The 114949-nt window shown below is 42.9% G+C and carries 100 protein-coding genes, 7 tRNA genes, 3 pseudogenes and 1 riboswitch; of the genes and pseudogenes, 42 read left to right on the top strand and 68 right to left on the bottom strand.

The window, feature by feature from the left end; all coding sequences use genetic code 11:
* A pseudogene (locus L4C34_RS05975) lies at positions 1 to 239 on the top strand (IS5/IS1182 family transposase); the annotation flags it as partial.
* A gap of 324 nt (positions 240 to 563) precedes the next feature.
* Here the strand turns inward: L4C34_RS05975 and hflX are convergent.
* The 5 genes from hflX to L4C34_RS05950 form a co-directional block, all read right to left on the bottom strand.
* Complete coding sequence (hflX, locus tag L4C34_RS05970; RefSeq protein WP_428788431.1) at positions 564 to 1901, bottom strand: GTPase HflX; 1338 nt, start codon at positions 1899 to 1901, stop codon at positions 564 to 566.
* Between the two features lie 260 nt (positions 1902 to 2161).
* Positions 2162 to 2725, bottom strand: coding sequence for an SOS response-associated peptidase (locus tag L4C34_RS05965; protein WP_428788430.1), 564 nt, complete (start codon positions 2723 to 2725; stop codon positions 2162 to 2164).
* A gap of 42 nt (positions 2726 to 2767) precedes the next feature.
* On the bottom strand, positions 2768 to 3481 hold the full coding sequence (locus tag L4C34_RS05960; RefSeq protein WP_428788429.1) for a substrate-binding periplasmic protein: 714 nt from the start codon (positions 3479 to 3481) through the stop codon (positions 2768 to 2770).
* 457 nt (positions 3482 to 3938) lie between these two features.
* A complete protein-coding gene (locus L4C34_RS05955; RefSeq protein ID WP_428788428.1) occupies positions 3939 to 4157 on the bottom strand; it encodes a hypothetical protein in 219 nt (72 codons plus the stop codon).
* 52 nt (positions 4158 to 4209) lie between these two features.
* Entirely contained in the window at positions 4210 to 4614 is a 405-nt protein-coding gene (locus tag L4C34_RS05950; RefSeq protein ID WP_428788427.1) for an ATP-binding protein, read from the bottom strand.
* A 124-nt stretch (positions 4615 to 4738) separates the two neighbouring features.
* Here L4C34_RS05950 and metA point away from each other — a divergent pair, with 124 nt between their 5' ends.
* Both metA and pilW read left to right on the top strand, forming a co-directional pair.
* Positions 4739 to 5680, top strand: coding sequence for a homoserine O-succinyltransferase MetA (gene metA / locus L4C34_RS05945; RefSeq protein ID WP_428788426.1), 942 nt, complete (start codon positions 4739 to 4741; stop codon positions 5678 to 5680).
* 135 nt (positions 5681 to 5815) lie between these two features.
* Entirely contained in the window at positions 5816 to 6544 is a 729-nt protein-coding gene (gene pilW, locus L4C34_RS05940; protein ID WP_428788425.1) for a type IV pilus biogenesis/stability protein PilW, read from the top strand.
* A 2-nt stretch (positions 6545 to 6546) separates the two neighbouring features.
* On the opposite strand, the gene L4C34_RS05935 is transcribed toward pilW, so the two are convergent.
* The 4 genes from L4C34_RS05935 to pheS form a co-directional block, all read right to left on the bottom strand.
* Positions 6547 to 6717 carry a hypothetical protein gene (locus L4C34_RS05935; RefSeq protein ID WP_428788424.1) on the bottom strand — a complete coding sequence of 57 codons (171 nt, stop codon included), beginning with the start codon at positions 6715 to 6717 and terminating at the stop codon, positions 6547 to 6549.
* A gap of 59 nt (positions 6718 to 6776) precedes the next feature.
* A complete protein-coding gene (gene rlmF, locus L4C34_RS05930) occupies positions 6777 to 7835 on the bottom strand; it encodes a 23S rRNA (adenine(1618)-N(6))-methyltransferase RlmF (RefSeq protein ID WP_428788423.1) in 1059 nt (352 codons plus the stop codon).
* A 125-nt stretch (positions 7836 to 7960) separates the two neighbouring features.
* The gene (pheT, locus tag L4C34_RS05925) at positions 7961 to 10366 is read right to left on the bottom strand and encodes a phenylalanine--tRNA ligase subunit beta (protein WP_428788422.1); all 2406 of its coding nucleotides are present in this window, start codon (positions 10364 to 10366) and stop codon (positions 7961 to 7963) included.
* A gap of 18 nt (positions 10367 to 10384) precedes the next feature.
* Positions 10385 to 11368, bottom strand: a complete 984-nt coding sequence (gene pheS, locus L4C34_RS05920; protein WP_428788421.1) for a phenylalanine--tRNA ligase subunit alpha — start codon at positions 11366 to 11368, stop codon at positions 10385 to 10387.
* 388 nt (positions 11369 to 11756) lie between these two features.
* On the opposite strand from pheS, the gene L4C34_RS05915 reads away from it, so the two are divergent.
* From L4C34_RS05915 to L4C34_RS05895, 5 genes are all read left to right on the top strand, one after another.
* Positions 11757 to 12260: a GNAT family N-acetyltransferase gene (locus L4C34_RS05915; protein WP_428788420.1), complete on the top strand. Its 504-nt coding sequence runs from the start codon at positions 11757 to 11759 to the stop codon at positions 12258 to 12260.
* 1157 nt (positions 12261 to 13417) lie between these two features.
* Positions 13418 to 14242: an FkbM family methyltransferase gene (locus tag L4C34_RS05910; RefSeq protein WP_428788419.1), complete on the top strand. Its 825-nt coding sequence runs from the start codon at positions 13418 to 13420 to the stop codon at positions 14240 to 14242.
* Positions 14227 to 15498 (top strand): MFS transporter, encoded by a 1272-nt coding sequence (locus tag L4C34_RS05905; protein ID WP_428788418.1) that lies wholly within the window; start codon positions 14227 to 14229, stop codon positions 15496 to 15498. Before L4C34_RS05910 ends, L4C34_RS05905 begins: the two co-directional genes overlap by 16 nt.
* Entirely contained in the window at positions 15495 to 16550 is a 1056-nt protein-coding gene (locus L4C34_RS05900; protein ID WP_428788417.1) for an aKG-HExxH-type peptide beta-hydroxylase, read from the top strand. Before L4C34_RS05905 ends, L4C34_RS05900 begins: the two co-directional genes overlap by 4 nt.
* Before the next feature lie 12 nt (positions 16551 to 16562).
* Complete coding sequence (locus L4C34_RS05895) at positions 16563 to 17150, top strand: ATP-dependent Clp protease proteolytic subunit (RefSeq protein WP_428788416.1); 588 nt, start codon at positions 16563 to 16565, stop codon at positions 17148 to 17150.
* Positions 17151 to 17456: 306 nt separating this feature from the next.
* Here the strand turns inward: L4C34_RS05895 and L4C34_RS05890 are convergent, their stop codons facing one another.
* A complete protein-coding gene (locus L4C34_RS05890) occupies positions 17457 to 17918 on the bottom strand; it encodes a hypothetical protein (protein WP_428788415.1) in 462 nt (153 codons plus the stop codon).
* Positions 17919 to 18076: 158 nt separating this feature from the next.
* Here L4C34_RS05890 and L4C34_RS05885 point away from each other — a divergent pair.
* Together L4C34_RS05885 and L4C34_RS05880 are read left to right on the top strand one after the other, a co-directional pair.
* Positions 18077 to 18985, top strand: a pseudogene (locus L4C34_RS05885) (IS5 family transposase).
* A gap of 213 nt (positions 18986 to 19198) precedes the next feature.
* Positions 19199 to 19451 (top strand): annotated as a pseudogene (locus L4C34_RS05880) (transposase domain-containing protein); the annotation flags it as partial.
* A gap of 238 nt (positions 19452 to 19689) precedes the next feature.
* Here L4C34_RS05880 and L4C34_RS05875 read toward each other — a convergent pair.
* The 3 genes from L4C34_RS05875 to L4C34_RS05865 all read right to left on the bottom strand — a co-directional run bounded on the left by L4C34_RS05875 (position 19690) and on the right by L4C34_RS05865 (position 22418).
* Entirely contained in the window at positions 19690 to 20436 is a 747-nt protein-coding gene (locus tag L4C34_RS05875; RefSeq protein ID WP_428788414.1) for an outer membrane protein OmpK, read from the bottom strand.
* 462 nt (positions 20437 to 20898) lie between these two features.
* On the bottom strand, positions 20899 to 21645 hold the full coding sequence (locus tag L4C34_RS05870) for a substrate-binding periplasmic protein (RefSeq protein WP_428788413.1): 747 nt from the start codon (positions 21643 to 21645) through the stop codon (positions 20899 to 20901).
* A gap of 353 nt (positions 21646 to 21998) precedes the next feature.
* On the bottom strand, positions 21999 to 22418 hold the full coding sequence (locus tag L4C34_RS05865; RefSeq protein ID WP_428788412.1) for a hypothetical protein: 420 nt from the start codon (positions 22416 to 22418) through the stop codon (positions 21999 to 22001).
* A 703-nt stretch (positions 22419 to 23121) separates the two neighbouring features.
* Between L4C34_RS05865 and L4C34_RS05860 the strand changes: the two genes are divergently transcribed.
* Entirely contained in the window at positions 23122 to 23673 is a 552-nt protein-coding gene (locus L4C34_RS05860) for a class I SAM-dependent methyltransferase (RefSeq protein WP_428788411.1), read from the top strand.
* A gap of 265 nt (positions 23674 to 23938) precedes the next feature.
* On the opposite strand, the gene L4C34_RS05855 is transcribed toward L4C34_RS05860, so the two are convergent.
* The 7 genes from L4C34_RS05855 to L4C34_RS05825 all read right to left on the bottom strand — a co-directional run bounded on the left by L4C34_RS05855 (position 23939) and on the right by L4C34_RS05825 (position 28534).
* Positions 23939 to 24349 (bottom strand): hypothetical protein, encoded by a 411-nt coding sequence (locus tag L4C34_RS05855; protein WP_428788410.1) that lies wholly within the window; start codon positions 24347 to 24349, stop codon positions 23939 to 23941.
* Between the two features lie 175 nt (positions 24350 to 24524).
* Positions 24525 to 25103: a leucine-rich repeat domain-containing protein gene (locus L4C34_RS05850; protein ID WP_428788409.1), complete on the bottom strand. Its 579-nt coding sequence runs from the start codon at positions 25101 to 25103 to the stop codon at positions 24525 to 24527.
* A gap of 322 nt (positions 25104 to 25425) precedes the next feature.
* Positions 25426 to 26238, bottom strand: a complete 813-nt coding sequence (locus L4C34_RS05845) for a substrate-binding periplasmic protein (RefSeq protein WP_428788408.1) — start codon at positions 26236 to 26238, stop codon at positions 25426 to 25428.
* 444 nt (positions 26239 to 26682) lie between these two features.
* Positions 26683 to 27105, bottom strand: coding sequence for a hypothetical protein (locus tag L4C34_RS05840; protein ID WP_428788407.1), 423 nt, complete (start codon positions 27103 to 27105; stop codon positions 26683 to 26685).
* Between the two features lie 101 nt (positions 27106 to 27206).
* Positions 27207 to 27626 (bottom strand): hypothetical protein, encoded by a 420-nt coding sequence (locus tag L4C34_RS05835; protein WP_428788406.1) that lies wholly within the window; start codon positions 27624 to 27626, stop codon positions 27207 to 27209.
* Positions 27627 to 27761: 135 nt separating this feature from the next.
* Positions 27762 to 27899 carry a hypothetical protein gene (locus L4C34_RS05830; protein ID WP_428788405.1) on the bottom strand — a complete coding sequence of 46 codons (138 nt, stop codon included), beginning with the start codon at positions 27897 to 27899 and terminating at the stop codon, positions 27762 to 27764.
* Between the two features lie 173 nt (positions 27900 to 28072).
* Positions 28073 to 28534 (bottom strand): helix-turn-helix domain-containing protein, encoded by a 462-nt coding sequence (locus L4C34_RS05825; protein ID WP_428788404.1) that lies wholly within the window; start codon positions 28532 to 28534, stop codon positions 28073 to 28075.
* Positions 28535 to 28776: 242 nt separating this feature from the next.
* Between L4C34_RS05825 and L4C34_RS05820 the strand changes: the two genes are divergently transcribed.
* Positions 28777 to 29265, top strand: a complete 489-nt coding sequence (locus L4C34_RS05820) for a hypothetical protein (RefSeq protein WP_428788403.1) — start codon at positions 28777 to 28779, stop codon at positions 29263 to 29265.
* Positions 29266 to 29493: 228 nt separating this feature from the next.
* Here L4C34_RS05820 and L4C34_RS05815 read toward each other — a convergent pair.
* From L4C34_RS05815 to uvrY, 7 genes are all read right to left on the bottom strand, one after another.
* Positions 29494 to 29569 (bottom strand) — tRNA-Gly (locus L4C34_RS05815).
* A gap of 48 nt (positions 29570 to 29617) precedes the next feature.
* Positions 29618 to 29704 (bottom strand) — tRNA-Leu (locus tag L4C34_RS05810).
* A gap of 77 nt (positions 29705 to 29781) precedes the next feature.
* A tRNA-Gly gene (locus L4C34_RS05805) sits at positions 29782 to 29857 on the bottom strand.
* An 18-nt stretch (positions 29858 to 29875) separates the two neighbouring features.
* Positions 29876 to 29949: transfer RNA gene (locus tag L4C34_RS05800), tRNA-Cys, on the bottom strand.
* Positions 29950 to 30217: 268 nt separating this feature from the next.
* Positions 30218 to 30775, bottom strand: coding sequence for a CDP-diacylglycerol--glycerol-3-phosphate 3-phosphatidyltransferase (gene pgsA / locus L4C34_RS05795; RefSeq protein WP_428788402.1), 558 nt, complete (start codon positions 30773 to 30775; stop codon positions 30218 to 30220).
* Positions 30776 to 30823: 48 nt separating this feature from the next.
* Entirely contained in the window at positions 30824 to 32656 is a 1833-nt protein-coding gene (gene uvrC / locus L4C34_RS05790; protein ID WP_428788401.1) for an excinuclease ABC subunit UvrC, read from the bottom strand.
* Positions 32656 to 33300 (bottom strand): UvrY/SirA/GacA family response regulator transcription factor, encoded by a 645-nt coding sequence (gene uvrY / locus L4C34_RS05785; protein ID WP_428788400.1) that lies wholly within the window; start codon positions 33298 to 33300, stop codon positions 32656 to 32658. Before uvrY ends, uvrC begins: the two co-directional genes overlap by 1 nt.
* Positions 33301 to 33763: 463 nt before the next feature.
* Here uvrY and L4C34_RS05780 point away from each other — a divergent pair, with 463 nt between their 5' ends.
* From L4C34_RS05780 to L4C34_RS05770, 3 genes are all read left to right on the top strand, one after another.
* Positions 33764 to 34249: a DUF3015 domain-containing protein gene (locus L4C34_RS05780; protein ID WP_428788399.1), complete on the top strand. Its 486-nt coding sequence runs from the start codon at positions 33764 to 33766 to the stop codon at positions 34247 to 34249.
* Between the two features lie 86 nt (positions 34250 to 34335).
* Positions 34336 to 36204 carry an Lnb N-terminal periplasmic domain-containing protein gene (locus tag L4C34_RS05775; protein ID WP_428788398.1) on the top strand — a complete coding sequence of 623 codons (1869 nt, stop codon included), beginning with the start codon at positions 34336 to 34338 and terminating at the stop codon, positions 36202 to 36204.
* 53 nt (positions 36205 to 36257) lie between these two features.
* Positions 36258 to 38621: a DNA polymerase II gene (locus L4C34_RS05770; protein WP_428788397.1), complete on the top strand. Its 2364-nt coding sequence runs from the start codon at positions 36258 to 36260 to the stop codon at positions 38619 to 38621.
* A gap of 59 nt (positions 38622 to 38680) precedes the next feature.
* Here the strand turns inward: L4C34_RS05770 and L4C34_RS05765 are convergent, their stop codons facing one another.
* A complete protein-coding gene (locus tag L4C34_RS05765) occupies positions 38681 to 39100 on the bottom strand; it encodes a hypothetical protein (protein WP_428788396.1) in 420 nt (139 codons plus the stop codon).
* A gap of 195 nt (positions 39101 to 39295) precedes the next feature.
* Entirely contained in the window at positions 39296 to 40063 is a 768-nt protein-coding gene (locus L4C34_RS05760; RefSeq protein ID WP_428788395.1) for a nucleotidyltransferase domain-containing protein, read from the bottom strand.
* 329 nt (positions 40064 to 40392) lie between these two features.
* On the opposite strand from L4C34_RS05760, the gene L4C34_RS05755 reads away from it, so the two are divergent.
* From L4C34_RS05755 to L4C34_RS05740, 4 genes are all read left to right on the top strand, one after another.
* A complete protein-coding gene (locus L4C34_RS05755) occupies positions 40393 to 41769 on the top strand; it encodes a D-alanyl-D-alanine carboxypeptidase family protein (protein WP_428788394.1) in 1377 nt (458 codons plus the stop codon).
* Between the two features lie 46 nt (positions 41770 to 41815).
* The gene (gene efpL / locus L4C34_RS05750) at positions 41816 to 42382 is read left to right on the top strand and encodes an elongation factor P-like protein EfpL (protein ID WP_428788393.1); all 567 of its coding nucleotides are present in this window, start codon (positions 41816 to 41818) and stop codon (positions 42380 to 42382) included.
* 4 nt (positions 42383 to 42386) lie between these two features.
* Complete coding sequence (locus L4C34_RS05745) at positions 42387 to 42707, top strand: HI1450 family dsDNA-mimic protein (RefSeq protein ID WP_428788392.1); 321 nt, start codon at positions 42387 to 42389, stop codon at positions 42705 to 42707.
* A gap of 509 nt (positions 42708 to 43216) precedes the next feature.
* On the top strand, positions 43217 to 44446 hold the full coding sequence (locus L4C34_RS05740; protein ID WP_428788391.1) for an aromatic amino acid transport family protein: 1230 nt from the start codon (positions 43217 to 43219) through the stop codon (positions 44444 to 44446).
* A 265-nt stretch (positions 44447 to 44711) separates the two neighbouring features.
* Here the strand turns inward: L4C34_RS05740 and L4C34_RS05735 are convergent, their stop codons facing one another.
* Both L4C34_RS05735 and L4C34_RS05730 read right to left on the bottom strand, forming a co-directional pair.
* The gene (locus tag L4C34_RS05735; RefSeq protein ID WP_428788390.1) at positions 44712 to 45470 is read right to left on the bottom strand and encodes a substrate-binding periplasmic protein; all 759 of its coding nucleotides are present in this window, start codon (positions 45468 to 45470) and stop codon (positions 44712 to 44714) included.
* Between the two features lie 123 nt (positions 45471 to 45593).
* Complete coding sequence (locus tag L4C34_RS05730) at positions 45594 to 46034, bottom strand: Lrp/AsnC family transcriptional regulator (RefSeq protein ID WP_428788389.1); 441 nt, start codon at positions 46032 to 46034, stop codon at positions 45594 to 45596.
* A gap of 109 nt (positions 46035 to 46143) precedes the next feature.
* Between L4C34_RS05730 and L4C34_RS05725 the strand changes: the two genes are divergently transcribed.
* Positions 46144 to 46740, top strand: a complete 597-nt coding sequence (locus tag L4C34_RS05725; RefSeq protein ID WP_428788388.1) for a LysE family translocator — start codon at positions 46144 to 46146, stop codon at positions 46738 to 46740.
* Positions 46741 to 46909: 169 nt separating this feature from the next.
* Positions 46910 to 48364, top strand: a complete 1455-nt coding sequence (locus L4C34_RS05720) for a transporter substrate-binding domain-containing protein (RefSeq protein ID WP_428788387.1) — start codon at positions 46910 to 46912, stop codon at positions 48362 to 48364.
* A 37-nt stretch (positions 48365 to 48401) separates the two neighbouring features.
* On the opposite strand, the gene L4C34_RS05715 is transcribed toward L4C34_RS05720, so the two are convergent.
* Entirely contained in the window at positions 48402 to 48647 is a 246-nt protein-coding gene (locus L4C34_RS05715) for an HP1242/YdcH family protein (RefSeq protein WP_428788386.1), read from the bottom strand.
* Positions 48648 to 49301: 654 nt separating this feature from the next.
* Here L4C34_RS05715 and L4C34_RS05710 point away from each other — a divergent pair.
* The 5 genes from L4C34_RS05710 (at position 49302) to L4C34_RS05690 (ending at position 54284) form a co-directional block, all read left to right on the top strand.
* Positions 49302 to 49568, top strand: a complete 267-nt coding sequence (locus tag L4C34_RS05710) for a hypothetical protein (RefSeq protein ID WP_428788385.1) — start codon at positions 49302 to 49304, stop codon at positions 49566 to 49568.
* Between the two features lie 73 nt (positions 49569 to 49641).
* Positions 49642 to 50367 carry a YjbF family lipoprotein gene (locus L4C34_RS05705; RefSeq protein WP_428788384.1) on the top strand — a complete coding sequence of 242 codons (726 nt, stop codon included), beginning with the start codon at positions 49642 to 49644 and terminating at the stop codon, positions 50365 to 50367.
* Complete coding sequence (locus L4C34_RS05700; RefSeq protein ID WP_428788383.1) at positions 50364 to 51185, top strand: capsule biosynthesis GfcC family protein; 822 nt, start codon at positions 50364 to 50366, stop codon at positions 51183 to 51185. The genes L4C34_RS05705 and L4C34_RS05700 overlap by 4 nt, the downstream gene beginning before the upstream one ends.
* The gene (locus L4C34_RS05695; protein ID WP_428788382.1) at positions 51182 to 53374 is read left to right on the top strand and encodes a YjbH domain-containing protein; all 2193 of its coding nucleotides are present in this window, start codon (positions 51182 to 51184) and stop codon (positions 53372 to 53374) included. The genes L4C34_RS05700 and L4C34_RS05695 overlap by 4 nt, the downstream gene beginning before the upstream one ends.
* Before the next feature lie 220 nt (positions 53375 to 53594).
* Positions 53595 to 54284: a S1 family serine peptidase gene (locus L4C34_RS05690; protein ID WP_428788381.1), complete on the top strand. Its 690-nt coding sequence runs from the start codon at positions 53595 to 53597 to the stop codon at positions 54282 to 54284.
* Positions 54285 to 54547: 263 nt separating this feature from the next.
* Here L4C34_RS05690 and L4C34_RS05685 read toward each other — a convergent pair whose 3' ends face one another.
* From L4C34_RS05685 to L4C34_RS05580, 22 genes are all read right to left on the bottom strand, one after another.
* Positions 54548 to 55768 carry an oligosaccharide flippase family protein gene (locus L4C34_RS05685; protein ID WP_428788380.1) on the bottom strand — a complete coding sequence of 407 codons (1221 nt, stop codon included), beginning with the start codon at positions 55766 to 55768 and terminating at the stop codon, positions 54548 to 54550.
* A 39-nt stretch (positions 55769 to 55807) separates the two neighbouring features.
* On the bottom strand, positions 55808 to 56275 hold the full coding sequence (locus L4C34_RS05680; RefSeq protein ID WP_428788379.1) for an adenylyltransferase/cytidyltransferase family protein: 468 nt from the start codon (positions 56273 to 56275) through the stop codon (positions 55808 to 55810).
* Between the two features lie 28 nt (positions 56276 to 56303).
* A complete protein-coding gene (gene wbaP / locus L4C34_RS05675; protein ID WP_428788378.1) occupies positions 56304 to 57749 on the bottom strand; it encodes an undecaprenyl-phosphate galactose phosphotransferase WbaP in 1446 nt (481 codons plus the stop codon).
* A 48-nt stretch (positions 57750 to 57797) separates the two neighbouring features.
* Entirely contained in the window at positions 57798 to 58991 is a 1194-nt protein-coding gene (locus L4C34_RS05670) for a CDP-glycerol glycerophosphotransferase family protein (RefSeq protein ID WP_428788377.1), read from the bottom strand.
* 173 nt (positions 58992 to 59164) lie between these two features.
* Positions 59165 to 60094, bottom strand: coding sequence for a KpsF/GutQ family sugar-phosphate isomerase (locus L4C34_RS05665; protein ID WP_428788376.1), 930 nt, complete (start codon positions 60092 to 60094; stop codon positions 59165 to 59167).
* A 3-nt stretch (positions 60095 to 60097) separates the two neighbouring features.
* The gene (gene kdsB, locus L4C34_RS05660) at positions 60098 to 60847 is read right to left on the bottom strand and encodes a 3-deoxy-manno-octulosonate cytidylyltransferase (RefSeq protein ID WP_428788375.1); all 750 of its coding nucleotides are present in this window, start codon (positions 60845 to 60847) and stop codon (positions 60098 to 60100) included.
* A 2-nt stretch (positions 60848 to 60849) separates the two neighbouring features.
* Complete coding sequence (locus tag L4C34_RS05655) at positions 60850 to 61392, bottom strand: KdsC family phosphatase (RefSeq protein WP_428788374.1); 543 nt, start codon at positions 61390 to 61392, stop codon at positions 60850 to 60852.
* 2 nt (positions 61393 to 61394) lie between these two features.
* Positions 61395 to 62192 (bottom strand): 3-deoxy-8-phosphooctulonate synthase, encoded by a 798-nt coding sequence (kdsA, locus tag L4C34_RS05650; protein WP_428788373.1) that lies wholly within the window; start codon positions 62190 to 62192, stop codon positions 61395 to 61397.
* A gap of 9 nt (positions 62193 to 62201) precedes the next feature.
* Positions 62202 to 63269, bottom strand: coding sequence for a glycosyltransferase (locus L4C34_RS05645; protein WP_428788372.1), 1068 nt, complete (start codon positions 63267 to 63269; stop codon positions 62202 to 62204).
* Between the two features lie 9 nt (positions 63270 to 63278).
* Positions 63279 to 64379: an EpsG family protein gene (locus L4C34_RS05640; protein ID WP_428788371.1), complete on the bottom strand. Its 1101-nt coding sequence runs from the start codon at positions 64377 to 64379 to the stop codon at positions 63279 to 63281.
* Positions 64366 to 65559, bottom strand: a complete 1194-nt coding sequence (locus tag L4C34_RS05635) for a capsular polysaccharide export protein, LipB/KpsS family (protein ID WP_428788370.1) — start codon at positions 65557 to 65559, stop codon at positions 64366 to 64368. Before L4C34_RS05635 ends, L4C34_RS05640 begins: the two co-directional genes overlap by 14 nt.
* 354 nt (positions 65560 to 65913) lie before the next feature.
* On the bottom strand, positions 65914 to 68055 hold the full coding sequence (locus L4C34_RS05630) for a polysaccharide biosynthesis tyrosine autokinase (RefSeq protein ID WP_428788369.1): 2142 nt from the start codon (positions 68053 to 68055) through the stop codon (positions 65914 to 65916).
* A gap of 77 nt (positions 68056 to 68132) precedes the next feature.
* On the bottom strand, positions 68133 to 68561 hold the full coding sequence (locus tag L4C34_RS05625) for an arsenate reductase/protein-tyrosine-phosphatase family protein (RefSeq protein ID WP_428788368.1): 429 nt from the start codon (positions 68559 to 68561) through the stop codon (positions 68133 to 68135).
* Positions 68562 to 68774: 213 nt separating this feature from the next.
* The gene (locus tag L4C34_RS05620) at positions 68775 to 69914 is read right to left on the bottom strand and encodes a polysaccharide export protein (RefSeq protein ID WP_428788367.1); all 1140 of its coding nucleotides are present in this window, start codon (positions 69912 to 69914) and stop codon (positions 68775 to 68777) included.
* Positions 69915 to 70795: 881 nt separating this feature from the next.
* Positions 70796 to 70872: transfer RNA gene (locus L4C34_RS05615), tRNA-Val, on the bottom strand.
* A 109-nt stretch (positions 70873 to 70981) separates the two neighbouring features.
* Positions 70982 to 71058: transfer RNA gene (locus L4C34_RS05610), tRNA-Val, on the bottom strand.
* A gap of 151 nt (positions 71059 to 71209) precedes the next feature.
* Positions 71210 to 71286: transfer RNA gene (locus L4C34_RS05605), tRNA-Val, on the bottom strand.
* Positions 71287 to 71414: 128 nt separating this feature from the next.
* Complete coding sequence (locus tag L4C34_RS05600; RefSeq protein ID WP_428788366.1) at positions 71415 to 73385, bottom strand: ATP-binding protein; 1971 nt, start codon at positions 73383 to 73385, stop codon at positions 71415 to 71417.
* Positions 73386 to 73552: 167 nt separating this feature from the next.
* A complete protein-coding gene (locus tag L4C34_RS05595; protein WP_428788365.1) occupies positions 73553 to 75517 on the bottom strand; it encodes a PAS domain-containing sensor histidine kinase in 1965 nt (654 codons plus the stop codon).
* Positions 75518 to 75802: 285 nt separating this feature from the next.
* Complete coding sequence (locus L4C34_RS05590) at positions 75803 to 76474, bottom strand: DUF2726 domain-containing protein (RefSeq protein WP_428788364.1); 672 nt, start codon at positions 76472 to 76474, stop codon at positions 75803 to 75805.
* Positions 76475 to 76708: 234 nt separating this feature from the next.
* The gene (locus tag L4C34_RS05585) at positions 76709 to 77692 is read right to left on the bottom strand and encodes a chemotaxis protein CheV (protein WP_428788363.1); all 984 of its coding nucleotides are present in this window, start codon (positions 77690 to 77692) and stop codon (positions 76709 to 76711) included.
* A gap of 15 nt (positions 77693 to 77707) precedes the next feature.
* Entirely contained in the window at positions 77708 to 78484 is a 777-nt protein-coding gene (locus tag L4C34_RS05580; protein WP_428788362.1) for a substrate-binding periplasmic protein, read from the bottom strand.
* 267 nt (positions 78485 to 78751) lie between these two features.
* Here L4C34_RS05580 and L4C34_RS05575 point away from each other — a divergent pair, with 267 nt between their 5' ends.
* From L4C34_RS05575 to L4C34_RS05565, 3 genes are all read left to right on the top strand, one after another.
* On the top strand, positions 78752 to 78985 hold the full coding sequence (locus tag L4C34_RS05575) for a hypothetical protein (protein WP_428788361.1): 234 nt from the start codon (positions 78752 to 78754) through the stop codon (positions 78983 to 78985).
* A 270-nt stretch (positions 78986 to 79255) separates the two neighbouring features.
* Positions 79256 to 80293, top strand: coding sequence for an HD domain-containing phosphohydrolase (locus L4C34_RS05570; RefSeq protein WP_428788360.1), 1038 nt, complete (start codon positions 79256 to 79258; stop codon positions 80291 to 80293).
* Positions 80294 to 80309: 16 nt separating this feature from the next.
* Complete coding sequence (locus L4C34_RS05565; RefSeq protein ID WP_428788359.1) at positions 80310 to 83915, top strand: response regulator; 3606 nt, start codon at positions 80310 to 80312, stop codon at positions 83913 to 83915.
* Positions 83916 to 84008: 93 nt separating this feature from the next.
* Here the strand turns inward: L4C34_RS05565 and L4C34_RS05560 are convergent, their stop codons facing one another.
* From L4C34_RS05560 to L4C34_RS05545, 4 genes are all read right to left on the bottom strand, one after another.
* A complete protein-coding gene (locus tag L4C34_RS05560; protein WP_428788358.1) occupies positions 84009 to 84965 on the bottom strand; it encodes a Gfo/Idh/MocA family protein in 957 nt (318 codons plus the stop codon).
* 101 nt (positions 84966 to 85066) lie between these two features.
* Positions 85067 to 85789 carry a substrate-binding periplasmic protein gene (locus L4C34_RS05555; RefSeq protein WP_428788357.1) on the bottom strand — a complete coding sequence of 241 codons (723 nt, stop codon included), beginning with the start codon at positions 85787 to 85789 and terminating at the stop codon, positions 85067 to 85069.
* A gap of 187 nt (positions 85790 to 85976) precedes the next feature.
* On the bottom strand, positions 85977 to 86720 hold the full coding sequence (locus L4C34_RS05550) for a methyltransferase domain-containing protein (RefSeq protein WP_428788356.1): 744 nt from the start codon (positions 86718 to 86720) through the stop codon (positions 85977 to 85979).
* A 187-nt stretch (positions 86721 to 86907) separates the two neighbouring features.
* On the bottom strand, positions 86908 to 87291 hold the full coding sequence (locus L4C34_RS05545; RefSeq protein WP_428788355.1) for a tautomerase family protein: 384 nt from the start codon (positions 87289 to 87291) through the stop codon (positions 86908 to 86910).
* 106 nt (positions 87292 to 87397) lie between these two features.
* On the opposite strand from L4C34_RS05545, the gene L4C34_RS05540 reads away from it, so the two are divergent.
* The 4 genes from L4C34_RS05540 (at position 87398) to L4C34_RS05525 (ending at position 90518) form a co-directional block, all read left to right on the top strand.
* Complete coding sequence (locus tag L4C34_RS05540; protein WP_428788354.1) at positions 87398 to 88282, top strand: LysR substrate-binding domain-containing protein; 885 nt, start codon at positions 87398 to 87400, stop codon at positions 88280 to 88282.
* A gap of 207 nt (positions 88283 to 88489) precedes the next feature.
* Positions 88490 to 89206: a glycerophosphodiester phosphodiesterase family protein gene (locus L4C34_RS05535; RefSeq protein ID WP_428788353.1), complete on the top strand. Its 717-nt coding sequence runs from the start codon at positions 88490 to 88492 to the stop codon at positions 89204 to 89206.
* Positions 89207 to 89463: 257 nt separating this feature from the next.
* On the top strand, positions 89464 to 89604 hold the full coding sequence (locus L4C34_RS05530) for a hypothetical protein (protein WP_428788352.1): 141 nt from the start codon (positions 89464 to 89466) through the stop codon (positions 89602 to 89604).
* Positions 89605 to 89807: 203 nt separating this feature from the next.
* Positions 89808 to 90518, top strand: coding sequence for a substrate-binding periplasmic protein (locus L4C34_RS05525; RefSeq protein WP_428788351.1), 711 nt, complete (start codon positions 89808 to 89810; stop codon positions 90516 to 90518).
* Between the two features lie 131 nt (positions 90519 to 90649).
* On the opposite strand, the gene L4C34_RS05520 is transcribed toward L4C34_RS05525, so the two are convergent.
* The 6 genes from L4C34_RS05520 to hppD form a co-directional block, all read right to left on the bottom strand.
* The gene (locus L4C34_RS05520) at positions 90650 to 91372 is read right to left on the bottom strand and encodes a substrate-binding periplasmic protein (RefSeq protein WP_428788350.1); all 723 of its coding nucleotides are present in this window, start codon (positions 91370 to 91372) and stop codon (positions 90650 to 90652) included.
* Between the two features lie 113 nt (positions 91373 to 91485).
* Positions 91486 to 92229, bottom strand: coding sequence for a substrate-binding periplasmic protein (locus tag L4C34_RS05515; protein WP_428788349.1), 744 nt, complete (start codon positions 92227 to 92229; stop codon positions 91486 to 91488).
* A gap of 157 nt (positions 92230 to 92386) precedes the next feature.
* Positions 92387 to 93037, bottom strand: coding sequence for a maleylacetoacetate isomerase (maiA, locus tag L4C34_RS05510; RefSeq protein WP_428788348.1), 651 nt, complete (start codon positions 93035 to 93037; stop codon positions 92387 to 92389).
* 35 nt (positions 93038 to 93072) lie between these two features.
* Positions 93073 to 94089 (bottom strand): fumarylacetoacetate hydrolase family protein, encoded by a 1017-nt coding sequence (locus tag L4C34_RS05505; RefSeq protein WP_428788347.1) that lies wholly within the window; start codon positions 94087 to 94089, stop codon positions 93073 to 93075.
* Between the two features lie 70 nt (positions 94090 to 94159).
* Complete coding sequence (locus L4C34_RS05500) at positions 94160 to 95284, bottom strand: homogentisate 1,2-dioxygenase (protein WP_428788346.1); 1125 nt, start codon at positions 95282 to 95284, stop codon at positions 94160 to 94162.
* Positions 95277 to 96368, bottom strand: a complete 1092-nt coding sequence (hppD, locus tag L4C34_RS05495) for a 4-hydroxyphenylpyruvate dioxygenase (protein WP_428788345.1) — start codon at positions 96366 to 96368, stop codon at positions 95277 to 95279. Before hppD ends, L4C34_RS05500 begins: the two co-directional genes overlap by 8 nt.
* Before the next feature lie 723 nt (positions 96369 to 97091).
* Here hppD and ribA point away from each other — a divergent pair.
* The gene (ribA, locus tag L4C34_RS05490; protein WP_428788344.1) at positions 97092 to 98153 is read left to right on the top strand and encodes a GTP cyclohydrolase II; all 1062 of its coding nucleotides are present in this window, start codon (positions 97092 to 97094) and stop codon (positions 98151 to 98153) included.
* Positions 98154 to 98259: 106 nt separating this feature from the next.
* Here ribA and L4C34_RS05485 read toward each other — a convergent pair whose 3' ends face one another.
* A complete protein-coding gene (locus tag L4C34_RS05485; RefSeq protein ID WP_428788343.1) occupies positions 98260 to 98994 on the bottom strand; it encodes a substrate-binding periplasmic protein in 735 nt (244 codons plus the stop codon).
* Positions 98995 to 99116: 122 nt separating this feature from the next.
* Here L4C34_RS05485 and L4C34_RS05480 point away from each other — a divergent pair, with 122 nt between their 5' ends.
* Entirely contained in the window at positions 99117 to 101066 is a 1950-nt protein-coding gene (locus L4C34_RS05480) for an ATP-binding protein (RefSeq protein WP_428788342.1), read from the top strand.
* Positions 101067 to 101109: 43 nt separating this feature from the next.
* On the opposite strand, the gene L4C34_RS05475 is transcribed toward L4C34_RS05480, so the two are convergent.
* Both L4C34_RS05475 and L4C34_RS05470 read right to left on the bottom strand, forming a co-directional pair.
* A complete protein-coding gene (locus tag L4C34_RS05475; protein WP_428788341.1) occupies positions 101110 to 101859 on the bottom strand; it encodes a chromosome partitioning protein ParA in 750 nt (249 codons plus the stop codon).
* A gap of 20 nt (positions 101860 to 101879) precedes the next feature.
* Complete coding sequence (locus L4C34_RS05470; RefSeq protein WP_428788340.1) at positions 101880 to 102038, bottom strand: hypothetical protein; 159 nt, start codon at positions 102036 to 102038, stop codon at positions 101880 to 101882.
* Between the two features lie 347 nt (positions 102039 to 102385).
* Positions 102386 to 102514: riboswitch (glycine riboswitch) on the top strand.
* A gap of 112 nt (positions 102515 to 102626) precedes the next feature.
* On the opposite strand from L4C34_RS05470, the gene L4C34_RS05465 reads away from it, so the two are divergent.
* Both L4C34_RS05465 and L4C34_RS05460 read left to right on the top strand, forming a co-directional pair.
* On the top strand, positions 102627 to 103991 hold the full coding sequence (locus L4C34_RS05465) for an alanine/glycine:cation symporter family protein (RefSeq protein WP_428788339.1): 1365 nt from the start codon (positions 102627 to 102629) through the stop codon (positions 103989 to 103991).
* Between the two features lie 200 nt (positions 103992 to 104191).
* A complete protein-coding gene (locus tag L4C34_RS05460; RefSeq protein ID WP_428788338.1) occupies positions 104192 to 105742 on the top strand; it encodes an HD domain-containing phosphohydrolase in 1551 nt (516 codons plus the stop codon).
* A gap of 82 nt (positions 105743 to 105824) precedes the next feature.
* Here L4C34_RS05460 and L4C34_RS05455 read toward each other — a convergent pair whose 3' ends face one another.
* Positions 105825 to 106475, bottom strand: a complete 651-nt coding sequence (locus L4C34_RS05455; RefSeq protein WP_428788337.1) for a LysE family translocator — start codon at positions 106473 to 106475, stop codon at positions 105825 to 105827.
* A 367-nt stretch (positions 106476 to 106842) separates the two neighbouring features.
* Between L4C34_RS05455 and L4C34_RS05450 the strand changes: the two genes are divergently transcribed.
* From L4C34_RS05450 to L4C34_RS05430, 5 genes are all read left to right on the top strand, one after another.
* Entirely contained in the window at positions 106843 to 107874 is a 1032-nt protein-coding gene (locus L4C34_RS05450; protein ID WP_428788336.1) for an efflux RND transporter periplasmic adaptor subunit, read from the top strand.
* 1 nt (position 107875) lies between these two features.
* Entirely contained in the window at positions 107876 to 108958 is a 1083-nt protein-coding gene (locus tag L4C34_RS05445) for an efflux RND transporter periplasmic adaptor subunit (protein WP_428788335.1), read from the top strand.
* Entirely contained in the window at positions 108951 to 112052 is a 3102-nt protein-coding gene (locus L4C34_RS05440) for an efflux RND transporter permease subunit (RefSeq protein WP_428788334.1), read from the top strand. Before L4C34_RS05445 ends, L4C34_RS05440 begins: the two co-directional genes overlap by 8 nt.
* Positions 112053 to 112327: 275 nt before the next feature.
* Entirely contained in the window at positions 112328 to 113809 is a 1482-nt protein-coding gene (locus L4C34_RS05435) for a carboxypeptidase M32 (RefSeq protein WP_428788333.1), read from the top strand.
* Between the two features lie 99 nt (positions 113810 to 113908).
* The gene (locus L4C34_RS05430; RefSeq protein WP_428788332.1) at positions 113909 to 114691 is read left to right on the top strand and encodes a PhzF family phenazine biosynthesis protein; all 783 of its coding nucleotides are present in this window, start codon (positions 113909 to 113911) and stop codon (positions 114689 to 114691) included.
* Positions 114692 to 114949: the final 258 nt, after the last annotated feature.

The raw sequence follows: 114949 nt of genomic DNA, 5'->3' as shown, positions 1-114949 counted from the left end.
ATGATGGGCACCCAAGAAACGAAGCAGTTAAAGCGTTAAAAAATGACACGTTAACCCAATGGAAAATCGACTCTGGTTACCATGACCGCTCCCTGTCTGAGACGGCCATGTCTCGATACAAAGGACTCACTAGCGGTCAATTGAGCTTAAGGCATTACAACGCTCAAGTCGGTGAGGCACTCGCTAATGTCAAAGCCATGAACAAAGTCATAGGACTAGGTATGCCTGTTAGACACTAACGGAAGCTAAGCGTAGGTAAGATCTGTCTTCAACCTGATTTGTTCAACAACGCCGTATTATACTGCAAACTGCACGTTGTGATTATATTTAATGTGGTTAATCAAAATCGCTATAGGATTTTGAAATTAGGGAAAATTAAGGGGGGCATTGATTGTGCAAACACCTCTAGGCCAACATGTAACTTAGACACTCAGGAATGTTTATAACTCATACTTACCAGATTGTGTATAACAATAAGGCTAAGAGCAACAGGCACTTGCTCTTAGCCTTATAAGTATTCGAGAAAATAAAATCCTATTTTATTAATTAAAAAAGGTTGTCATTTAAATGTTCCGCATACGCTTTTTCAGCCTAGCTAAATCAACTGCGCTTGAGCGCACTGTCAATTTAATATGATCATAGTCGTACTCTTCTTTCGTTACGCTCATGTTTGAACGGATTTCTCCAACTATTCCGTTCGCGGTATAAGGTACCGTGATTTCCTCTTCAATCATCCCTTGCTCCGCGACACCGACGATATACTTGTGCAACTTTTTGATATCAAGTGGATCACGAGTGGAAGTCAGCATTGCATCAGGGAACTCTTCCCTCAATTCTTGCTGTTGCTCTTCGCTCAATCGGTCTGACTTGTTCAGTACCAATAATTTTTCGCTGCCTTCAACACCTACTTGTGCCAAGACATCATGGACAACATCGAGTTGTGCACGGAAAGAAGGATCCGATGCATCAACAACATATAACAGTAATGAAGCATCATGCGCTTCCGCTAATGTTGAATGAAACGAAGCAACCAAATCGTGGGGGAGCTTTTTAATAAAACCAACGGTATCTGAAACTAGAATTCGAGGTTGTGTAATTGGCTGTAGTGCACGAACAGTAGTATCGAGGGTCGCGAATAGTTTATCTTCACCAACCACTTCCGTCGCGGTTATCGCGCGCATCATTGATGATTTACCCGCATTAGTATAACCAACCAAAGCGACACAAAACCGCTCTGAACGTTGTGTACGTCGGTTCTTTAATTCACTCTGCACACTAACCAGTTCGCGTCTTAACTCTGCGATTTCATCACGAACTTTACGACGGTCTAGCTCGAATGAAGTCTCACCAGCGCCCTGACCCATTTGACGTTCGTTATCACCACTCGCCGTCTCGCGAAGTCGAGGAACTAAGTAATTTAGACGAGCAATTTCAACTTGTAAGCGTGCCGTTCTAGTACGAGCGTGGCGACTAAATATCTCAATAATGATGCCGGTACGGTCAAATACTTGCACGCCTAAATGGCTTTCGACATTACGCATTTGCGACGCGCTTAAATCGCAGTCAAATACCACTACATCAGCACAGGCTTGGGGTAGATCTTCTTCAGAAAGGTCAGAGAAATCCGTTTCATCAAAAAGCTCATCATATTCAGCTTCTTCAATTGAACCTTGATTTCCGGTTAGACGCGCAATTTCAGCAAGTTTACCCACACCTAACACATTTATCTTTTGTGTCGAACTTTGCTTTTGCGACTCGGTTCCGACCACTTTAAACCCTAGGGTTGTCACTAAACGAGCAAGTTCGGCAAGAGACTCTTTTGCTTCATCACCTTTAAATTCTGGTGTAGTAATAGAAATAAGTAAGGCGTTATTAAGTGATGCTTTTGCTGTCAGTTTCATGGTTGAATATATTTATGCACCTAAGTGCAAACCTAGTATTTAGTCTAAAGTAGTGTGATCCTACGCGTTTATTGCTCAATTTTATAGGGTAATAGATTACTAAATGCAGATATTGTCATTATTGGTTAGAAAGGTAACGGTAGTGGGTTGAAAACCAAACAAAAAATGAAATAATCCGTATCACAGCGCTGTAAGCACGTAATTCACCGTTCGGATCATCAACATTTATCGGATGTACATTGACAGAAAAGGCTAAGCCATTAATCTCTCTCGATAATAAGCCCGTCCTCCCACGCCATCCCAAGCAAGCCAATCGCACCAGTAACGTCCGAGCCCAACCAAAGTCGCAGATTTTGAGGTGCAATGAGTAGTGGCATTCTATGATGAAAAGCTAGGCACTGATTGTTAGGCTCGGTGGTGAGGGTTACAAGGTTTTGGTTTCCATCTAATGCAATTCCGGCCATATATATGGCGCTTCCACATGCTGCGCTAAACAAATATTTGTCCTTCCTACCTTTTTCAGACACCCATTCATACCAGCCAGAGCATGGGATTATCACTCGATGTTGCTCAAATGCCTCCTTAAACGTTGGCTTCTGGTACACACTTTCTGCTTGAGCGTTAATAATGGTACGTTTAGCCCAATTTGTCTTGATTCCCCATTGAAGGTTCAGTTGACTCAGCTCACCTTTATGTTGGATAACACTCGAAACATACTCCGTCGGCTTCAAATCATGGTTGGCCTCGGGTTGAAAAAGCAAACCTAACTGCTCACTGACGGCTTTGGTTAGTGGATCATCAAGTACATTGAGTCGACCACACATGCGTTCACCACCCTACTCTCATCGGCCGTCGATAGAATTGCGTTAATATTTAGAAATTATTTTCTCGAACGTCCCATCGGCACGCATGGTATCCAATGCCTCCTTCCATTTATTCATGTCAGAAACGGATATACTCTTAGACGCTGCAAAATAGATAACAGGTCTAGACAATACGTAGCCGAAATTGAGTTCATCAGGGTTGTATCCTCTAGTTTTATATACGTACTTACCGACTAATCTAGGGATAGCCCAAAGTTTAATCCGTCCTTTTCTCAGTTTTTCGACATTTTGCTCTTCGAAATTAACGGGCTCAATACTAATAAAACCCGCTTTTTTCAGCATTTCCTGAGCAGGAGTCCCACGCTGAACACCCACGGTGAGGTTGACGATATCATCCAGTTTATTAATGTTTATTTTTTTATCGATAGAGACCAGCACGTAATCATTATTGATTTCAGGAATAGGAGCGACCCACGTGAATTTTTTCTCCCTATCCGGCGTTCGAGATAAGGGAGTTATGCCAAAAAGATCTTTCCTAGAGGCCGTATTTTGAGCTCGAGCCCAAGGTAAAAACCTAAATTGGTCATTCTGGCCGACTCTGCGAGCCATCTCCCTCACCACATCGACAGAGATACCAGTTTGAACCCCATTCTCAACCATGGAATATGGAGGAATCTCTGCCGTTAGCAGAATGAGCTCTTTAGCTGAAGCGCTTACCGAAAAAATAAAAAAAATAGATAATATGATATTTTTCATTCCCACCCCTTACGCATTCCGGATACAAGCAAAGCCTATTTTCAACTAATTCTAACTAATGAACGAAGAATGCTTAATGCCGTATTTTTATATAGAGAAAACCAAGTAGAGTTTCATTCGGCATTTCTTTACCCAAATTCTAGCGTAATTTTTTATTCCGCGTTGATTTTAGATATGAAAAGTGGGTTGGTAATCTGTCGTGATAAGTCAACGCTCAAAAAAACACATAAGCAGCATCAAGATATCTCACGGGTAGATTGTGGTCACAATTTCAGGGATACCTAAATCCTAATCGACCGATTTCGTTTACTTTTAGGTAGGTAAGATCACATAAGTCCTCTCACTTTCTTTCGCTCGGTATTCCCACTTTATCAATTATCAAAATGGTGAATTAGCAAAGCTCACAATTGAGTACATTGTTAATTATAAACGTTCGCGCGCCTTATTCTAGGGCATATTAGCTCAGTATTTCTTCATACCTTCCGTTGTAGCGAATTTCTTTTAAGCCTTGCTTGAATTGGCCGATCAGAGCCTGATCTTTGGAAGAAAACATCACATCCACAATAGCACTGAATAACACCGTGTTATTAACCGAGAAGCGTTGGGTTTGATTGGGGAAATTTTTCTTCACAAGCGACCACTTGATTCGAACGATAGGGTATATATCTAAATACACGCTAATGCCTTGGGTCAAAAAGGCCGTTTTCGTGATCTGACTTAATGCAAAGCTAATTGGCGCCCTTATACGTGGCTTCAGATAATATCTGCCAACGTTTCTTCATTGCATTGACTGTTGCCTGCGAAACTCCATGAGTATTCGCATAACGGCCTTGGCATTCGATCACTTCTATCTCTGCGTTATACCGTTGAGCCATTTTCAAGTAAGGTTTCATTTCCCACAACCGAACAAAGGTATTGGATACGACGACACTTCTACCTTGTTGTAACGATTGCTTAGCAGAATGTTGGCACCACGAGTGCGCTTGTTTAAGTCGAGTCGCATCGAACTGATATTCGCCATCATCATTCACAAAATACATATCTGCTTCAAAGTGATCGGCGCTGTACGTTTTGGCAAGGGTGGTTTTTCCCGATCCCGGTAAACCTCGAACCAAGGTTAATGTTAACGTCATAGAACCCGCTATAGTTAAGTGAATAGACAATGTTAAGAAAAATCAGCGTGTTTGACTATCGACTTTTTATTGTTATTCGGTTAAGTTTAGAAGTATAGACGTCCACAAGCATAGGGAGCCCGCTGTGCCGATCAAAATTCCTGACCTGTTACCTGCCTCAGACATACTAAGACAAGAAAACATCTTTGTGATGTCTGAATCACGAGCCTCTAGCCAAGAAATTCGACCTCTCAAGGTACTAATTCTAAATCTAATGCCACTAAAAATAGAAACTGAAACTCAGTTTCTTCGTCTACTATCCAACAGCCCTTTACAAGTGGACGTTGAACTTCTTCGAATCGATAACAGAGACAGCAAAAACACCCCTTCTGAACATTTAGATAACTTTTATCGACAATTCGACGCAGTAAGGACTAAAAACTACGATGGATTGATCATTACGGGTGCCCCACTTGGCTTAGTGCAATTTGAAGATGTTATTTACTGGGAACACCTTCAAGCAGTCATGACTTGGGCCCGTGACCACGTCACTTCTACCTTGTATGTTTGTTGGGCAGCACAAGCCGCACTGAAATTATTATACGACCTACCTAAAAAAACTAGGGACAATAAACTATCCGGCGTATACCAACACGAAATACACCAACCGTTCCACCCGATACTCCGAGGTTTCGACGATACCTTTCTAGCGCCGCATTCGCGCTACGCAGACTTTGCACCAAGTTTTATTAGCAGCAATACTGACCTAGATATTTTAGCAACGTCGGATGTGGCCGGTGTTTATCTCGCATCAACCAAAGATAAAAGAAATGTATTTGTGACTGGCCACCCTGAATATAACGCCCTGACCTTGCATCAAGAATATACTCGCGACCTTGCAGAAGGGTTGGATCCTGTTATTCCGATAAATTACTACCCAAACAATGACCCCAACAGTGCACCGAAGGCCAGTTGGCGGAGCCACGGGCATTTACTATTTTCAAACTGGCTAAATTACTGCGTTTATCAACAAACACCTTACGATTTGGCGCATTTTCGTGAGTCCGCATTTACCAATCAAGAATAAGATCACCTTTTAAGAAAAGTGAAAGTATTAAGGCGAGCAAAAAAACGCCTCACCAATCGAGATAATGCTACCGATGGTGTCTAATCCTACAGCAACTATTTACTATTGATGCTCTGCCACCATTTGGAGAGCATCATGCAAAAATTGTTTACCTACGCTGTCATATTTCTTTTGTCAGCCTGTAGTCAGCGGCCTCTCCCTGCACAAAATCACTCTCCCCCAACTTCAAGTAAAGCGTTGGCGGAATCAAGAGTAAAACTAGGGTTAGCGTACCTAAAAAAAGGTCAATTCCTTAAAGCTCGAGAAAATTTATGGAAAGCGAATGAATACGATCCTACTTCACTCTATGTCCAGCTTGCGCGAGCGCATTATTTCGAATTGGTTGGAAATTTAAACCAAGCCGATAGTACTTATCGAACAGCATTAGCCCAGAAGCCCAATAATGGCCACGTTCTCAACAACTATGGCACCTTTTTGTGCAAGCAAGATCAGTATGTTCTCGCCAATCAATACTTAAAGTCGGCCATAAAACAACCCGGTTTTTTACTCATCGCTGCAGGCTATGAGAACGCTGCTTTGTGCGCACTGAAAGCTGGTGATAAAAGCAGCGCCAAAATAGATTTCTCTCAGGCTTTAATTCACGACCCCAGCCGGCTTACTTCTTTGGTGAATCTCGCTCGGCTTGATTTCGAGCAAAACGAAACCTTACAAGCCGAAAGTTTACTTGTTACTTATCATCAAAATTACGGATTTAAGCGGCCGACACTGCAACTGCTCATTGAAGTTGAGCGAGCCCTAGCGCACCCGATACTGGTAGAAAAGTACACCAAGTTACTTGTGACGATGCACGACGAGCGTAGCTAAAATTAATCGCCTCTTTTATTACGACCTTTGTTCTTATAGTTCAGCTTTTTATGTTCCAAATACACAATACGAATGAGCATAGCAATGCCAACTATCGCTGCGATTGAAAAACACACTAGTAAAATTTCACAGAACCATTGAGGCTCACAAGGCATATAAATTTCAATTTGCATCTAATACCCTGCTCACACACGTCACCTCGAATTCACTGTCGATACCGTTAGATATCAACCTAGCCTTTCTGCCACCACTGCTTACGCTGGTTTTTATCGTGAAAAGTCCAAGCCACAAAGCGGCTCTTTTTATTGCCTTGTGCCATATTCACAACCTGAACTTCTTGCGCAGATAATTTTTCTAGCTGCTTACACAACCATTTTACGTTGTCTTTTTTGGAGACCAAAGTTGAAAACCACAGTACTTGCTGCGAAAACTCAAGGCTTTCGCGAGCCATATTCTTAATAAATGTTTCTTCTCCGCCGGGGCACCATAACTCGGCTTTCTGTCCGCCAAAATTCAGCGGTGCAGATCCAGATGGCTTTTTAGGTATATGAAGTGAAGATCCGCCACGTTTTACTTTATTTTCTGCCAAATTATTTAGCTTTCGCTGCGTACCAGATTGCGCTTCCTGCAAAGACTTGTGAAACGGCGGATTGCACATAGTCACATGATATTTCTCACCACCTTGTACCACACCGCGGAAAAAATGTGCTGAGTTCGTTTGCAAGCGAGCCGACACTTTACTTTTCAGCCCAGCATTATTTTCAATAATATCAGATAGGTTAGTCATCGAGACTGGGTCAATATCACTAGCAGTAAAACTCCAATCATATTCAATCGCACCAATAATGGGATAAATACCGTTGGCACCAGTACCGATGTCTAACGCTGACACTTGTGATAGCGTTACGCATCCATCTTGTTTGATTAGTTCGGCAAGGCGATGAACGTAGTCGGCACGACCGGGGATCGGAGGACACAAAAACCCTTCAGGGATATCCCAATATTTGATCTGATAGTGGTGAGCGAGTAAGGCGCGATTGAGCATTTTTACCGCGTCAGGATCAGAAAAATTAATCGTTTTTCCGCCCTTTAGTCCGGGAATTACATGGCTTTGTAATTCCGGTAAGGTTGCCGTCAAGGCAGAAAAATCATAACGGCCTGTATGTTTATTGCGCTTGTGTAACCCATCCTGACTCGGCACCTTTTTGATGACCGTGTTAGATTTAAGGGCTTTGGAATCACTAGGCACTGCTTGTTGTTTCTGGTCGCGAGAAGACACTGTTTTTTTCATCGTAATTACAAAGTAAATAAGGTGGTGTTAATAGCACGCTAATGGCTATCAAGGCATCACTAGATTATAGACAAACAAAAGCCCCACCTCATGAGGTGGGGCTTAGAGCAAATTAATCGTTATAATTAATCGCGCAGTGCTGCGCCAAATTGCTCTGACAGTTTAGCGACAATAGCGTCAACCGAACTTGAGATGTCCGCTTCTTCTAGAGTACGTTCTACCGATTGTAGTGACAATGCAATAGCTAAACTCTTCTTGCCTTCTTCCACGCCTTTACCAACGTAAACGTCGAATAACTTCGCATCTTTCAAGAACTCGCCGCCATTTGCTAAGCAAGCTGCAACCACTTTACCTGATGCAACTGCGTCATCAACAACAATAGCAATATCACGACGGTTCGATGGGAACTTAGACAATACCACGGCTTCTGGGATAACTTTGCTATCGATCGCAGACCACTCGATTTCAAACACAACAGTACGACCATTAAGGCCAAACTTGCGCTCAAGCTCAGGGTGAACCGTACCAATAACGCCCACTTTTTTGCCTTCAACAATGATTGCTGCTGATTGGCCCGGGTGAAGCGCTGGGTTTTGCTGCTTATCTTCTACAGAAAGAGCGGCAAATGAATAAGCTTTTTCGTTCGCAGACAGTTCCAGTACAGCTTCGAGGTCACCTTTCAGGTCGAAGAAATCAACCGTATTAGTAGCAATGTCCCAGTGCTCTTCGCTGCGAGTACCAGCAATCACACCAGCAAGCATTGGCTCTTGGCGCATGCCATTTTCCGCAGATTCACATGGAATAAAACGTAGGCCATATTCGAACAAACGAACACGTGGTTGCTGACGCTTTTGGTTATGAACTACCGTGTTTAGCAAACCTTGGATAAGGCCAAGGCGCATTGCTGACATATCCGCTGAAATTGGGAAAGGTAGAACAAGAGGTTCCAAGTTTGGAACAACCAGTTTCTGTTGCTCTGGCTCAACGAAACTATAAGTGATCGCTTCTTGGAAACCGCGGTCAACCAGTAGATTACGCACACGCTTTAGAGGGATATCCGCTTCTACGTGATCTTGCATCTTAAGCGCAGCCGCTGGGCTTTGATTAGGTATGTTATCGTAACCATAGATACGACCCACTTCTTCAATCAAATCCTGCTCAATTGCGATATCAAAACGCCATGTTGGTGCCGTTGCCGTCCAACCCGCTTCGCTTGCTTCAACCGTTAAACCTAAACGCTCTAATATCTCAACTACGTCTGCATCTGCAATATGGTGACCTAATAGGTTATCTAGCTTAGTGCGGCGTAGTGCAACTGTGTTCGCTTTTGGCAGCTCAGCATCAGATTCAACAGTAACCACTGGAGCAACTTCGCCGCCACAGATGTTAACAAGAAGTTCTGTTGCACGCTCCATTGCGCTCGCTTGAAGTGCATAATCCACACCACGTTCAAAACGCATTGATGAGTCAGTATGTAAGCCGTAGTTACGAGCACGTCCACGAATGTGGTCAGGTGCAAAGAATGCACACTCAAGTAGAACGTCTTTGGTTGCTGATGTTACACCAGACTCTTCACCACCAAAGATACCTGCAATCGCAAGGGCTTTGTTTTGGTCCGCAACGACTAACGTGTCGTCGTTTAGTTCAACTTCATTGCCGTCTAGTAGAGTCAGCTTTTCGCCTTGCTCTGCCATACGTACCACAATGCCACCGTCGATCTTCGCTAGATCGAATGCATGCATTGGTTGGCCTTGCTCAAGTAGCACGTAGTTGGTGATATCAACCACTGGATCGATAGAGCGAATACCACAACGACGCAATTTTTCTTGCATCCATAATGGTGTTTCAGCTTGAACGTTCACGTTTATAACAACGCGACCAAGGTAACGTGGGCATGCAGCTGACGCGTTTACTTCTATAGTAACCGTATCATCGATTGCAGGTGCAACAGGAGTCACGGTTGGCTCTGTTACGTCAGCGCGGTTAAGAACGCCCACTTCACGAGCAAGACCACGAATGCTGAAACAGTCTGCGCGGTTTGCTGTTAGGTCTACATCGACAGTAACGTCATTCAGCGCAAGGAACTCACGGAAATCAGTACCCACGACAGCGTCTGTCGCAAGTTCCATGATTCCATCAGTTTCCACGTCAATACCTAGCTCAGTGAATGAACAAAGCATGCCGTGCGATGGCTGGCCACGTAGTTTGGCTTTTTTAATTTTGAAATCGCCTGGCAATACAGCGCCAACAGTAGCAACCGCAACTTTTATCCCTTGGCGACAGTTTGATGCGCCGCAAACGATATCAAGAAGTTCTTCTTCACCAACGTCAATTTTTGTCACGCGAAGTTTGTCGGCATCTGGGTGCTGATCACACTCAACAACATGACCAACTTTAACGCCAGTGAAAGAGCCAGCAACAGGTAGAACGTCATCTACCTCTAAACCAGCCATAGTAATTTGGTGAGTAAGCTCGTCAATCGTAACCGCAGGGTTTACCCACTCACGAAGCCATGATTCGCTGAATTTCATAGTGATAAATCCTCTGGATTACTTAAATTGTTTTAGGAAACGAAGGTCGTTCTCGAAGAACGCGCGCAAATCGTTCACGCCATAACGAAGCATAGTCAAACGCTCTACACCCATGCCGAATGCAAAACCAGAGTATTTTTCAGGATCGATGCCAACGCTACGTAGTACGTTCGGGTGAACCATACCGCAGCCTAGAACCTCAAGCCATTTGCCGTTTTTGCCTTTTACGTCAACTTCTGCAGAAGGTTCTGTAAATGGGAAGTAAGACGGACGGAAACGCACTTCCACTTCTTCTTCAAAGAAGTTACATAAGAAATCGTGCAAAATGCCTTTTAGCTGAGCAAAGTTCACGTTCTCATCAACGAGCATACCTTCCACTTGGTGGAACATTGGCGTATGAGTTTGATCGTAATCGTTACGATATACGCGGCCCGGTGCAATGAAACGGAACGGCGGTTTGCCGTTTTCCATGGTACGGATCTGCACACCAGAGGTGTGAGTACGCAGCATAAGATCAGGGTTAAAGAAGAAAGTATCGTGATCAGTACGCGCAGGGTGATCGTCAGCGATGTTCAATGCATCAAAATTATGGAATGCATCTTCGATTTCTGGGCCTGATTCGGTGTGAAAACCTAGCTCACCAAAGAATTGTTCAATACGTTCAACCGTGCGAGTTACTGGGTGAAGGCCACCGTTTTCGATGCGACGACCTGGCAGAGTCACGTCAATAGTCTCTGCAGCCAGCTTGGTTTCAAGCTCAGCACGTTGCAACGCATCTTTGCGCGCTGCGATAGCTTGCTGAACCACGCCTTTCGCTTTGTTGATCTCTTGACCAGCACTGCGGCGCTCTTCTGGTGGAAGTTTACCTAAGCTTTGTAGTTGAGCCGTTAGCTCGCCTTTTTTACCTAAGTATTGAACACGCACTTCATCAAGTGCGACAAGCGAATCAGCAGCGTCGATCGCCGTGCTCGCGTTAGCAATGATCTCTTCTAGATGTTGCATTATTTCCTCATCTACCTGTCGGCAGTGTCGTAAAGTTAACTTTACGTAATGGTGGCTATAGTAAATAGCTGTACATAGTAGCGAAACCCGTAAGTAAAGCCAACCCGAATTAGGTTCAGGTGCTGCCTTATTACCCGAATACAGCCAAGACGCCCCAACCCACTTTATTGCACGCTCAGCTCCCAACGACTAACTGTGGCCACCGTCCTTCAATTTCGCCTTCATTACCAATTAAACTCACATAAAGCAAAGGCTTGAATTCACCATATTCAACCACAACATTATCTTCAGAGCATGAATATATTTATAAAACAAATACTCAGGTGCTCTTCGCACCGTGAGCACAAAAAATTCAGCGTAAAATCAAGTCAATGAAGGAACACAGATAATGGAAGTAACAATCTCACCGATCACACCCTCTTATGACGAACAAGTTCGACAAATCATACAATCAGTCGGCGAGGAATTCGGCGCGGTTGGAGAGGGTTTTGGCCCTGGTGATGCAGAAGTGCTCAACATGAGCCAGCACTACACTGAAGACAGGAAAAGTCTCTACCTGCTAGCCACACTTGATAATGAGGTTGTCGGCGGCTGTGGCATTGCGCCATTCAGTCTCGATTCAGCCCCAGACCACGAGCAATCCAATCTATGCGAGCTCAAAAAACTTTTTCTACTTCCCAAAGCCAGAGGATTAGGTTTAGGCAAGCAGCTGACACTTGCATGCCTCGACTACGCTCAGTCACATGGTTACTCTCGCTGCTACTTGGATACACTTTCCAGCATGCAAAGCGCAGTCTCTCTATATAAAAGCTTGGGTTTCGAACATTTAGATGCTCCGCTAGAAGGAACCATCCATAGCAAATGTGATGTTTGGATGATCAAAGAACTCTAAGTTTAGTGTGAAGGTAACGCATGCTAGTGACGACTGGTATGCGGACAATAAAGTAGTTCTAGCTGGTAAGATTTATGACTGAGCCGTACCAAGTAGTGCGTACACTATCTTTGGACAGAACTTGTTTACGACCATTACATAGAGAAGGCGGCTTCAGATTAGAAAAAGTATTGATTTCAGAACTGCTCACGCCGTTACGAAATTCGGAGATAAATGAGCTAAGAAGAGTCGCTGGATAATTTGGTCACACCCTCGAAGAGCTTAAGTAGCTGCCTAAGCTGTTAGATGAGCTCGATGCCCTGCCTACTTTCCTTAATTCCTGATAAATTCGGGCACAGACTCTTCACCTTAGCCAACTAGTTATACGAAATATCCCTGAAACTAAAGGGAAGGTCAAGGGCCGAACCCTATCAGGAGCGCTATATAAAAAGAGTTTAGAGGTTAGTAACCACTTAACCCTTTCTCTGAGCAGTCCAAAAAAAAACCACGCGGATATTAATGCTGCCATCAATATCGGGGGCAAACACTTGTGGCTCATTTCGAATAAATGAAAGTTCAAAAAGAACTTACCCGAGGAACTGAAATTCAATAACTGGCAATCTGCTAACTTGGTAATGGACTAACTGGATACGGCAGTTAGTTGTCGTGGCTAGCAAACATAATCCTGCCGACGCGATCACATCGAGAATCTCTGACTCAGATTAAGTGACAACAAGCTTACGCTGTTCACAGAATTCATAGGGCGAATAGGACCATTCCCACCTCTGCATTTTCTCTAGTCCTAAGTGACGAATTCAATACCGAAACATTCACGAGATTCAAACTCGTTGCCGTTTATTTGTCAATTAGCCTTTATGATGGAAGTTTCTATTTTTAGAAAGAGTACTAAAAATTTAACTAACCCTATTGTGTTCAATGAATTTTATATGCCATGTTGAGTCGCTCGAATCGCAACCGAATGAACCATAAATCATATAAGGATTATTAAAATGAATAAAAAAATTCAGGAAAGTCACGACAAAAAAGTATTGGACACCAAGAAAATCTTTTCTTTGACTCGAAAAAGCACACCTTGTCTAAAGGATGTGAATAACTAAATCAATTAAGCCCCTTAATACTAGGGGCTTTTCTTTGTGATTTTTCGAAGGATGATTATATTGAAGTTTAAAGAGATAGTGCCAGCAATCCCTTGTGTTAATGTTCTTGATTTAGGCGTTCGTCACTCGGAGGGTGAACAGTCCGGATATGAGTTGCTGGATCAATTCGAAATGGTAGGAATTGATTTCGGAGAGAGCGAATCGACATCTGGCCATCTACATATAAAAGAAGCCATCGGTGATGGAAATAACAAGACACTATATGAATGCCAATTAAAAACGTGTTCTTCATTATACAAGCCCAATATTGACTTACTACAACACTACAACCAGCTCGCTGAGTGGCTTCAAGTAACACATACTGAAGAGATACAGACCAAGAAGCTCAATGATATTGAGCTACCATTTTTGCCTGACTATATTAAATCCGATCTTCAGGGCTCTGACTTATGGGCTTTTCAGCATGGAACTAGGTATACCAAAGAAGCCATCGTTATCGAAGTAGAAGTAGAGTTTATCGAGCAGTATGAAGATCAGCCGCTTTTTTCGGACATTCACAATACTCTTAGGAAACAAGGATTCTTTTTTCACACATTCACAGGGTATGGTTCACGTTTACTAAAGCCGATGTACAACGATTTCGATCCCTTTTGTGCTTCGAATCAATGGATGTGGTCTCATGCTGTATTTGTAAAAAATATTTTCTCAGATCACAGCACGCTTAGCATACCGCCAGAGCAGTGGTTAAAATTAGCGACAATTATGCATGATATTTATCAGTCTTATGATCTGGTCGCGTTTTGTTTAAAGAGATTTGACGCTCTTGCTGGCTGCTCTTATGCTGATAAATACATTAAAGTAACCCAATCATGCATAGAAAATTAGATTTTTACTTCTTCTTCGTGGCTCAGGGGCTATCTGTCGTCTCCTTTCGATTCTTTCAGATTGTCATGGCTTGGGCACTACTACAAGGTCGAGACTCGGGCTATGTGTTGGGAATGATGATTACTCTTTCTTGGGGAGTAAATTTAATATCTTTCCCATTTGCTGGGTACTTTTTAGATAAGTTCCATAAAGCGATCATACTTATTTTCTCTACGTTCGTATCTACCTTATCCATCTTGGCGTTTTATTTTAACTTTACGGAATGGGGGAATAGTTTAACCATTGGCGTCATTTCAATCAGCTTGTTGGCGTTCTCAAATGCCATATTTTCATCAGCACCGAACTCAATTATTCCTTTGATTTCAAATCAGTCTGACGTTTCCAATAGAATTGGCTACTTATCGACATTGAACTCGTTACAACCCATACTGGGCGCGATATTAGGTGGAGCGGCTATCTCCATTGTGGGAGTTAACCACTCGTTCATTCTTATTTTGGGTATGTTCGTCGTTTCTATGCTGTCGATTATCCCTATGTTTTTGAACGCATCGTTGACGCCACAAGACGAGCATAATGTTGATCTGAAGAATGACAATGTTTTTCGCGGCTTTTCTGTTATTTGTAAATTGCCTCCAGAGCGAACATTGTGTTTAAAAAGCATGGTAATTAATTCTACCCTCACCCCTTTAGTGGCAATCATCATTCCTGTCTATATTAAATTGGTGATGGAGAAATCAGTGGTCTACTTTTCTGTCGCGGAAGGGCTATTTGGTGGAGGAATGCTAATTGGCAGCTTTTTAGCGATTTATTGGAGGAAAAAATCAGTACATCGTCTAACGATGACAGTATCAAGCATCATTATTACGGGGATCTGTGTTGCTCTATTTGCTTTGTTGCCGGATATCTCCTACAAGTACGTGGCGATATTCGTTATTGGGGTATGCCTTTCTATCGACAACGTTGCTTGCAATTCATTGAGGGCGCTGGCTACCCCGAACTACATCCGAGGCAGATTGGAATCAACAGTGTTTTTCTTTGCTGTTCTTAGTATTCCCGCGGGGAGTTACGTCTTTAGTAAATTCACATTGCCAGACACACTATCACTGCTTAACCCAGCCATTGTATTTATGGGGGGCGTGATAGTCCTATCTTCTTTACTTGTCCTCTTATCCAAAAATACCAGGCGTGCATTAAAGACAAACGACTCTGATCTAGATGGTTTTTACGAAAAAAATTATTTAAAGGAAGCCAAATGAACAAAAAATATTCATTAGATTTTGACGTTATTGATTGGTCAAAACCCAACCCACAAGAGGTAAAGGCACTAGTTAACATCAATAGTGATGAGGTTTTGGATAGCCTGTGTTACATGGCTGACTATTTAGATGTTCCTAATGGGCTTCTGGACTTCCTTGTACAGGACAACGTTCGAGAATCTATCTCATATTGTAGGCCACAGCTGTACTCAGTTCATGAAAAAATCAAGCTTGATATTGAACACTTAGATAAGAGAAAAGCCGAAAATATACTCGAAAGCTTTGTTATTGAAGTGATTGAGAAATCAAAGTCAAAAAACCAATGTCGAATCAATCCGTATGGCTCTGGATACCATAAGGACATCCATGACATGATGTTTTCTATCAGGGAAAAAGATAATTTTGAATCTTACAACGGTATCTACCAAGGAGTGAAATCTAAAATTTTCGCGCCCAATGTGAGTGATGTCATGCAGACTTTCAATTGCATTAACAAGATATTTTCAATAATGGAAGAGTTGAATAATGCCCATAAGAAGGAAATTGATACATTAATCAGTGATATCATATTGATAGACTCCAACGGTATCAATGCTGGTACATCGTTTAATCTTTCTGGAGCGATGTACTTAAGGGTGTTAGCCTCTGATACTGAGCACTATAGTCGAATGATCGAGCACATATCGCATGAAGCGGCTCACAGCCTTTTATACCAATTGTGGATTCAGAAAAAAATCATCAGCGATGATGACGGTACTTACTACACCCCTTTCCGCCTTGATCATCGGCCACTCAGTGGCGTCTATCACGCCATGTTTGTTCTGGCTAGAACCATATACACATTCAACTACTTCTTTGATTCAGATAGTCTTGATTTTAGCATCAATGATATCAGTAGCCACTATAATGAGGCTAATAATCATTTGAGCTTTAACGACAAGTTCTTCAAGACTGTTAAAGTGTTAAATGAGTCACAGAAGTTGACTGATTTTGGTAGAAAAATCATGGACGATTGTATTAATCTAGTCTTCAGTTGCCAACATAAAATATAAGGCTGATATACCATGAATGAACAAACTGAAAAGAAAGAAGAAAATAGCGATAACAGCAATGAAATCCGCATTGACCCATTGCTAAAGCATCGACAAATTTTTCTTTTTGGGGAAATTAACCAGGACCAGGCCGAAAGTACATGTCGAAAATTGGCTTATTTAGATCAGGAGAATCATGATCCGATTACGTTGTTTATTAACTCCCAAGGTGGCCATGTTGAAGCTGGCGATTCTATCCATGACTTTATTAAATTTATAAAGTCAGAGGTGTTGGTTATCGGCTCAGGATATGTAGCCAGTGCAGGAACCCATATTTATCTTTCTGCTAAAAAAGAAAATCGCTTCTCTCTTCCAAATACTCGATTCATGATCCATCAACCATCAGGTGGAGGCAGAGGATCAGCGTCAGACCTCCAAATTCAGATGCAGCAGATTATGGAAATGAAAGAAAGGATAGCAAGAATTACCTCTGAAGCTACAGGGCAGCAGATCGAGAAAGTTAGGAAAGATATGAACAGAGACTTTTGGCTGACTGCTGAAGAGGCTCTTGAGTATGGAATTGTCGGTAAAATTATTGCCTCTAGAACAGCATTGGATTAATGCAGGCTTGAGTCAATCATATTTCATTGTTAGCCGTCGTAATGACGGCTTTTTGGTCAAAGCCGTTGACATGAAAATCTTGATCTAACCGGTTGAAGTGTCGGAAGACAATAATTATAAATACTTTGTTACATGTAACATCTGGTGAGTAACTGAATTCATTGATTTTTTAAGAAGTTGCACTTTTCTTGGACAAAAGCTGTTTACGATTAGCTTCAGACGCAAGCACTCTTGGATTAGAAAAATTAGGGAAGACTACACCTATAGGCGCAGTTTCTGGGGTTAAATAGTGATGGCCTCAAATTCTTATTCAATTAATTTAAGGTGTGATAGCTTTTCAAGAAACTTATCGATATTCGCTCGCATTGCTCCTATGTTTCTAGCCATTGTATCTTCCTGACTACCGACTTGCAGGTCGTAGGTAGCGACCTTTAATGTGGCACCGCGAGGTAGGGAGGATTTCGACTTTATTTTTTCATCGAAAATGATTTTACCTGTTCTTCTGTCTACCAATATGTACCTAGCGTCTACATACACATAGTTATCGAACAACGGGATTGTAGTATGGATTTTCGATGTTAATTCATACTCTGCCTTGTTTCTTTTCGCTAATAATCTGGATGATGCAAGAGAGTGTTGCATCTCCGTTTTAAATTCCTCATCACTGACGTCAGTAAACCCCACCCCGTGGGTTTTCTGGCCGCCAATCACTTTCCCCACCTCAATAGAGTTAGATAATTCCCCAGAGAAATCAGAGTTTTTGAACACTTCTAACTCAGGTGGCTTTGCGGGCTCTTCGATCCCGTAAACCTTTCTCTGAAGAGTATTCCCGAAAGTAGCGTCGAATGGCGTTGTTGCCCAAATCGATTGAACCTTTTTTTATCCTTACGATCTGATCTTTTGAGAATGATTGTTGGGATACAAAAATGGGTAAGTCGAAAGCTAAAATCACGAACTGGAGAGCATACAACCAAGCACTCTGTCAGCGTGGCGGGGTTACTTTTTGGATTGACGATTCAGCGGTGAAAGCCTGAAAATGTATGACCCATCACGGCAAGCGAGGTCGAGGGTTTCAATACACCGACACGGCGATTGAAACCGCCCTAATGATAAAAGGTATCTTCTCTCTCCCGCTTCGTGCTCTTCAAGGCTTCATCGATTCGATCTTTAAGCTGATGGATGTGCCGCTCACTTCCCCTGATTACACTTGCATTAGCAAGCGCTCCAAGACAGTTCAGGTTCAGTACCGCAATAAATCTCGTGGCAGTATTCGTCATATCGCGATTGATTCTACAGGCCTTAAGGTGTTTGGTGAGGGGGAGTGGAAAGTTAAAAAGCATGGCAATGAAAAGCGGAGAACTTGGCGTAAATTGCACCTTGCTGTTGATGTGGATACCCATGAAGTTATCTGTGCTGAAGTCAGTCTCGTCAATGTCGGAGACAGTGAAGTGTTGCCCACACTCCTCAACCCTCTTCGAAGAAAGGTGCAGGCGGTATCGGGTGACGGAGCGTACGACACAAAGGAGTGCCATAACGTGTTGCAACAAAAAGGGATAACGTCATTAATACCCCCACGTAAAAATGCGGCCTTTTGGGATGATGGGCACCCAAGAAACGAAGCGGTTAAAGCGTTAAAAAATGACACGTTAACCCAATGGAAAATCGACTCTGGTTACCATGACCGCTCCCTGTCTGAGACGGCGATGTCTCGATACAAAGGACTCACTAGCGGTCAATTGAGCTTAAGGCATTACAACGCTCAAGTCGGTGAGGCACTCGCTAATGTCAAAGCCATGAACAAAGTCATAGGACTAGGTATGCCTGTTAGACACTAACGGAAGCGGAGCATAGGTAAGATCTGCCTTCAACCTGATTTGTTCAACAACGCCGCGTCGAATACTTGTGCACACCCAGAAAGCGTTGATAGTGCGATAATTATTGCTGTAGGCTTAATTAGTTTCATTTTAACCATGAGAAAATAAAAAACATTGTTCATTATAATGATTGGTGCCTAGATTGGCGATGCCTTAATCGTATCGGATTGGGTCATGACGCCACGAGTAAAGTGGGTGAGATCTACCCGGTGGTATGCCACGACATCCATGAGCTACGCCAATATCAGTAACATGCTGGCTGAACGCGGTATTTCCGTCCATCGTACAACCATTTATCGATGGTTTATCCAATATGCACCTGAAATGAGAAAGTGCCTTCGCACGCTATCAGTTCATCAATCATGATACTTCATGGCAAATGGATGAAACTTACGTCACAGTGAAAGGTAAGCAGCGGCATCTTTACTGAGCCATCAACAAATCCAATTCAGAAAAGTAAAAGCGCGCCCTCTCATACATTTACGTGAGGCAACAGGACATAGACGACACACTATAATGCCCAGATGAGCCTCTTATTATTTATGCACTGAGTCAGTTTTCGGCGCTCACCGTACGGCTTGAGGGGTTATGATGAAATCGTCGGGAGCCCTCAGGTTTTATTCAGTGTGGGCAAACTTTGCAACGTAGCCAGGAAATTGGCTCTACTAAAAGGCATACCTAATGGAGTAAACAATTGCGTTTTGGTTTCCAACGAAACCGAGTTTATTATATGAGTAACGATATTTTATTCCCAAAGAGAACTTTTCAGTTGTCAACCACCACAAACCCATAGCCCCATTCAATGAACCTTTGTCTTCCTCATTCGCAACCGCTAGGTATTCTTGTTTACGCAGAAATTCTGTTTCGTGCCAAGCCGCTAATCGAAACTTTTGTTGATACGCGCTGAACGTGTATGTACCGGTTAAACCCGCAACATAGCCATTGAACCCGGTATAGTTGTTGCCAAATCGGTTGAGTGTCGTATGTAAAGGGCCAATCCAAGGGTATAGAAACCACTTTTCTTCCCCCAAACGATAGGCAAGTCCACCAACAGTATTCGAGGTCGAAATATTGGGCTGGTCTTTGGCAAACTGTTGAGCATAAAAGCGTAATTCACCTAGTCCGAGTTTGTAATACAACTTGGGTTTGTAAGACGTCGCCCAAGTTTCGGAAGATCGATTAATTTTTTGCACCTGATAAAATCCATATAACTCTCCCCAATCAAAGTTAGCCCCCCCTTCAACTTGCGGGAACAAATAGTTTTCTTGAAATGAGACTCTGTCTCGAGTTCCTTTTGACCAGTCTAAATAGTTAATGCTGATATTAGCCCAGCCGAATAAGTACTTACTATAAGCTTTACTCGGTAGGCAGATAACTAATAACGCTGAAAGTAGTATGTTAAGGTTCTTCATCGTGTGCTTGTTATGATCCCTATCCTCAAATAGAACTATAGTCCAACGATCCAGGAGTGCTCGCTTACAGCTCAGCTGCTGGCTAAATGAGTCATCTTTTGGGGTTAGAGTGTGCTCTCTACTACATGGGATTAAATTGCGATGCCTTTGAAGTAAAGGCTACTTGTCCTCACTTTGCCTCTGTCAGGAAACTTAGGCGGAATCAGAGGTCAATCCTCGTTATATCATTTACTTTTATTTTAAACCGGGCTTCGCCGCTTGGTAATATAGACCTGTTGAACCCATATCAGGTTTTCTCACTGGTTTTGAGAGTAGAAGCAGAACTGGAAAGTTGCACGCCTAAATATGGAGTTATAACTACATCAAGATCTTGGATTCACGATACAAAGCCGGATCAATTTAGGTGAAACCACTTTTCTGACATGGGTTCAGTCACACTTTCCCAGAAAGGGGATAGCAACATTATTTGGGTATATATCGAGTGATAATTGAATCTAAAGTCCCATCATTCTTAATTGCTGCGAAGGTTTCATTGACTTTTTCATATTGTTCAGAAAGGTTACTCCTCTTGGAAATCGCGAGCATGATGCTTATATCTGTAGTTAGGTAGCCCAAAAAAGAGATATCCTGAGGCAGAACATCCTTGTTCATAAGAATGAAATCCTCCTGTATTGCGACGTATTTTACCCTTCCTTTTTTAAGCAGGTTGAGGAGCTGCATATTGCTGTTAGCATTGAACTCTTCAATATTTTTTTGCTCAACAGCTTTAGCAAAGTCACTCGATAGGTAGTAACCGCGTCTTTTTCCAATTGTTTTCCCATATAAATCACTAATACTCTGGTAGGTAAATCGGTTTGGCTGTTTACCGTAAAGGGCTACTTTTAATCCATACACGGGCGAGTCGAGAAACCTGACATGTTTAGCTCGTTCTTGACTATAAACCAGATTGCCAATGTCAGAAGTGCCATCAAAAAGGAGAAGCGATACACGTTTGACTGGAACGAGTTTGACTTCCAACAAGGTATCCATTCGAACAGCGATCTCTTTGTAAATATCAACTAAAATACCGCTCGGTTGACCATTGGCTCCAGCATAGCAAAAAGGCGGGGTGTGTTCTGAACAAACAGCGGTTATCTTCTTCTCTTCCCCATTTACGGAAGGGGAAATTAGAAAAAACATGGTCACACTATATGCAATAAGTAACCTCATTCGTATTACCTTCTAATCGATAATTGAGAAATTCAAGTTTCCAAAATATACGCTTTTATGCATGAAGCATTGATATAGTCTAGGTCAATTACCAACAGATGGGTGCCATCCTGCGGTTATCGCAGTCTAGATGAGAGAATCGTTGGTTATAATCATTAGATACTGCAGCCAAATCAGACCACATCACTACAATTCACATTAAACCATAATAGGACCTCCCGAGATTATGATAGCCTACCTCAGGTTATTACTTTTATGAGGGTAAAATTGCCCTCTAACCACATAGCCAACCAATCTGGCTAGCTTAAATTGGGGCAAGAGCTTCGTAGAAAAAGGGAACGGTATAGCGGAGGTTACTTGTTTTTTGGGCTTTGAGTTTCTGCAAGTTTATCTAAGCAAGTTTGGTAGGCTTCGTCGAAATCGAAAAAATACGCTACGTTTTCGATTTCGCTTTTAAGTTGTTCGTGAGCCGTATAGATATGTATTTTTTTTGAAAATACGAAAGCAAAGAATACACAATGATGCTCAAGTGGCCACATAACATTTTCAATACTATCATCTGAAGCGTCTGCCATTGTCATCCCCCACTCTCTCGCATCGAGTAAAATAACCCAAGGGGTAGCGATCCCCCCCTGAGAGTTAGTAATGAGTTGCTTCACCTCAATTAACCATGCATGAGCCGCTTCCTTATTGGTAGAGCCCACTACTTCACTCAGTAAAAAACGGCCTTCAAGCTTCATGCTCCACTCACCATGGATGTTACGTTGTGTCATTTTCTATTCGAACCTATAGAACAAACCTTGTTCCAGTATAGCTAACGTTCGAAGTCTCAACATGAAGGCGTGCTCTTGTCAGATTACCTCTGATTGGGAAAAGTTCACCCTCACCTTTACATTCCTGAGACAAACGTAAACACGAAAGGGGCAATTTTCGAGCTCTTCGGGTCCAAAAAGTTTCGATCTTTAATGTCTCCGTTTCATACTTTATTGCAGCGGTTCTAATATTTTAATATGTACTGACACGCGATAAGTAGCCAAAATGCTAAAAACCAAACCATAGCATCAGCATGTCAATTTGACTCCTTACCATCAAATTGACACTTTGAAAAATAGTCAAAATGACATGCACACCCTAAAAAATCATGACACTTTCTTTAATATCAGTTACTTATAAATTTGGCGCATTTTGTGCATTTACTAGCTTCATCAACAAAATGGCGAAATGGCTTTTTATCATAGTCAACGACGCAGAAGACCTTCACTCAGACGTGCTTTCTGCTTGATTGAAAGACTCTAGGTACAGTCATTTGCTGTCTTGGTTTAGCTGTTGTCTCAGTCCTTGACCACACTTACCTAAATTGTAGTCATCAATGGGTTAGTTGGTTTCATTGTGATCGAAGATAAGAGGATCAAGCCTTTTCACTAGTGCGCAAAATTTTACCAATAAAAACAAAATAAATTGATTTAAGAGGACCAAATGGGAATGAGTTTTACAGAGCCGGAAAAGTTAACTCTGATTTTTGATGCAGAAAATCGTGAGGAGTGGCAACGCACTTCGCATGTTCTGAATTGTTTATCTATTAACAGCGAAATGACCGTGGCCGATATTGGTGCAGGTACCGGATATTTTTCAAATATTTTTGCCGGAATGGCAAAAAAAGTCCATGCCATTGATTGTGAGTCTAATATGGTCAGATACATGCAAAACCGATTCGCGGACTCACAGCATGGCAATATTAAAGTGACTCAGTCGACCCTTGCCGACCCATGTATTCCAGAAGGGGTGGATTTGGTTTTCATTGCCAATACGTATCGATTTATCCAGGATCGCGTAACATTTTTACAGAATTTATGGGCGCAGGTTTCATCACAAGCCCAACTTATTATTGTCGATTTTAAAGGGGAAAACGCCAGAGTTTCCCCACAGATGGCAGCGGCTGAAGTTGAGCAAGCTGGCTTTTCGATCGTAAATATGGATATGAGCGGATGTCCTGATCATTATGTGATGGAGCTTGCTAAAGCAGAGTAGTTTTTTGAGTTGAAATGTAACCAAAGTCTGAGGGGTATAATTGGGAAGTATGCCAATGGAAGGCATTTTCGTCGCAAACTAGGTTTTAGTTACTAAGTATTAGTTACTGCTGGAATCGCCAGAAATGCCCTTCAAAAATTACAATTGTTTGAGCTCTATTTCTATCTGCTAAGATAATAGAGTCTATGTTTCGGATTACTTTTCGTCGTGCAAAGTTTACTCAGACGCTCTCCTTCAGGTTACTGAACTAAACAGCTTAGGGGCATTAGCGATTTTTAGCCTCGGCGAGTACATCTAAACAGGCTTGGTAGGCTTCATCATAGTCGAAAAATGATTGTAAGAAAGATTGTTCTTGCATCTCTTCTTTTAGAGCAAATTCCTGCACTTTTTTTGAAAAAACCATATATAAACCGAGACATCCCAGAACCATCAATTGGTTCATTATTTCTTCGTTGGTTTCTTGGTTCCCTTGAGATGACATTTCCCAATTTTGTGCATCTAGCAATGCGACCCAATACTTCTTTGACCTTGATGACGTAGTCACTGTTTGCTTAACTTCGTTGAACCATGACAAGTTTGCTTCTTGATTAAAGGCTCCTATCAAAGTTGATTTTAAAATCTGGTCTTCATAGCTCATGGTCCAATCACCATGAATATTACGGGTGCGTTTAGTCATCGATTGCCACCAAAACGTGGAAATTACCTACTTTCAGTATAGATACACTTAACCTTCAGTAATGACTCTCTTTTGAGCAATGTTCGGATTATCTAAAGTTGGTCAAATCAGGCTTTGCTTTTTCTTATCCCATCGAAAACCAAATAGGAATGGGGCATAGCCCAGCTGAATCGAGCTAGGTTACCTCAAGGTAGGGGCTAATCTTTGCTTGAAGCTTAAACTGTAAAGCCAGTCTCTGATCACCACTAAATTTAGTGCCTGTGAGCTGTAACAGCCTTAACCTCTTTAGATTTTCTAAGCTCTCCGGTAACTCTCCAACAGATGTGCAGTGTAAGTTGAGAGTCCTAAGCTTAGATAAATCACCGATATTAGTAGGAAGACTGCTAATTAAAGGGTTGTTGCCAACATTTAGAGTAGAAAGCCCATTTAACTTTGAAAGGCTACTTGGCAATTCCTTTATATCGGTTCCTCTAACAACTAATGTTTTCAGTTTTTTTAGTTTGCCAATCCAGCAAGGCAGTTCTTTTATTGGAGAATTTAAAACCGTAAGCTTTTTCAAGTTAGGCATATTCAAGATGCCACTTGGTAAATCTTCTATATCTAGCCACCCAATACGAACTTCATGAACGTGACGAAGTTCTCCAACTCTATTGATGTCACAATCTAGACCTGTTCGATGCAATTCTAATATTTTGACTTTTCGTGGGTTGGCTAAAGCATCGGAGAGAGAACCATATCTTTTTGTCCAAAACATACCGAAAACTCATACTTGATTCAGTGAATAGGCAATCACATTAACTCATTACAATTAGGGTTCTTCTCCGCTTAAGTGAGCTTGATATTTTGATAAAAAATCGGATGTTGTCTCCGATTTAGTTCGAAATCTCCTTTAGATGAGTGTCCGTTTCGGAGTTGACCAGAGCAGTCATGCTTCCGAGTTAATGACTGAACAATACTAACCTAATGGGCACATATTACACTGGTCTAGAATGACATATGTGTTCTGCGGTGAGAGCGTTAAGTTAGGCGTTATCTCAACAAAGAGGCTCTTTAACTCTCAATAAACCTAGAATATTTTATCGACCATGTGAATGTGAGTCATCAAAAATTAATGAACTCGTTTTTCCTATATACTTTTGTGCGGTTTTCGTGAAAAAACCGATTTTTTTTAGACTAATGACCGAGTTCCGTAACTTTTCTTTTAGTGTACGATCTTTATTTTTCTTCGATACCAGTAACCATACAGGTGTTCGACTGATGACAAAAGGAGTTCCTAACACATCCTGGTCATGCCCTAACTTTCTTAACTCATAATTAACAATGATTGTACCGCCGATAAGTGCATCGATCCGCCCTTTTAAAAGCATACGAATGCTTTGTCGATAATTTTTAACTCTTACTTTTGTAATATTTGTATTGGAGTCGAATGATTTTGAGTAGCTAGCTTTTCTTAATATCCCGACTTTTAGCCCATAAAGATCTTCCAGAGAAGTAATATCGAGTCCGGCCTTACCTATAATTATATTACTATCAGTAAAAATAGAAGCCACTTTGACCGTGCTTTTTTCCAAATGATTATTTATATAGAGTAGAGCAATGTCGGCGTCACCACTTTCTAAATCTAATAAAACTCTAGGATAAGGTTTAAGGGAGTTAGTGAAATCGAGGCCAGCATTTGTTGCAATTCCATTTGCCATTTCATACGCCATACCCATCGGCTTCCTGTCTTCTCCAAGATAGCCAGCCGGAGCAAAGGCCATTGTTGATATATTTATTGTTTGAGGATATGCCTTAATACAATAGAAGACGGCAATAGGTACTGTGACCATAAAAATAAGTGTTTGAAAGACTCGGCGTACTGGACCCTTTATCATTATCTTATCGCTCACTGTCCTTTTTTTGCATCTGTAACTTCAGAATGCAATAACCGATCATTAAAAATCATAGGGGCGAGCCCATGGATATTTCGCTGTGTCATTGTTGATCACCGAGTGAAGGGAAGAACCTAGATTCAGTATAGATCACGCACGGCAGGTCATATTCTCCCGCCTCGACTCAGATTATGGGCACTATTGTGCCAATGTTCGGATTACTTCTGATTGAGAAAAAGCCACCAACACCTTCCAGTTCCTGAAACAAACATAAACACGTTTGGGGCATTAGCGATTTTTAGCTTCCGCGAGTACATCTAAACAGGCTTGGTAGGCTTCATCGAAATCAACAAAGTAGTGCGAAACATCCTGATTTTCTACTTGAGTTTCGATTGCGAAGTGCTGAACTTTATTGGAAACGATAATTGCTCCAAAAACACAATAGGGGTGTTAAAGGCAGACTCACGATTGCTTATCTTGCTGCTTTTGAGCTTCCGCCAACCTATCAAGACAAGCCTGGTAGGCGTCGTCGTAGTTAACAAAGCATTGCAGTATATATTGGCTACTTAGCTCTTTTTCCGTAAGATAAATTTGCATCTCCCCTGGCAATACGGATGCCATAAAAATACAGTTGTGCTCAGTTAACCAATTCATAATTATATTGTTGGTTTCCCAAACGTCAGGAGCGGCCCCAATCCAGTTCCGGCAATCATGGCAAATGACCCATGGTGTTGTATCTTTTTCCGGAGAGGACTCTATCTGTTCCTGCATTTCATGCAACCAACCGAGACTTGCTTCTCGATTAGTTGCACCAGATACGGTTGAATACAAGATGCGATTTTCAAAGTTCATGGTCCACTCACCATGGATATTTCGTTGTTTCATACATTACCTTCCGCCTAATCCTGAATTCATCTCAAGCAGCTTCTATTGACCAAGTTATTACTCAAATCAAATCAAATCAAATCAAATCAAATCAAATCAAATCAAGGCACGATATTGTATTGATTCCAATGTTCAGCTTTAGCCCTACACCACTTCAAACATTCTTGCTCATTCGTAAATGTGCGATTTTCGTGTTCATATTCTCTTTTGTTGTGCTCATCAGTAATCACATGATCTGTAACAATATTACTTACTATATTACCGCTGAATATGCCGCCGTGCTTATTACACCAATCCGTAAGCGTAAAGATTAGGTCTATCGCACTGGGAGTCGCGAGTTCCCACTCCCGAACATCGACACAATATCCCCAATACTTAAATCCTTTTTTTCCAACTTCAGCTTTCCACAAATTACCGTAAAGAATGATTGCTTCGTCATTCCACGCCCCCCAACTGCGCCCAATAAGGAGATTCTTTTCAAAATGGAATTCATGCCCACCATGTATATTTCTTTGTGTCATCGCTGATCTGCTTTGGTAGAAGGCTATCTTATTCCAGTATAGTAGATACTGTCCCCTCATAACTGGTAAGAGCCTATGACGTAACGAGATTAGTAAGGTTTATTTTCTCTGCGAAGGGAAGTGGGTAGATCAACCCTAGTTCTCAACAACAAGGCGATTGGTATCATAACCAAATTCATGCGCTGTAGGTAAGTTCCATGCCCCTTCAGCCGTATATATCACCACGTGGCCAGATGTTTTGACGCGAGACAAGCCGTGTTTATTGATATGCATTCCATTTCATTAAGTCGTTTAACGGGGCTCTACACGCTCTAAGTATATACCTAAGCACAAGGTTCTAGAGGTGTAATAATCCTGCTCAGTTGCATATCGAACTTTGAAAAATCACCGGATCAATATGTATGGGGAGAAACACTCACGTACTCTTTTCATCATCGCCGCCAATCCTACTTGCTTGTACGCCGTTTGGAGGATAAAAACAGTGCCACATTTCGGATTTCAAGAGTCACCAAGATCGCTAACCAGATAACAACCCAAAAATACTGCCACTTTTGCTCTGCGTAGAATAAGCGGTTGACCAAAAAGATACCGCCCGACAGTAACGCCCAAGTGAAGAGGTTACTTCCCAGAATAGGCAAGCGACTTCGAAAATACTGCGTGAGTGTCATGATGGGTTGAGATTCTTTTACGTTCCCCGGAACAGGTTTTGTTTGCTCCGGCATATGCAAAACTTCCACGTTTATATCAAAGGCTGCAGCAAGAGCCTTTTGGGTATCCAAACTCGCCTGCTCTCCTCTTTCAACTCTTTGGATCGTTCGTACACTAACATCACAGATCTCAGCCAACTCTTCTTGCGTCCAGGCTTTACGCAGCCGGTTTGCCTTTACATTCTCTGCCAATACACTCAAATCAAGACCTCTTAACACCTCTAAAATTCACGTTTATGGTGCACCAAAGCCAGCTAAAAAAACATGAATCTAACTAAATATCAGTCTAAACACCCTACTGAATCACGCCAAAACTTAACCTAACCCTTTGATATTATTAGACTGTCGGGTCGTTGTCGCGTTAATTTCGCAGCTAAGGCGTAACCTATTTCCCGAATCGCATTATAGTGAGTTCATCGTTTAAAACAGGTAAGACAACAATCATGCTACATATTCCAACACAAGCTATCGTAATTTTCTTGGTTCTTCTTATTCTCGGCCTAACACACTGTAAACAGAGACAAGTCAGTATAAAGGTATTAGTCATTTTTCCTGTCGCCATCGCCTACTTAGGATTTATGTCCATCAATGTAATGTCACTGCCCTTACTCGCACTCATGCTCACAACCGTGCTATTTGGTGGACTGTTGGGGTACTTAAATGTGCGTAATAAACGCACCAGCATAGATAGAGAAAATAAGGTGATCGCTTTGCCTGCGGAACCGGGAATGTTGGTGTACTTGATGACAATATTTTCGGTCAAATATTTTATCGGCTACGCAACTGCCGTACACATGCCAATCATTGATACGGATAGCTTCTACGTATTTACCCATGGCCTTACAGGCTTGCTGGTTGGTTATTGTATTGGCCGCAATGGTTTCTATGCGTATCAATGTCTTTCTGAAAGTGGTGAAACTCACCACGCATAACAAGCCACAGATAAAAGTCATTTCCAATTAAGCGAGTCCACACGACTCGCATTTTTGTTTTCTGCTGCACTAGTGGTGTAAGTTCAGTCGATTTGTTACTCGGAAACTAAAAGACCATATAGAAATATAAGGAAATTTGTAGGGTTAAGGAAATGAAAACACTAATTCTATAAGATCAATAGTTCGATAAGATCGAAAAAGCCCTGACCGAAGTCAGGGCTTTTAATTTGGAGCGACACATGAGGTTCGAACTCATGACCTCAACCTTGGCAAGGTTGCGCTCTACCAACTGAGCTAGTGTCGCATTACACTATAAATATAAACTGTATATCTTCAATATAGTGTGTATAGATGGTGCCCCGGGCCGGACTTGAACCGGCACAGCGCGAACGCCGAGGGATTTTAAATCCCTTGTGTCTACCAATTCCACCACCAGGGCACGCAATTCTTTATTGCGGTGCTATAACGATTAGGTTAGACACCATCTTTGATACCGCTTTCGCCATATCTTTAAAATGGAGCGACACATGAGGTTCGAACTCATGACCTCAACCTTGGCAAGGTTGCGCTCTACCAACTGAGCTAGTGTCGCATATTCTCAAAAAGAGAATGGAGGCGCCTCCCGGAGTCGAACCGAGGTCCACGGATTTGCAATCCGCTGCATAGCCACTCTGCCAAGGCGCCTTAATACTTCAGAGCAACTTGTAGTGCGTTGCTCTTGGGTACGGGATGCATTCTACCGAATATGGGATTGGAGTCAATACTATTTTTGTTCTTTTAAGCCGTTTGACGGCATTTTAGCCAAAAGAGAGTTAAAGTGACTATTAAATCAACAAAAACCCTTATTAATCCGGCTTGTAAGTAAAGATTCGTTAGCAGTCAATTGAATTCAAGTGATCTTAAGTGAGCAACCCACCGATCTCTCATACTCATGATAGAAACAACCATTTAGTTACTGGTGCTCGTCACTCAGTAAATCATCTTTCGCAGCATTGAGATACTGAGCCATTGACCAATAGGTTAAGAAGGTCGCGAAGTAGAGTGCAACATAGCCGACCCATACCATCCAGTCATCATAGCGCCACACTAATACCCAAATTGCAAACATCTGGCTGAGTGTTTTGACCTTCCCTATCCAAGAAACCGCCACGCTAGCCCGTTTACCAATTTCTGCCATCCACTCCCGTAAAGCAGAAATGATAATTTCTCTGGCGATCATAGTTACTGCTGGAATCGTCACCCAGATACTGTGGTAGTGCTCTGTAATTAGTATCAAAGCTGAACAAACTAACACTTTATCGGCAACTGGATCAATAAATGCTCCAAAGCGTGACATTTGGCCTAACTTTCTGGCCAACATTCCGTCAAGCCAATCTGTGAAACCCGCCACCCAGAAGATCATTGCGGCGACGAATGGTCCCCAACTATAGGGCAAATAAAAGGCCACGACAAAAACAGGAATTAGAAAAAGGCGGAGTAATGACAAAAGGTTTGGAATGTTATAACGCATATATTTATAGGCTCTTATTGGTCGCGCGTTCATGTTGAGGCATTTTAGCTATTGTTTCAATGCTTGATAAATGTTTTCCGCTAAAGAGTGGCTAATGCCTGGCACTTTGGTGATTTCTTCGACGCTTGCACGCTTTAGTTCTTGCAACCCACCCATATATTTTAGCAAGGCTTGTCGCCTCTTTGGTCCCACCCCTTCGATCCCTTCTAGCGGGCTAACGTTTCTTGTTTTCGCACGTTTCGCTCGGTGCCCGGAAATGGCGTGGTTGTGGCTTTCATCTCGAATATGTTGAATGAGGTGCAGCGCAGGTGCATCGCTAGGCAGGTTAAACTCGTCCCCTTGCTGAGTGATCAAGGTTTCTAAACCAGGCTTACGAGTCACTCCTTTAGCAATACCTATAATACGTGGAAGCTTCGGCCAATTGGGCGAATACTTGCCAATGATCTCCATCGCTCGGTTCAGTTGACCTTTACCACCATCGATAAAAATAATATCTGGGATTTTCTCGACATCAAGCTGCTTGGAGTATCGTCGTTCTAACACCTGCCCCATCGCCGCATAATCATCGCCGCCAGTAATACCTGAAATATTGTAGCGGCGATATTCCGGTTTTACAGGTCCTTCATGATTAAACACCACACATGAGGCAATCGTACTCTCACCCATGGTGTGAGAAATATCAAAACATTCCATTCTATCAATTGAGGACATATGCAAAACCTCTCTCAGCTCTTTAAAGCGCTGAGAGATGGTCATTTTGTGATTGATCTTTGTGGTAATGGCCGTTAACGCGTTGGTATTGGCGAGTTTTAAGTAGCGGCTGCGATGCCCTTTGGGCGCGACCTGAAACTGAATTTTTCTTCCCGCTAATTCGCTCAGCGCTTCCTGCATCGTGGTCACATCATCCACCAAACTATCGTTCACAATGATCCTTGCAGGGATTGTGCGACCTTCTTGGTGGTTTAAGTAATATTGGCTCAAGAAGCTCACAAAGACCTCTTGTCGGTCGGTATTGCTTGGAATTTTAGGGAAATGACTCCGACTCCCCAACACTTTACCTTGGCGAATCATCAATATATGTATACAAGCAATACCATTTTCTTGTGAGAAGCCAAGTACATCCATATCGTCGGTGCTGTTTTCAGAAACAAACTGCTGCTCTTGTACACGCCGAATCGACTGGATTTGATCTCTAAAGCCGGCCGCTTCCTCAAATTTAAGCGTCTGACTGGCCTGCTCCATCTTCTTTATTAAGATCTCAAGCACCTGTTGGTCTCGTCCACGCAAAAACATTCGAACATACTCAACCAACTCTTGATACGCTTCATTGCTCAATATGCCTTCGACACAAGGCCCTGCACATCGTCCGATTTGATACATCAAACAAGGGCGCGTCCGATTGCTGTATACGGTATCTTCACATTGACGCACCGGGAAGATTTTTTGGATCAGATGCAGAGTATCTCGCACTGCCCCTGAATCCGGGTAAGGACCAAAATACTCCCCTTTACGCTTCTTGCTGCCGCGATGTAGGGAAAGCCTTGGGTGCTTATGTGCACTAATAAAAATATAAGGATAGGATTTGTCATCACGCAACAATACATTGTATTTAGGTAAGTATTGCTTAATGTAGTTGTGCTCTAAGATCAAAGCCTCGGTCTCAGTATGCGTTACCGTCACGTCAATCTTGACGATATTGCTGACCAAGGCACGAGTTTTCTCGCTATCGACTTTCTGGCGAAAGTAACTCGACAAGCGCTTTTTTAAATCTTTGGCTTTACCTACATAGATAACCACAGCCTCGGCGTTGTACATACGGTACACGCCGGGCTGGTTAGTGACAGTTTTTAAGAAAGAAGTTGAATCAAAAGGCGTTGTCACTACAAGGTCTCGGCATCCAATATTCCATGGCGGATGGCCAAGTGGGTTAATTCAACGTCACCGCTGATATTGAGTTTGCTAAACAGGCGATAGCGGTAGCTATTGACCGTTTTCGGGCTCAAACTTAACTGCTCTGAGATATCAGTCACTTTTTGGCCTTTGGTTATCATAAGCATGATCTGCAGCTCACGCTCAGACAAATCCGCAAACGGATTCTCAGAGGCTGTACTGCACTGACTTAAAGCCATCTGCTGAGCAATATCGGGCGATATGTATCTCTGGCCGCTATGAACCATTCGAATTGCATTTACCATTTCATCAGGACCCGCACCTTTGGTTAAATAACCTGCGGCTCCAGCTTGCATCACTTTGGTCGGAAATGGATTTTCCGTATGAACCGTTAAAACAATGATTTTTACATCTGGACTGAATCGCAAGATTTTTTTGGTCGCCTCCAAGCCACCAATACCCGGCATATTCATATCCATTAAAATAACATCGGCATGATTACTCCGACACCATTTTACTGCATCCTCACCGCTCTCAGCTTCCTCTGCTACGTTCATCCCACGGACGTCTTCAATAATACGTCGTATCCCTGTGCGAACCAGTTCGTGATCATCTACAAGAAAAACACTAATCAAACTTGTATCTCCACGTTTTCATTTTTATTTTTGGCTCTACACCCACCCTATACAGGTGGTTAGAAATTATATCTGGTATACCCAACTAACTATCAAGGCACTGCTATCAGAAAACTGAGACTGTGCAAGAAAATCCCCCCCACACACGCAGCACACCTTGAATATGTTCGCGTATAGTGTAACGCATTTGTCTCAGTTTACTTACCCTGAATATGTGCCGAAACGCAAACTTTAGCAAGTCCTTATTTCTTTAGCCCATCCCTTCCGACTTCACTTGAGTGTTGTTGAGCTTAAAGTCTTTGCGACCAAGTATCTTCGCCCAGATCACTATTCGCCAATAAAAGCCGATATTAGATTGAATAGGCTAATTATTTCCACTAAGACTCATAAGAGAAAAAAATATTTCTCTCTCTTATGACTGTTAGTCATATTCGACACACATGCATCATTATAAGGAAATATTATGAGAAAATTACTGATTGCATCGGCACTCTCAGCCACTCTTCCGTTTTCAAGTTTGGTCATGGCCGATCCTGACGTGGGTTGTGGACTGGGTACAATGCTATTTGAAGGACATTCTGGAAAAGTATCTAAGGTGTTGGCAGCCACAACAAACGGTACATTAGGTAACCAAACCTTTGGTATTACCTTTGGTACGCTTGGCTGTGATGGCAGCGGCGAAGTCACATCCTCGGCTAAAGTCGCGATGTTTATCGACGGCAATATGGACAACCTAGCAAGAGACATCGCGAAAGGCGAAGGCGAAACATTAGCCACCCTTTCAGAAGTGTGGGGAGTCCAGGGCGATGACAAACTTGCTTTCCATCAACTGGCCCAAGAGAACTTCGCTGAAGTATTTGAGTCAGACAATGTGACGTCACAACAAGTCTTCACCAATCTAAACGAATTACTCTCACAAAATGAGAGCCTTGCGGTCTATACCATCTAAAGCGCCGTCTATGCTATCAAGTGTCGAGAGAGGCACTTGTTAGCAGCCCTCCCCCTTAAACGCAATAAGTATTCCGATGGTATTTCATGACGTTATCAAAAGCATACTTGTACCTTCTTACCGCGACGACAATCCTGTGTCCTGCAGCCGCGACTGCGTCAGAAAGTCTCAACAGCACAGAACTCGCGCAAGACCCATACTGGCTAAAACTCGGCCACTACCTCAATAAACCCATGCGGGGCATGAAAAGTAATGTCACCAGCAAAGCGTTTTTTCTGGCCGAAGATGGCCGTGATAACCCATTAGCCGAGCTCAAAGCCACGATCACCGCGCTATACAGCGACGACCCAACCTACGCAAATGAAATGCGCTGCCAATTTCCAGCACGATATTCATGGCTAGAAGAGAAGCAAGGGCGCAGTGCGAAGCTCGACTGTCCTGAGCTGCAACGTTGGGAAAAAGTGCTTGACCCAAAAGGCATGACATTAGTCTTCCCCACCGCGTATATGAACAACCCATCGTCTATGTTTGGCCACACCCTGCTACGCATTGATGCGAAAGATCAAACGCGTCACAAAGAACTGGTTGCGTTTGCTATCAACTTTGCTGCCGAGCCTGATAGCGACGACAACCCAGCCATGTTTGCCTTGAAGGGCCTAATCGGCAGCTACCCCGGCCGCTTTACCGTAATGCCTTACTATCGGAAAGTACGCGAATACAACGACATGGAATCTCGCGACATCTGGGAATATAAACTCAATTTTACCGAACAAGAAGTTAACCGAGTATTACTTCACCTTTGGGAACTGCAACATGCTGAGTTTGATTACTACTTTCTTGACGAAAACTGTTCATACCAATTATTAGCTTTATTAGAGCTTGCCAGAGAAAATTTATCCTTGGTGGACGACTTCCCTTTGCATGCTATCCCATCCGATACCGTGGGCACCTTGGCAAACAATCAGCTGCTGCAAAAACCCAATTACCGCCCTGCGTTTGGTACAAGATTATTACACCAATCTAACGAACTTGACCCTGCTCTCTTCTCGGCTGCAAGAGAGACTAAAACAGATAATATAGCCCTAGAAGAGTCACTAACCGAAGAGCCGCTAACCGAAGAGAAAAAAGCCGCAATTTTAGAATTTGCCTACGAATGGCTTAACTTCGAACTTTATGAAGGCGGATTAGAGCGAGACCCAACCGCTAAAAGATTAACTCAGCTACTCTACCAACGCAGCCGTCTAGCAACACCTTCACCTTTTTCTCCAGTTCCCGAACCGAGTATCTCTCCCGATCAAGGGCATGGTTCTGCGCGTTTTGGTGCGAGTTACCTCGGGAGCAAAGAGTTCGATGAAAGAGCCTCGATTGAATGGCGCGTTGCCTACCACGATTTGTTAGATTCTCAATCTGGTTTTATTCCCGGAGCAAAGATCAGTTTCTTCGATACCCAACTCAGTACCAATAGTGATGGCAATGCCCGCCTAGACAAGTTTTATTTTATTGATGCGATGGCGCTGGCTCCGAATAATCGAACCTTTGACAGCTTTGCTTGGAACATTCGTACAGGGTTTGATCGCAAGCCCAATGTAAACAAACAAGCCGGCCGTTGGTTCGCCCAAGGAGGATCAGGCAAAGCGTGGGGGAACTCTGCCGATGTGCACTTTTATGCTCTGATTTCGTCGGAGTTAAGCGGCGGGCAAGCAACAGACTACGACGCCGTGATAGGGTTGGGCGTCGAATCAGGGATACTATGGCAAGCCTCCGAGCAACATCGCCTCGGCCTTCAAGGGCAATATCTCGCGCTTTTCGATAGTGATGCTGACCAAGATGCGTCTGTCACCGCTAGCTGGAACTGGTCGCTAAATAAACGCTGGGCACTCCGAACTCAAGCTAGCTACCAACACTGGCAATCAGAAGACCTCTCTGGCAAGTTGACTGCTTATTTTTATTATTGATATTTGCTAAAATGGGAGGTGCCACTCACGGCAACTCATTTTAGGATATTCGCTTGTCATTGCATCAAGGTTTCGTTCTTACTCGCCAAGCGAGAGATAAAGCAGGCACCACCCAACTAGATTTATGGCTTGCGACCAATGAAGGCCCGACTCTAGTCACCATTACAGGCGAAAAGCCGGTCTTCTTCGTGCTACAAGAATCAATGGAGCAAGTCGCAAAAGTTGCCAAAGAACGCCACTTTTCAGTGTCACTAACAAAACTGGATCTGCAAAGCTTCGATGCTCAGCCTTTAGCAGCCTGCTATTGCCAAACTATCCGTGATTCAATCCAATTTTCCGAGCAACTTAACCAAGTTGATATCTTAACTTTGGAAGCTGATATAAAACTGGCCGATCGCTATCTTATGGAACGCTTCATCAAAGGCAGTATTGAATTCACTGGCATTGTAAACGCCAAAGCTCACCATCGAGTTGCCAGTGGTGTTAAGTGTCGCCAAGGGCAATATATACCGAGCTTACAAGTTGTCTCGCTGGATATTGAATGCTCAGAAAAAGGTGTGCTGTACTCGATTGGTCTAGACAGTCCCATGGACAGCCGAGTCATTATGATTGGCGAGGAGCAAGAAGCGGAAACCGCCATCCAATGGGTAAAAAATGAGGCTGAATTACTGCTCGCCCTAGCCCACTGGTTTAAAACATATGACCCCGATGTGGTGATCGGTTGGAGCGTCATTGATTTCGATTTTCGGCTTATTCATAAACGAGCGGAGTTTCACAATATCTCCCTCAAGCTCGGACGAGCTCAGCAATCATTAAGTTTTCGGACGTCTTCGCAAAGCCAACAACATTTCGTCAATATCCCCGGTCGAGTGGTCGTCGATGGCATCGACGCGTTAAAAACCGCCACCTTTAGTTTTCGCTCATGGTCTCTGGAATCCGTCTCGCAAGAGTTATTGGGGGAAGGTAAAGCCATACACAACGTGCACGATCGCATGGGTGAAATCAACCACATGTTTAAACATGATAAACCTGCTTTGGCAAAATATAACCTACAAGACTGCGTTCTGGTCAACCGCATTTTCGAACACACTCATTTATTTGAGTTTCTAATCGAACGCTCCCGCCTCACAGGTTTGGCGCTCGATAGACTGGGCGGCTCCGTGGCGGCGTTCACTAATTTATATCTGCCTCAGCTGCATCGCGCCGGATATGTCGCGCCTAATTTGCATTCAGAAAACTGGATCGCAAGCCCTGGCGGATACGTAATGGATTCGGTTCCCGACTTGTATGACTCTGTGCTGGTTCTTGACTTCAAAAGTCTATACCCCTCCATCATTCGAACGTTTTTGATTGACCCTATGGGAATGGTAGAAGGCCTACGATTGGAAACGGGTAAAGAGCCTCATCAGTCAGTCGAGGGCTTTCGCGGCGGGCAGTTTCACCGTAATAAACACTTTTTACCCGACATGATTGAACGATTGTGGGCTGCGCGCGACGTCGCTAAGAAAAATAAGGAACTTGCCTTTTCTCAAGCCATAAAAATTATCATGAATTCTTTTTATGGCGTACTCGGTTCATCAGGATGCCGGTTCTTCGACACTCGATTGGCATCCAGTATCACCATGCGCGGCCATGAGATAATGAAGCGCACTCGAACGCTCATCGAACAGCAAGGGTTCAATGTCATCTACGGAGACACTGATTCCATCTTCGTATCACTGAATGGTCCGTTTACCAAACCGCAAGCCGATCGAGTTGGTCACCGACTGGTCAAACATATCAACCAATGGTGGACCGAACACTTAGAACAAGAATTTGGCTTATTATCCCACTTAGAAATTGAATACGAGACCCACTACAAAAAGTTTCTCATGCCGACGATACGAGGCTCTGAAACGGGTTCCAAAAAGCGCTACGCAGGGTTAATTGGTGAAGGCAATCAAGAATCGATTATTTTTAAAGGGCTTGAGAGCGCTCGCACTGACTGGACCCCGCTATCACAGCGTTTCCAACAAAAACTGTATGATCTCGTCTTCCATGACAAACCAACTGAAGATTTCGTGCGCATTTTTGTCGATGATACAAAATCAGGAAAATTTGATGACGAACTGGTGTATCAAAAGCGCTTGCGACGCAAACTGCATGAATATCAGAAAAACATCCCTCCTCAAGTGCGCGCTGCTCGCATGGCCGATGAAATAAACCAACAGCTTGGCCGACAATTACAATATCAAAACAAGGGCCGGATAGAATATCTGATCACACTCAACGGCCCAGAACCCAAAGAATACCTAAAAAGCGCCATCGACTATCAACATTACATCGATAAACAGCTCAAACCTATTGGCGATGCGATCCTCCCCTTCATCGGGCAGGATTTCGATAGTCTCTGCGCACCACAACTTGGCTTATTTTGAGAGGAAAAATACCAAAATGTAATAGATTGAAGCTTGATAAGTGGATAGCAGCACTTGGGCTATTTTCCTCTTGCTGACGTTTGAACTTCAAGCATTTTATCGAGGCATACCTGATGAGCATCATCATAATCAAAATAAAATTGCATAATGCTCATATCACTGATGTGAGTCTCAATCGCGTAGGCTTGCAGTTTACCGGGCAAAACAACGGCTGTTAATGCACAGTTGTGTTCTACCATCCAGTCTGTGATAGCGTTATTGCTCTCCCAAGCTTCTTTAGACGCACCAATCCATTCACGGCAATCAAGTAAATAGACCCAAGGCGTAGTGTCCCTTTCAGGCGAAGAAAGCACCAAGGTTTTCATTTCGTCAAACCACACTAAACCGGCTTCATAGTTGGTCTCTCCAATCACTTTAGAGAACAGCATCCGCTTTTCAAAATGCATAGTCCAGTCACCGTGAACATTCCTCTGTGGCATAGCTCGCCTCCATCACATAAGCCTTACCTCAGTATAGCTACAGTAAATTTATGTAGGCCGTCATGTATTCAGTTCTTACGGGTCATTGTTCTATAGGCCACAGCCTTTACGGACAATAGATTTATAGAAGACCGTACTTATGGGGAATGTTGGAAAAATAAGCTAAGGATCAACTCTACTTAACTCAAACGAACCCTAGCCAATACGAAATTCGGTGCGCTTGTATTGTTGAACCAACCACCCCCCGAATCCATCGAGGATGCCAATCACTGAACGTTTAGCAATCAAGCGACCCGACAGTAAAATCCCAAGTCGTTTAATTTCCTTTTCTTTCTCAGGAAAGTAACGTAAGAAACCCTCACCGCATGCAAGTGGGTCATCGTACCAACGCTTATCTTTATGCATGATTAAGGTATGGCTAGCGCGCAGCAACTTTTGCGCAATCATTTGTTGTGCCTTAATTTGGCTCGCTCCGCTGGAGGACTTAACGATCTGGTGACGATATTTTGTTAACCACTCTTCGAGATCCATATTCCAAAACTTTGCGATTTCCCAGCTTGGTTGGTATGAACCAAAGCTGTCACCTAAGTTGGTGCCATGCACACAGACAGACAAGTGCTTGAGAATGAACCCCCAAGAGAACAAACTGGATAAACTGGCCACCTCCTTCAGCAGAGCCGTTTTTAAGCAGACTTCGGTGACGTAAGGAAAATTCCGTTGAAAGCGCCACTTAACTGTATTGAATAAAATGGGCCAACGTTCATCTAACGGCTGATTAAGCACCACAATCACGTTGAGATTCGAGTGATTCGGCCTCGCGGTTTTACGGGCAACGCTGCCGTATACATACACGCTGTGTAGCGTGCCTTCTAACCCAGAGGTCAAGCAGGCCAAAAGATCATTTAACGGCGCTTGATACTCAGATTGGAGAGGAAGCGCTGGATTAATAACAGAAAGTGACATTGATACTGATAGTTGTTTGAATTTGAACAGACTTTAGCAATAGTCGCTCACTGATAGGCATCAATCAAGATAATCGTGACACTTACTTAAGGCTTATGTAAAAAAAGTGTCAATATCGAGATTGTCACATTTCCCTAGGTTGCGGAAATATTGAATGTTTTCCCGACATATTTATAATGGTCGCACCAGTTCACCCATAATCGAATTAGTGTTATTGGCTGGAATAGAGTAGCATCCGTGCCTAATAGTTTTTTATTCGCGAAGCTAGGCACTCTGTTAGTCTTTCAAAGTCAACGGAGCTAGCAAACAACTGTAAATTTGAAACCCTTATGACAAAAATCAAACAGCTTTCCCTAGCGGCGGCAATGGCCGCATTATTTTCTTCTAGTGCAGTATTTGCCGCACCTAATGCCGCAGATCATACTCTTCCAGACAGCAACTATTATGCTGCGACTCAATATAAAGACGCAAAAGCACCGCTGAACAGCTATGGCGCAATTGATGTCCAATCGAATATAAGAGAAGACGTCCAAGTTCCCCCGGCTCCCGCTGAAGCGGGGGGTATAGCTGGCGTTCCTGAGACTCTTGCGCAAAAGTGGACTCAAGAAGGGGTTTTCTTACCTAAATTAAATGCGCGTTCTTACATCTTGATGGATGCGAGCACGGGCAAAATCTTGGCGTCACATGATGCTAACCTCCGTATGGCGCCTGCAAGCACCACTAAATTGATGCTGATGTATCTTGTTGAGCAAAAACTGGCCGACGGTACTGTATCTCTCGATTCAAAAGTGATGGTTCCAGAAGTCGCATGGCACACGGGCGGCTCTAGAATGTTCCTTAAGCCTGGCTCATATGTATCAGTGAAAGATCTGATTCAAGGTGTCATTGTTGAATCTGGTAATGACGCAGCGGTTACCCTAGCCAACTACATTGCTGGCTCACAGTCGTCATTTGTATCAATGATGAACGCAACAGCCGTTCAGATCGGCATGCACAATACTCACTTCACTACAGTAATGGGTTTGCCTGCTCCTGCGCATTTCTCAACAGCCTACGACCTAGGTATTTTGGGCCAGCACGTGATGAACGACTACCCACAATACTTCCACTGGTTTGCACAAAAAGATTTCGAATACAACCACATTCGCCAACCAAACTTCAACCGCCTACTGTTTACTTACAAATACGCAACGGGCATGAAAACAGGTAGCACCAAAGCAGCAGGATACTCTTTGGTCAGTTCAGCGGCGATGCCGGGCAACCCAATGAAACTTGTCGCGGTTGTACTGGGAACGAAATCTCTCAACGATGTGGCTGCAGAAAGTAAAGCTCTACTCACGTATGGCTTCCGCTTCTTCAAACAAGACACTATATACGCTGCACACAGCAAGCTGTCTGATCAGAAAGTTTGGGGTGGCAAACAAGACAACGTCACTGTCGGCCTTGAGAAACCACTCACTTTGGTTCTTCCATCAAGCATTGATGAGAAACAAGTTGAAAGTAAGTTGCAGCTGGATTCTGATATTAAAGCACCGGTCAGCAAAGGCGAGAAGCTAGGTGAGCTCACAGTTACCTATCAAGGTAAAGTCATTCAGACTGAGCAGCTCGTTGCGTTAAATAACGTCGAGCAAGGCGGTTGGTTTACTCGTATCTGGGCAAGTATCGCTCTGTATTTCCACAACTTGCTTTCGTCATACAACCTATAAACGATTGCTATCCAGCTGAGATAACACAGTATCTAAAGGAAATACCATGCCTAAAGCCAATGAAATTAAAAAAGGGACTGCCGTTGAACTGAACGGCAAGATCTTAATGGTTAAAGACATCGAAGTCTCAAAGCCAAGCGCACGTGGTGCCTCTACCCTCTATCGCTTTCGTTTTACGGATCTAGCAACTGGCGGTAAAGTCGACGAGCGATTTAAAGCCGACGAGATGTTAGACACCGTTGATATGTTTAAACGTAAAGCCTCTTTCTCATACGTAGATGGTGAGGAATATATCTTCATGGACACTGAAGACTTCAGTCAATATACCTTCAACCAAGAAGATATTGCAGATGAGCTTTTGTTTATCAATGAAGAAACGCAGGGCATACAAGTCATCATCGTCAATGACAAAGCAGCTGCGCTTGAATTGCCTTCATCGGTAGAGCTCGTGATCGAAGAGACCGACCCTTCAATCAAAGGCGCTTCTGCTTCTGCGCGCACCAAACCTGCAAGATTTGCTACTGGCCTTACTGTGCAAGTACCTGAATATATTGCAACAGGCGATCGCGTAGTGGTGAACACTACTGAACGTAAATACATGAACCGAGCGTAAAATTATGACAGAACTTATGTCTTACGATGATGTTATCGATACCGCCTACGACATCTTCTTAGAAATGGCACCAGATAACTTAGAGGCTGCGGATGTCATCATCTTCACCGCACAATTTGAAGATAACGGTGCCGCTGAGCTAGTGGAAACAGGTGACGATTGGGCCGGACACGTCGGTTTTGACGTTGATAAAGAGCGCTACGCAGAAGTTCGCGTTGGCCTTGTCGATGAAAAAAGTGATGTCCTCGATGATGTTTATGCCCGTCTACTGGTCAGCCGCGATCCTGAACACAAGTTCTGCCATATCCTGTGGAAGCGCGACTAACGCCCTCCCTCATCACGGTTGTAATGAATAGCGTCACTTAGGTGGCGCTTTTTTATTGCCAGAAGCTGATGTTGTTAGAAGCTAATGTTGCCAGGAACTAATCCAGCCTTCAGAAACAAGTCGAGCCGCTTTAATGCAATCACCCATTCAATGATTTCTGGTAGTGATATCTTCTGAGGCCTAAAAATTAAAGGAACTAACCAGTATTGCATTTTTCACTGTTTCCCATTAACTCCCACAAATAACCTACAGCATATATTTCTAACTTTTAGCTAAAATCCAACGATAGATAACCAGTAAATACATCAATACCAATATGTTTATCCTATTTATGTCACCATATTTAAAACATTAGTGTTCAATAATGCCGATTGCAGCCATTACCTATTTACTGCAATCTCGCGACCCTCAGAACGTGATATTCGCTCCGTGCCAGATTATCCACTGACATTACCATTGTTCTGAAAATCTCTTGGCCCCACAAAACAATAAAAAAATAGGACACAAAAATGGACTCGGTATCTAAAGCCCCTCCTTCCTTTATGAAAATATTCTCTACGTCTTTGTTGGTATTTGGCAATGTGCTGGGGGTAGGTGTATTAGCGTTACCCATCACAGCAGGCCTGGGCGGATTCATACCAGCACTCATCGGTATTGTCGGGATCTGGTTTGTCATGTTGTTTGCGGCTTGGATAATCGCTTCTCGTATCGATCCTACGAAGAAAAACTTCGACCTGCCTTCTTTTTATCATCAAGAGCTAGGAGCAACAGGCAAATGGATAGCGATAGCTTGTAACCTGATCATTCTGTATGGCGTGCTCGTCGCATATTTAAGTGGCATCTCATCGATGATGACGTCACTGTTTTCTTCGCTGGCAACTCACAGTACCTCCATCACCTTAATCTATTTTTGTATCACCACGGCTTTGATCATTTTTGGCCTTAAAGCTTTAAAAAGTGGCATGATATTTTTAGTAGCGGCAACATGGATCTGCTTCATACTGATGATTGCGACCGGATTTACTTACTTCAACCCGCATAACTTGACCTTTATGGGCTGGAAGTACGTTCCGATTGTTCTACCAATCGCAGTTTCGGCATTCCACTTTCATAATATTATCCCCACGGTTTCCAAATCTCTCAACCACGATCAACCCGCAACACGAAAAGCCATCTTACTGGGCGTTTTCATGGGGCTAGTTATCAATATGATTTGGGTTTTAGTGGTTCTAGGGACGCTTCCACAAAATGGCGCTGGCGCCCACTCAATTGTGTATGCCAACTGGCACGGATTGGCCGCGAACGTACCAATGTCAGAAATTCTTCACAGTAAAGTATTCCTATATTCTGGTCTTTGCTTTGGTTTGCTCGCCGTCACGTCTTCATTCATGACAAACGGCGCGGGTTTGTTCGGGTTTATTCAAGATCTCACCACCACCTACCTGAAAACAGAAAGCAAATTATTGGTTGGCGCTCTCTCTTTCTTGCCACCACTGATCGTTACCCTACTCTACCCTCGCGTATTTTTGGCGGCGTTATCGGTAGTGGGCGGCGTGGGAGAAGATATCTTATTTGCAATACTGCCCGCGATTGTGCTCATCAAATTAGCTCGCAGCAAGCAACGTCACTTCAAATTAGCAGGTTACGCCATGTTGATCATAGGGTTATTTATCTGCCCGTTTGTGATTGGGCAAAAGCTTGGGCTCATACACCTAGTCCCACCGGCAGTGATTAGTTAAAAACTATCACTTAGCGCATCCCCCTAAGTAGCTTCACTATTTGATTGGGTTACTTGGGGGAAATTCATTTATATCCTAATCATTTGTCTCCTATGCAGAAATAATAGGCGAAAAATGTCTACTGAATCCTGAGCAGTCCACTTTACTGAGCTAGGTCATACTTAGCCTTCCCCATCCTCATTACCCTAACTGAGCGACAAAAAGAGCTGACCGCTAGAAAAAGTGCCGTTAGTTAAGAAAACAAGTGATCGGCGGCGACAGCCTACTATTCCGCCACGATCAATCCAGTTTTAGGGTCGAGTCGTTTATTATCGATAAGAGCTCGAATCGCAACGTCTAGTCTTGGTTTAATCACATCAAACTGCTTCGACTCACGAGAAAGAGCAAAGGTTTGGTCAATGATTTTAAAAGCTTTGTAGTAGACTTTTGGGCGGTTGGTAATTTGGTTGAAGTAAACGTCCATTTTTTCTTTATTGGCGTAAAGAAATTTTGCGCGGTCTTGGAGCAGCATTCTCACTGCTGATTCAATGCCCGTTGGTGTATAAATGGTTAGTTTACCAGCTTTTTCGGCTTCCCAGATTCCTGGCAAGATAGACAGACTCCAACCACGAACGCTTATAATGCTTTGGCCGTAGTATCCTGCTAAAGAATTGGGTATTTGGTCTTTAGGTAACGTGGAATAAATACCAGCGCTACTCGGCATAGTAAATGTTGAAAAATAGGCAGTGCCTTTTAGGAGTTTGGCTTGAGTCTCGCTGTTAATGACGCTCCCAACGTCAATTTTCCCTGAAATAAAGTCTTGCTCCAACCTCTTTTTAGGCAATCTTTTAAACTCACAATTAAACTTCGCCTCTCGGCAAATCATTCGAAACGAATCGATCATCGGCCCCTTAAAGGTTTGGCTGTTGTCGTCATAATAGTAGATGGGAAAACCATCAGTCACGGCAACACTTACGGTCGGCACCGTACCATCGGCTAAAGCGCTAAACGTGCATAATAGAAACGGACCCGTCAAATATTTCATTACAACCAACTAACTAACTAACTAACTAACTAACTATATGAGCATGAGCATGAGCATGAGCATGAGCATGAGCATAAGCATGAGCATAACTTTGGTATAGATGCCGCATTCACAAAATACAAATTAACGCTCATCTTTCGGCGAGTTCATCACGACCATGGTAGCGATGGATTTCACTTGTTTGCATTCGCCCAGCACTTCCGAATGAAAGCGGTGGTAATCATCTAAACTAGTGGTTTCTACTCTTAACAAGTATTCATTCTCGCCAGTAATGATGTGGCACTCAGTCACTTCATTCTCAAATTCGATATGTGATTGGAATTCGAGCTGTGCTTGCCTTGAGTGGCTAACCAGTCCCACGGAGACATAAGCAATGAATCCGACGCCCAGCTGCTTTTTATCTAGAATGGCTTGGTAGCCTTTAATCACTCCTTTTTTCTCAAGATCTTGTACTCGCCTGAGCGTCGCAGAAGGTGACAGCCCGATTAGGTTGGCAAGTTCAACATTGGCGATTTTTCCGTTCATTTTCAGTTCTTGCAATATTTTCTCGTCAAACCTATCCATTGCGCAATACCATTGTTTATTTTCGGTCGTTACACGCAATAAAAACACAATCTTGCGCCAGCTTCAAAGTATTCTTTCTCCAACGCATTAATGATTAGGAGAAAATATCATGCTGATGGATCATTTAAGCGCATTGGCGCTGTTCGCTTTTATTTCAACATTTACGCCAGGGCCCAATAATGTCATGTTGATGACGTCTGGCGCCAACGTTGGCTTCACGAGAACGATTCCGCATATGGCTGGCATTGTGCTCGGTTTCGCTTTTATGGTTCTGATGGTAGGAATAGGGTTAACTGGTGTTTTTCATGCCTACCCAAGCTTGCAGCATGTTCTAAAAATCACCTGTATGACCTACCTATTCTATCTGGCTTATAAAATTGCAACCTCCAAGCCTGAATTAACGATGGGCGAGTATCAACCATTGAGCTTTCTGCAAGCCGCGTGTTTCCAATGGGTAAACCCTAAAGGTTGGGTGATGGCACTCAGCACCGTCAGCCTTTACAACAGCGATTCCTCGTTGATTGGGTTAACGATCATCGCGTTGACTTTTACCATAGTGAATATTCCCACCGTTACATTTTGGGTCGCCGCTGGAAAAAGCGTGCAACGCTTGCTCAGTAGCCCAAGGCATTTTCAGGCTTTTAATATCGTGATGGCTGGGTTGTTGGTGGCATCTATGTTGCCGACCCTGCTTTCCTATCGATAGTTGCTTGACGCATTCATTACTCATAAAATACAAGCCTGCACGTGGTTAGTTCGAAAAAATCAGTGCAGGCTTCATCCTATCAACCTCGGTTATCGGCCTTTATATCGGAATCTTCTTCTACACTGTAAACACGCATTTTGTAATGCGCTTAATATGTGAGGTAGAAGTAATGCACGGCCCATTCACTTTAGATACTCAGCGCTTACATAAACGCGTTAGGCCGTGCTGCCTATGGCTGATTGTCGCAGTAACCCTGACTGCAAACTTTTCACTCTGGGCAAACAAAAACAATCAACCGACCAATGAAACCATCCGACTCACAAGCGGAGAATGGGCACCCTACTACGGGGCTAAATTGCCCTATCAAGGCTTCGATTCACATATTGTACAAGCTGCCTTTGCCACACAAGGTATTAACGTTCACTACCAGTTTTATCCTTGGGTTCGAGCACTGCATATCGCCAAACACGATTCAAGCTTTCGCGGTGGCGTTGGTTGGGGAAGCACCAAAGAATATCGCCAAGATTTTCTCATTAGCCAGCCGACCTCTTCTTACGAGATGGTTTTTTTCCACCGAGCGGATATGCCATTTGAGTGGAAAAGCTACGCAAGCCTACAAGGGTTGAAACTTGGCTTAACCCTTGGCTACACCTACCCTGAAGAGTTAATCCAATACATAGAAGATGAAAAAATCGACGTTGAATGGTCATCTCAAGATGAGCTCAACTTTAAAAAACTCGCCAGAGGGCGAATCGATTTATACCCCGATGACAAACTGGTGGGTTTGTCGGTTATTAACCGCATCTTTAAGCCGCAGGCCGTTGAACAGCTCACATTCAATACCAAAGCCATCAATACCGATAAACTTCATCTTGTGCTAGCCAAAAGTAACCCCGATAACTCCCGTCTGCTCACGCTGTTTAATCAGGGGTTAAACGAAATTAAGAAAAATGGCACCTATGACAAGATCATGGGAGAGTTAAGTTTGGGCATGTATGATATCGCCAGCGATTTCACCGTGGCGATTGCAGATATCTACAGCCAAGACTTTATCAATGAGCATGGCGAGACCGTAAACCTCATTAGTATGTTAGAAGCGATATATTCCAATGCGGGTATCAAAGCCAGCTTCTTAATTTACCCTAGCGAGCGAGCAGTCAAACTTGCGCATTCAGGGGTTGTTCAAGCATTGGATCTGCGAGTAAAGTCGATCTCTCGTTCGAAAGAGTTGCTGCCGGTGGAAGTACCTATCCACTACATGTCAATCAAGGCGTATGGCATCGAAGACAGCTCCAGCCCTTCATTTAATATTCGGCGAGCGAAATTGGTTGGGGTGCTAGGCATGCAATATTTTAAAACCAATCACCAATACCAGGGCATTGAGTTGGTAGAAAATATTGATAAGGCGGTGCAACTCGTCATCAAAGGCCGCGCAGATGCCGTGATCGTGCCCCGCTACGTCTACGCCATGTTAAAACAGCGCTACCCCCAGCTAGCCCCACTCACCGCTGAGCTAGACCGCGTTCCCCTTTACCACTATGTGCACCGATCGCAATACAAAATTATTCCAGTGCTGGAAAACAGTATTGTGGAAGTCACTCAGAGAAATAACACGCCGCCTTAAGCGCTTGGTTTGAAACGGTGAAGCTAAGCGCAGAGAATCAGCTGCTCGCTGCGGTAAGGTATTGGTAGAGCGCATCTTTTAATACACTGCGGTCGTGCTTTAACTGGTGCATAGATTCATCTTCAATCGGGCTGCCTTTGAGCTCTAATTTACGGATCTCCCGATCTAACGTGGTGTAACGCTTGTTGTTATGTGCAAACTTACTGTCTTCATGGTCGAGTCTTTCGATAAGGTCTTTAAAGTTTGGAAATTCATGAACTAAGGAATGGTCTTCACCCAGCATAAAGTCACCTCTGCAATTAAATTGGTCATTTTAGTCACTGAAATTGTAGCGGGGGTGAGGAGTATTTGCGAGAAACTAGGAGCAGAGATGTTCCACGGATCATAAGCGGAATGTATAACAATTTGATGAAAATCTCTATAACAGTGGCTTTGTCAGAGCAATGACAAATATAACTAAACCACTAATCTACTAAACTACTAAACTACTAAACTACTAAACCACTAAACCACTAAACCACTAAACCACTAAACCACTAAACCACTAAACCACTAAACCACTAAACCACTAAACCACTAACACTGTATTTTCCATCCAAACGTTATTCCCCCTGTAACCCTCCTTAAATTCATGAATTAGTCGTACGTTAACTTGTTATTTTCCCTTTAGAAAAACCCAAGATAAGCAACCACATAGTATGGCAGTTCTTCATTTACTCACAAATCGACCTTGTAGTAACAATTTCAAGTAATGATAGAAACATCACTTTGTGGCGAATAATTAAGCAGGTTATTACCAAATACCAATACATATCAAATATATATTTACAATAAATAGATTTACATATAGCCTTATATATACTTTCAGGTGTTTCTTAATAAGTTTCCATACTGGCCTCGAAAGCTTTAACAACTGTTCATTTTAATGGAGTTTCTCATGAGCAAGCTAATTACTATTCTGCTTACTTCAATGGCTATCAGCACTTCTGCATTTGCAGCAGGCGTTGCCACTACAACACCCGCTACTCCTGCATCAGCTACAGCTGGCGGTGCGGCTGGCGGTAATGCAGCTTCTGCCGCTGCGGTTGGCGCAATTTCTCCAACGGCAGCAGCTACTGTTGTCGGTGCGGCTGTTGCAGGTATTGCTGTTGCGGCAAGCAACAGTGGTTCTGGTACCACAACAACGGTCACCGCTGCGCAGTAAAATCAAACACACCTTATAATGGAGCGCTGAACAACAAGGCGCTCCATTTCTTTCATTTATAGTTGTATATTAGATGAATAAAATACGTCGTTGCTTAACCGTAGCTCTAGGAATGTCACTCCTAGGCTGCACCCAAAACACTCAAGATCTATCCGACACATTCGCCCTAGCATTCTCTGGTTCCCCTACAAACGAATTTTCCTCTCAACAAGTCTCCAATATACCGTATGCCAGTTTGTTTATTAAACAAGGGGACGCCCCCACTGCACTGACCATATTAGCTTGGGTGGAAAAAAGTGATAATGCTGGCCCTCCCACGATGAAATGGCTGTCTAAGCAGAATCAATTGGTCGTGACCCAAGCCGGAAGAATTACAAAAACCGTCAATTTAATCGGCGAGAACCTCACTAATTTACAATCCGATAAAGAGGACCCGCTCGCGATAGGGCTAAACAAAGCCAGCACTCCTAAAGATTGGTCGTACACACTGAGCTGGTCACCTAATTACTATATAAACTATCCCGCGTTTTCTCATTTTGAGGTTGGCAATATAGAGCCCAAGAAACTGGTGAATGGCACAAGAAACCTTTTACATGTCGTTGAGCATGTCTCTGTGCCTTTACTAAAAAGTGAGATGACCAACCAGTATTGGCTTGACCCATCCACAGGTAAGGTCGTCACCAGCATACAAACCCCAGCGCCTAGCATGCCAACGTTTACGTTGACGGTTGCAAAACCCTATGTTGCAAAACCCAATGTCGCAAAGCCCGATAAAGAACCCAAAGGAGGCGAACAATGATCAGGCTGACCAAACCCTACCTGCTTGTATTTATCCTTGCTTGGCCTTTTGCTGCCTTCTCTGCGCAAACATCCACATCTGAGCCAGCATCCACCGCTACACAAGCGCCCACGACGACAGTGGACGTGTTAATGGATGGTCACAATGCACTCCAACTCACCTACTACCCATCGCCACCCAGACTTTCCCAAGTGGTGACAGATGCATTGAAAACCGAACATAAAAATATCACTGATGTTGATTGGCTGTCTTCCGCCCTGTATGACTTAGACACGCCAGAAAGAGACTGGTCGCCAGTATTTGATGCTGCAACCCAGCAATTACATCTGTCTTCAGAGGCAACTCGAGGTCAATGGGAGGCTTTTCTGAGGCAAGTGAAGTCTATGCATTTTTCTGTGCGCTTTTCTGGCTCTGTCGATCCCGATTACACTAGGTTGGCCATCAAAAACAACCCTAGCCTCACGGGCCACTACCTACTTTCTCTCAACTCAGAGAAAAATATCCACGGTGTGACAGTCATGGGCAATGTGCATACGGCCAAATCCTATCCTTGGCAGCCTCAACAATCCATACAAGCCTACTTAGCGCTTGCTCAGCCTCTCGATAACACACTCGGAGAAATCTGGGTTATTCAACCCGACGGCAAAGTTTACCAGCCTAAAATTGGATACTGGAACTCTCAAGCGTTCAATCTAGCCCCCGGCGCCATTCTTTATGTGCCACTGGATGTTGACACTGACAAGCCATTACCGACTTCCCCCGGGAAAAACCTCAATCAGCTGATTGTCGAACTGCTAAGTAACAACGTTTTCTCATGAACTATAAAATATTCTTAAAATCAAAAATTGCGCAAGCAATTGTTTGCGCGTCTATATTGCCATTTTCTGCCACTATCGATGCGGACGAATTAAGTGAACCGCCTTTTACGTATTCGCAATCAGATTTTGGTGGCGTGGGGCTAATGCAAATGCCCACCGCTCGAATGCTGCCAGACGGCGGTTTGGCCGGCGGCATCACTGATAATGACGACTACACTCACTACACTGCGTCACTCCAGCTGTTTTCATGGCTAGAGACGACGGTTCGCTATACTCAAGTTCATCATATGCTGTATAGCAATGATTCTGGCTTTAGTGGTGGGACCGACTACACGGATAAATCCTTTGACGCCAAGCTAAAACTGCTAAATGAAAGTTATTGGCTGCCTCAAGTGGCGATCGGCGCGCGCGATATCGGTGGCACAGGGCTGTTTGATGGAGAGTTCGTGGCGGCTAGCAAACGCTATCATAACTTCGACTTTACCTTAGGAGTGGGTTGGGGCTATATAGGTAACAGCGGCAACCTTAGTGGTTCAAAGTCGGTATCCGAAGATTGCGGGCGTAATACCACTTACACCAGACAAGCTGGAAGCATCAATGCCAGCCGAATGTTCACCGGGTGCACCGCGCTATTTGGCGGGGTGGAATACCAAACGCCCTATCAGCCTCTGAAGCTCAAAGCAGAATATGATGGCAACGATTACCAAAGTGATTTTCCAGTCACGAGTGGCAACAGTAGCATGGCTCAATCTACGCCATGGAACTTTGGCCTTGTTTACTCTTTAGCCGATTGGGCAGCGTTACGTGTCAGCTACGAGCGTGGCAATACATTAACGGCCGGCATCACATTGCAGACTGATCTCGCGACCCTTCGGCCACAATGGATTGATACGCCTCCTCCTAGCTACCAACCCAAGCCCAAGCGGGACGATCTCACGCCAGCTGAATGGAGAACTCTTAACAAAGACATAGAGAAAGTCGCGGGCTATAGTCACGCTACTTTGTATCAATCGAAAGACTCCGTGACACTGAAAGGAAAGCCAACTAAATATAGAAATTTGGATGAATCTCATAAACGAGCTTCTTATTTAATTGCCAATACGGGGATCAAGGCTGAGAACATCAACATTATCGATGCCAACGAAAACCTACCTTTAACCGAGACATCGGTAGATTCGAACGCTCTTAAGCGAGTTGGAAACAACGACTATCTTAATGCAAAGTTTGACGACACCAATATTACCGGAAATCCAAAATCCATTTCTGGCGACTTAAAGGCAGATTCTAAAGACAATTGGCAGTTTGGTTTTGCTCCCGTCCTCCAGCAGTCTTTCGGCGGAGCTGAAGATTTCTACCTATACGCTATCGGCGTCAATGCTAACTCTACCTACAGCTTTGGAGACAACTGGACACTTTCCAGCACTGTCTATGGCAATATTGTCGATAACTACGACAAGTTCAATTATACCGTGCCACCAGATGGCACAAGCTTGAAGCGTGTCCGGACCCTCTCTCGCCAATATTACGACGATCCTGTAAGAATAGATAACTTACAGCTCACCCACTTTGACCGATATGGCAAGGCCTTATATAGCCAAGTCTATGGCGGATATTTAGAATCCATGTTCGCTGGCGCAGGGACTGAATGGCTATACCGCCCACTGCATGACAATTGGGCGATCGGGACCGACATCAACTATGTGGTTCAACGTGAACCGGGCACAGCATTAGGTGTATTTTCAAGTGAAAGACACTACGACTCGGAGACTGGCCGATATTATAATGTGCAAACCGGCATAGCAACGGGGAACGCCACGCTTTATTGGCAACCCAAGTTCTGGCGAGCCATCGACCATACCTTGCTTAAAGTGAGCGCAGGACGATACTTAGCTGGCGATAATGGCGTCACTGTCGACTTCTCTAAGCAATTTGACAGCGGAATCATTGCAGGAGCATTTGTCACTAAAACAAACCTATCCGCCGCGGACTATGGAGAAGGAAGCTTTACCAAAGGCTTCTATATCTCCATTCCACTAGACTTGATTACCGTTAGGCCAAGTCGCGAACGTGCGAATATTTCTTGGTTACCCCTTCAACGAGATGGCGGACAAATGCTAAACCGCAAATACAGTCTGTATGACATCACCGATGCTCGTTCTCCTTGGTACACTCGCCCAGTAATAAACTAAATCCACTTTAGTTTATTCAACACCAACGGCCATAGAACACAATTTAACCTTGTTCTCTATGGCCGCTTTCATTCTCATTGGATACAAGCTCACAACCTTGATCATCATTTTCAAACTAGCCGTTAAAAATCAGTAACTTCCTTGATCTGCACTAAGATAAATTGAGAACACTGATAAAAATCAAATACGATTTATGTTCTTTCATATCGGAGGGCTGGCGGTGCGTATTACAAGTTATTATCTAACCATATTGTCATGTGTGGCAATCTTAAGCGGTTGCGTAAGTAGTAATGGAACCACTCAAGAAGCGAGCAACCACCCAGAATTAGACTACGAGTTTATTGGTATTCCCTTACTGGCTTTTGGTAGTGGAACCAGCGTCCCTCTAACACCTGAGTTAAGTATTACTGCCGCTCACGTCGCCATGTTTGGATACGATAAAGTGGTGGCCTACCACCCCCACTGTGATATCGCCATCATAGAAACAGATAATGACAGTGATGATATTTCCCTAAGTGGGAAAATATTCTCAGGCGAAAGTGTGACAACCTATGGTATGGATCTCTTTGGAGACATGCTCACAAGCCAAGGCCTCTATCACCTAGACTTGAATTTTGTGAATAGTGATGATTACACTAGCTGCCCTGCCAGTATTATGGACGCCCCTATCGAGGCAGGGATGAGTGGCGGTGGTGTCTACAATCGTGATAACGAGCTCGTAGGTATCATCACGGCTTTTGCGAGTAAAGAAGGCACCAAATTACTAAGTGGCGATCCCTTAGAGATAGACCGAATCAGTATTTTTGTTTCTACGCTTTATCTGGGACCATGGGTGGAAGAAACTCTAAACAATTATTATCATGAAGATTCTAATATTACCCGTCCTGATGGAGTGGCTCTAATTAATTAGAGTTGCTCATTTACGCGGCGTTGCTTACTAAACATTTGAATCAAAAAATAAATGGTTGACTCAGTATAAAAGTACCAGTGACTTTGTCGTGCATGGCTTCAGACTTGGAAAGCCAATCATTTTTCACTAACTCGACCACTTGGCGTCACGACCCCAATTTATTCATAGCTGGCCCCTTTGCAGAAATATCCTTCCTGATTGAAAGATTTCTCACAGAACCAGCTTATAGTTTCTTTCAATTTTGTCCCAGCTCGAGTTACATACTATTTCAACTTAAAAAACAAAATTAATCTTAAGGACATGACAACGCTTTCTGTGATCAAAACAGCAACTGTTACAGACAAAGCTGAGATCGAATCGGTGAAATACAAAAACAGAAGTGAAAGGCACTGAACAATAGCACCGAACATAACGGTGATGTTTGCAACTCTTACCTTATTAATACTTGCAAATGCAGGGTAACCAAAGTTCACAGCAATAAACACAATAACTGTGCAGGCTAAAAACAGGTCTAAAATTCTATCTGCCTTCGCAAATTCAGGGCCAAAGATAAAAGATAGTATATCACTTGAAAAGTGTATACATATCGCACACCCAACTATCATAGGAATAATTGAAAATAATACAAACTTATAAAAAAGTTTTTTATCTCCAGTTCGTGCCATGTATGGGAATAATGCCTGACTAATAGGTGATGTTAAACTTTGCCCACCCTGATATAGTTTTTCACAAGAAGAGTAAAGAGCTGCCTGATGAAGACCGGCGACACTGCCAACAATAAAAGTACTCAACGCTGTATAAATAGAGACAGAAACTCGAGATAAGAAAAATCCAGAGCTATTCTTGAATACGGATTTCATCATTGGCCACGATGAAACTTTAACTTTATACCCTTCCTTATATATACAAAAAATAGATATAATAGACGCCACCAAATTGCTAACGCCAAAACAGAGCATAACAATCCATTCATCACCTTTATTATGTACAAATATAAAAACCAAAATCAAATACATCAATTTGGCAATAACCATATAGACAGTCACACTTCTCATTTTTTCAATACCTTGAAAAAACCAAGTAGGCTGAAAGGTTCTGGACAAAATCGTAAAAAACACGACCGGTAATAAATAATTAGATGCCAGTAAGTCTGTGCCAAAAGTAGAATATAGAAATAAAAAAAATAAAATAGCCAAAACCAAAATAATTTTAATGGTGAAAACTGTTCCAATATACCTATTTATATATTCTTTGTTATCTGAACTCTTAGCAATATCATGCGCTGCAGACAGATTAAACCCATAGTCTGTCACAATACTCGCAATTGTAGCTATTGACATTAACAAAGCTACTGTTCCAAACCCCTCAACCCCCAATGTTCTAGACAAATATGGCAACACTAGAAAGGGCGCTATATAATTAGCTATCTGAATAAAAAGTAAGGAAAGTGAATTACTTAATATTCTTTTAGTATTAGATACCATTGGATGTCCGAAATATTAGTTTATATACCACAAAATCCGTCATTGTGAAGATGATAATGATTTAACGATCTCAATAACGGAGTGTAATGTATTCTCAATGTTATCTAGCTCTTTACTATTAACGCTTGATAACGCTTTTTTTATATCCGTCGTTGATATGTCAGCAGTTCGATCCAAATAAACAACCTCACAGTGCTCCTTTAAATGATCGAACTTACCTTCCCAATCATTCCCCATCGCAAAAATTGTGGCATTATAGTTTTTTATATCATCGATTTTTTGCTCCCAATTATGCTCTGGGAAAACCTCGTCCACATATTTACATGCACTAACAATCTCTGACCTTTCACTATAAGATGAAAATGACTTCTTCTGCTTTAATGCATTAAATTCATCAGATGACACTCCAACGACCAAACGTTCGCCCAGTTGGCTCAATCTTTTTAATAACCGCACATGGCCAACATGAAATAAATCATAAGTGCCATAAGTAATTACTGTTTTCATTTATATCTCCGTTAACTTCTAGCAAGAATCAATATGCACCATCGCTTCGCAATACAACGCCAACCGTTTTAAATAACATTGCAATGTCATACCACATCGACCAGTTTTTAACATACCATCCATCTAGGTAGACTCTTGTATCGTAATCAACATCATTCCGGCCGCTGACTTGCCAAAGCCCAGTCATGCCTGGTTTTGCCATCAGATAATAATCTGAGTTCTCACCATAATATTGCTCTAATTCTTTTTGAATAACTGGACGAGGACCAACTAAACTCATTTCCCCTTTTAAAACACACCATAACTGTGGGAGCTCATCTAAGCTGGTTTTGCGAATGAAGTGCCCAATCGGAGTGATCCGTGGGTCATTCTTCAGTTTAAAGTCTTTTTCCCACTCCGCTCTAGCGACAGGATCGGTCTCCAATAAATCTTGTAGAACTTCCTGTGAGTTACTGATCATGGAACGGAACTTCAAACATTTAAATTTCTGACCATTTTGTCCTACACGCTCATGACCATAGGTAGAAGCACCACCATCACGGGACACCTTCCGAGCGATATATAACATCACTGGAGAAAGAATAAGCAACAACGTTGTCGATACAACTACATCAAAACATCTCTTTACAATTCGAGCAGAACGACGAGCCAAATTATTTCGTACTCTCAACATTAATACTTCGTGGCTAAAGAAATGAGAAATATCCGTGCCATGTACTGGAATACCTCGTAGAGAAGGCATCACAGAAATATTTCGCAATTTCTTCGCTGCCAGTTTCCGAAGCCAAGAATCACACAGTTCATATTGCGTATATTCTAAAGCGATAAAAACCTGAGCTTTCTTCATATTCCGGAGAGAGGCGAGCTCTGCACGCAAAATTGGCACTCCCTGTATCGGGCTTTCATAAGGGTTATCATCCGGTGCAATAAAAGCCTGAACATCAAATCCCATCCTCTTTTCACTCTTAAGAGCTAGATAAGCTTCACGAGCATTTTCACCACATCCAATAATAAATGTTGGCCATTGCCAAAATCCAAAATAATCTAATGCGCGTTTAGCTACAGATCGAGATAAAGGTATCGACACCATCATCACTCCCCAGAATATCGCCCAACGCTCATGATTCATGTTTTTTTCAGTCAATGCGATCAAAGAAAGATCTGATATAGCCAAAATGCAGACCATCATGATTACTTCTTTCAACTCACTCCAAAATGGCTTTCGAGATCGGTAGTGTCGAAAGTAAAGTGAAAACATCCCAATACCGAATAGCATTAATCCAAAGGCACTACACAGCCACTCATAGCCATGATACATATTCAGCCATTGATCATAATTCATCGCATGTTCGATGTTAGTAATAAGCATAATCTTATGAGCAACATAAAATGCGATTAGAAACCCAATACAATCCGCTAAAATCAAACTGACATAGTTAATATTCTTTGAATATTTAACTTTTTCATTCAACATATTTTAAAATCCAAATAACTCTTTGTAAATATCATAAAGCAGGCGTGGCTATAGCTTACTTTTAAAACAACCTCTAGCCACTTTAGCACCTGAAACAGATAGTATCTTTTGAAAAACTCGCTCACAGCTTTGTCCATCTTGAAACTTATGAAACAAATTTTTCATCTCTAGGCGTTCATTTTTATATTCAGAAGGGTTACAATTAAACCTTTCTACCCATTTCATAGCGTCATTCCAATCACTACATTTAGGCCCCGGAGTGACAGTGTCATAATCATAATATAGCTCTCTATTTTGAGATATATATTCGGCATGGTCAAACTGAGTGAATATAACAGGATTATCTGACAACAAAAAATCAAAGTATATACTTGAATAATCAGTTATCATAATATCAAAGTCATTAATCTTGCTGTAAATATCCTGTTCAATTTCTTCATCTGACAAAATTTTAATATTAGAATATTCTTTTAAAGAAAGATCTTTTTCATTATTTGGGTGCAGTTTTATATACATCACAACATTAATCGAAGCCAACGTATTGTTTATGTTATCTGCACTGCTTGCCAATAAATCAGTTAGTTTAGAGCTACCATTATTTCTCCACGTAGGAAGATAGATAATACTCTTGGTATTAGTGTTTGTTTGAGGCTGTTGGAAAACATCATTTCTCGGCAACCCTGAAACAAATACTTTTTCTGGAGGTAAATCAAATGCAGATTCTAGTTGCTTAGCCTCTCTATCAGAACTTGCTATAGCAAGATCAACATATTCCTCACCTCGAATATATGGGAATATTTTTTTTAGTCTTCTTTTATTTGATTTATCTATGACTTTACTTACCGTATTATCATATCCTATTTTCTTTAATGGGATACCGTGCCATAAGTTTATAAGCACCTTAGCCGGTACAAATTTGCTTATATCATTAAAGCTGACATTAAAAATATTAACACCTGACCTGGACATCATCCAGAAACCTTTCAAAGTAAAGGCATAATATACTTCATACCCCTTAGAGCTAACTAAGTTTAAGGTACGCTTATTTTTAGTAATCCATATAGATCTTATTTCTGGATGGTGTTTGCTTACATGCTCAAATAATATTTTGCTACTGTCACCATATTTATTTCCATGCCATGAACCAAATGCCCAAATATTTTCACTACTTGGGATTAGTCTAGAGACTAAATATATAGGCATACCAGAAATAAGCCGAGCGAGTTTAATGATATTTCTCATGGGAATTTACTCAGATTTATGTAAGGGTTAAGAAAATATATTAAAAACAGATATCTGTCTTATCCAACTGACGAGAGGCTATATATAATAATTATTTTATTGATAATTAACCTTTTCATTTCTCAGCTATGCTCATATCTGAAACACTGCTAAGTATAAAGTACTTTAAAGAATCATTTTTTTAAAACCCCAGCTAATTTATTGTCCTCAATCACTAACAGGGCACTTATTTTTTTTGCTTCCATCATGTCATAAGCAGTTTGAATCGAAGTTTGAGGGGTAACAGTGGCAGCACTAGGTGTAAAAATAGCCTCCGCAGTCACGCTAAAGGACTCTTTACCAAAACGTTCTATGGTGCGGCGAAGATCACCATCAGTAATTATTCCTTTTAGATCATTATCTTGTATAACGATAGCTAAGCCTAAGCACCCCTCAGATATCGTCATAATAATTTCCGACAGCGTGCTGCTTAAGTGAACGATCGGTAGATTTTTAGTGTTCATATCATCACTAACACGGCCTAATAGCCTGCGCCCAAGACTCCCACCTGGATGAAAACGAGCAAAGTTCTCTGGCTGAAAGTCACGCATTTCCATTAGTGCAACGGCCAATGCGTCTCCCATTACTAATGTTGCCGTCGTTGACGAGGTTGGCGCTAACTGAAGTGGGCAAGCTTCTTCGGGAACTGCAATATTTAAATGGCAACGAGCATGCGTTGCCAAAGTTGAAGCAGGGTTTCCCGTTATTGCAATAATGTTGTTGCCGTTGTCCTCCAAAAAAGGAAGCAACTTGAGCACTTCATCTGTTTCACCTGAATTAGAAATAGCGATAAAAATATCATCAGAAGTAACCATGCCTAGGTCGCCATGAAAGGCTTCGCCAGGATGCATAAAAAAGCTTGGGGTGCCAGTGCTTGCAAAGGAAGCCGCTATTTTCTTACCAATAATCCCCGATTTCCCCATGCCACATACAATCACTCGCCCAGAAGTTGACAAAATAATGTCGATGGCGAGTTCAAACTGATCATCAATTTGATCCGATATGGCTTGCAGGGCATTCACTTCAATTTCAATGACTTTTTTAGCTATTTCTAAACTACCCATCTGTTATTCCATTATTTTCTTTATTGTTAAATAATCACTTTCTGTATCAATACCGTGTGGTATGTCCCCATCAAAGTCCATGACACCAATCGTTAAGCCATTACTTATCGCTCTTAGCTGCTCAAGTTTTTCTAAAGACTCTAAAGCCGACTCAGGCAACGTACTCATGGAAAAAAGGGCCGCGACTTTATAGACATAAATACCAACATGGCGCTTAGCTTGGCTTAAATCATCAGGGTTATCCCGATTCAGCGGCGCGGCGCTTCGAGTAAAGTAAAGTGCCTGAGCATGCTCTGTCGTAATCGCTTTCACTACGTTCGGGTTGAAAAAGTCAGCCTTGTGATTAATCTTCGTTGCTGCGGTGGTAATATCAAAATTTTGATTTTTCAGTGTAAATGTCATTAAATCACCAATTAACATTGGTGGAATCAAGGGCTCATCTCCCTGAACATTTATCACTAACGTCTCTGCTGACCAGCCTTGTTTTACAGTTACTTCGTTTACACGGTCTGTTCCACTGGCATGGTTCACCGCCGTCATAACCACTGGTAACCCAAACTCTAACGCTTTACTTTCAATACGCTTGTCATCGGTGGCGATTACGATATCCGCCAATGCGATGCCCGCTTCTAATACGCGCTGAGCAACATGCCAAAAGATAGGCCGGTTGTTAATTTCCAACAATGGTTTAGCCGGTAAACGAGAGGAACCATAACGAGCGGGGATCACCACCTTAAACTCACACGCATTCATTCTTACTGCTCCATGCTGCGGACATCATCGGCAATTATTTTGTTTAGTAACACATCATAGATCGCTTTGAGTGAACCACAACGTTCAAGTAAAAGTGTGTCCGCGACTTCTCTTATCACACCAGCACCACCTGCCGCTTTCGTAATACGTTGTGTATTTTGAAGAACGAGGTCATGTGCATCCGATGGCGCAAAGCTCGTGCCACATCGCTGCATAACGGGAAGGTCGAGCACATCATCACCCACAAACGCAACTTGCTGGAGAGTTATCCCCAGCTCTACACATATCTTCTCAACGCGTGGGAGTTTGTTTTTGCAGCCTGTTATAATGTAATCAAACCCTAACTTCTCACAACGTTCCGCCAATGCTTGGCTTGCCTTGCCTGACACTACGCCAGTTTTGATGTTATGGCTGCGCAACAATTCAATGGCTAAACCATCTTTAACGTTAAACTTTTTAAACGACTCGCCATGTGCGTCTATATAAATGCTGCCATCGGTCATTACTCCATCAACATCAAACAACACCAATTCGATATTTTGCATAATTAAACCAATTTGGATTCTAAAAATGGGCGTTTATGTGCCACGGCATCAAGCTCTAACAAGGTTTCCAGCATTTCTCGCATATGATGCAGGGGTATCATATTCGGGCCATCGCTCAGTGCAACGCTTGGGTTTGGGTGTGTTTCCATAAATAAACCATCAATACCAACAGCTACAGCGGCACGCGCTAAAACAGGCACCATTTCTCGCTGGCCACCAGAGGTCGCGCCTTGGCCACCAGGTTGCTGAACAGAGTGAGTCGCATCAAAAACGACTTTACAACCTGTATCACGCATAACTGGCAAGCCACGCATATCAGAAACCAACGTGTTGTAGCCAAACGAGGTACCGCGATCGCATAACCAGATATCATTATTGCCAACTTCGCGACACTTCTTAACTACCTGTTCCATATCCCATGGCGCTTGAAACTGGCCTTTTTTGATGTTCACCGGTAGCCCGAAACCCGCGACTTTTTGAATAAAATTGGTCTGGCGCACCAAAAATGCCGGAGTCTGCATCACATCAACGACAGAAGCAACTTCATCGATAGGAGTATCTTCATGAACATCCGTTAGCACTTTAAGCCCTAACTCATTCTTTACTTTACTTAAAATGCGCAGCCCTTCCTCAATACCTGGGCCACGGAAGCTATCCGTTGAGCTACGGTTCGCTTTGTCAAAACTTGCTTTGAAGATATATTCAATACCCAAATCTTGAGTCATGGCCTTCATTTTCGAAGCGACTTCAAGAACTAATTCTTCAGATTCAATGACACATGGGCCTGCAATTAAAAACATAGTTATCTCTTATTTTTTGTAAATTTCATCTAATTCTTTAGAAAAACGTTCGACAGAAAAGCGCTCAAAAACTTGCTTATAAGCAACGCCTGCTAACTGTTCAAAGTGCTCAGGTTGTTCTAGGTATTGATTCAAAAACTCAATACACTGACTTGTTTCAGAAAAGAGGTGACCATCTTTTCCGTGGGACACAATATCTCTATTTCCGGCACAATCTCTTAGAATTACTGGAATATCAGCTGCGCACGCCTCAATAACGGAAACTGGCATGCCTTCCCATAGAGCGGTGGAAATATAAAGTTCCGCTTTGTATAACTCTTCGATTACCTTCTCACGTGGCATCCATCCTTTAACGTTAACACCCGCATCTATAAGTACTCGTTTAAATTCAGGTTCTCCATCTCCAATCCAAATAAATTCAACATTGCTATTTTTAAATTGGCTTGCTATATACGCAAATTCTTCAGGGCCCTTTTGCGGTCGGATCCCCCCCACAGTGATCACTTTCACTATTTCGTTTGAGCTAACTTCAATAGCTTGCTTCTGGCAACCTCTGAACTCACTTAAATCGACAGCATTTTCAAGTAAAGCGACTTTGACAAAGGGTAGTGCTTGCTGAATAGCTTCTTTTTCACTGTTTGAGCAGGCAACATAGGTCGCCTGTTTTACGCAAGCGACTAACTCGAACAGCCTAAATAAAAGTGCCTTACCTTTACCAATATCTTCTCGCATAAAAGATATGCAATGTGGGCTATAAAAAACTTTGGTTTTTAACCCGAGCGTTGCTAGACGCCCGACAAAGCCAGCAAAGGATGAATGGCAGTGAACACAATCAGGCTTTATTGATTTCAGGTGTCTACGTAAAGAAAAAACAGAAAAAGGAAATTTTCTTGCCTGCAAGTCTTCTTCTACCAATCTGACATCTTTTTCAAATATCGTTTCTATATTTTCAGGCGTATCAGACCTACGAGAGAAAATAACAGTAGTATCGCTATCTCTTACTTGTGAGTTCGCTGCCATTTGCGCGATAGATAATGTGCCTGTTGCTGTTGACTCAATTACATGAACAACATTCATATATTCCTCTCATATTCCTAAAGTGTATCTCGCACTCTCACTATAAACTGTTACTATAAATAGTATAAGTGCGATGGGTGCTAGGAGATAGACGCGATGGCGTTCCTTTATAAAATAAAGAGATTCATAAAGAGAAACAAACATTATTAAAAACGCATATGGAAAGTAGCGTTCTGAAACTTGCGCTACTGGACTAAGTAATAAAATACAGCTAAAAAAGAATAAAAATAATTTCTGGCAAACTCCACCGTTAAATAGAAACAAGCTTACCGTACCAGCTAATGCCAACACCTTAAAGTTCGTCAAGGTGAAGATCGAGTTAAACTCTGCCACATGATTATATTGAAAATATAACTCATATTTAGCATCAAGAAATGGAAGGTAATTAATCAACATTCCCACTATTGCGGGCATCACTTTCGCGAGAATAACTGAAGCCAGAACAATACAAAACCAAGAACTCTTCTTGTTAATCGATAAGGCAAGCTTAGATGCGAATGCCAATATTACAGAAAAATGCAATGAAAAAGCTAAAGCGCCCAACAGGTAGCCTTTTATTCTTTGCTTGTCTATGAACGCATAATAAATCATTAAATAAGACAAAGGAATTGCAATACTTGTTCTAATATGGTTCCCCATATACACAAACAAATAAGTCGACAACGAACAAAGAACAATCATAGGAACTAAGTAAAAGCTTTCGTTCGAGGTGGAAAGAGCGATCATTTTTCTTGAGACTGAACACAGTAGCAAAAATGCCAGGCTACCGATTGAAAAAATAAAAACCTCCGGCAATACCAAAACTTTCTTAGCCATTGCAGCAAAACGCCAAAAACCAAATTCTGTATTACCAAAGTAAGATTTTCCTACATCATAAGCTTTACTTACAGATCCTAGGTGGTTGAAAGCTGTTACATATCTAATTGTATCGTTTCCGGCATCTAGAGGTCGTAAGGATACCAAAAGAGAAAAGAATATGAATATCAGGAGTAAAAATAAATAACTGATTCCTCTTGAGTTTTTATTAGAGTAAAAGTTAACAGCTAGTAACAAGGCCAACGTACCTATATAAAGTGATACAATTAGACCTAAATCTCTATAATATATCATCGAAAACCCTATCTATTTCGGATTGTGATATCTTACTTGACTCAAAAAAGTCGATATTTATAAGGAAATTGCTAATATAAGCTTGTAACCTTTTCTCATTAAAGGAGCTAAATATACTCTCACCTAAAAATTCTACACTTTTACCTAGTATCAAGGCCTCTAACCCTACAGTAGAGTTTATTGTGTAAACTTTTGCCGATTTTTTTAGTAATTCAAAGGTATTATCGTTAGAAAAAGTGACTTTATTTTTATATTTGTTTACGAACCGCTCAAGGTAAGCCATATCTTGTTCTGCTGGGTGAGGCTTTACAACTAAATTATATTTGCTATTTCTATTAAGAATCAAATCCACTACTTCGAAATTACCACCAATTTTGCTATTGAGCACGATTTGAGAATCATTAGAGACTTGCATAGGAAAAAAAATAAAACCTCCGTTAATATTTCGTTCGAAATTAATTAACTCAGATACGCTATTTTTCTTAACCTTTATTTTAAATTTGTCATATAGGTATTTAAAGCTCTGCCACTTCCCACCTAGAAATTGCGCATATAAAGTATCATAAAAGTTATGCACACCGATTTTTCTTCCATTAATTGCTTGCTTTACAATAGAGTGTTTAACTTTATAGTCTATATAGTTTTCTTTCCAATTTTCAAACACTAAATCATCATTTCTAAGGGCGTCTAGCTTTTCTATATTTTTAAACAGACTGGAGCTAGCGTTAACCCCCTTACTATCAGCAAAAATCTTTCCCGGGATGTTTGATATTTCAAGAAATCTCGTCTTTACTCTACCTCTAAACAATCTACAGGTGTAACCAATAACATCCTCACCGTTCCAACATATGATCGATTCGTGCTTGTTTTCGATGATACTAGTATCTATCTCGTGATATAATATATCTTTATATACATTAGCATTTTTTAGGCTCATTACCCCAGTCTGCGTCTCACGCACACGGTCCTTTGGCCCAATTTTATAAACTTCATTGTCGTATTGACCATTAAGGTTACTTAGTAACCTACATTCAATGCCGTTATCTCTACATAGTAGCTTTATTGATGGTAACGTTGTAAGAACTTTATATTTACGACGAATATCATTCTTCGCTAAGTTTACAAAAAAACAACCCGCCTGATAATAATCTACGACAACTAAAACACTGCCTAACTTCATCCTTTAATCCTTAACTTTTTATAAAATATCAATTGTCAGATAAGTGAACCGTATCTTTTTGATAAAACTAACAACTAAAGTATTATAATGAGGTCTATAATGATAGTTAAACGGTTTAAGATCGTTAGCTTTTTATATTTAGTACATGTAAAATTTGAACATTTTCTGATCTTAGTACATTTTTCTAAATCCTAATTTATTATGATTTTTAAACTTTATAGACATATAGCTAACTATTGCGTCACTTAACCTAAAATTGAAAGTTACTTTTGTATGTTTATAGTTAAAGTAACATCCATGCCGAACAGACAGTGAATATCTATCATTATCTCATTGGTATATTATGAGTATAAGTTAAGATTCGTAACTGTAATTATAGTAACCATAGGCACTACTGGCTTTGGGGACTACAGCATTAAAAATAAACCCTTTCACCTCTATGCCATTTTGCTCAAAACGTTTTTTTGTAACTTCGATTTCTTTTACTGATGTTTTTCCAAAGTAACCCACGAGCAAGGTTGTCCCAACATTAGCGCCAATAATGGCAGGATCTGTTACCGCCAGAATTGGTGGAGTATCAATAATCACAATATCATAGTTCTCTGAAGCCCAATCTAATAGCTCTTTAAGTCTCGGGTGCATTAGTAGCTCTGATGGATTTGGTGGAATATCACCTCGCCCGACAAAATCTAGATTTTCGACGCCTGTTTTTTTAATTATTTCACTAACTTTCGTTTTCCCAGCGAGATAACTAGAAAGCCCGGGAGTATTAGACTCTGCAAAATGCTCCTCCAATTTACCTTTTCGCATATCAGCATCAATAATTAGAGCTTTTTGCCCTGATTTAGAGATTACAGCTGCCATATTCGACGACACGAAAGATTTACCGATATCTGGACTAGGGCCGGATATCATAATAATGTTATTTTTGGCATCCATCATACCAAAATGCAGGCTAGTCCGTAGGCTACGCAAGGCTTCAATCGAAAGGTCTGCCGGGTTAAATGCTGTAAGCAAGCTATCTTCTACATTCAGCTCTTTACCCGACCTTCTCTTTTTCTCTATCTTAATCTGGTCACTCGAAACAGGTATACAGGCGTAAACAGGTAAGCCGATCTCCTCTATTTCATCCGGGTTTTCAACACCTCGATGAAATGCATCGCTAACTAATACATAAGCAATTGATAGAAAACCTCCAACAAGTAACGCTATCGCGATCACAATTAACTTCATCGGTTTGACAGGTTTTTCCAACGAAGCAGCGTTGTCTAGAATACGGACATTTCCCACCTCACTAGCTTTCATTACCTTTAGTTCCTGAACTTTATTCACCAATTGCAGGTAGATAGCTTGGTTAACCTCAACATCACGTCTTAGACGAATGACCTCCTGCTGAGTTTTTGGCATCTTGGAAACAGAATTCTCCAGACGTTTCTTTTCCGCTTCCAACGTTTTACGTTTTTGCAAAAGAGAGACATAAATAGGGTGACTCTTTGTATAGTTTTGAGCAATATCAGATTCTTTGAGCTTCAACTCATTGAGCTGGCTATCCACCGTGACGACGCTCTCCAGTACCGATTTCGCTTCCAGTTCTAAATTAATTGAGTCACTTTTTGATTTATATTGATCTAATTTGGCTTCAGACGCATTAAGCTGCTTTTTAACCACAGGTAAGTGCTTGCGCAGGAACTGAAGACTTTGTTCAGCATTTGCAGAGGTTCGGTCAACATTTTGCATCAAATAATACTGGGTAATATTCTCCAAAATAGCCTGAATACGATTCTGGTTATCTCCCTCTAGCGTTAGTCTTAAAATCCCAGTTTTTTTCCCTTGCTCCGCAATTTTAATCTCTTTACGTAGATCGCTAATTGTCACTAGACGAGCACTTTTTGTGACTGTAAACTCAGTGTCAGCCGTTGCGTCTATTTCTGAGACCAGAATACTTGCGCCATCTGAGTGTGCCAACTGACCGACTCTACCTTTCAAAAGCTCATCACCTTTAAATAATAAAGAAAACTGTTGATTGCCTTGATATATCAAGTTCAGTTTTTTACCTATCAGCTCTAAAGGCAGTTTCATTTGGCTAATAGTAACTTTAGGTTCCTGTTTTCCCTGTAATCGAGCCAAACCTTTACCGAAAAGCGGGAAATATTTAGGCTCAGCTGAAACGGTCAAATTTAGACTATCGACAGTATGACCAAGAACCATCCGAGATTTTATAATTTGAATCTCAGTATCCGCTGAAGATTCCGGTGCGAACATGTCAGTGAGATCCGTGAGTCCAGGTACACCTGCGCTTTTGTCTTCAACCTGAACCAAAGCATCTGCTTTGTATATCGGGGTTGCCAAAAACGCATAGGCGATACCGAAACAGAAAAAAACAAAAGTAACAGCCATTATCAACCGGCGGTTATCAATCAGAACACCAAATAGCTTGTTCAGATCAATTTTATCTGAATCAGAGTCTGTTGTTTGAGGGTTTTGTGCAATGCTCATTGAAAGTTCCAATCATGAGAATTAAAAATAGTTGTAAGTGATGAGAAAATATCTCTCCTATCACTCGTCGAAGTCTCTTACAGTTTGCTTGCCCAAGCTGCGGCTGATTTTTCAAGCAAGTGGTATGAGTGATCAAATGCCTCTCGGCTTTGGCGGTATGGATCAGAGATTTCTTTTTGACCAATCCATTGACCAAATAGCATTGTTTTGCCTCGTGCTTGTGGCGCGATTGTGGCGACCGCTGAAATATGTCCTTTTTCCATCACCAAAATAAGGTCGTATTCTCTGCAGTGCGTTTCTGTCAGTTGCTGGGCCATGTGGCCATCAAGGCTAACGCCATTTTCTTTTGCAACTGCCACTGCCATTTTGTCGGCAGGTTTACCAACGAGAGCGCCAATACCTGCTGACGCAATCTCTTTCTCTGGGAGTAACGTCTTCAACAAGTATTCACCCGATGGAGAACGGCAAATATTGCCAACACAAACTACAAGGATTTTTTGAAACATAATTCTTACTCGCTAGAAAAGATGGTGCCGACATTCTGCAAACAAAAGTGCTCTTACACTCATTTGAGTTGAACGGTTCTGCATACGTTTCGAGTAAACGCACTCCCATCGCTCTTTTCTTTAGTTCACTTTTTAACGGCTGCAACAAGAAAATTGGGAGTACGATATAAACTCAAAAAATAGACTAAACTTCATTACGCTCGAATGATGACTTTATGGCCATGTTCTAATGCGTAATGCCGCTTCTGATAGATCATCAACGCCAGTAATTGTTGGCAACAGTTGCTTGATAACGCGGTTCCAGCGAGAAATTGGGCTAGCGGTTACATACACGATATCGTAAGGCCTTAAGTCAAACTCAGTACCAATCACCAAGGCAGAAGCATCTTTGATGTTTAGCTGATAGATATTTGCAATGGTGTCTGCTGCTTTGTGTTTCTCACGATTCGCTCGAATCACAAAGATACCTGTCGCATCCGCCTCTAGTTCGTTAATGCCACCTACCGAACTTAAGGCTTCAGTTAAGCTCATGCCTGCACGATCGATCTTCAAGACTTTAGGCGTATTCACTTCTCCCATCACAAATACTTTTTGCGCATCGTTACGGGGCACATGAACAATATCGCCAGGAGACAGCAAATGGTTTTGTGTTAAATCACCACGTTGCATCAGTGCATAAAGAGAGATTTTTTCATCTGCCCCTTGATGAGTCAGCGTTACGTTGCGCCAATCGGCATCTGCCGCTAAACCACCTGCATTGTTAATTGCATCAAGCAATGTCAGTGGGACATTGGTAATCGGCTGTGCGCCCGGTTTATTAACTTCGCCAGTTACATAAGATTTTTTTGAACGAAACGCTGCGACTTTCACATCAATCTGCGGATCTTTGATATACGAACTCAACCGCTTGGTCATTTCATCGCTGATTTCGGTTACGGTTTTCCCTTCAACTTTGATCAAGCCTATATATGGGTAGAAGATGGTGCCGTCAGTATGCACCCAGTTACCCGAATCACTCGCACTGCGATAAGAACCTGCCGGAATGGTCAGTTCTGGATGATCCCAGATAGTGATGTTAAGAATATCACCCGAACCAATACGATATTGGTAATCAGCCTCTTGAGCACTCAAAGTCGGGTTGTTCTTTGGTTGCACAGCAAGCGATCTCATTTTACCAACCGTACTGGCTGTTAATGGGTAGACGTTAACCTGCTTGGAAATATCCGTCTGTTGCTCGCTGTCTGTTGTGACAATATTTTTATCGCTTACACTCAAGTTAGAACCAGGGATTGCACACCCGCCTAACATAGTTGATGTAATTGCCGTTATCAGAATTTTTTTGGTGATATGCATATATTGATTCGAAGTAAATTAAAGGTACGGAATGTGACTAACACTATCTGAATACAAAGTACGAGTCGTATTCACCCCCTCTAAGAGGGGCATCAGTCGTAGATAGTAGCTTAAACCTATACTTTTCATAAAAATAGGCACCAAACGCTACTCAATTGTCTAGTAATGCTGAGAGTAATCTCTCGCATTAATTCACATATTAAAAACAGACGGTTCAGTGAGCTACCGCTTGACTCTTATTCTACAGTTTTGCTTTTTCCATTCGAGCTCTGGATCTTTTGCTTACCAGCATCATATTGATTTCCTTCCACGTTTCGAAATTTCATCAACCACCAATGTAGCAATGGCATCTAAACATCTGTGGTTGACTAACAATCCAGAAAAGATACTGAACAGCAAAGAAGCACACTATTTCTATCATTCTAATATTCAAGATGCGCTGCTTCTAAAATCACAGACTATCAGGCTCAAATTGTATAAATATTAAAAGCGAACAAAATTAAACCTCACATAGAATTAACATCTAGGCATGGAAATGTTAATTCTATGTTTCAAGTTAAATAGCGACCTAACTTATTCACTCGTTGTATTGCATTCGAAAAAATGAAAGTGTCTATATAAGGATTAATGAATCCAGTTTTTCTATAACATACTAAATTAACTAATGTTACTAGATGTTTCTCTCAAATCTTGCGGGCAGATTATATGTGAAAACACACAGTAATGGAATGAGAAATGATTAAATTTTTATATCTAATTCAGCCACCCACTTATGTGGGTAAAGATCAGTTTCGCGGTATCTATATGATATATTTTAGGAATCACAGGCACAAAAAAGCCCACACTCGGTGGGCTTTTTTGCTTGTTCATAAAGAACGAATTGGTGCCCGCTACTGGACTCGAACCAGTGACACCTTGCATGTCATGCAAGTACTCTAACCAACTGAGCTAAGCGGGCCGCTTTCTATATTTGTAATCGCTATATTTGTATAGAGTAATGTTTGTAAGTGACAAGCTTTACACATTAAACGTTTTCACTTTTTCAACTGAAACGTATTCAGTGAGAATGGTGCCCGCTACTGGACTCGAACCAGTGACACCTTGCATGTCATGCAAGTACTCTAACCAACTGAGCTAAGCGGGCAATATTGCTACGTTTATAGTAACTATGTTTATAGTAACTATGTTTATCATTACTATATTTGTAAGCGAAATATTTGTAAGCGAAAAAATTTACTAGCATTACATTTAAGCAACTGCTTCAGATCTCTCACTGGATTAATATTCAGTGAGAATGGTGCGTCCGAGTGGATTCGAACCACCGACCCCCGCCATGTCAAGGCGATACTCTAACCAACTGAGCTACGGACGCATTCCTGAAGACGGGAAAGATATTAACGAGAGATACCGTTGGGCGCAAGTACAAATTCTTTATTTATGAACTGATTGGCGAGCTTATAACCTGAATGGCTAAATTTCAGGCCATCTTTCACAGGTGAACTAAGCGGTATAGGGTAATTCAATCACGAAGCGAACCCCGTGTTCCACTTCTTTATCGCAGTATATTTTGCCCTTTAGTAATTGAACAACCACGTTGTAGACCACGTGAGTCCCCAAGCCACTGCCACCTAAACCACGCTTTGAGGTGACGAATGGGTCAAAAATGCGTGCAGCAATATCTTTTTCAATCCCTTTGCCTGAATCACGATACTCGATGTGCACATTGTCACCGATTCGCTCAACCGTAATATAGATCTCGCGTTCGCCTTCCCATTGATCGAACCCATGAGTGATGGAGTTTAAAATAAGGTTGGTATAAATCTGCACGAAGCTACCTGGGTAACTGGTGATGGCTAGGGTGTCTGAGCAGCTGACAATCACTTCAGCATCGGCTTTTTTCAATTTGTGGTGCAGTGAAGAAATCACTTGGCTGAGATTCTCTGCCATAAAGAAGTTGTAGTTTGCTTCACTCGATTGGTCTACTGCGACTTGTTTGAAACTCTTAATCAGTTCAGAGGCGCGAGTTAAGCTATTGATGAGTATTTCTGAGGAATCGTTCAAACATTCTAAAAATGATTCCACGTCTTGCTCTGAAATATTTTCTGCTTTGAAGCTTTTTTCAAAGTCTATCGTTTGTTCTTGTAAAAAAGACGCCGCAGTGACACACACTCCAATGGGGGTGTTCACTTCATGCGCAACACCCGCTACTAGCTCACCCAAACTGGCCATTTTCTCAGACTCAATCAAAATATCTTGTGTCTGTTTGAGCTCAGAGAATGCTTGAGTCAGACGGGAGTTACTGCTTTCAAGACTTGCGGTTCTATCATTAACTTTCTGTTCAAGCTCTTGATTGAGGTTTTCAATTTCTAATTGAATATTCTTCCAGTCCGTTACGTCATGGCCGAAAGCAATATAATATTCGAGAACACCTTGGTTAAAAAAGGGAACGAAGTTCCAAGTTAGTGTGCGAGATTCCCCTTCTTGGTTATGCATCACAACTTCTAAACCACTGACTTCTTCTACATGCTCACTATTCCCGCTAACGCTAGCGAAAGGCGACTTGTTATCTTTAGTAAATAACTTGGGCCAACTTTGGCCAATAAGCGCCTGATGATCTATCCCCGTGAGCAACTCACCCGACGGGTTGATTGAGTAAATGGACATATCTTCATGCAAACAGCAGATAACACTGGTCGAAGAACGAATAATGGTGGCCGAAAAGTCTCGCTCTTGCTCAAGTTGGACCCGTGAACGCTGCCTCTCTTCCAGTTCATCGATCATTTTCATTCGCATCTTGTTGACGGTATCGGCAAGCACATCAAGCTCATCCGAGCTTCTTTTTACATTACGTCGTCCATCAAAAACCAGCGGAGGACTATCTCGGGTCAAGTCTAAGTGATTCGTATAATTCACCAGCTTGTGTATATGCCGGATTACCAACATATAGATAAGCCAAAGAATACACACAGAAACGACAAACGTTTTGATAGCTTGGCTGATGAGGATAATCAACGATTTTTCGATTAAGCGGTGATACACCTCTTCCAAACTGGCCGCGACAAACAGTTTGCCCACCAACTGATCTTGATAAACTAACTCAAACTCTCGGCTAATGTCATATTGAGGCTGGGCTCCTCCTCGTTCAATCAATGGAACTAGCGCATCCCCCAAAATCTCTTTCACGACCACATACTGCATATTAGGTAGGCGCATAATGCCATCAAGCTGAACCTCAACCTGCGCTTGATCTAAATTCCAATAACTGGTCGCGATAGACTCTAAAAAGCTTGCTTCAATTTGTTCTATGCTGTCTTCAATCTGAACAACGTCTTGACGATAGTCCCACAATAATTGAAGAGAAGTAATGGCAATAGCCAACACACTGCTACAAAGCAGTATGTATGACAGTAACCGGAACGAAAGGCTGTCTAAATTCGCTATTTTCTTAAAGGTCCACTGCGGTTTAGGCATTCACTAAAGTCCTTTTTATCCCCATTGAGTAGAGTATCTTCGCCATCTGTAACTGAACATTTTCACCTAAGGTTACCCTCCGCATTTTCCACTTACAAAGTATGGTATTAGGTCTCCAATTTACCAAATTTGTTCCCATTTTTATTATACTTAACCCCAATGCTCATCTAGCTTTTGTAAGGGATCGTGATCAAAAACCTGACCCCTTGATCCACTTTGTTGTCACAGCGAATCGAGCCTTTTAATAGCTGTACTACCAAGTTATAAATAACATGCGTCCCAAGGCCACTCCCGCCAGAACCTCGCTTAGTCGTTACAAATGGGTCAAAGATTTTTTCAGCCATCTCATCGCTGATCCCCTTCCCATAATCTTGATAGTCAATACAAAGCTGGCTGCCCTTGAGTTCAACTGAGATGCGAATTCTTGGGACTCCCTCCCAGTTGTCGAAACCGTGAATCAAAGAATTAATAATGAGGTTGGAATATATCTGAGCAAAGCTGCCTGGATAACTGGTCATGGTTAACTCCCCATCACACTCCACGTCCACTTCACAACTGACTTTTTTCATTTTATGATTGAGTGACGTTAGCACTTGCTCTAAGTTTTCAAGAACATTGAATTGATAACAAGCTTCACTTGACTGATCGACAGCCACTTGTTTAAAGCTGCGAACTAAATTGGAAGCCCTAGTTAAACTGTTGATTAGTAGTGATGTTGACTCGCCTAGACCGTCGGTAAATTCTTGCAAATCGTTCATTGTGAGATCTTCTTTTTCAAAACGTCGCGAGAAATCTTTGGTTTGATCGGTGAGGAAGGAGGCTGCCGTCAAACTGATCCCTAAAGGAGTATTGATTTCATGAGCAATACCCGCAACTAATCCCCCTAAACTGGCCATTTTCTCAGATTCCACCAACACCCCTTGGGTTTTCTTCAGTCGGTCAAACGCGAGCTCTAACTTTTGATTACTCTCTTTCAGGCTCTCTGTTCGTTTCGAAACTTTCGCCTCAAGATCATTATTTAATGAATTCAGCTCAAGTTGCACCCGTTTGAGAGGCGTTACATCGTAACCAAAGGCAATGTACTGCTGTAACGTATCATCTTGATAAAAAGGAACAAAGCTCCAGATAACTATACTGTGTTCGTCGGCGGATGTTTCCATGGCAATTTCACATTCATGTAAGCCCTCAGAGCCGACTATCCTCTCTTTTAATGGCTGAGCTTCTTCTTGCTTCGCGAATAAGTAAAGCCAACTTTCTCCTAGTATTTGGTCACGAGACTCTCCGGTAAGTTGTTCGCCTGCTTTGTTTACTGAGCCTATGTTAAGTGCTTCATCCATACAGCAAATAACCGTGCTTGATGATTCAATCACAGTTTCGGAAAACTCTTTTTCTTGCATGAGCTGTAGGTTAATTTGCCGTCGTCCTTCCAGCTCATCGACGATTTTTTCTCGCATCTGATTGATGGTGTCAGTTAACGTGTCGAGCTCATCTGGGTTAACGCGGGTTTTGTGACGATCTTTTAGCTTTAAGGGCTGACCTTGCCCGTCGAGTTGAAGGCCTAGCGTATAGGCAGCCATATGGTGAAGATGTCGGATAAGAATCATATAAATGATCCACAATATACACACAGAGACGATAAAAGTTTTAACCATTTGGCTAACTAGCAATACGGCAGATTTCTTGATCAGCCTGTCGTACACTTCCGACAACGAAGCCGCGACAAACAAGCTTCCGACCACTTCCCCTTCAAAAATCAAATCGAACTGACGACTGAGGTCAAATTTTTTCCGAAATTGCCCTCTTTCAATCAAGGGAGCGTCACTATTTTCTCCGCCTTCCGCCACCATCACGTATTGCATGTTTGGGAAGTTCATAATACCGTCGACCTGAACTCGGATCTGCTCCTCATCAAGGCTCCAATAGCTAGCCGCTATTGGCTGCAAAAAACTGACTTCTATTTGATCTATGTTGTTTTCTATTTGTTTCACATCGTGGCGATAGTCCCAAACTAACTGGACTACAGTGATAATGAGCGCGAGAACCGTACTGCACATAAGAATATAAAAAAGCAGCCTGTTAGAAAGGCTATTCTTATTGAATACTTTACGGGCTTTTCCCACAAATCCTGGCATTAAAAAACCATCCTAGGGCGACTTTCTAAACTATACGTTCGAATGATGATAGCAACATCAATAAAATAGATGCTGTTAGATAGTATGGCTCGCAGTCAAAAAAACACCAAATTGAGTTATAGATAAATGGGAAATGATATGAAACCAGCGACTTAAGTGGTTTAAGCGGATGGAAGGTTAGAGCGGTTTAAAGAGGAAGGATATCGAAGTTAATAACGGGCGCACAAACAAATGCGACCCGTTAGCAACAACGCATTATTTACAGGGTCATTATGCGCCATTGAGCTACTCGGTGAGATCTCCTTCATCGACATCGTAGACAACATTGTAGTTCTCTGTATAGGTACATTGCGGCTGCCTGCTGCACGTAAAGAAACGTCGTCCTTTGTGTTCTCCCACTGTGGCCAGTTTTACCACCATAGGGCTCCCACATTTTTTGCAGAAACGAACATCTCCATCTTGCTCTATAAGATCTAGGTGAGCTGCCAGTAACCGCCTTAGCTTACTAACCTGATAGCTGTGTTTAATAGACGCGCCGATGAGAGGAATATTGGCAGATTTGCATACATGAATCAGTAATTTCTCACGATCGACCTTACCTTTGTTGAGTTCTAATCCGTTGTCCAACTCGATAACCACTTTCGCTTCCAAGCTTCTTGGATCGCACACCACGTAATCAAAATAGCTTTTGGATATTCGGTTGTTGGCAACAAACCATTGTTTTTTATCTTTTGCTTGTGGCGTGATGACCGTCGCCATGCTCACTTTGGCCATCACGACTCCATGCTCCCCGACTGCTGTTTTTAAGGCATTGTAAAATGCGCCTTCTTTTAAATTCAGCAACGGGCCCTTCTTTTTGTATTGACTATCTTGTAGGTCTTCGCGGTTGTTTACCTTCTTCTGTACAAAGATAAAAAAACAGACGAGTAGAACAAAGATGATGATAATGTTTTCCATTTACCTGCCTAACATTTGAGATGTTCTCTAACTATTTAATAATTATACCCAAAGGGCGAATAGATGCATCACAATGTACAGGAGGCTGCAACGGGGATCTACCACTATGCAGATCTAGAACGAGTACCAAGGTAATACTGGTATAGGGGGAGAGGTTTGGGTGCGAAACTAGGCAGTCGCTAATCAATCATCAATCATCAATCATCAATCATCAATCATCAATACAAGGCTACTTTATTTCCCGTCGGGAAAGATAAATTTGTCCATCATTTTGACGATTTTACCGATTTCTGGTTTCGTAATGGTATCCGTGGCGCCTACCGCTAGGGCTTTAGCGCGATTATCGTCGCTCATCAATGAAGAAAACATAACAATGGGAATTTCTTTGTACGAATCACTCTCACGTAGACGCTTAATTAAGTGCATACCATCCATTCTTGGCATCTCTACATCGGTGACCACCGCATTAACCATGTCACTCACTTCTGCCTTTTCTTCCTTAGACATTTTTTGGATTTCCATCAATTTCTCGTGCGCTTCCCCACCATCTTTACACGACAAAATATTGTAACCTGCCGACGATAGGGTTTCTTGGATCATAGCCCGGATAAAGGCGGAATCATCCACGACCATCACCGTTTTACCATTGCGTTTTTCCACCATTTTTTGGTCGAGATCGACGGTTCTGTCTACAGAAATATCGTATTTACCCATGCTCAATTCTGGGTTGATATCAGCTATGATTTTCTCGAAGTCCAGAATCATTATTAAATTTTCGCCTTTACGTACCACCGCAACCACACAGTCTTGCTCACCCGCTTCCAAAAATTGGCTCGGTGACTCCACATCTTTCCAAGAAATCCGGTGGATACGGCTGATGCTGTCTATCAAGAAACCGTTGGTCATCTTGTTAAAGTCCGTCACTATCACAAATTTCTTGTCAATCTCTTGCGACGTAGGCACACCTAACCATCCGGCAAGGTCAACAAGCGGAGTAAGAATATCTCGAGAGGAAAAGACCCCGACCATATGCGGCTGAGCGTTGGGATAGTCTGTTGTCTCAGGCACTTGAATCACTTCGCGCACTTTGGCCACATTGATACCATAGTAACAATGTTTAACCGTCCCATCTGGAAGTAGTTTGTTTAAATGAAACTCTATGATTTCTAGCTCATTTGTACCACTTTCCGTCAATATAGCGTTACTTGTTGTATTCATATTCTGTTCGTCTTGTTACCGATACTTGTTGAGGATCGCTTGGTACTCGGTTATGCCCTGGCGGCTTGGGTCGCTTTTCAGCTTATCAATCGCGCGTTGTAACTTGTGGACCAAGGTAATATCTACATTTTTATTAAAAGCGTAGTACAGTTCTCCCTGTTGGAGTATGTAGAGAGCCTCAAAGTCTGAAGTATTATAGCCAGATTTGTCTAACCACCAGCGCGCAACGTTTTCTTCATAAGCCCAGAGATCGATTCTTCCTGTCTTTAATTGCCTCGCCAAAAACTGCGCGTCATCGTGTGGATGAAGTTTACTGGGTGACACGCCGAGCTCCATCATCAATTGATGACCCACGTCATCTTGTATCACCCCGATACGATATCGTGAAAAATCTTCTGGCCGATGAATGTCTATTCGATTGCTTTTCGATGCTAGTACAACAATTTTTGTGCTGCTAATCGGCCCAACCCAATGAAATAAATGCTCTCGAGAAGGCGTGCGAGTGGTAGAAAAAACCACGGTACCATCTTGCACCAATGCGGAACGGTAAGCATTCGACCAAGGCAGCACCAGCACACTGGACTCCTTGATAGGCTCGCCTGCCACTTGAGACGCGCGGAGTAAAAGGTCAACGGCAATCCCGGTGAGCTTGCTCCCTTCACGATAATTATAAGGTGGGTAGTCTTCTGTCAGAAAATTTAATGAGCTCAAAGAAGGAGATCGAGCTGAAAGTACGCTGCACGAAAACATCGCTAACACGCACCCCGTTAAAACTTGCCACCACCTAAACATGCTTCACTCCATTCGTATCGATAAAAAGTATCAACAAAGAATATTGATAAAAACATCACTAATAATGTAGATGGTGAACAAAAACTCGTCTAGCTTTCGTGCGTCTACTTTCCTACCTATTTCGCCAATATCAAAAGTTCTAAAAATACAGACTGTCAATGGTAAGAGATTGATCACACAAGTTTTAGGTTAATTTGCACCAAAATAACGCAATATTAGGGTGCACTATGGCTGAGTAAAAAACATCAAGTGATACGGAGGCCCACAATGAAACGCGATGTATTTGGTATATGTTTGTCACAAACAGTACTCTCGGAACACCTTGCTACGACCTTTACCCACGTTAGGGTCTACCGAAAGCATGATGTCAACCAAGAGCTTAAAGTCGTGAACGCCTACCCTCAAATGTCGGGAAAAGAGTTGATGACAACAATGAGTGGAGCGCGTGAGAAAGCTCTGCATTGGCGTGCGGAGCACTATTGCCCGTCACGGAAAAGCTAGAGCGCGTCTACATTAACGGCCGAGCTTACGAATAACAGACCGCTATAGAAAGAAGAGTGCCAAAGTATGGTGCTCTTTTTTGCGTTTAACTCTGGAATATAGCCCAGATAACACTATCCTTTTTACAGTCGTTTTATTTTAGATTGAGTACCTTAACTAAATTAAACGCAATAGCCTAAAACAATATGCACAAAACAATCGTATGTACCTAACAATCCTATATACGAAACAATAAGATAAGACAAACAAAACATAGTAGGCGGCGTAATAATGCAAACCATCCATGAACAAAAGCCAGTGGTTCTTGTTGTCGATGATATACCGGATAATATTCACACATTATCAGGTATCCTCTCGGGTGAGTTTCAAATCAAAGCCGCTACCAATGGTGCCAAAGCCATCCAAATCGCGTGTTCCAAGCCCAAACCCCATATTATTTTGCTCGATATCATGATGCCAGGCATGGATGGTTACGAAGTCTGCAACGTTCTAAAAACAAACCCTCTCACCTCTGATATCCCGATTATCTTCGTCACCGCTAAAGCCGAAACCGTAGACGAACAGAAAGGGTTTGAACTTGGCGCAGTCGACTACATCACCAAACCCGTCAGCCCACCTATCGTTAAAGCGAGAGTGCAAACTCATATCTCCCTTTATGATCAAAACCTCACGTTAGCTGTGAAGGTAAAACAACGCACGGAACAACTGGAAAGCAGCCGACTACAAATTATCCAGCGCCTAGGGCGAGCCGCCGAGTTTAAAGATAATGAAACTGGCATGCACGTTATCCGAATGAGTCATTATTCTCGTATTTTGGCAGAGCAACTCAATGTGAGTAAACGTTGGGTCGACTTACTGTTTCACGCCTCTCCCATGCACGACGTCGGCAAGATAGGTATCCCAGACAGGATATTAGGTAAACCCGGTAAACTCGACGACGAAGAATGGGACGTCATGCAGAAACATGTACAGATTGGTGGTGAGATCATCGGTGAGAGCGATTCATTACTCCTGCAAATGGCTCGGGAAATCGCGTTATATCATCATGAAAAATGGGATGGCAGCGGCTACCCACAGGGATGTGCCGGGGAAGAAATCCCCTTAAGTGCAAGAATTGTCGCGATCGCCGATGTTTTCGACGCGCTAACCAGCACTCGTCCGTATAAAGAGGCTTGGCCGATAGAAAAAGCCATTGCTCAACTGGAACAAGATGCTGGTAGCCATTTCGACCCAAATTTAGTGCCAATTTTTGTAAGCAAACTCAATGACATTGTCGACGTCAAAGAGTCTTTTAAAGATATAACCTAATGGTCATGGAGCAGGTATGGGGCAAGTTAAGAACTATGCGCTAGACTCGAAAAGAATACTGATAGGCTTCGTTATCGCCGCCATGCTATTAGTGCTCGCGGGCGGTATTGGTTGGTATAGCCTGAACAAACGTTTCGATGCCATCGAAGATTATGCCCACCATGCACAAATCCTCTCAACGTTAGACCAAATAAAACAACTGGAACAAAAATACTTAAGGCTACCGAACAGACAAGTTGCTCGCCAATTAGCCCATCAACTGCGACAAGCACAGATCCTTACTTCTGGCGTGCACGTCCAGCACCTCCCCCAATTGAATCCATTTATCCAAGAATATAAACGTCAATTTGAGACATACGCTTTCCTTAATCAGCAAGTCAACACCACTCGGCTTTCCATGTCTCAAGCTGCTGATCTACTGTCCAAAGTTATCGAGTCTATACAGTTTGAGCATGAGCAACATATCGAACAAAACCTGCAAAGAATCGACTTACTTAGACAGCGGCTCGACAACATCACAGATCAGACTATCGATAGTCATCGAATTATCGAACATGTTTCAAGTGCACAGAATGATGCCCACGCTTTAACTAAAAAAAATAACAAGCAAGCCTTTACTCGATTACAGTTTGAACTTGCCAATATCAATAGCTTAATCTCAACCTTAAAGCCCTCATTAAGAGAAAAAGATAACCAAGATAAACTGCAAATCGTACACAATGCTTTCAATCGTTATCTCACATCCGTTGCACAGCTCAGAAACCTATCCAACTTATCGCCAGCACTGAAAAAAACGGTAATAAAAAACGCAGACAGTGCCGCGGCGGAGCTTTCACGTGCCGCCAATTCTTTAAAAAACGCATTTCAGGCACAAATGAGTGGCTATCAAAGAGAGCTATCCAATACACAGGCAACGATTGGTCAGCGGTTAGCGGTCGGTACCAGACTTTTATCGTTGCATTCTTCGGTAAGCTCCGCACAGCAACTAGACAGAGACTATTCAATGGCTCTTTCGGGGGAGCAGCAACAGCAACTGGCTCAATCCGTGGAGCTGCATCTACTTAATGCACTGAGTGTATTAAAAGACCTTGAAAAGCGTTTTTCTGCCACCCACAGCTCATCCAACTTAGACATTATTGCCGACAAGACGCAGCAGTACTTGAGCTTGTTTGGCACTCTAGTACATCAGCGCACCTTAGCAAGCTCCCAGTTGATACAATTAAACGCCACTTACAACGGCATAGACGCGATAATCCGCCCAGTGTTCATCAAACAGCTTAACATGGTGGAGAACTCCGGCAATATCGTCAGCTACTTAGCCATCGGAGGGTGTATCTTTGTCCTTACTCTACTTCTGCTTGGGCTACTCGCGCATAAATCTTATGCAGCACTAGAAAGGTTCACCACCAAATTAGCGGTCGCTAAAGATGAAGCGCACAACGCAAACCAAGCGAAATCAGATTTTTTGGCCAACATGAGTCACGAGATCCGAACGCCGATGAACGCGATTATCGGCATGAGTTATTTGGCGTTAAAGACCGAACTTACCAAGTCACAACGTAACTACATTCAGAAGGTTAAGCTGTCGGCCGACAGCTTGCTCGGTCTTATTAACGATATTCTCGATTTTTCTAAAATAGAGGCCGGTAAACTCGATATTGAAAAAGTCGATTTTCAACTGGCTAACGTGTTAGATAACATTTCCAACCTCGTGGGTTTGCGCGCATCGGAGCGAGGGTTAGAGCTGCTCATTCATGTCGAGAGAAATGTGCCAACGGCCTTAATAGGCGATCCATTAAGGCTCGGGCAAATTCTGATAAACCTTGCCAATAACGCAGTAAAATTCACTGAGAAAGGTGAAGTCAAAATACGCATCTCCGTTGAACGTCGCTCGGGTGAACACGTAACGCTTAAATTCGCGGTCTCTGATAGCGGTATTGGTATGTCACCGGAACAAAAAAGCAAACTCTTCCATAAGTTTACGCAAGCGGATTCTTCTACCACTCGAAAATATGGCGGCACTGGCCTCGGCCTATCAATCAGTAAAGAGTTATGTCATTTGATGGGCGGCGACATTCAGGTAGAAAGCACCCTAAACGATGGGTCTACCTTCTCCTTCACAGCACAGCTGAAAATTAGCCAAACTTTAGCAGAAGACCGATATGTCACTCCCTCTGAACTGGCTCAGCTTAATATTTTAGTGGTCGACGATAACGCCAGTGCCCGTGAAATTGTGACCGATATTCTTGAATCACTCACGTTTACCGTAACCTCAGTACCGAGTGTTGATGATGCATTGTTGGAAATGCAGCGCGCAATGAACCTCGGCGCTCCTTACGATCTGATCATCACCGATTGGCAAATGCCGAAAAGCGATGGCATTGACTTAGTTGAAGCCATTAGTCGGATGCCGAATATCGTTGAGCCACCGAAAGTTATCATGCTCACCGCTTACGCTCGTGAAGAGTTGATTGAGGCGGTATCACAGAGAGCCCTTCCAGTCCCACCTATACTGGATAAACCGGTCAGCGCATCGCAATTATTTGACGCCATTATCGGTTTATATGGCCTCAAACCTCCACATGTCAGCCGTAGTGACATTGAACAGCAGCATCAACTCGCTAACGTGCAGCGACTCGCTGGGGCTCAGATTTTATTGGTCGAAGATAATGAAATTAACCAGGAACTGGCGACTGAATTACTTGAAGGGCAACAAATACATGTGACGATCGCTGAGAACGGCCATGTTGCCCTCGACCTGTATAAGCATCATGATTTCGACGGAATATTGATGGATTGCCAAATGCCTATCATGGATGGCTATGAAGCCACTCAGTTCATTCGTACTGAGCTCGACGATCAAAATATTCCCATCATCGCTATGACGGCGAATGTGATGGAGAGAGACAAAGAAAAAGCGAAACAGTCAGGAATGAACGACATCATTGCTAAGCCAATTGATGTCGGAAGTATGTTCACCACACTGGCCAAATGGATTCAACCCAAAAACCCACAAGCACCTATGACTTACACAAAAGCTAAACACGGTGCTCTGCCCGATATTTACGGCCTTGACCTCGAAGCTGGCCTTACTCGTTCGAGCGGCAATACCGAGTTGTATTTAAAACTTTTACGTCGATTTGCACTGAATTACAAAAACAAAGCAAAAAATGAAGCTGAGCTTACCAACACCAATATGGATGAGAGTAAACGCTGGGTTCATACCTTAAAAGGCGTATCGGGTAACATAGGTGCGGTAGAGTTACATAATTCTTGTATCGATCATGAGTTATCTCCAGACAAGGCTGACCTTCAACATAGCCTGCTCGATCAGCTGGCTCATATTACATCGGACATCCACCAACACCTCAAGCAGCCTTTGGAAACCCACCAAGAGCTTCCTACTGAGTTAAAAAGTGCTCTTTATGATGACAATGTATACCAATCGCTAGAAAGCCTGATCCGCCAAAGTGACACCCATGCACTAGCTATGTTAGAAAACGTCGCGGCACCAGAAATTATTGGCTTGACCAAATCTGAGTTCACCCAGCTCAGCAGTGCATTGGAAGAGTTCGACTTTGATTTAGCTCTAAGCCTCATCGCCAAAGGGAAACAGCCTTAACGCGGGCTCCTAGAATCCAAAACAAGATCAACGCCGCTGCACCGTTGTAGGAAGGGGATACGAGAACAGGTAGCTTAAAGCTTAAGCGTTACCTTACTTACCATTCGCTTCTAAAGCAGACAACACAACCATTGTTTTGGCATGGCTATTAATCGGCGATTGCGTTAGACCATTGGCAACGCAATCAGCAAAATGGGTAAATTCATATTGAAAGCCACCTCCGACATCACTGCGATTATCTAGAGTTACTTTCCCTTGAGAATTTTCGATCTCGATATACTTGGGGTTCCACCATTTTCCATGGATCTTAATCCTAGAATCCGTTGATGTAATGGAAGCCGACCGCTGGTAATCATCGACGATGGAGCTACGTAACACACCAGCAACTGGCTTACTCAACACAAAATCGGTTCTCTCATCCACCAAAGACGCTTGATTCACCGTTGACTCGAACCTGTGAAGTTCGAGCTCATCGTAGTTCTTGATCTCCAGCAGATCGACGTACAGCCAAAGCAAATAACAGCCAACATCATATTTCGCCCCACCATATAAGGTTTTATCAAACAAATGCCATTGGTCGTCAAAGGGATGATAATTGCCAAAACACGCGTTGATGTTAGTAATACTCTCAGAGTTTTGATTGAGATGCTGTTTAAGCTGGCGGTAAGCCGGAAATAGAGGAAACTTCATCGCTTCCATAAGAAAACATTGGTTTTGATGTGCGACCTCCACCAAGTCTTGCCACTGCTGAACGGATATAACCGCCGGCTTCTCAACCATGACATGCTTGCCATAGGATAAAAACAGCTTGGCTATCTGATAATGCGTGGGATGAATGGTTGCAATATAAACAGCATCAATAGCGTCGCTTTTCGCCATCTGTTCATAATCGGAGTAAACGCGGTCGGCACCATATTGTTGTGCGAATTTTTTTGCTTTGTCAGCGGAGCGAGAAGCCACACACGTAAGCACACCGTTTTCCACATAACGAAAATCTGCAGCGACTCTATGAGCAATGTTGCCCAGCCCTGCGATACCCCATCTCAACATTTTCTTCGTTCACCTTTCAGGATATTTAATGGGGCGTTACGATACGGGAAAAGCTATTGAGGGAATAACAAGTCGCGCCAATAAATGTGACATCAAACGCTTTAACAGGTTACTCCTTGCTTACAGGCTACATTGAACGCTTTATGCCGCTTGGCAATTTCAGCTAGCGTTCCATCACGGCTCATTTCGCTCAGCACCTTGTCCACTTTATCAAAACTCTGATTAAGATCACTTTTTCGCGATATCGCTGCCCGTAAGGATTTAAGATTGTCTAGATATCCGTAGAAAACGAATCGATCAGATAGTACGTCTTGGTTCTGTGGGATAACGTAATTGTGCGTGGCAATAATATCCACTCGCCCTGTAACCAACATCTCGACTAGCTGCCGATCTGTGTTGACAAGAGACGTCTCGACTTCTCCGTCTGAAATAGCTTGTGAGAGTTCAACGCTCAAATCGAAGTCGCGACGCATGCCAAGCGTTTTGCCAAATAGGTCGCTGACTTGCGTGTAATTGAAAAAACGATCTTGTTTTCCGTAAATAATATTGCGAAACGAGAACAAAGGTGCAGAAAGGAAATGAAAAGATTCATCGATCTGGTTAGTAGAAATGCTCGGCTTGGTAGAAACGCTCGGCTTAGTATAAGTAAGTGGCATCACCATATCATATACGCCGGATTTCAATTTTTGTAACGCATGCTTAATCGGTAATATATGGATTTCAATAGGACGGCCTAATCGATCGCTCAACACTTCAGAAACATCGACCAGCATTCCTTTCCCCACCCCATGCTCTTGATAGCAGAACGGTTTTGTTTTATCCACGCAGACTATTTTAATGACGGATGCATGGGAAGCAAAAGAGTTGAGAACTAAGCAAAAGAAACTTAACCAGAGGTACTTTGTTGACGTCATGCCAATTAATGCTCATAAATTGATGATGATTTTAGTATAGGCACCGTTACAGTGCCTTGCTCTCGCCAATATTTGGAATCGATGACACTAGGGCCGACTAAATCGACGTCACTCCATTCGGCTTCACACCAATCGCGTTGATCCACTCGCGGCCGTCAAAACGAAATGGCTCTGGAACTCCAGCTTCCTCGCCACCCACGAATTGGCAAGACTCAGTCGCAAACCCTGCTTGATCCAACAGCCATTCCACTGTTTCCAAATCCATCAACATCACCTCATTTGGCACGCCCTTTCTGATTACTGTACTATCACAATATTGCGCCTTGTCCGCTACGTAGCCAGCAAACACTTTCTTCTGAGCGAGCGCTTGCTGATAGTCTGGAATGAAGCCAGTGATCGGCTTGTGATATGGCGTATAGTTAACAATAAAAACTTTCCCACCGGGTTTGATCCAACGAGCCAGTTTTTGGAAGCCTTCGACTAATTGATGTTCACTTAAGAATGACAACACATGAGAGATCATCACGCCAGACAGGCTATTAGGCTCGAAGTCTAGCTCCTCAGGAAAGCGTCCTTGTTGCAAAGTCAGCTGCTTACGACACTCCTCAGGAGTACGTGTATACAGTTCATCTAAGTGAGATTGCTCAATATCAGCGGCAATAACCTGTGCCCCCTGCAATAAACACGGCAGAGTTGTCACACCAAACGCGCAGCCAATATCCAGTAAAGGCGCATCCTGATTTTGAGACGAAAAATCAACGAACTGCTCGCCAAAAGGCGTTAATGGATGCATAAAGCCAAATTTATTATGTGTCGCTTCCAATCCAAACTCACCGTACATATGTTTTATTCCCTATAGATATATTAAATCGCACCAATGCCTTCACCTTCAATAAAATTAGGTACTGTTATTTATACAATCCCGAGCAATCGACGCGGAAGATGTTATCTAGGTGTAAAACATTTATAAATATAGTGAATAAGTATTTGTGATCCATGTAGAACTTCATGACAAAAACATCAGTAAACTAAGGAAGAATGAGCATTTCCCCCCTTCCAAAGCTCCAGTTTTCGGCCGAATTGAACTCAATCACCACCATGACATCGTCAGGCGCAATATCCGCAGTTACTGCCAAGCATTCAGATAAAACACGGTAGAATCGGCGCTTTTGTTGCTGGCTTCTTGGTTTTCCCGCCACAATATTGATCAAGACATAATCATGAGTTCTAGTGCCTGTTTGATAATGGCCATCGTATATCAAATGTCCTATGGGACACTGTTCGATAATCTGAAACCTATCATCAACTGGAACATCAAACTCATCGACCATCACTTGATGCAGTGTATCTGCGATCGTCTTAATCTCGTCTGCTGAACGGCCTTGGTTAATTACAATTCGTGATAAAGGCATACTTCCTCTTAAACGTGAATTAATTGAATAAGTGATTGTGGGAGAAAGTGAATATTTATAAAATCAAAAGCTTTTGATCATACCATCCATTAAAACAGGACAATTTATGAAACGGCCTCCAACATTAGACTTAGAGGCACTGCGTAGCTTCATCATCGGTCATGAACTTGGCAGCTTTGCCCTTGCCGCCGAGACATTAAGCCGCTCGACTTCCGCAGTTAGCGCCCAATTAAAAAAACTTGAACAGCAATGTAACACTCAGCTTTTAAGCAAAAGTGGACGAGGTTTGCAACTCACCCAAGATGGAGAGGTATTACTCAGTTACGCTAGGCGTTTACTAACATTAAATGACGAAGCATTTCAAACGCTCAACCCCACACAATGCCACTCCATTCGATTAGGTGTGCAAGAAGATTTCAGCGAATACTTGCTGCCAAAAACACTGAGACACTTTTCTAGTCACTACCCCGAGACGCAGATTTGTACTCAAACAGGGCGAAACAAAGAGCTAACTGATGCGATTTCGGATGATCAATTAGATTTGGCTCTGTGTTGGTATGACTCAGACAACATGCCGAATCAACACCCTTTCGCAAACCAAGCACTTGAGTGGATTGGTCATTCCGAATTTAATGTGGACAAATATTTAAAATCAGGGCGCGCACTGCCGATAGTCGCGATGGAAACCCCCTGCTACGTACGGAAAATGATGCTTGCAGCCCTCGATAAAGCCGGAATTTCATGGACACTAACCGTGACGAGTCGCGACCTTGCAGGTATTTGGGCAGCCGTCAACGCTGGACTTGGTATTACTGCACGAGCCAGTTTTTCAGTACCGCATTCACTTGCAACAATCGAATCACCAGCATTTCCCAGCTTACCTGCTCTCAGTGTCACATTATTAGAATCACAAATTCGAAGCTCAGAAATGCTTTCATGCTTATCTAGTATTTTGCAAAAGCAGACAAGAGATTTAGTTATAGTGCGTTAGCGCACTCTGCAACGACAAAAATGCAAGCTAGGTTACATTCCTGAGACTATTACTTTGCTATCTTCCTACGCTTATTTTATGTATCCAAAACTTCGTCATTAAATTGACATGTTGCACCCATAACATCGCCTCATGTTGCCTAAACGCTCCCTACATAATAGTGGGCTAATTATGAGGCCATAAAAAATAAGAATTTAAGGATTAGTCATGTCTCCATTGATCGTCGGCCACCGTGGTTCTTCTGGCACTCACCCAGAAAACACCAAAGCAAGTATCTTAGCCGCAGTAAACTCAAAGATTCACTGGGTGGAAGTTGATGTCCAAATGACAAAAGATGGGCAACTGGTGATTACGCACGATTTCACCGTTGAGCGATGCAGCAATGGCAATGGGCGTGTCGACGATCATACCTTTGAAGAGCTCTCAAAGTTAGACTTTGGTGCCTGGTTTGGCCCTGATTTTCAAGGAGAGCCTATATTAAGCTTTGAAGATCTGCTCATATTAGCAGAGCAGCAAAACCTTGGGATCAACTTAGAAATTAAAACCGATAACCAAAAAATGGAATACATCGAACTATTGGTGAGCACTGTGCTCAGCAAGTTGGCAGGCACATCAATCGATAAGCAACAAATCGTCTTGTCTAGCTTCAGTCATCAAGTAATGCGCTCCCTTCACCAGCATAACAAAGGGTACAAATTGGGTGTAATTAGTAAACGCTTATCAGCTAAGCACTGGCAATTACTTGAAGAAATTTCAGCGTTTAGTTGTCACCTCTACTATCGCTGGACCAGTACTCAGCATATCGACAAATTACATCAAGCAGGCTATCAAGTATGGTGCTACACCGTCAATAGCCCAAAGCATTTCAAGCACTGGCAAAAAGTGGACGCGATATTTAGCGATTTTCCACAGCGATTTATCTGACCGTCATACTCATCGGATCATATAATACATAATAATATCAACGGCCGTTTGCACCCACTGAAAGGGCTCCGTTGCAAAGTTTATCGGGAGTCTGATTTTTCGGGTAGTTTGTAGGCTAGAAGCTAAATTGACTTTCGATTAGGCGCACCTCCCCTAAATGCTCGACTATACACCCAAAATTTGAACTGGCCTTTGCGAAACATCCGCGTCACTTCAATCCTTTGATGGTGGCAAAAAGGAATATATCGGAAAACGCGATGCAACGTTACAAGGCAATTATTGGGCCCAACTTAAACCGCACTGGTTTTGGCAATCAACAGCAGATAATGATGCTAGGCGCATCGATATTAAATCGATTTACTCACCTTGGGATGCCCGATAACTACCGAGTAACTTAATGACGTCAAAAGACCGAGGCCATTGAGTAGTGCAACAAAGCCCTGACCTACGAGAGATCTGATCGCTAGGAACGGGAAAGTTCAGTTATTTAGGAAATATATGGACGCACCTCAGTATGCAATGACTAATTGAAACATTGCCGACCCTCGGCTATACATAACGATTAATCCACACGTTATGTATAGCCGAAAGGAAATCTGCCATGAGACTGTTACTTTCCACCATACTGCTTTTGTTTTCTTCAGCTTCATCAGCTGAGCAGTTAATCATTCATACCGAAGAATACTCGCCATTGAGCTTTACCGAAAATGGCCAAATCAAAGGCATTGCAACAGAGCAAGTCGTGCTTATAATGAGCAAAGCTAACATCGATTATGTGATGAAAGTGTACCCTTGGGCTAGAGCGTACAAAACAACAGAAACCAATAAGAACACATGCGTATTCACTACATCCAATACCCCTGAAAGAGCCAACCTCTTCAAGTGGGTCGAGCCCCTATCCCTCAACACTTCTGTGTTGGTCAAACTAAAAAGTAGTAACATTACGCTCTCGTCACTGGACGAAGCAAAAAAATACAAGATAGGTATCCAAAACCAAGACGTAGCGGGCGTGTATTTAAAAGATCATGGTTTCACTCAGTTGGATTCGGCGAATGATGCAGATAAATCTATCAAAAAACTCAAAGCCAATCGTGTTGACATGGTCGCTATGGCAGAATCTAGACTCATTGCCATGGTAAATGACGGTCAGCCCGTGGAAAAAGCTATAGATATCTTTGCAATTAAAATGGGATTGGCGTGCAATAAATCGGTAAAGGATGAAACCATAGTAAAACTTCAATTCCAGTTAGACCAACTAATTGCGGATGGGACTCAAAAGAAGATCATGGAAAAATATCAGTCGAAGAAATAGCGGTGGTAAAGTAACGCTAGCCCTCACACAACTCTAGATTAAGTGCATTAAGACGGACACAACGCCATCGATCGGCTACCTTCATATCTATATGAAATCAAACGTGCTTTCGCACTCGATAACACTAGTTCTTATTTTCCTAGATATTTCTCCACGATGCTACCGATTGTGCCGTCAGTTGTCATTTTCTCAGTAGCCTTCTTCAGGTTATTGATCGCTTTTTGATCGGTAAATTTAGCTGAGATATACAACAAATTTTTTTGCGAGTTCACCACATAAGGCTGGCCAAAATCCTTTCGTTCTAGTCCAAGGTTTTTGATATGAAAATACACCCCAAGATCCACACCGATAAACGCATGAATCCTTCCCGCATTGAGCATTCTTACTGCTTGTTTATAATCTTTAATTGAAACCAAACTCATATCCTTAACCAAATCTGAGTCAAGGAAGTTCGAACTTCGGATCACACCGACTTTTTTCCCCGACAGTTCGGTCAAGCCTTTCACGTTTATGCCTTTCTTACCGATCGCTATCGTACTCATCAAAAACACAGGTATCAAAGGTATCGCTTTTCCGTCTAAACTGGTGTTATAGAGCATTATAGAAAGATCCGCTTTGCCACTTTTCAATTCATGCACTGCTCGCCCATAGGGCTTAAGTGTATTGATATAAGGCATATTCGCTCTCTTGGCGATTTCATTGGCGATTTCATACGCGACACCTTTCGCCTTTCCATTTTCTTTATAGCCTGCTGGAGCCAAAGCCATCGTCACGATTCGTAGCGTCTCCCCTATTGTTACAGGGGAAAAACCAACTATACATATCGCTGTAATCAGCGTGACAAAGTAACGCATCGTTTGCCTCGTTTACTAATATACGCACCTCAAGCTTAGGCAACCCGCCTATGTTCAGCAATAATCGCGTTGATTTACCATAACGAAGACACCATTAGATCATGCTCCTATCGTCAATTGCCTAAATACTTTTCTAAAATTTCGTCTATTTCTCCAGTTGATTTCAGCTCATGTGCAGCAGTGACAAGACGTTTAATTTGTTTCTTATCAGCAAAATGGTTCGACAGATATAGATAAGTTTGGGAGGATGAGACTATATAAGGCTGGCTAAATTCACTTCGCTTCATCCCTAATAGTTTCATACTCGAATACAAGCCCAAATCACTGCCAACCAAAACATCAAACCTGTTAGCCTTTAGCATCTTTAAGCCCTGTTTAAAATCGGTGATAGGAATGAGCTCCTTCGCATCATCAAGTATCTGTTGTGCCATAAATCTGGAGCCACGAATAAAACCTACTGATTTCCCTAGCAGATCTCTCGCTTCAATGATTGAGCTTCCGCGATTCGCTATCAACACTATTTTGAGGCTTACAATCGGAGCAATCGTCTTCGCTTTGCCTTCCAAGTTAGGGTTATAGCCAAAAATAGATGCGTCGGATTTGCCGTTTTTTAGATCGTTAACCACTCGCCCATAGGGCTTTATCGTATTCACATAGGAAAAACCAGCTCGCTGAGCAATTCGGTTAGCGATGTCATAAAAAAGCCCCTTGGAGATACCATTTTCTTTATAACCAACAGGTACCAGCGCCACTGTTGCAATGCGCAGCGGTTTCTCTTCTGAATCGGCTATCACGGAGAAAGGTAAGCTAAAGATGACGACGGTGACACTGACCGCCCACCAGAACGCTCGCATCATGAATTGTCCTTATAAACAGGTGACACTATGTATAGCGTAGACAATGCATGGTGAATCTAAAATGTTTGGGAACAAGGGCTTTAATTTTTCAGAAAAAAAAACCCTTGTCCTTATCGCCAAAAAATCAGAGAAAAGACAGAGGGGGTCAATCGTTGACTTACAGCTCAGCGTCTGTTTGATTTGCAGGCTCTGCTTGTACAAATGCAGGATGCTGCTGCAATGTTTCCGATATGCAGGAAACTGTCGGGAAAGGTGTCATATCTATATTGAATCGTAGCGCATTGTAGACCTGTGGAATCAAACACACGTCCACCAAGGAGAGACTGTCGCCAACACAATAAATACCCGATGAGGCGACCAGCTTTTTCTCTAACGCGCAAAAGCCCTTTTCAACCCAATGACGATACCAAGTGGCTTTTTCCTCGTCGCTGACTTGAATCTGGTTAGAGAGATACTGCAACACTCTTAGGTTATTAAGTGGATGAATATCGACAGCGATATCTTGGGCTAACGACTTAACCAAATAACGATCTGAACCCGAGCGAGGCGTTAATGGATCGCCTGTGTAGTTCTCATCCAAATAATCGATGATGGATAACGATTGGTTTAATTGAATCTTACCATCATCGAATACGGGGACTAACTCGCTTGAATTCAGCTCAGCGAATTCAACACTGTGCTGCTCACCACCATTTTTTACCAAGTGAATTGGGATCGACTGATAGTCGATCCCTTTCAAATTTAACGCGATTCTCACTCGATACGCAGCGGAAGAGCGCCAATATTCATACAGTTTAACCTTTGTCATGATATTCCCTGCTTAGGCATTCACGCCACTCGTGATCACTGAATATACTGAACAATTTTTTGATCAATCGCACCGAAGATAGATTGCCCATTTTGATCACACATCTCAATTTTGATTCGGTCGCCGAACTGCATAAAACGGGTACTCGGCTTACCATCACGTATCGTCTCAATCATTCTTACTTCTGCAATACAAGAATAACCGACGCCACCTTCTGAAATGGCAGTGCCATACTGGGTACCCTGCTTATTCGATACGGTACCAGAGCCAATAATCGCTCCTGATGATAATGGCCGAGTTTTGGCAGCATGAACAATCAGCTCGGAAAAATCAAACGTCATATCCACACCCGCGTTTGGGCAACCAAACTGCTCGTTATTATAAGTAGAGAGTAGTGGCAAGTGGACTTTACTATCTTGCCAAGCATCGCCAAGCTCATCCGGCGTGACTGCGACAGGGGAAAATACAGAGGAAGGTTTAGACTGGAAAAAACCAAAACCTTTACCTAGCTCACCAGGAATCAAACCTCGAAGTGAAACGTCATTCACCAGCATCAACAAGCGCACTGATTTTTCTGCTTCTTTAAGGGAAGCGCCCATAGCGACATCACCGGTCACCACCGCGACTTCACCTTCAAAATCTATTCCCCACTCAGTGCTCGCCATTGGGATTTCATCGCGCGGCCCAAGAAATGCATCTGAGCCACCTTGATACATGAGTGGATCTGTCCAGAAACTGGCAGGCACTTCAGCTCCGCGCGCTTTGCGTACTAACTCCACATGGTTGACATACGCTGAACCGTCAGCCCATTGATACGCACGTGGCAACGGAGACTCACAGTTATTGGTATCAAATGGTATTTCATCAACTAAAGTGCCTGAATTTAATGCGATATAAACTTCATGTAGGCGAGGCTCAAACTGTGCCCAGTCGTCTAATACACTTTGCAAGGTCGCGGCGATCTCTGGTACGGCGACACAGCGGCGCAAATCTTTGCTTACTACGACCAACTGGCCATCACGTCGATTGTTTTTTAACGTGGCTAACTTCATTACCTATTCCTCTTACCATGTTTTTTCGCAACCAGCAATAAGTGACATTGTCACTTATTGCTGTGTAAAATCACTTCCAGCTATATACGTATTGCGGGTTTTCGACTTGTTTCGCTTCATCTGAAAACGATAAAGCGTTACGAGTATCGATCATCACCGCCACTTCATCGGTGAACTTTTTCTTGTGTTCACGCCCAGCTTGAAACGCTTTAGGATGTGGCCCATGAGTGAAACCAGCGGGGTGGAAAGTCACCATCCCAGCTTCAATATTGTCACGACTAAAAAAGTCGCCCGCATGATAAAACAACACTTCGTCGTAATCGTCGTTGTTGTGATAAAAAGGCACTTTTAGTGCACCGGGATCGCTTTCGATTGGCCGAGGAACAAAAGTACATACCACAAAGCCATCTCCGACAAATGTGGTGTGTGCGGACGGAGGTAAATGATAACGATGCGACATCAACGGGCGTATATCTCGCCAATTAAGCTTCACGACAGATAAATCACCATGCCAACCAATCGCATCCAACGGGTTATACGGATAAGTCAGTACATTGATCTGATCACCGCGTTTCATGTGCACTTGAGTCGGATTCTCTGAATACTGAGCTTGAAACTTATCGTTAATCGACGGCACCTCTAGAACGGCTGGATCAAAAATCGCGTGATTGCCCACTATCCCTTTTTCTGGTAGCGAGTAACTAGCGTTAGTATTTTCAATCATCAACACGAAAAGAGGTTCATGGCACTCTACTCGCCAATTAGTCGATCGGGGAATCAACACATAATCCCCTTCGCTTACCGCCAATTGGCCATAGTCGCAATAAATGTCTGCCGAACCTTGGTGAATAAAGAGCAACTCATCGCCATCTGCATTGCGCACCAAAAAATCCATACTTTGGTCAAGTTTCCAAATGCGGATTTTGCAGTCTGCATTGTGCAGTAAATGCGGTACAGTCCAAGGCGACAATTGCGCCGCAGTTTCCACTAAATTGAAGTTAAATGCGCGCGGTCTCAATTCACCTTCCCACTCACTCCACCCTGTGGGTGCGTGCTGATGATGAAAATGCGCTGCAGGCCCGAAAAAGCCTGAACGTCCCGCTTCACGTTCATAAATCGCACCTTCAGGGAAATCCGCGTGAGCTTGCTTCGAACAAACCCCCTCTCGGTGCGGAAAGGACAGGTTTTTATGCATCGTCGAGCACTCCGCGTCGAATTTGATCTTCCTCGATAGATTCAAACAAAGCTTTGAAGTTTCCTTCACCGAAGCCTTCATTGCCTTTACGCTGAATAATTTCAAAAAAGACAGGGCCAATCACCGTTTGAGTGAAGATCTGAAGCAAAATGCCATCTTTTTCCGGCGCACCGTCAATCAAAATACGTAAATCACGCAGATCTGATAGGCTTTCGTTGTGACCTTCGACACGAGTATTTACTTTTTCATAGTAGGTATCCGGTGTTGGCATAAAGTCCATACCGCGTTCACGCAACGTTTTCACCGTGGTATAAATGTCATCTGTGGCTAAAGCAATGTGCTGAATACCTTCACCATTGTATTCACGGATGAATTCTTCAATCTGTGATTTTTCATCTGAAGATTCGTTGATTGGAATACGAATTTTTCCGCACGGCGCTGTCATCGCTCGGCTTACTAGGCCCGTTAGCTTGCCTTCAATATCGAAGTAGCGGATTTCCCTGAAGTTACCAATACGCTCATAGAATCCTGACCACTTGTCCATGTGGCCGCGTGAAACATTGTGGGTCAAGTGATCAATTTCGTATAAGCCAACCGCCATATCACGTAGCCTTTGATCAGCATCAGAATAAAAATCGAAGTCAACATCATAGATGTTCTGGCTACCATAACGATCGACAAAATACAGTAGGCTCCCACCAATACCGTAAATAGCGGGAATGCTTAACTCCATCGGACCAATTTCAGTCACATACTGTTGACTACCGTTAGCCAGAGCATGATCTAACGCGTGGGCTGCGTCTTGTACTCTAAATGCCATCCCACACACCGATGGGCCATGAACTTTGGCAAACTCTTCCGCTTGACTGTGAGGCTGAGCATTCACAATGAAGCTGATATCTCCTTGGCGATATAGCCATGCATCTTTAGAACGATGTTTCGCAATTTCCGCAAAACCTAACGATACGAATAGCTTCTTCAGCTCTTGGATACCTTCTTCATTTGCGGCGGTATATTCAACAAATTCAAAACCATCTGTCCCTAGTGGATTCACTGAATCGAGTGAATGAGATAACTTGGTCATGCCCTACTCCTTTTGTCACATTATGGGTTTGTTGTTTTAATTCTCCTTTTAATATGGAACTTAGGTGTTTGAATTTACAGTGGTTAGAAAAAATGAGAATCAATACCAACAACAACAAATCTGTAACTATTTGGTTACAGATAAATAACCTATAGTTTTGTGGTTATCATCAGTTTTACTAATAAATAGCTTAACTTGTTGTTTATTTGTCTAAAAATGGCTGATGAAAGACCTTCATAACTCCAAACGTGATTGTATTGTATGGAACGGCTACCCATTCATGTGAAACAAATGTTTTACACTGCCTCCCGACATCGACTTTGAGTGTACTGGATATCACCGCCATGAAATCCTTTTCAAAAAACAGAGCATTAATCCATCATTAAAAATTTTTCTATTTAAGGACACCTATGGTTCAAGACATGTTACAGGTGTAAACGATTTCATTTCTTATGCTGTAGAACTATTTGCATCTAGCGCTTGACAGCCTTCCCTTGCATTTAGTCACCACTTCTTCTGCGTCGATTTCGTTCTAAAACTTCTCAACCGAACAACAGATTAGCGAGAAATTGCGTCTCAATCGGCCAAAATAATCATTCACTACAATTATGCATTTATTTGACGAGTATCATGCTACTAACTAAATTTAAACATGTAGATGCATAAGAATGTTGATGAAGTGCAATCAAGCACCCACCTAGTATCCAACGTCAGGAGCTAAAAATGGACAATCCTATCCTTTTTTATGAACCGTTCGAATCACACGGTTTTTTGTCGAATTTTTATCCTGCAAACATAAAAATATCAGGAACGACTTGGCCTACAAGTGAACACTACTATCAAGCCCAAAAGTTTTCGAACGCGATCATTCGCCAAGAAATATTGAGTGCGAAAACTCCAGATATAGCCTTTGCGTTGAGCAGAAAATATCAGGAGCACTCTCGGCCAGATTGGAACGATGTTCGCGTCAATATTATGGAATCTATCATCAAAGAAAAATTTGCCCAGAATCCCCAACTAGGATATCGCCTAATCAACACTGGTAATACCGAACTCAAAGAGCATTCTCATAAAGATGCGTTTTGGGGGGATGGAGGCAATGGTAAAGGAAATAATGTCCTAGGGAGAATACTGATGGATGTACGGAATACGTTACAGAAAACCAAGCCATATAACTTAGTCAGCTTCATTGATGCGGCCAAGTTACCGACTCAGTGGGGAACGTTTCAAATGAATGCGTTTATCGAACACGCAACTCAAAAGGAACACCTCGCGCTCGTCTATGGCGATCTTGATACCGTTGAAGCTCCATTGATCAGGCTTCATTCTGAGTGTTTGACCGGTGATGCACTGTTTAGTGCTCGATGTGACTGTGGTTTCCAACTATCGAAGGCGCTGCAGAATATTGTTGATGAAGGGGCTGGGGTCCTGCTTTATCTGCGTCAGGAAGGGCGAGGTATCGGTTTGTCCAACAAAGTAAGGGCTTATCATCTGCAAGACCAAGGCGCTGATACGGTGCAAGCTAATGAACAGCTAGGGTTTGCCGCCGACATGCGCAACTATGAGTTCTGCCAAGGTATTTTAGGTTATCTAGGCATCGATGCCGTTCGCCTTATGACTAACAACCCTAGAAAGATGAAAGCTCTGAAAAAAGCCAATATTAACGTGATTGAGCGAGTGCCACTACAAGAAGGGAACAATCCCCACAATCAAAACTATTTACAGACTAAAGCGACGAAATTAGGCCATATGTTTGATGCCACCTTTATCAATGCAAAACAATAAGTTTATATAAAACAATCAGTGTATATAGAGAAAGTAAGATTGGAACAAGATAACCAAGCAACTGGTTCGGTTATCTTGTTTTCTACTTTCTCTCTATTATTTAATGCTAGATATATTTGCTAATGATATTGTCTAAGTCACCCGAGGCTTTTAGCTCTGCCAGTCTTTGATTAATATAAGACTGCAAAGTGGGATCCATATTCTTATCAAACGCTAAGTAAATTTTATAGTCTGGAATCACCTGGCTAAATGCTTGGATGCTGTAATTTCTACTATTTAACGCTAACTTGTCGAGGTTATATTTCACACGTGAAGACATTTCAATGAAAGCCGTATCTCCTGGAGTTCGTGCCACCACCTTAAATGCCGATTTGTAGTTTTTTACTCTAATTTCTTCAACTTCCCCCGACGAAATGTAAGGCGCTAACTGCGGATAATCGAAACCATGCAACAGCACAACACCTTTACCATTCAGTGACTGCATTCCTTCAAATTCAAACTCACCCGTTTTGCTCATTACCAAGGCGTGCCTAACCGTATAAATTGGGAGCTCTGATAAATTTTCCGCTTGGACACTCCCCCAATCCGGGCTGCCGTAAGTTATCCAGTTTCTTTCTCCACCAGATTCAAGAATGCTGATCATCCGATTGAACGGATACGTATGATACGCGATGTCATAGTCCCCTTTCTCGAATATAGCATTCACCACATCTGTAACAATGCCGGAATGATTTTTCGCTTTCTCTTCGATTTGAAATGGTTGTGCCTGTTTAGAAATGACGTAATAATTGATAGTTTGCGCTGATGCTATTGAACTAACAGATAATAGTATCCATACCATGAATCCTCTAGATATCGCCCACATAACAACCTCCGTTTTGTCAATGTTTATTTACAAGTCATTAATACTGACTATGTTTAAGATAGCAGCAAAATAAAGTAAACACATTGCATATGAAGCAAATGAAGAATAAGCGTTGGTTAGGTATAGGTAAGCAACTAGTGATCGCAACGATCATCACCAGCTTTTTTCTGGCGTTCGTTAGCGCATCAATCAGTTTCTACGTAGGTTACCAAAAAGAGTTGAAAGAGTTGAAAGAAGATATGCAGCAACTTGAGTCAACCAATAAAAGCGGTCTTAGCCAAGCTATGTGGGTCGAAGATAGCGAACAGCTTGCTAGTTCATTATCAGGCCTTTTACAAAACCCTAATATCGCTTATCTCCGACTTGACGATAACCTTGGAGAATCTACGATATTTGGAACAAAAGTCGAAGGAGATAAATTCACCACCGTCTGGAAACTAAATCACACAATGGGTGACAAAAACTATCAGCTTGCCACTCTCACAATAGAAACAAACTTAGATAGTATTTACACAAATTTGGTCCACAGCTTTCTATTGGTATTGCTGATGACCATAGTCGAAACGTTTTTTGTTGTTGGCGTACTTCTCTTTGTCATCATGAGGCTAATCGTTCTTCCCATTAGGCATTTGTCAGACGCAATGGCTAACTTTTCAGGTGTGATTCCAAGCAAGGTTACATTGCCAAATAGAAGATTTAATGACGAAATAGACGTTTTAGCGAGTAAATACAATGCTTCCGTTAATCAATTAGAAAGCAACTATAACGAATTAATTAACGCCAAACAAAGAGCTGAAATCGCGAACCAAAAGAAAAGTGAGTTTCTTGCCAATATGAGCCATGAGATTCGTACGCCAATGAATGGTATTATTGGCATATCTTCATTGCTTGCAGAATTAGACTCGACAGAAGAACAAAAAGAATACTTCAAAGTGCTCACCACTTCATCACAAAATTTGCTTCAAATAATCAGTGAAATTCTTGATTTCTCCAAAATTGAAGCTGGTCATTTCTCTTTAGAAAGCATAACCTTTAACGCGCTTGATTTAACCCAACATCAAGCCGATCTCTTCACATTAAAAGCACAAGAGAAAGGCCTACAGTTTTGTTGTTCTATTGATTCAAATATCCCATCGTGCTTGGTTGGTGACCCTACACGCCTCTCCCAAGTTATCAGCAATTTACTCAATAATGCCGTGAAATTCACGGAAAAAGGGTCTGTTCATCTCGATATCAAATTGAATAATAGTAATCCGAATAGTGCGTCTATAGAGGTCTCGATTAAAGATACCGGTATTGGTATCGAAGAAGACAAGATTGACGATATTTTCGAGAAATTCCAGCAAGCCGATGGTAGTACAACCCGTAAGTACGGCGGAACAGGGCTAGGTTTAGCCATTAGCAAAGAAATTGTTAGCATGATGGGTGGAGAAATTTGTGTGGTGAGTCACGTTGGGCTTGGGAGCCAGTTCTCTTTTGTCATCGAACTCCCTGTCTCTCAGCAAGAAGATACTAATAACTTGCAGCATTCTCCAATCAGAATCAGCCCTGAGCGGAATGTCTGCAACTTTCCAACGAGCTCTAGTGGGGAGGCCCCGCTAAGTGAAGAAGAAAGGTTCCACCAACCGGATGGAACCCCGCAAGTTTTAATAGTAGAAGACACTTACGTAAATCAAAAAGTTGTGCAAATCATGCTCAATAATCTAGGGCTGCATGGTGATGTCGCTAATAATGGAAGAATCGCCACTGATATGTGCCAACTAAAACAGTATGACCTCATCCTAATGGACTGCCACATGCCGGAAATGGATGGTTATGAAACAACGCAATACTTCAGGGGCAGCAAAGAAAGTTGGATGAAAACAGTGCCAATTATCGCTCTAACGGCCAATGTCGTGGCCGAAGACAGAAAGCACTGCTTTGATGTCGGTATGAATGATTTTATCTCCAAGCCGCTCACCGCCGAAGACCTCAAAAAATCATTGCAAAAATTTATTGCTCTACCTAACTCAGAGTCACTAAAGCATCATAAAAAAAGTAAGCAGTGATCTACACCCTGCCACTCCCACAACGGCTTAATCCCCTTGCCATTTATTTAGCTAAACCCAGATTATCAGTGAGCGACTGAATCTGTTTTAAGTCCGAGCGATGTAGTTGAATCTCCTGATCAACTTGGCTCAGCCTAGAGTTCGCTTGATCTTGTTTATCGCAAGAGTCTGACTTGGCATTCCACGATGTTCCCGCTAAATATAAATCACACTCTTTTTTCAGGGCTTGCGTTTGTGGCTCTAACTGCTCCCTCTCCGTCTCCAAAGCAGACAGTTCTTGCTTTACTTTGAGTTCGCGTTGGAACAGTTGCTTAGCGTGATCAAACATTGTTGCCTGCATATCCGTTTGTCTGTCTAACTTGCTGATCTTAGTTTGCGCGCCATCCAATTTCACTTTTTGCTGCGCGACGGTATCTTCAAGAGATAGGTTTACTTTCTCAACTTCAGTAATCTGGTTTTTCAGCTTAGCTATCTGTTGCAAATATTTATCTTCTTGAGTCTTTAGGGCCTTGTTCATTGCCTCTACCGATTTTTTATCCGCGTCTTCTTGCTCAACCTGATGGCTCGCTTTGGCGTTCAAGCTAGCATTACTTTGCTCCAACGTCTGATAGTCTTTTTGCAGGCTTTGATACATCTCTTTCCATTTACCTAATGTGACGCTTGAGCCCGCGAGTCCACCAATTGCCAATCCCATAACAAGTGCTAGAGCAAGATAAACGTAGGTACGCTTATCCCTTTGCTCAATGACAACAACATCTTCATCTTGCTCGCCCATTCCCGTACCTGTATTCAAATCCAGCTCCTACTTCATGTTTATCGCATTAATTCAGAAATCACGACATATGTGGTGTACACGCAAAGTGCGGAACCCAATATAATCACAACGCTTTTTTGTAATTTTTCATTGGTGCGGTAGCGAACCAATAAATACGCCAACGCTGCTAGCAAAACAATCGCAATTATTCTTGTCATCACAAATCCTTAATGCTGAGATAAGCCGCATTCAATTCGGTGGGGCGACGCGTCGACGCATATTATAATTCTATACTGAAATCATGATAAACCATCAGGGCTATGTAATAACGCGATAAGTTTACCGATATTGACCATACGCTCAAATCCCCATTGACCCGCCCAAAAAAGATGATAGAGTTCACAAAATCAAATTTACATCACGTATTTGATCCAACCATGCCCATCGCAATGAGTATGGCTTCCGATGAAAACAGCAGGAGAGAGGCACGCACTCAGTGTGAGCCCACCGAAGAAGTAAATCTTTCAGGTGCTATCGAACATAATTGATAGCGAGGACTGTTGTTGGAGGAAACTCTGGAGAGAACTGTTAAATCAGTCGCCGAAGGAGCAAGCTTTGACTCTAAATACACTCACCGTTGAGGTGTGATTTAAGCCGAAGTGAAACTCTCAGGCAAAAGGACAGAGGAGTGAAAACCACGCAATATCTTTTTTGATATTTTGAACCGTCACGCGCTTATATTCTATGCGTGTAGCGACGTATTTTCGCTCTTCTCCTTAATCTTTATTATTTTTTAAGGGGAAACCATGAACCACATCCTACCGACATTACAGGCAATCGATCATTTTATCTGGGGAGCACCGCTACTCATATTGCTTGTGGGTACTGGTATCTATTTTACTTTTCGACTCAACATTATCCAAATTCGTCATTTGCCCACCGCACTGAAGTTAGTGTTTGGAAAGAGTGATGATCATGACTTACAAGGTGATGTCTCAAGCTTCTCGGCTTTGTGTACGGCACTGTCTGCCACTATAGGGACAGGCAACATTGTGGGTGTCGCCACTGCAATACAACTTGGTGGGCCTGGTGCTCTATTTTGGATGTGGATTGCCGCACTATTTGGCATGTCGACTAAATATGCTGAATGTTTACTTGCGGTAAAATATCGCCGTAAAGACAGCAACGGACAAATGCTGGGCGGGCCGATGTATTATCTCGAAGACGGCCTCAAATCCAAGCCGCTCGCGATATTATTTTCGGTATTCGCATTGGCAGTCGCCTGCTTTGGGATCGGCACCTTTCCTCAAGTAAATGCAATTGTGAGTGCCGGAACTCTATCGTTTGGTGTGCCTACCCCTATCATAGCAACTACTCTCACCTTGATTGTTGCCTTGGTCACCATAGGTGGAATTAAATCTATTGCGAAAGTGGCTGAGAAAGTGGTGCCGACTATGGCCGTTTTCTATGTGGTCATGTGTCTCCTCATCATATTCATGCAAGCCGACCAATTGCTCGCTGCTTTTCAACTGGTGCTATCTTCTGCATTCAACCTCCAAGCCATTGGCGGTGGAGCATTTGGTGGCGCGATGATGCTCGCAATACAAGCTGGTGTGTCACGCGGTGTGTTTTCCAATGAGTCAGGATTAGGCAGCGCCCCGATTGCTGCCGCTGCAGCCCAAACGAGCTCCCCTGCTAAGCAAGGGTTAATTTCCATGACGGGTACATTCCTCGATACCATCATTATCTGTACTATGACGGGCTTGGCGTTGATTCTCACTGGCGCATGGCAAAGTGGGTTCAGTGGCGCGGCAATGACCAGTGAAGCTTTTTCGGTGGGATTGAGCGCAACCTATGGGCCTATTCTGCTGGCTACTGGCCTCGCCTTTTTTGCCTTCACGACTATATTGGGCTGGCACTACTATGGGGAGCGATGCGTTGTCTACCTGTTCGGGACGAAGGCTGTGAAATGGTACAAAGGTATTTTCATCACTCTCATTGCATCCGGGTCTTTTCTACACTTAGATGTTGTTTGGGTGATTGCAGATATAGTTAACGGCCTAATGGCAATACCAAACTTAATTGGCTTGTTAGCCCTTCGCCATGTCGTGAGACGAGAAACCCAAGCGTACTTCGGGCAAAAAGAACGGGCAGAAATACACGGTATATAGGCCAAATTTCTGAAAAAACGGAGGGAAAGTTAGAGTTTGTGCTGGCAATACCAGTTTCTAGTGAGACTTTAGACAATAACAGACTCTAACTTGTAGTTATCCGCTTTTTTATCTATACCAATAAGGTGAATACAAAGAATAATTTTAAAACTCAACCGCACACGGGCTTAGGTGCATTGTATAAAAGTTAGGGACGGATTATGCCTTTAAATCTTCTACGAGAGCTTGATGAGCCTTTTCAGTTACCTTGGAAGGTTTTGATAGTAGATGATGAACCCGATGTACACCAAGTCTCGGTGATGGTGCTTAAAAGGTTCAAATTAGATGATCGACCTTTAGAGTTTATTCATGCCTATTCTGGCGCGGAGGCTAAAGAAAAAATGTCCACTACACCAGACGTGGCTCTGGTGTTTTTAGACGTCGTCATGGAGACAGACGATGCCGGCTTGGAAGTCGCCCGCTGGATCCGAGAAGACTTAAGCAACCACTTTACTCGAATCGTGCTGCGGACTGGCCAACCAGGTCAGGCACCTGAGCAAGAGGTCATCACCAACTACGACATCAATGATTACAAAGAAAAAACAGAGTTAAGTAGCCAAAAACTCTTTACCACCGTTTATGCGGCTATCCGCTCTTACCGCGACATTGTTAAAGTAGAACAATCTCGTGAGCTCGAAGAAAACTATCGACAAGGGCTAGAACGGGTCATCCAATCGACCGCGGTTATTTTCCAACAGCATACGCTCAAAGCCTTTTCTGATGGCATCTTACAGCAAGTATTGTCATTATTGAGAATGAATGATCAAAGCATGTTGGTCAGTGTTAGAGGATTGGCAACCCTGCACGAAAACCCCAGCAGCGACTACCAAATCTTGGCGCACATCGGTGAACAAGCAGAGCAAGTGAGTGATGACGTCAAAAAATACTTAGACAAAGCCATTGCCGCAAAAAAAAGCATCATCGAAGATGATGTCTTCATCGGGTATTTTGCCACTAGTTCAGGTGCCGTTAGTTTGCTCTACCTCAAGGGCGCTAGAAAAATCACCGATCTTGAAAGCCAATTGTTAACAATTTTTTCTTACAGTGTAAGTCTTGCGTTTGAAAACTTGTTCCTCGGGCAAGAAATCATTAATACCCAAGGCGAGCTGATTTATCGTCTAGGCGACGTAGTCGAGTCCCGCTCACAAGAGGCGGCTAACCATGTAAGACGGCTTTCTGAACTTGCCTACCAATTATGTAAATTGCTCGGCTATTCAGAAGACAAAGCGAACCTACTTCGCCAAGCCGCTCCTATGCATGATGTGGGAAAAATTGCCATCCCAGATGCGGTATTACTCAAACCGGGTAAACTCACGCCAGCGGAATGGGAAGTGATGAAAACCCACGCCGAAATAGGCTATAACATTTTAGCTGGGTCAAAACGCAGCATATTGCAAACCGCTGCAACTATCGCTCATCAACACCATGAAAAAATAGATGGGACGGGTTACCCTCTCGGGCTCAAGGGAAATGAGATCAGTATTGAAGCACGTATCATTGCCGTTGCTGATGTCTTCGATGCCCTGACCCATGAACGTGTGTATAAACCCGCGTGGCCTATGGAAGATGTGATTGAACAGATGAAAGAATCGCGCGGGACACACCTCGACGCACATATCGTCGATACCCTGCTCGAGAACTTAGATGTCGCGATTAGTATCAACGAACAATTTAGTCCTAAACCCATGAATCAGTCAAATATCCACCATTAAACCGATAAGCTAAGGGCCAGCATAATTGCTGGCCTTTTGCGCTATGAACTTTGGTCGCCAACTACGTCGTTAGTATTTTCTATTAACTGATATTGCTTGGGGATTCTTCAAACATGAGCACCAAGCCTAACGTGACCAATACAACTCCGGTTGTGCCTTCCATCCAACGCATAAAGCTGGAGTTCTTGAGCAAGTTTTTAGCCGAACCCAACGCGCCTGCAACACCACACTGCCAAATCATTGCAATGCCAAAATGAATCGACGCCATAGCCAAAGATTGCAACAGCACTGAGCCATGTGGATTGATAAATTGAGGTAAAAATGCCAAGTAAAAAACGGCAGTTTTAGGGTTCAATACATTTGATAGAAACCCTTCTCGTAGATACTTCAAGCGACTACTCTGCACTTGCTCCCCACCAGAAAGTTTCAATGTTGGAGTACCCTTAATTGTTGCTCTTAACCCGTTAATACCCAACCACACTAGATACAGTGAGCCGATTATTTTGATGACGGAAAACATCTGTGCAGACTGAGCTAAAATTGCAGACACACCAATAGCAGATAGCGTCGCATGTACAAACAAACCGCTACAAATCCCTAGGCTGGTGATTGCGCCGCCATTGAAACCTGCTCGCGACGTATTACGGATAATGAGCGCAGTGTCTAAGCCAGGAGTAAGGGTCAAAATAATGATGGCAATGAAAAATGCGTGGATATGTTCTATCAATGTCACATTCCCTATAGGTAAAAGTTATGGGTAAAAGTTATGGGTAAGCGGTATAGCATCGAGCTGCTCGCGTGAGAAGATAAAATAACTGCGATTACACGATAAAACAACCGTTTACTACAAGTCACCTCGCTGAAAATAGTAGTCGCGAATAGATGGCTTAGTTGCCACTACTAACAAGGCCATTGTTTATATTGAAGAGAACTGCTCAGCACATCAATTACACCAACCATAACTTGCACTAAACTGTTGTATACCTAAGTAACATCAAAACGCATGAGTTGTTTTCTTAAGCCTATGCCACGTAGATAAAGTTCCTAGCGTCACTTGAACACAATATCTTATTCAAATAGAAAGTTTATGGATGAATTTTATGAGTAAGCGAATCGCTGTTTTGTTAAGCGCACTAGTATTAGCGGGCTGCAATCAGAAAGAAACCACTCTCCCAGAGCCAGAATCTAGGCCCGCAAAATTGCTCACCGTCGCGGTAGGCGATCAACCTTTGCAAAGGCGCTTTCCCGCTATTTCAGAAGCAGGCGACAAGGCCGCATTGACCTTCAGGGTATCGGGAGAGTTAGACTCCATTGCCGTACAATCGGGTCAGCATGTCAGTAAAGGTGAGCTTCTCGCGACTCTCAACCCCGATGAATATACCTTACTGAATAAGCAAGCAGCGGCGAGTTACAAGTTAGCCAATGTGCAATTCAAGCGGTCATTGAAGCTACACAAAAGCAAAATCATTTCAGATCAAGATTTTGATCAAGCCAAGGCTAACCTGAACTCAGCGAAGGCCAGCCTAGAGCAAGCGCAAGCTAACCTAAGTTACACCAAGCTCACCGCTCCCTATGATGGTACGATTTCTTACATTGACGCTGATGAATACCAATATGTAAACGCAAAACAAGGCGTGATGAATATTCAATCTGAGCAGTTGCTCAAAGTGCTTTTCCAGCTTCCCGATTACCTATTATCTCAGTTTGGTAACGCTAAAGACGCCAAAGTTACCATGACCTTTGACGCGTTCTCAGACAATCACTACCCCCTCACCTTTCAAGAAATCAGCACCCAAGCCGATCCGAAAACTGGCGGATACAAAGTCACCCTCATCATGAAGCGCCCAACCAATATCGGGATATTGCCTGGCATGTCTGGAAATGTTGAAGTTCTGCTAACCAGTAAATCAGCCACCTCCATTCCAGCAAGCGCCATTATGGATAACAAAGGCGGTATCAGTGTTTGGAGAGTAAACAATAAAGGGATCAGCGAAAAAGTTTCCGTTGAGCTCAACCAAGACAATCAGGTGTTGTCGGGCCTAAACAACGGTGACCAAATCATCGTCGCTGGCGTCAATGCCGTCAAACCCAATATGCGTATTCGAGAATGGGTGAAGGAAAGAGGACTTTAATATGAAGCAATGGATTGCACTGATCTTTGTGTTGTTCCTTATAGGAGGGTGTGAACGAAAAGCACCTGAACACAAGGTGTATCAACCGAACGTGAAAGTCACCAAACTCAACACGTTATCATCAAGCGGGACGATTTATTTTCCCGCTGTCGCTAATGCTGCCACAAAGTCCCAACTTAGCTTTCGTGTTACCGGAGAGGTCACTAGCATACGCGTCAAAGAAGGCGATAAAGTCAAAAAAGGACAAGTAATCGCGCAAGTCGATCCCAAGGACTACCAGCTGGATGTCAATAACGCCCAAGCCAGATACTCCGTGATTAATAAGCAATTTAGACGTTCTAAACCGTTAGTAAGAAAAGGTCTACTCGCTAAATCTCAATTTGATGAACTTTCCGCCGAGCGTGACATCGCTCTTTCCGAGCTCCGTTTAGCAAAACTTAGGCTCTCCTTTACCAAGCTAAAAGCGCCATACAATGGCATCGTGTCGAGAGTCGATGCTGAGCAATATGAAAATGTCCAAATCGGTCAACCGGTTTTGAATCTGCAAAGTTTGGATAACCTAGATGTGGTCGTGCAGGTGGCTGATCGCGTCTTCACACATCGACCAACCATTGAAATGCTATCTAAAGTGGATGCCAGTGTCCGCTCTCCCAGTGGAAATATTTACCCAGTGATTATCAAGGAATTTACGACTGAGCCCAATCCCACAACCGGGACTTTCACCCTAACCTTTAGCATGCCGATGCCTAAAAAAGAAGTGATCTTCGATGGTATGGCGATGCAAATTCGCGCGTCACGCCCAACAAGTAAAGCCATTGCTCTGACTGAGGGGGTTTTCGTCCCCATTGAAGCCGTGTTCAATTCCGACGGCGACGCACTCGACAGAAGCAACAAGTTCGTTTGGTTAGTCAATGCCGACGACACGGTATCAAAACATCCCATCAGCATAGGGGTCGCTACTCAAGATAAATTGCAAGTATTGAGTGGCCTCAATTCAGGCAATATCATCGTCACTGCCGGTATCGACAAGCTACGTGATGGCATGAAAGTCAGTATCATATCAGAGAGAGAAAACGATGAGTGAGCACAATACCCCAACACCTCAACCTGACGACAATATTACTGGCATTGCCGCGTACTTCATTCGCAACCGCGTTATAAGCTGGATGATTTCACTGATATTCCTGATTGGTGGTGTAACAGCATTTCTGGGGCTAGGTCGATTGGAAGACCCAGAGTTTACTATCAAAGATGCCATGGTTGTCACGGCCTACCCCGGAGCAACGCCCCAGCAAGTGGAAGAAGAAGTGACCTACCCACTGGAAAAGGCCATTCAACAACTCCCCTACGTAGATAAGGTCAACTCCATTTCTAGCCGCGGTCTCTCCCAGATCACGGTATCGATGAAAAATAACTATGGGCCTGACGACTTACCTCAGATATGGGACGAACTTAGACGTAAAATCAACGACCAAAAGCGTAACTTACCGCCCGGAGTACTCGAGCCCAAAGTCATCGACGATTTTGGCGACGTGTACGGAATCCTATTCGCCGTTACGGGAGATGGATACAGCTATAAAGAATTGCTTGATTACGTCGACTACTTACGCCGCGAACTCGAGTTAGTGGACGGTGTCGGTAAAGTCACGGTCAGCGGTACCCAGCAGGAGCAAGTATTCCTCGAAGCGTCAATGAAAAGACTCAGCAGCTTTGGTATTTCCCCCGATACCGTTTTCGGCTTACTTTCGACCCAAAATACTGTGGGAGATGCGGGCGCAACACGGATAGGCAACGAGTACATTCGAATTCAACCCTCGGGAGAATTTCAAAACGTTAACCAGCTCGGCAATCTAATCGTTACCGACAGCGGCGCAGAAGGTCTTATTTACCTGCGCGATGTTGCCAGTATAAAACGGGGCTATGTTGAGGTCCCCGACAACTTGATCAACTTCAACGGCAAACTGGCGTTAAACATCGGTGTTTCTTTTGCCAGTGGCGTGAATGTCGTAGAAGTGGGTAAACGTATCGATAAGCGCTTAGCCGAACTCAAGGTACAGCAGCCTGTCGGCGTGGATGTTGCCAAAATATACAGTCAGCCGAATGAAGTAGAAAAGTCCGTCAACGGTTTTGTGGTGAGCTTAGCTCAAGCCGTTGCTATCGTTATCGTGGTATTGCTGCTATTTATGGGGCTGCGTTCAGGCTTCCTAATTGGCTTAATCTTGCTACTCACGGTGTTGGGCACCTTCATTTTCATGAAGTTCCTTGCCATCGACTTACAGCGAATATCATTGGGGGCTTTAGTTATTGCCCTGGGGATGCTGGTCGATAATGCCATAGTGATCGTGGAAGGCATATTGATCGGTACACAAAAAGGGCGAACGAGGCTGCAAGCCGCTACCGATATTGTCACACAAACCAAATGGCCACTGTTAGGCGCGACTGTGATTGCGATTACCGCTTTTGCTCCCATTGGCCTATCTGATGACGCAACGGGTGAGTATTGTGGCACCTTATTTATCGTGCTCCTCACTTCCTTGATGCTCAGTTGGTTCACTGCCATCTCACTAACGCCATTCTTTGCCGATATTTTCTTTAAAGGTATGAAAATAAAGAACCAAGGTGAAGACGCAGACTTGTATGGCGGCTTTCTATTTACTGCGTACCGGAACTTTTTGGTCTTTTGTATGAAACGGGCTTGGTTAACCGTAACCTTTCTTATTGTTTGCCTATTTGTCAGCTTATATGGCTTTACGTTTATTAAGCAGTCCTTCTTCCCTTCTTCGACCACGCCTATGTTCCAAGTCGATGTTTGGATGCCAGAAGGCAGTGATATCCGAGCCACCAGTAAAAAGCTGAACGAGATCCAAGCATGGATCAGTCAGCAGAATCACGTAGAACATGTGACGACAACTGCTGGTAAAGGGCTACCTCGTTTTATGCTCACCTATACACCAGAAAAAAGCTACGCAGCCTATGGAGAAATTACCGCACGGGTGGATAGCTATGAGGCAACCCACCCTTTAATTGAAAAAGTTCGTGAACATATTGAGAAAACCTACCCTGAGTTGCATTACAAGATTAAGCAAATCTTACTAGGGCCATCAAGTGGCGCGAAAATCGAAGCTAGGATTATCGGTTCAGACCCCACCACACTCCGTAAGATAGCGGCGCAAGTCATAGATATCATGCACCAAGATCCGAACGCCACCAACGTTCGTCATGATTGGCGTGAGCGCACTAAAGTTCTGGAGCCGCAGTTCAACGAAAGCCAAGCTCGCCGCTATGGGATCACGAAGTCAGATGTCGATGACTTTTTAGCCATGTCATTCAGCGGAAAAGCGATAGGCTTGTACCGTGAAGGCACAACTCTGCTACCTATCGTTGCTCGCCTTCCCGACGAAGAGCGAGTTGATATTCGTAATATCGATGGGATTAATATTTGGAGCCCAGCGCTAAACGACTACATACCGATTCAACAAGTGGCACTTGGTTACGACTTTTTCTGGGAAGATCCCATTGTGGTGAGAAAAGACCGCAAGCGCGTGTTAACCGTCATGGCCGATCCCGACCTCCTTGGCGACGAAACCGCTGCAACGCTGCAAGCGCGTTTAATGCCACTCATTGAAGCGATTCCGTTACCTCCGGGTTATTCGTTGGAATGGGGCGGAGAATATGAATCATCTGGAGACGCACAAGCTAGCCTGTTTACCAGCATGCCAATGGGCTATCTATTCATGTTCATCGTCACCGTGCTCTTATTTAAAACAGTCAAGGAGCCTGTGATTGTTTGGCTCACCGTGCCGCTCGCCATCATAGGCGTCACCATCGGTCTGCTGTCACTTAATACCGAGTTTGGGTTCATGGCTTTACTCGGTTTCCTCAGTTTATCGGGGATGCTGCTTAAAAACGGTATTGTGCTTCTCGATCAGGTTGAGATAGAGATCCACTCCGGTAAACCCGCTTATGATGCAGTTGTCGATGCCGCCGTCAGTCGGGTGCGTCCGGTTTGTATGGCAGCAATTACCACCGTGCTTGGTATGCTTCCACTACTACCGGATATCTTCTTCAAGCCAATGGCGGTGACCATTATGTTCGGGCTAGGCTTCGCTACTGTACTCACCTTGATCGTTGTGCCAGTCCTCTACCGGCTATTCCACCGCATCCAAGTTCCTAACTAGCGGTCATTGGCCATATTCAATCGACTCGAGGGGCAGAGAAATCTGCCCCTTTTTCTTACAAACCCATTTCTTTTCCTTACAGGCCCATTTTTCCTTACAAACTGTTACATGCCCTTCATTTATCAGCCAAAGCCGCCTAATACACATAACGATAATGGCTTGGCTCTTGGCCTGCACAAAAGCGCTTGATACACTCGAACTATAGAGCCATATAAACCCGTAGCCACTAACCCAACCATATTCAATGATATACCGCCGGATAAAGGAAGCTTTCAATGTCTGCATTCGAAAAAATCACCCAGCATTTTAAAAAAATATCTCGTTTTAGTCATCTCTCAGCAATATGTGGTTGGGATGCCGCCTCCATGATGCCAGCAGGCGGAAATCAGGCTCGCTCTGAAGCGATGGCTGAACTGTCCGTACATATTCACTCGATGATGACTCAACCGCAACTGGCAGATTGGTTCGCCGAAGCCGAAGAAGAAACCTTAAATAGCCAAGACCAAGCTTCACTGCGGGAACAAAAACGCCAATGGCAGCAAACCACTGTTTTGCCTGAAGCATTGGTCGAAGCAAAATCCCTCGCTGGCTCCAAGTGTGAGCATGCATGGCGAAGCCAACGTGGCGACAATGACTGGGCGGGTTTTAGCAAAAACTGGCAAGAAGTCGTCAAACTCTCTCAAGAAGAAGCGCAGCTTCGTGCCGAAGCAACAGGGCTTTCGCCTTACGACGCCATGCTGAATATTTACGAACCTGGCACCAATTCAGCGTCTCTAGATACTTTATTTGGCGATGTGAAAACTTGGCTACCCGATATGGTCAATCAGGCGATAAACAAACAATCGTCAGAGTCATATATACAGCCTCAAGGCCGCTTTGCCACAGAGAAACAAAAGTCTCTTGGTTTAGATGTGATGAAGCTGCTGAAATTTGATTTTAACCACGGACGATTAGATGAAAGTGTTCATCCATTTTGTGGCGGCGTAAGCTCGGATGTGCGAATCACCACCCGCTACGATGAGAGCGAGTTTGTCCAATCTTTGATGGGTATAGTCCACGAGACAGGGCACGCTCGTTACGAGCAAGGGCTACCAAAGACCCTTTCAGGAATTCCAAGCGGTGAAGCGCGCTCTATGGGTATCCATGAATCTCAATCACTCTTTTTTGAGATGCAGCTTGGCCGCAGCGAGTCATTCATTCAGCACCTATCTCAGCTTGCTCAGCGACACTTCGCTGGATCTAGCCAAGAGTTGTTAGCAAAAGACAACTTACATAAGCTCTATACCCGCGTGAAGAAAGACTATATCCGCGTCGATGCTGATGAACTCACCTACCCAGCTCATGTCATTTTGCGTTACGAAATAGAACGCGACTTGATCAATGGCAACATCACATACAAGGATGTACCAGAGCTGTGGGATCAAAAAATGCAAACTTATCTTGGCTTGTCGACACAAGGGAACTTCCGCAATGGCTGTATGCAAGATATCCACTGGACCGATGGCGCGTTCGGTTACTTCCCGAGCTACACCTTAGGCGCGATTTACGCAGCCCAATTTATGGCCTCAATGAAAAGTCAGATAGATGTCGACTCAGCAATTGAAAGCGGCGATCTCACATCTATCTTTAATTGGCTCTCCGACAACATTTGGAGCAAAGGCAGCCTACTCTCCACAGACGAATTAGTGAAGCAGGCGACAGGCGAAACTCTCAATGCGCAGCACTTTAAACGCCATTTAGAGAACCGTTACCTATAGTTTTCAGTGATCTAGCTTCCAGTGCGCCAGTCTACTCTGGCGCTACTTCACTGATGAGTTCCCTCTCTTCTCTATCTCACCTGAAATAAGGATAATTTCGTGCACTACTCTATTTATAATGTTTTTTGTGGCAAACACGCATCTGGCAACCCAGGTGGTGTCGTTGTGCTAGATCAGTGGCTGACAACACCAGAGCTGCTGGAAATATCAGCAAACATCAATCAGCCTGTCACGGCTTTCGTTGTTCCTCAATCTTCCCATTATGCTATTCGCTGGTTTACCACTGATAGCGAAATCAATTTATGTGGGCACGGCACGCTCGGCGCAGCCGCGGCGCTTTTAAATCAAAATGAAGCACCAGCGGTCCACCTCAAAAGTAAATACGGCGACATAACCGTTACAAAACAAGACAAGGGCTTTGAGATGAAATTCCCTGCGTGGTCAGGGACTCCTGCCGAAGAAGATTTACTGCTCAATTGGCCAAAGAAGAATCTCGTTGAAGCCTACACCACCCGAGATTTGGTGCTCGTTTTGGACTCAGAACAAGCAGTAATTGACTTCAAACCGGATATCACTTGGCTACGTGACAACCTTCAATTTCATGCGCTCATTATCACCGCACAAAGTAGCGAAAGCGAATACGTTTTGCGCTACTTTGCCCCATCGATTGGCATCAACGAAGACGCCGCTACTGGATCGGCGCAATGCTCACTCGCTCCCTATTGGTTTAGAAAACTTGGCATGAAAAACTTAACTGTTCGGCAACTTTCTAGCGCAGGTGGCGAGTTTACCGTTTCTCACCTTGATTCTGATCGTTTTCTATTATCGGCACAAGCTGAGCTGTGTTTCTCAAACTCCCTACAATTGTGTCCTGAGTCCTAAATCTATATTCCAAACGCCTTCTATTCGTCGATATAGTCAATACAACGCCATAGGTGTCGGTAGACAATAGCCCTTGATCAAAAACGCAGCTATTCCAGATGATGTACATCTCACCTTCTAGCTAATGTTTGGTCGTTTTTTCTCGTAGAGCTGTACGAATAAGCTTAAACGCCGACAATAAAGTGTAATCAGATTAAGCTTATTTTTGGACATACGCATGTTAGTTTAATTGAATGACACGCGGAAAAAATGATCACA

Source organism: Vibrio profundum (genome assembly GCF_050337555.1).
Lineage (GTDB): Bacteria > Pseudomonadota > Gammaproteobacteria > Enterobacterales > Vibrionaceae > Vibrio > Vibrio profundum.
Note: the sequence above shows the minus strand (reverse complement) of the source record. Positions and strands in the feature narration are given on the sequence as shown.

Coding starts and splice junctions, on each gene's coding strand:
- hflX (WP_428788431.1), bottom strand. CDS start 1,901: ATGAAACTGACAGCAAAAGCATCACTTAATAACGCCTTACTTATTTCT.
- L4C34_RS05965 (WP_428788430.1), bottom strand. CDS start 2,725: ATGTGTGGTCGACTCAATGTACTTGATGATCCACTAACCAAAGCCGTC.
- L4C34_RS05960 (WP_428788429.1), bottom strand. CDS start 3,481: ATGAAAAATATCATATTATCTATTTTTTTTATTTTTTCGGTAAGCGCT.
- L4C34_RS05950 (WP_428788427.1), bottom strand. CDS start 4,614: ATGACGTTAACATTAACCTTGGTTCGAGGTTTACCGGGATCGGGAAAA.
- pilW (WP_428788425.1), top strand. CDS start 5,816: ATGCAAAAATTGTTTACCTACGCTGTCATATTTCTTTTGTCAGCCTGT.
- L4C34_RS05935 (WP_428788424.1), bottom strand. CDS start 6,717: ATGCAAATTGAAATTTATATGCCTTGTGAGCCTCAATGGTTCTGTGAA.
- rlmF (WP_428788423.1), bottom strand. CDS start 7,835: ATGAAAAAAACAGTGTCTTCTCGCGACCAGAAACAACAAGCAGTGCCT.
- pheT (WP_428788422.1), bottom strand. CDS start 10,366: ATGAAATTCAGCGAATCATGGCTTCGTGAGTGGGTAAACCCTGCGGTT.
- pheS (WP_428788421.1), bottom strand. CDS start 11,368: ATGCAACATCTAGAAGAGATCATTGCTAACGCGAGCACGGCGATCGAC.
- L4C34_RS05915 (WP_428788420.1), top strand. CDS start 11,757: ATGGAAGTAACAATCTCACCGATCACACCCTCTTATGACGAACAAGTT.
- L4C34_RS05905 (WP_428788418.1), top strand. CDS start 14,227: ATGCATAGAAAATTAGATTTTTACTTCTTCTTCGTGGCTCAGGGGCTA.
- L4C34_RS05900 (WP_428788417.1), top strand. CDS start 15,495: ATGAACAAAAAATATTCATTAGATTTTGACGTTATTGATTGGTCAAAA.
- L4C34_RS05895 (WP_428788416.1), top strand. CDS start 16,563: ATGAATGAACAAACTGAAAAGAAAGAAGAAAATAGCGATAACAGCAAT.
- L4C34_RS05875 (WP_428788414.1), bottom strand. CDS start 20,436: ATGAAGAACCTTAACATACTACTTTCAGCGTTATTAGTTATCTGCCTA.
- L4C34_RS05870 (WP_428788413.1), bottom strand. CDS start 21,645: ATGAGGTTACTTATTGCATATAGTGTGACCATGTTTTTTCTAATTTCC.
- L4C34_RS05865 (WP_428788412.1), bottom strand. CDS start 22,418: ATGACACAACGTAACATCCATGGTGAGTGGAGCATGAAGCTTGAAGGC.
- L4C34_RS05860 (WP_428788411.1), top strand. CDS start 23,122: ATGGGAATGAGTTTTACAGAGCCGGAAAAGTTAACTCTGATTTTTGAT.
- L4C34_RS05855 (WP_428788410.1), bottom strand. CDS start 24,349: ATGACTAAACGCACCCGTAATATTCATGGTGATTGGACCATGAGCTAT.
- L4C34_RS05850 (WP_428788409.1), bottom strand. CDS start 25,103: ATGTTTTGGACAAAAAGATATGGTTCTCTCTCCGATGCTTTAGCCAAC.
- L4C34_RS05840 (WP_428788407.1), bottom strand. CDS start 27,105: ATGAAACAACGAAATATCCATGGTGAGTGGACCATGAACTTTGAAAAT.
- L4C34_RS05835 (WP_428788406.1), bottom strand. CDS start 27,626: ATGACACAAAGAAATATACATGGTGGGCATGAATTCCATTTTGAAAAG.
- L4C34_RS05830 (WP_428788405.1), bottom strand. CDS start 27,899: ATGCATATCAATAAACACGGCTTGTCTCGCGTCAAAACATCTGGCCAC.
- L4C34_RS05820 (WP_428788403.1), top strand. CDS start 28,777: ATGCTACATATTCCAACACAAGCTATCGTAATTTTCTTGGTTCTTCTT.
- pgsA (WP_428788402.1), bottom strand. CDS start 30,775: ATGCGTTATAACATTCCAAACCTTTTGTCATTACTCCGCCTTTTTCTA.
- L4C34_RS05780 (WP_428788399.1), top strand. CDS start 33,764: ATGAGAAAATTACTGATTGCATCGGCACTCTCAGCCACTCTTCCGTTT.
- L4C34_RS05775 (WP_428788398.1), top strand. CDS start 34,336: ATGACGTTATCAAAAGCATACTTGTACCTTCTTACCGCGACGACAATC.
- L4C34_RS05765 (WP_428788396.1), bottom strand. CDS start 39,100: ATGCCACAGAGGAATGTTCACGGTGACTGGACTATGCATTTTGAAAAG.
- L4C34_RS05760 (WP_428788395.1), bottom strand. CDS start 40,063: ATGTCACTTTCTGTTATTAATCCAGCGCTTCCTCTCCAATCTGAGTAT.
- L4C34_RS05755 (WP_428788394.1), top strand. CDS start 40,393: ATGACAAAAATCAAACAGCTTTCCCTAGCGGCGGCAATGGCCGCATTA.
- efpL (WP_428788393.1), top strand. CDS start 41,816: ATGCCTAAAGCCAATGAAATTAAAAAAGGGACTGCCGTTGAACTGAAC.
- L4C34_RS05745 (WP_428788392.1), top strand. CDS start 42,387: ATGACAGAACTTATGTCTTACGATGATGTTATCGATACCGCCTACGAC.
- L4C34_RS05740 (WP_428788391.1), top strand. CDS start 43,217: ATGGACTCGGTATCTAAAGCCCCTCCTTCCTTTATGAAAATATTCTCT.
- L4C34_RS05735 (WP_428788390.1), bottom strand. CDS start 45,470: ATGAAATATTTGACGGGTCCGTTTCTATTATGCACGTTTAGCGCTTTA.
- L4C34_RS05730 (WP_428788389.1), bottom strand. CDS start 46,034: ATGGATAGGTTTGACGAGAAAATATTGCAAGAACTGAAAATGAACGGA.
- L4C34_RS05725 (WP_428788388.1), top strand. CDS start 46,144: ATGCTGATGGATCATTTAAGCGCATTGGCGCTGTTCGCTTTTATTTCA.
- L4C34_RS05720 (WP_428788387.1), top strand. CDS start 46,910: ATGCACGGCCCATTCACTTTAGATACTCAGCGCTTACATAAACGCGTT.
- L4C34_RS05715 (WP_428788386.1), bottom strand. CDS start 48,647: ATGCTGGGTGAAGACCATTCCTTAGTTCATGAATTTCCAAACTTTAAA.
- L4C34_RS05710 (WP_428788385.1), top strand. CDS start 49,302: ATGAGCAAGCTAATTACTATTCTGCTTACTTCAATGGCTATCAGCACT.
- L4C34_RS05705 (WP_428788384.1), top strand. CDS start 49,642: ATGAATAAAATACGTCGTTGCTTAACCGTAGCTCTAGGAATGTCACTC.
- L4C34_RS05700 (WP_428788383.1), top strand. CDS start 50,364: ATGATCAGGCTGACCAAACCCTACCTGCTTGTATTTATCCTTGCTTGG.
- L4C34_RS05695 (WP_428788382.1), top strand. CDS start 51,182: ATGAACTATAAAATATTCTTAAAATCAAAAATTGCGCAAGCAATTGTT.
- L4C34_RS05685 (WP_428788380.1), bottom strand. CDS start 55,768: ATGGTATCTAATACTAAAAGAATATTAAGTAATTCACTTTCCTTACTT.
- L4C34_RS05680 (WP_428788379.1), bottom strand. CDS start 56,275: ATGAAAACAGTAATTACTTATGGCACTTATGATTTATTTCATGTTGGC.
- wbaP (WP_428788378.1), bottom strand. CDS start 57,749: ATGTTGAATGAAAAAGTTAAATATTCAAAGAATATTAACTATGTCAGT.
- L4C34_RS05670 (WP_428788377.1), bottom strand. CDS start 58,991: ATGAGAAATATCATTAAACTCGCTCGGCTTATTTCTGGTATGCCTATA.
- L4C34_RS05665 (WP_428788376.1), bottom strand. CDS start 60,094: ATGGGTAGTTTAGAAATAGCTAAAAAAGTCATTGAAATTGAAGTGAAT.
- kdsB (WP_428788375.1), bottom strand. CDS start 60,847: ATGAATGCGTGTGAGTTTAAGGTGGTGATCCCCGCTCGTTATGGTTCC.
- L4C34_RS05655 (WP_428788374.1), bottom strand. CDS start 61,392: ATGCAAAATATCGAATTGGTGTTGTTTGATGTTGATGGAGTAATGACC.
- kdsA (WP_428788373.1), bottom strand. CDS start 62,192: ATGTTTTTAATTGCAGGCCCATGTGTCATTGAATCTGAAGAATTAGTT.
- L4C34_RS05645 (WP_428788372.1), bottom strand. CDS start 63,269: ATGAATGTTGTTCATGTAATTGAGTCAACAGCAACAGGCACATTATCT.
- L4C34_RS05640 (WP_428788371.1), bottom strand. CDS start 64,379: ATGATATATTATAGAGATTTAGGTCTAATTGTATCACTTTATATAGGT.
- L4C34_RS05635 (WP_428788370.1), bottom strand. CDS start 65,559: ATGAAGTTAGGCAGTGTTTTAGTTGTCGTAGATTATTATCAGGCGGGT.
- L4C34_RS05630 (WP_428788369.1), bottom strand. CDS start 68,055: ATGAGCATTGCACAAAACCCTCAAACAACAGACTCTGATTCAGATAAA.
- L4C34_RS05625 (WP_428788368.1), bottom strand. CDS start 68,561: ATGTTTCAAAAAATCCTTGTAGTTTGTGTTGGCAATATTTGCCGTTCT.
- L4C34_RS05620 (WP_428788367.1), bottom strand. CDS start 69,914: ATGCATATCACCAAAAAAATTCTGATAACGGCAATTACATCAACTATG.
- L4C34_RS05600 (WP_428788366.1), bottom strand. CDS start 73,385: ATGCCTAAACCGCAGTGGACCTTTAAGAAAATAGCGAATTTAGACAGC.
- L4C34_RS05595 (WP_428788365.1), bottom strand. CDS start 75,517: ATGCCAGGATTTGTGGGAAAAGCCCGTAAAGTATTCAATAAGAATAGC.
- L4C34_RS05590 (WP_428788364.1), bottom strand. CDS start 76,474: ATGGAAAACATTATCATCATCTTTGTTCTACTCGTCTGTTTTTTTATC.
- L4C34_RS05585 (WP_428788363.1), bottom strand. CDS start 77,692: ATGAATACAACAAGTAACGCTATATTGACGGAAAGTGGTACAAATGAG.
- L4C34_RS05580 (WP_428788362.1), bottom strand. CDS start 78,484: ATGTTTAGGTGGTGGCAAGTTTTAACGGGGTGCGTGTTAGCGATGTTT.
- L4C34_RS05575 (WP_428788361.1), top strand. CDS start 78,752: ATGAAACGCGATGTATTTGGTATATGTTTGTCACAAACAGTACTCTCG.
- L4C34_RS05570 (WP_428788360.1), top strand. CDS start 79,256: ATGCAAACCATCCATGAACAAAAGCCAGTGGTTCTTGTTGTCGATGAT.
- L4C34_RS05565 (WP_428788359.1), top strand. CDS start 80,310: ATGGGGCAAGTTAAGAACTATGCGCTAGACTCGAAAAGAATACTGATA.
- L4C34_RS05560 (WP_428788358.1), bottom strand. CDS start 84,965: ATGTTGAGATGGGGTATCGCAGGGCTGGGCAACATTGCTCATAGAGTC.
- L4C34_RS05550 (WP_428788356.1), bottom strand. CDS start 86,720: ATGTACGGTGAGTTTGGATTGGAAGCGACACATAATAAATTTGGCTTT.
- L4C34_RS05545 (WP_428788355.1), bottom strand. CDS start 87,291: ATGCCTTTATCACGAATTGTAATTAACCAAGGCCGTTCAGCAGACGAG.
- L4C34_RS05540 (WP_428788354.1), top strand. CDS start 87,398: ATGAAACGGCCTCCAACATTAGACTTAGAGGCACTGCGTAGCTTCATC.
- L4C34_RS05535 (WP_428788353.1), top strand. CDS start 88,490: ATGTCTCCATTGATCGTCGGCCACCGTGGTTCTTCTGGCACTCACCCA.
- L4C34_RS05530 (WP_428788352.1), top strand. CDS start 89,464: ATGCAACGTTACAAGGCAATTATTGGGCCCAACTTAAACCGCACTGGT.
- L4C34_RS05525 (WP_428788351.1), top strand. CDS start 89,808: ATGAGACTGTTACTTTCCACCATACTGCTTTTGTTTTCTTCAGCTTCA.
- L4C34_RS05520 (WP_428788350.1), bottom strand. CDS start 91,372: ATGCGTTACTTTGTCACGCTGATTACAGCGATATGTATAGTTGGTTTT.
- L4C34_RS05515 (WP_428788349.1), bottom strand. CDS start 92,229: ATGATGCGAGCGTTCTGGTGGGCGGTCAGTGTCACCGTCGTCATCTTT.
- maiA (WP_428788348.1), bottom strand. CDS start 93,037: ATGACAAAGGTTAAACTGTATGAATATTGGCGCTCTTCCGCTGCGTAT.
- L4C34_RS05505 (WP_428788347.1), bottom strand. CDS start 94,089: ATGAAGTTAGCCACGTTAAAAAACAATCGACGTGATGGCCAGTTGGTC.
- L4C34_RS05500 (WP_428788346.1), bottom strand. CDS start 95,284: ATGCATAAAAACCTGTCCTTTCCGCACCGAGAGGGGGTTTGTTCGAAG.
- hppD (WP_428788345.1), bottom strand. CDS start 96,368: ATGACCAAGTTATCTCATTCACTCGATTCAGTGAATCCACTAGGGACA.
- ribA (WP_428788344.1), top strand. CDS start 97,092: ATGGACAATCCTATCCTTTTTTATGAACCGTTCGAATCACACGGTTTT.
- L4C34_RS05485 (WP_428788343.1), bottom strand. CDS start 98,994: ATGGTATGGATACTATTATCTGTTAGTTCAATAGCATCAGCGCAAACT.
- L4C34_RS05480 (WP_428788342.1), top strand. CDS start 99,117: ATGAAGAATAAGCGTTGGTTAGGTATAGGTAAGCAACTAGTGATCGCA.
- L4C34_RS05470 (WP_428788340.1), bottom strand. CDS start 102,038: ATGACAAGAATAATTGCGATTGTTTTGCTAGCAGCGTTGGCGTATTTA.
- L4C34_RS05465 (WP_428788339.1), top strand. CDS start 102,627: ATGAACCACATCCTACCGACATTACAGGCAATCGATCATTTTATCTGG.
- L4C34_RS05460 (WP_428788338.1), top strand. CDS start 104,192: ATGCCTTTAAATCTTCTACGAGAGCTTGATGAGCCTTTTCAGTTACCT.
- L4C34_RS05450 (WP_428788336.1), top strand. CDS start 106,843: ATGAGTAAGCGAATCGCTGTTTTGTTAAGCGCACTAGTATTAGCGGGC.
- L4C34_RS05445 (WP_428788335.1), top strand. CDS start 107,876: ATGAAGCAATGGATTGCACTGATCTTTGTGTTGTTCCTTATAGGAGGG.
- L4C34_RS05440 (WP_428788334.1), top strand. CDS start 108,951: ATGAGTGAGCACAATACCCCAACACCTCAACCTGACGACAATATTACT.
- L4C34_RS05435 (WP_428788333.1), top strand. CDS start 112,328: ATGTCTGCATTCGAAAAAATCACCCAGCATTTTAAAAAAATATCTCGT.